Source organism: Delftia sp. DT-2 (assembly GCF_028401915.1).
In the GTDB taxonomy this organism is placed as follows: domain Bacteria; phylum Pseudomonadota; class Gammaproteobacteria; order Burkholderiales; family Burkholderiaceae_C; genus Comamonas; species Comamonas tsuruhatensis.
In genome coordinates this window covers 1-114555 of record NZ_JAQOTI010000003.1, presented here as the reverse complement: position 1 = coordinate 114555, position 114555 = coordinate 1, and the positions used below count along the sequence as shown (strand labels likewise).

The 114555-nt window shown below is 67.7% G+C and carries 97 protein-coding genes, 1 other RNA gene and 2 pseudogenes (1 of these 100 only partly in view); 44 read left to right on the top strand and 56 right to left on the bottom strand.

Annotated elements, in window-relative coordinates; translation table 11 throughout:
- The 8 genes from modB to PO605_RS05390 all read left to right on the top strand — a co-directional run.
- Window positions 1-343: the 3' portion of a molybdate ABC transporter permease subunit gene (gene modB / locus PO605_RS05425; protein ID WP_013804076.1), read on the top strand. The gene continues 338 nt to the left of window position 1, outside the view; 343 of the gene's 681 nt are visible here — the last part of the coding sequence; its start codon lies beyond the left edge, outside the window; the stop codon is at window positions 341-343.
- The gene (gene modC, locus PO605_RS05420; RefSeq protein ID WP_047474431.1) at window positions 340-1470 is read left to right on the top strand and encodes a molybdenum ABC transporter ATP-binding protein; all 1131 of its coding nucleotides are present in this window, start codon (window positions 340-342) and stop codon (window positions 1468-1470) included. Before modB ends, modC begins: the two co-directional genes overlap by 4 nt.
- Before the next feature lie 52 nt (window positions 1471-1522).
- On the top strand, window positions 1523-2443 hold the full coding sequence (gene fdhD / locus PO605_RS05415) for a formate dehydrogenase accessory sulfurtransferase FdhD (RefSeq protein WP_047474434.1): 921 nt from the start codon (window positions 1523-1525) through the stop codon (window positions 2441-2443).
- Window positions 2444-2516: 73 nt separating this feature from the next.
- On the top strand, window positions 2517-2918 hold the full coding sequence (locus PO605_RS05410) for a hypothetical protein (RefSeq protein ID WP_016447986.1): 402 nt from the start codon (window positions 2517-2519) through the stop codon (window positions 2916-2918).
- Window positions 2919-3074: 156 nt separating this feature from the next.
- Window positions 3075-4403 carry a tRNA (N6-isopentenyl adenosine(37)-C2)-methylthiotransferase MiaB gene (miaB, locus tag PO605_RS05405; protein ID WP_272206168.1) on the top strand — a complete coding sequence of 443 codons (1329 nt, stop codon included), beginning with the start codon at window positions 3075-3077 and terminating at the stop codon, window positions 4401-4403.
- A 210-nt stretch (window positions 4404-4613) separates the two neighbouring features.
- Window positions 4614-6902: a hypothetical protein gene (locus PO605_RS05400; RefSeq protein WP_272206167.1), complete on the top strand. Its 2289-nt coding sequence runs from the start codon at window positions 4614-4616 to the stop codon at window positions 6900-6902.
- Window positions 6899-8116, top strand: a complete 1218-nt coding sequence (locus PO605_RS05395; protein WP_272206166.1) for a hypothetical protein — start codon at window positions 6899-6901, stop codon at window positions 8114-8116. Before PO605_RS05400 ends, PO605_RS05395 begins: the two co-directional genes overlap by 4 nt.
- Window positions 8113-8787: a DUF1266 domain-containing protein gene (locus PO605_RS05390; protein WP_047217459.1), complete on the top strand. Its 675-nt coding sequence runs from the start codon at window positions 8113-8115 to the stop codon at window positions 8785-8787. Before PO605_RS05395 ends, PO605_RS05390 begins: the two co-directional genes overlap by 4 nt.
- A gap of 22 nt (window positions 8788-8809) precedes the next feature.
- On the opposite strand, the gene PO605_RS05385 is transcribed toward PO605_RS05390, so the two are convergent.
- The 3 genes from PO605_RS05385 to ffh form a co-directional block, all read right to left on the bottom strand.
- Window positions 8810-9205, bottom strand: coding sequence for a helix-turn-helix domain-containing protein (locus PO605_RS05385; protein WP_016447991.1), 396 nt, complete (start codon window positions 9203-9205; stop codon window positions 8810-8812).
- Window positions 9206-9291: 86 nt separating this feature from the next.
- The gene (locus tag PO605_RS05380) at window positions 9292-9846 is read right to left on the bottom strand and encodes a C40 family peptidase (protein WP_016447992.1); all 555 of its coding nucleotides are present in this window, start codon (window positions 9844-9846) and stop codon (window positions 9292-9294) included.
- 93 nt (window positions 9847-9939) lie between these two features.
- A complete protein-coding gene (gene ffh / locus PO605_RS05375) occupies window positions 9940-11334 on the bottom strand; it encodes a signal recognition particle protein (protein ID WP_016447993.1) in 1395 nt (464 codons plus the stop codon).
- A gap of 267 nt (window positions 11335-11601) precedes the next feature.
- On the opposite strand from ffh, the gene PO605_RS05370 reads away from it, so the two are divergent.
- From PO605_RS05370 to PO605_RS05325, 10 genes are all read left to right on the top strand, one after another.
- Complete coding sequence (locus tag PO605_RS05370; RefSeq protein ID WP_272206165.1) at window positions 11602-15510, top strand: response regulator; 3909 nt, start codon at window positions 11602-11604, stop codon at window positions 15508-15510.
- On the top strand, window positions 15503-16429 hold the full coding sequence (locus PO605_RS05365; RefSeq protein WP_016447995.1) for a GGDEF domain-containing response regulator: 927 nt from the start codon (window positions 15503-15505) through the stop codon (window positions 16427-16429). Before PO605_RS05370 ends, PO605_RS05365 begins: the two co-directional genes overlap by 8 nt.
- An 86-nt stretch (window positions 16430-16515) precedes the next feature.
- Window positions 16516-17331, top strand: coding sequence for a cytochrome C assembly family protein (locus PO605_RS05360; protein ID WP_082001586.1), 816 nt, complete (start codon window positions 16516-16518; stop codon window positions 17329-17331).
- On the top strand, window positions 17328-17588 hold the full coding sequence (locus PO605_RS05355) for a PP0621 family protein (RefSeq protein WP_272206164.1): 261 nt from the start codon (window positions 17328-17330) through the stop codon (window positions 17586-17588). Before PO605_RS05360 ends, PO605_RS05355 begins: the two co-directional genes overlap by 4 nt.
- Window positions 17589-17590: 2 nt before the next feature.
- Window positions 17591-19354 carry a sensor histidine kinase gene (locus tag PO605_RS05350; RefSeq protein WP_047474686.1) on the top strand — a complete coding sequence of 588 codons (1764 nt, stop codon included), beginning with the start codon at window positions 17591-17593 and terminating at the stop codon, window positions 19352-19354.
- Window positions 19354-20868 (top strand): sigma-54-dependent transcriptional regulator, encoded by a 1515-nt coding sequence (locus PO605_RS05345; protein WP_017407447.1) that lies wholly within the window; start codon window positions 19354-19356, stop codon window positions 20866-20868. The genes PO605_RS05350 and PO605_RS05345 overlap by 1 nt, the downstream gene beginning before the upstream one ends.
- A complete protein-coding gene (gene ampD / locus PO605_RS05340) occupies window positions 20855-21508 on the top strand; it encodes a 1,6-anhydro-N-acetylmuramyl-L-alanine amidase AmpD (RefSeq protein ID WP_272206163.1) in 654 nt (217 codons plus the stop codon). Before PO605_RS05345 ends, ampD begins: the two co-directional genes overlap by 14 nt.
- A 529-nt stretch (window positions 21509-22037) precedes the next feature.
- Window positions 22038-24956, top strand: coding sequence for a ribonucleoside-diphosphate reductase subunit alpha (locus tag PO605_RS05335; protein ID WP_047475295.1), 2919 nt, complete (start codon window positions 22038-22040; stop codon window positions 24954-24956).
- A gap of 206 nt (window positions 24957-25162) precedes the next feature.
- Window positions 25163-26257, top strand: coding sequence for a ribonucleotide-diphosphate reductase subunit beta (locus PO605_RS05330; RefSeq protein ID WP_016448002.1), 1095 nt, complete (start codon window positions 25163-25165; stop codon window positions 26255-26257).
- Between the two features lie 177 nt (window positions 26258-26434).
- Window positions 26435-27391, top strand: a complete 957-nt coding sequence (locus PO605_RS05325; RefSeq protein ID WP_272206162.1) for a hypothetical protein — start codon at window positions 26435-26437, stop codon at window positions 27389-27391.
- A gap of 97 nt (window positions 27392-27488) precedes the next feature.
- Here the strand turns inward: PO605_RS05325 and PO605_RS05320 are convergent, their stop codons facing one another.
- From PO605_RS05320 to PO605_RS05290, 7 genes are all read right to left on the bottom strand, one after another.
- Window positions 27489-28391, bottom strand: coding sequence for a carbohydrate kinase family protein (locus tag PO605_RS05320; protein ID WP_017404630.1), 903 nt, complete (start codon window positions 28389-28391; stop codon window positions 27489-27491).
- Window positions 28392-28425: 34 nt separating this feature from the next.
- Entirely contained in the window at window positions 28426-29742 is a 1317-nt protein-coding gene (locus tag PO605_RS05315) for a zinc-ribbon and DUF3426 domain-containing protein (protein ID WP_272206161.1), read from the bottom strand.
- Window positions 29743-29817: 75 nt separating this feature from the next.
- Window positions 29818-30708, bottom strand: a complete 891-nt coding sequence (gene prmA, locus PO605_RS05310; protein ID WP_047474713.1) for a 50S ribosomal protein L11 methyltransferase — start codon at window positions 30706-30708, stop codon at window positions 29818-29820.
- An 85-nt stretch (window positions 30709-30793) separates the two neighbouring features.
- Window positions 30794-32158 (bottom strand): acetyl-CoA carboxylase biotin carboxylase subunit, encoded by a 1365-nt coding sequence (gene accC, locus PO605_RS05305; protein WP_016448007.1) that lies wholly within the window; start codon window positions 32156-32158, stop codon window positions 30794-30796.
- A 132-nt stretch (window positions 32159-32290) separates the two neighbouring features.
- Window positions 32291-32755, bottom strand: coding sequence for an acetyl-CoA carboxylase biotin carboxyl carrier protein (gene accB / locus PO605_RS05300; protein WP_016448008.1), 465 nt, complete (start codon window positions 32753-32755; stop codon window positions 32291-32293).
- Between the two features lie 145 nt (window positions 32756-32900).
- A complete protein-coding gene (locus PO605_RS05295) occupies window positions 32901-33401 on the bottom strand; it encodes a TlpA family protein disulfide reductase (protein ID WP_016448009.1) in 501 nt (166 codons plus the stop codon).
- Window positions 33402-33447: 46 nt separating this feature from the next.
- Window positions 33448-34056: a hypothetical protein gene (locus tag PO605_RS05290; RefSeq protein ID WP_016448010.1), complete on the bottom strand. Its 609-nt coding sequence runs from the start codon at window positions 34054-34056 to the stop codon at window positions 33448-33450.
- 244 nt (window positions 34057-34300) lie between these two features.
- On the opposite strand from PO605_RS05290, the gene mpl reads away from it, so the two are divergent.
- On the top strand, window positions 34301-35740 hold the full coding sequence (mpl, locus tag PO605_RS05285; protein WP_047474715.1) for a UDP-N-acetylmuramate:L-alanyl-gamma-D-glutamyl-meso-diaminopimelate ligase: 1440 nt from the start codon (window positions 34301-34303) through the stop codon (window positions 35738-35740).
- An 83-nt stretch (window positions 35741-35823) separates the two neighbouring features.
- On the opposite strand, the gene PO605_RS05280 is transcribed toward mpl, so the two are convergent.
- Window positions 35824-36141 (bottom strand): hypothetical protein, encoded by a 318-nt coding sequence (locus tag PO605_RS05280; RefSeq protein WP_016448012.1) that lies wholly within the window; start codon window positions 36139-36141, stop codon window positions 35824-35826.
- 247 nt (window positions 36142-36388) lie between these two features.
- Between PO605_RS05280 and PO605_RS05275 the strand changes: the two genes are divergently transcribed.
- Window positions 36389-36757 carry a YqcC family protein gene (locus PO605_RS05275; RefSeq protein ID WP_016453140.1) on the top strand — a complete coding sequence of 123 codons (369 nt, stop codon included), beginning with the start codon at window positions 36389-36391 and terminating at the stop codon, window positions 36755-36757.
- 57 nt (window positions 36758-36814) lie between these two features.
- Here PO605_RS05275 and PO605_RS05270 read toward each other — a convergent pair whose 3' ends face one another.
- The 4 genes from PO605_RS05270 to rodA all read right to left on the bottom strand — a co-directional run bounded on the left by PO605_RS05270 (window position 36815) and on the right by rodA (window position 42114).
- Window positions 36815-37972, bottom strand: a complete 1158-nt coding sequence (locus PO605_RS05270; RefSeq protein ID WP_016448014.1) for a 3-deoxy-7-phosphoheptulonate synthase — start codon at window positions 37970-37972, stop codon at window positions 36815-36817.
- Window positions 37973-38413: 441 nt separating this feature from the next.
- The gene (locus tag PO605_RS05265) at window positions 38414-39034 is read right to left on the bottom strand and encodes a hypothetical protein (RefSeq protein WP_016448015.1); all 621 of its coding nucleotides are present in this window, start codon (window positions 39032-39034) and stop codon (window positions 38414-38416) included.
- Between the two features lie 97 nt (window positions 39035-39131).
- Window positions 39132-40592, bottom strand: coding sequence for a metalloprotease TldD (gene tldD / locus PO605_RS05260; RefSeq protein ID WP_017404622.1), 1461 nt, complete (start codon window positions 40590-40592; stop codon window positions 39132-39134).
- Window positions 40593-40944: 352 nt separating this feature from the next.
- A complete protein-coding gene (rodA, locus tag PO605_RS05255) occupies window positions 40945-42114 on the bottom strand; it encodes a rod shape-determining protein RodA (protein ID WP_016448017.1) in 1170 nt (389 codons plus the stop codon).
- Between the two features lie 212 nt (window positions 42115-42326).
- Between rodA and PO605_RS05250 the strand changes: the two genes are divergently transcribed.
- The 6 genes from PO605_RS05250 to ruvC all read left to right on the top strand — a co-directional run bounded on the left by PO605_RS05250 (window position 42327) and on the right by ruvC (window position 48251).
- Window positions 42327-42911: a YqiA/YcfP family alpha/beta fold hydrolase gene (locus PO605_RS05250; RefSeq protein WP_016448018.1), complete on the top strand. Its 585-nt coding sequence runs from the start codon at window positions 42327-42329 to the stop codon at window positions 42909-42911.
- A gap of 55 nt (window positions 42912-42966) precedes the next feature.
- Window positions 42967-45033: a ribonuclease catalytic domain-containing protein gene (locus PO605_RS05245; RefSeq protein WP_047474718.1), complete on the top strand. Its 2067-nt coding sequence runs from the start codon at window positions 42967-42969 to the stop codon at window positions 45031-45033.
- A gap of 48 nt (window positions 45034-45081) precedes the next feature.
- The gene (locus tag PO605_RS05240; RefSeq protein ID WP_016448020.1) at window positions 45082-45945 is read left to right on the top strand and encodes an energy transducer TonB; all 864 of its coding nucleotides are present in this window, start codon (window positions 45082-45084) and stop codon (window positions 45943-45945) included.
- A gap of 164 nt (window positions 45946-46109) precedes the next feature.
- A complete protein-coding gene (aroE, locus tag PO605_RS05235; RefSeq protein ID WP_272206160.1) occupies window positions 46110-46961 on the top strand; it encodes a shikimate dehydrogenase in 852 nt (283 codons plus the stop codon).
- 7 nt (window positions 46962-46968) lie between these two features.
- Complete coding sequence (gene mtgA, locus PO605_RS05230; RefSeq protein ID WP_016448022.1) at window positions 46969-47685, top strand: monofunctional biosynthetic peptidoglycan transglycosylase; 717 nt, start codon at window positions 46969-46971, stop codon at window positions 47683-47685.
- 17 nt (window positions 47686-47702) lie between these two features.
- Entirely contained in the window at window positions 47703-48251 is a 549-nt protein-coding gene (gene ruvC / locus PO605_RS05225) for a crossover junction endodeoxyribonuclease RuvC (RefSeq protein ID WP_016448023.1), read from the top strand.
- Here the strand turns inward: ruvC and PO605_RS05220 are convergent.
- The 26 genes from PO605_RS05220 to dapF all read right to left on the bottom strand — a co-directional run bounded on the left by PO605_RS05220 (window position 48248) and on the right by dapF (window position 77299).
- A complete protein-coding gene (locus PO605_RS05220; RefSeq protein ID WP_231574571.1) occupies window positions 48248-49036 on the bottom strand; it encodes an alpha/beta fold hydrolase in 789 nt (262 codons plus the stop codon). The two genes, ruvC and PO605_RS05220, sit on opposite strands and share 4 nt — an antisense overlap.
- Window positions 49037-49163: 127 nt before the next feature.
- Window positions 49164-49340, bottom strand: coding sequence for a hypothetical protein (locus tag PO605_RS05215; protein WP_016448025.1), 177 nt, complete (start codon window positions 49338-49340; stop codon window positions 49164-49166).
- A gap of 13 nt (window positions 49341-49353) precedes the next feature.
- Window positions 49354-50277: a UDP-3-O-acyl-N-acetylglucosamine deacetylase gene (lpxC, locus tag PO605_RS05210; protein ID WP_012203406.1), complete on the bottom strand. Its 924-nt coding sequence runs from the start codon at window positions 50275-50277 to the stop codon at window positions 49354-49356.
- A gap of 93 nt (window positions 50278-50370) precedes the next feature.
- Window positions 50371-51609 (bottom strand): cell division protein FtsZ, encoded by a 1239-nt coding sequence (gene ftsZ / locus PO605_RS05205; RefSeq protein WP_016448027.1) that lies wholly within the window; start codon window positions 51607-51609, stop codon window positions 50371-50373.
- Between the two features lie 119 nt (window positions 51610-51728).
- Window positions 51729-52958 carry a cell division protein FtsA gene (gene ftsA, locus PO605_RS05200; RefSeq protein ID WP_012203404.1) on the bottom strand — a complete coding sequence of 410 codons (1230 nt, stop codon included), beginning with the start codon at window positions 52956-52958 and terminating at the stop codon, window positions 51729-51731.
- Between the two features lie 84 nt (window positions 52959-53042).
- Window positions 53043-53843: a cell division protein FtsQ/DivIB gene (locus tag PO605_RS05195; protein WP_016448028.1), complete on the bottom strand. Its 801-nt coding sequence runs from the start codon at window positions 53841-53843 to the stop codon at window positions 53043-53045.
- Entirely contained in the window at window positions 53840-54817 is a 978-nt protein-coding gene (locus PO605_RS05190) for a D-alanine--D-alanine ligase (RefSeq protein ID WP_017404614.1), read from the bottom strand. The genes PO605_RS05195 and PO605_RS05190 overlap by 4 nt, the downstream gene beginning before the upstream one ends.
- Window positions 54814-56247 (bottom strand): UDP-N-acetylmuramate--L-alanine ligase, encoded by a 1434-nt coding sequence (gene murC, locus PO605_RS05185; protein ID WP_016453132.1) that lies wholly within the window; start codon window positions 56245-56247, stop codon window positions 54814-54816. The genes PO605_RS05190 and murC overlap by 4 nt, the downstream gene beginning before the upstream one ends.
- Window positions 56244-57335, bottom strand: coding sequence for an undecaprenyldiphospho-muramoylpentapeptide beta-N-acetylglucosaminyltransferase (murG, locus tag PO605_RS05180; protein WP_016448031.1), 1092 nt, complete (start codon window positions 57333-57335; stop codon window positions 56244-56246). Before murG ends, murC begins: the two co-directional genes overlap by 4 nt.
- Window positions 57332-58597 (bottom strand): putative lipid II flippase FtsW, encoded by a 1266-nt coding sequence (gene ftsW, locus PO605_RS05175; protein WP_017404612.1) that lies wholly within the window; start codon window positions 58595-58597, stop codon window positions 57332-57334. The genes murG and ftsW overlap by 4 nt, the downstream gene beginning before the upstream one ends.
- Window positions 58598-58602: 5 nt before the next feature.
- Complete coding sequence (murD, locus tag PO605_RS05170; RefSeq protein WP_046983934.1) at window positions 58603-60564, bottom strand: UDP-N-acetylmuramoyl-L-alanine--D-glutamate ligase; 1962 nt, start codon at window positions 60562-60564, stop codon at window positions 58603-58605.
- A 4-nt stretch (window positions 60565-60568) separates the two neighbouring features.
- The gene (mraY, locus tag PO605_RS05165) at window positions 60569-61747 is read right to left on the bottom strand and encodes a phospho-N-acetylmuramoyl-pentapeptide-transferase (protein ID WP_016448034.1); all 1179 of its coding nucleotides are present in this window, start codon (window positions 61745-61747) and stop codon (window positions 60569-60571) included.
- Complete coding sequence (locus PO605_RS05160) at window positions 61738-63153, bottom strand: UDP-N-acetylmuramoyl-tripeptide--D-alanyl-D-alanine ligase (protein WP_272206159.1); 1416 nt, start codon at window positions 63151-63153, stop codon at window positions 61738-61740. The genes mraY and PO605_RS05160 overlap by 10 nt, the downstream gene beginning before the upstream one ends.
- The gene (locus PO605_RS05155; protein WP_016453129.1) at window positions 63150-64679 is read right to left on the bottom strand and encodes a UDP-N-acetylmuramoyl-L-alanyl-D-glutamate--2,6-diaminopimelate ligase; all 1530 of its coding nucleotides are present in this window, start codon (window positions 64677-64679) and stop codon (window positions 63150-63152) included. The genes PO605_RS05160 and PO605_RS05155 overlap by 4 nt, the downstream gene beginning before the upstream one ends.
- A complete protein-coding gene (locus tag PO605_RS05150; RefSeq protein WP_013804112.1) occupies window positions 64676-66424 on the bottom strand; it encodes a peptidoglycan D,D-transpeptidase FtsI family protein in 1749 nt (582 codons plus the stop codon). Before PO605_RS05150 ends, PO605_RS05155 begins: the two co-directional genes overlap by 4 nt.
- The gene (gene ftsL, locus PO605_RS05145) at window positions 66421-66705 is read right to left on the bottom strand and encodes a cell division protein FtsL (RefSeq protein WP_012203393.1); all 285 of its coding nucleotides are present in this window, start codon (window positions 66703-66705) and stop codon (window positions 66421-66423) included. The genes PO605_RS05150 and ftsL overlap by 4 nt, the downstream gene beginning before the upstream one ends.
- Before the next feature lie 37 nt (window positions 66706-66742).
- Entirely contained in the window at window positions 66743-67672 is a 930-nt protein-coding gene (rsmH, locus tag PO605_RS05140; protein WP_016448037.1) for a 16S rRNA (cytosine(1402)-N(4))-methyltransferase RsmH, read from the bottom strand.
- A gap of 15 nt (window positions 67673-67687) precedes the next feature.
- Window positions 67688-68116 (bottom strand): division/cell wall cluster transcriptional repressor MraZ, encoded by a 429-nt coding sequence (gene mraZ, locus PO605_RS05135; protein ID WP_026062826.1) that lies wholly within the window; start codon window positions 68114-68116, stop codon window positions 67688-67690.
- 370 nt (window positions 68117-68486) lie between these two features.
- Window positions 68487-69806, bottom strand: a complete 1320-nt coding sequence (hslU, locus tag PO605_RS05130) for an ATP-dependent protease ATPase subunit HslU (protein WP_197065177.1) — start codon at window positions 69804-69806, stop codon at window positions 68487-68489.
- Between the two features lie 105 nt (window positions 69807-69911).
- Window positions 69912-70457 (bottom strand): ATP-dependent protease subunit HslV, encoded by a 546-nt coding sequence (hslV, locus tag PO605_RS05125; protein ID WP_016448040.1) that lies wholly within the window; start codon window positions 70455-70457, stop codon window positions 69912-69914.
- Window positions 70458-70526: 69 nt separating this feature from the next.
- On the bottom strand, window positions 70527-72311 hold the full coding sequence (locus tag PO605_RS05120; RefSeq protein ID WP_016453128.1) for an STAS domain-containing protein: 1785 nt from the start codon (window positions 72309-72311) through the stop codon (window positions 70527-70529).
- Between the two features lie 45 nt (window positions 72312-72356).
- Window positions 72357-72851: an RNA polymerase-binding protein DksA gene (gene dksA, locus PO605_RS30955; protein ID WP_016448042.1), complete on the bottom strand. Its 495-nt coding sequence runs from the start codon at window positions 72849-72851 to the stop codon at window positions 72357-72359.
- Between the two features lie 530 nt (window positions 72852-73381).
- Window positions 73382-74491: a CobW family GTP-binding protein gene (locus PO605_RS05110; protein ID WP_047473781.1), complete on the bottom strand. Its 1110-nt coding sequence runs from the start codon at window positions 74489-74491 to the stop codon at window positions 73382-73384.
- A gap of 134 nt (window positions 74492-74625) precedes the next feature.
- On the bottom strand, window positions 74626-75714 hold the full coding sequence (locus PO605_RS05105; protein WP_272206158.1) for a tyrosine recombinase XerC: 1089 nt from the start codon (window positions 75712-75714) through the stop codon (window positions 74626-74628).
- A gap of 14 nt (window positions 75715-75728) precedes the next feature.
- A complete protein-coding gene (locus PO605_RS05100) occupies window positions 75729-76442 on the bottom strand; it encodes a DUF484 family protein (RefSeq protein WP_016448045.1) in 714 nt (237 codons plus the stop codon).
- A complete protein-coding gene (gene dapF, locus PO605_RS05095; protein ID WP_016448046.1) occupies window positions 76439-77299 on the bottom strand; it encodes a diaminopimelate epimerase in 861 nt (286 codons plus the stop codon). The genes PO605_RS05100 and dapF overlap by 4 nt, the downstream gene beginning before the upstream one ends.
- A 127-nt stretch (window positions 77300-77426) precedes the next feature.
- On the opposite strand from dapF, the gene PO605_RS05090 reads away from it, so the two are divergent.
- The 5 genes from PO605_RS05090 (at window position 77427) to PO605_RS05070 (ending at window position 83905) form a co-directional block, all read left to right on the top strand.
- Window positions 77427-79097 carry an MBL fold metallo-hydrolase gene (locus PO605_RS05090; protein ID WP_047470957.1) on the top strand — a complete coding sequence of 557 codons (1671 nt, stop codon included), beginning with the start codon at window positions 77427-77429 and terminating at the stop codon, window positions 79095-79097.
- A 53-nt stretch (window positions 79098-79150) separates the two neighbouring features.
- Complete coding sequence (locus tag PO605_RS05085) at window positions 79151-79894, top strand: pseudouridine synthase (protein ID WP_012203381.1); 744 nt, start codon at window positions 79151-79153, stop codon at window positions 79892-79894.
- 95 nt (window positions 79895-79989) lie between these two features.
- Entirely contained in the window at window positions 79990-80184 is a 195-nt protein-coding gene (locus PO605_RS05080) for a hypothetical protein (protein ID WP_047470961.1), read from the top strand.
- Window positions 80184-81284: a FecR domain-containing protein gene (locus PO605_RS05075; protein ID WP_231574388.1), complete on the top strand. Its 1101-nt coding sequence runs from the start codon at window positions 80184-80186 to the stop codon at window positions 81282-81284. Before PO605_RS05080 ends, PO605_RS05075 begins: the two co-directional genes overlap by 1 nt.
- Window positions 81285-81430: 146 nt before the next feature.
- The gene (locus tag PO605_RS05070) at window positions 81431-83905 is read left to right on the top strand and encodes a TonB-dependent siderophore receptor (RefSeq protein ID WP_047470963.1); all 2475 of its coding nucleotides are present in this window, start codon (window positions 81431-81433) and stop codon (window positions 83903-83905) included.
- Between the two features lie 44 nt (window positions 83906-83949).
- Here the strand turns inward: PO605_RS05070 and rnpB are convergent.
- Both rnpB and PO605_RS05060 read right to left on the bottom strand, forming a co-directional pair.
- Window positions 83950-84382: RNase P RNA component class A (rnpB, locus tag PO605_RS05065), an RNA gene on the bottom strand.
- Between the two features lie 56 nt (window positions 84383-84438).
- Complete coding sequence (locus PO605_RS05060; RefSeq protein WP_016453123.1) at window positions 84439-85233, bottom strand: AraC family transcriptional regulator; 795 nt, start codon at window positions 85231-85233, stop codon at window positions 84439-84441.
- 96 nt (window positions 85234-85329) lie between these two features.
- Between PO605_RS05060 and PO605_RS05055 the strand changes: the two genes are divergently transcribed.
- The 4 genes and pseudogenes from PO605_RS05055 to PO605_RS05040 all read left to right on the top strand — a co-directional run bounded on the left by PO605_RS05055 (window position 85330) and on the right by PO605_RS05040 (window position 89795).
- The gene (locus PO605_RS05055; RefSeq protein ID WP_034366269.1) at window positions 85330-86229 is read left to right on the top strand and encodes a DMT family transporter; all 900 of its coding nucleotides are present in this window, start codon (window positions 85330-85332) and stop codon (window positions 86227-86229) included.
- A 257-nt stretch (window positions 86230-86486) separates the two neighbouring features.
- Window positions 86487-87591: pseudogene (locus tag PO605_RS05050) on the top strand (MFS transporter).
- A 105-nt stretch (window positions 87592-87696) separates the two neighbouring features.
- Window positions 87697-88374: a DUF2848 domain-containing protein gene (locus PO605_RS05045; protein WP_043822013.1), complete on the top strand. Its 678-nt coding sequence runs from the start codon at window positions 87697-87699 to the stop codon at window positions 88372-88374.
- A 50-nt stretch (window positions 88375-88424) separates the two neighbouring features.
- Window positions 88425-89795, top strand: a complete 1371-nt coding sequence (locus PO605_RS05040; protein ID WP_047470970.1) for an amidase — start codon at window positions 88425-88427, stop codon at window positions 89793-89795.
- Window positions 89796-89815: 20 nt separating this feature from the next.
- Here PO605_RS05040 and PO605_RS05035 read toward each other — a convergent pair whose 3' ends face one another.
- Window positions 89816-90751 carry a LysR family transcriptional regulator gene (locus PO605_RS05035; protein ID WP_047470973.1) on the bottom strand — a complete coding sequence of 312 codons (936 nt, stop codon included), beginning with the start codon at window positions 90749-90751 and terminating at the stop codon, window positions 89816-89818.
- Window positions 90752-90889: 138 nt separating this feature from the next.
- Between PO605_RS05035 and cysK the strand changes: the two genes are divergently transcribed.
- The 3 genes from cysK to PO605_RS05020 all read left to right on the top strand — a co-directional run bounded on the left by cysK (window position 90890) and on the right by PO605_RS05020 (window position 93977).
- On the top strand, window positions 90890-91807 hold the full coding sequence (cysK, locus tag PO605_RS05030) for a cysteine synthase A (RefSeq protein ID WP_016448056.1): 918 nt from the start codon (window positions 90890-90892) through the stop codon (window positions 91805-91807).
- 42 nt (window positions 91808-91849) lie between these two features.
- Window positions 91850-91981, top strand: a complete 132-nt coding sequence (locus PO605_RS05025; RefSeq protein WP_013804127.1) for a hypothetical protein — start codon at window positions 91850-91852, stop codon at window positions 91979-91981.
- Window positions 91982-92120: 139 nt separating this feature from the next.
- Window positions 92121-93977, top strand: coding sequence for an ABC transporter ATP-binding protein (locus PO605_RS05020; RefSeq protein WP_016448059.1), 1857 nt, complete (start codon window positions 92121-92123; stop codon window positions 93975-93977).
- Here the strand turns inward: PO605_RS05020 and PO605_RS05015 are convergent.
- Window positions 93974-94720: a GntR family transcriptional regulator gene (locus PO605_RS05015; RefSeq protein ID WP_016448060.1), complete on the bottom strand. Its 747-nt coding sequence runs from the start codon at window positions 94718-94720 to the stop codon at window positions 93974-93976. The genes PO605_RS05020 and PO605_RS05015 overlap by 4 nt on opposite strands.
- A gap of 97 nt (window positions 94721-94817) precedes the next feature.
- Here PO605_RS05015 and pcaB point away from each other — a divergent pair, with 97 nt between their 5' ends.
- From pcaB to PO605_RS05000, 3 genes are read left to right on the top strand one after another with little or no spacing between them, the layout of a single operon-like run.
- Window positions 94818-96200, top strand: coding sequence for a 3-carboxy-cis,cis-muconate cycloisomerase (gene pcaB, locus PO605_RS05010; RefSeq protein ID WP_047470975.1), 1383 nt, complete (start codon window positions 94818-94820; stop codon window positions 96198-96200).
- Between the two features lie 44 nt (window positions 96201-96244).
- Window positions 96245-97237, top strand: coding sequence for a tripartite tricarboxylate transporter substrate-binding protein (locus PO605_RS05005; protein WP_012203368.1), 993 nt, complete (start codon window positions 96245-96247; stop codon window positions 97235-97237).
- Between the two features lie 4 nt (window positions 97238-97241).
- Window positions 97242-98675 (top strand): class II fumarate hydratase, encoded by a 1434-nt coding sequence (locus tag PO605_RS05000; protein ID WP_272206157.1) that lies wholly within the window; start codon window positions 97242-97244, stop codon window positions 98673-98675.
- Between the two features lie 5 nt (window positions 98676-98680).
- Here PO605_RS05000 and PO605_RS04995 read toward each other — a convergent pair whose 3' ends face one another.
- Window positions 98681-99637 (bottom strand): tripartite tricarboxylate transporter substrate binding protein, encoded by a 957-nt coding sequence (locus PO605_RS04995; protein WP_016448063.1) that lies wholly within the window; start codon window positions 99635-99637, stop codon window positions 98681-98683.
- 1058 nt (window positions 99638-100695) lie between these two features.
- Window positions 100696-102687 (bottom strand): gamma-glutamyltransferase, encoded by a 1992-nt coding sequence (gene ggt / locus PO605_RS04990; RefSeq protein WP_016448064.1) that lies wholly within the window; start codon window positions 102685-102687, stop codon window positions 100696-100698.
- 325 nt (window positions 102688-103012) lie between these two features.
- Between ggt and PO605_RS04985 the strand changes: the two genes are divergently transcribed.
- Window positions 103013-104797: an NAD(P)/FAD-dependent oxidoreductase gene (locus tag PO605_RS04985; protein ID WP_047473847.1), complete on the top strand. Its 1785-nt coding sequence runs from the start codon at window positions 103013-103015 to the stop codon at window positions 104795-104797.
- Window positions 104794-105363, top strand: a complete 570-nt coding sequence (locus PO605_RS04980; protein WP_016448066.1) for a VUT family protein — start codon at window positions 104794-104796, stop codon at window positions 105361-105363. The genes PO605_RS04985 and PO605_RS04980 overlap by 4 nt, the downstream gene beginning before the upstream one ends.
- A gap of 88 nt (window positions 105364-105451) precedes the next feature.
- Here PO605_RS04980 and PO605_RS04975 read toward each other — a convergent pair whose 3' ends face one another.
- Entirely contained in the window at window positions 105452-106828 is a 1377-nt protein-coding gene (locus PO605_RS04975) for an amidohydrolase (RefSeq protein ID WP_047473848.1), read from the bottom strand.
- A gap of 96 nt (window positions 106829-106924) precedes the next feature.
- Between PO605_RS04975 and PO605_RS04970 the strand changes: the two genes are divergently transcribed.
- Window positions 106925-107971, top strand: coding sequence for a GlxA family transcriptional regulator (locus PO605_RS04970; protein ID WP_043791028.1), 1047 nt, complete (start codon window positions 106925-106927; stop codon window positions 107969-107971).
- Between the two features lie 85 nt (window positions 107972-108056).
- Here the strand turns inward: PO605_RS04970 and PO605_RS04965 are convergent, their stop codons facing one another.
- From PO605_RS04965 to PO605_RS04930, 8 genes and pseudogenes are all read right to left on the bottom strand, one after another.
- Window positions 108057-108377, bottom strand: coding sequence for a type II toxin-antitoxin system RelE/ParE family toxin (locus PO605_RS04965; RefSeq protein WP_082001613.1), 321 nt, complete (start codon window positions 108375-108377; stop codon window positions 108057-108059).
- A complete protein-coding gene (locus PO605_RS04960; RefSeq protein WP_013804138.1) occupies window positions 108338-108622 on the bottom strand; it encodes a CopG family ribbon-helix-helix protein in 285 nt (94 codons plus the stop codon). Before PO605_RS04960 ends, PO605_RS04965 begins: the two co-directional genes overlap by 40 nt.
- 161 nt (window positions 108623-108783) lie before the next feature.
- Window positions 108784-109779 (bottom strand): tripartite tricarboxylate transporter substrate binding protein, encoded by a 996-nt coding sequence (locus tag PO605_RS04955; RefSeq protein WP_012203338.1) that lies wholly within the window; start codon window positions 109777-109779, stop codon window positions 108784-108786.
- 155 nt (window positions 109780-109934) lie between these two features.
- A complete protein-coding gene (locus tag PO605_RS04950) occupies window positions 109935-110864 on the bottom strand; it encodes a 2-hydroxyacid dehydrogenase (protein WP_047473850.1) in 930 nt (309 codons plus the stop codon).
- An 8-nt stretch (window positions 110865-110872) separates the two neighbouring features.
- A complete protein-coding gene (locus PO605_RS04945; RefSeq protein WP_012203336.1) occupies window positions 110873-111643 on the bottom strand; it encodes a class II aldolase/adducin family protein in 771 nt (256 codons plus the stop codon).
- Between the two features lie 47 nt (window positions 111644-111690).
- A complete protein-coding gene (locus tag PO605_RS04940) occupies window positions 111691-113235 on the bottom strand; it encodes a class I adenylate-forming enzyme family protein (protein ID WP_047473851.1) in 1545 nt (514 codons plus the stop codon).
- Window positions 113236-113321: 86 nt separating this feature from the next.
- Window positions 113322-114308 carry a tripartite tricarboxylate transporter substrate binding protein gene (locus tag PO605_RS04935; RefSeq protein ID WP_016450812.1) on the bottom strand — a complete coding sequence of 329 codons (987 nt, stop codon included), beginning with the start codon at window positions 114306-114308 and terminating at the stop codon, window positions 113322-113324.
- Between the two features lie 124 nt (window positions 114309-114432).
- Window positions 114433-114555 (bottom strand): annotated as a pseudogene (locus PO605_RS04930) (electron transfer flavoprotein subunit alpha/FixB family protein); the annotation flags it as partial.

Below are 114555 nucleotides of genomic sequence, written 5' to 3'. Positions count from 1 at the left end.
TGCCTTCGAATCCCTGGGCACGCGACCCATGGAGGCTGCGGCCAGCCTGGGCGCGGGGCCGCTGGACCGCTTCTTCACCGTGGCGCTGCCGCTGGCGCGGCCGGGCTTCATCACGGCGGCCGTGCTGACCTTTGCGCACACCGTGGGCGAGTTCGGCGTGGTGCTGATGCTGGGCGGCAATATTCCCGGCGTGACGCGCGTGGTCTCGGTACAGATCTACGACCATGTGGAGGCCATGGAGTACGCCCACGCCCACTGGCTGGCAGGCGGCATGGTGGTGTTCTCCTTCCTGGTTCTTCTGGCCCTGCACCTGTTGCAGCCGCGTGAGGAGCGCCGCGCATGATGACCGCCTTCTCTGCCTCCCGGATGTCCGACGCCGCGCACTCCCATCCCTCCTCGGAAATCATCGCAAACCTGGCGCTGGAGCGTGCCGACTTCCGCCTTGACGTGCAGCTGCAGTTGCCCGGGCGCGGCGTCACCGCCCTGTTCGGCCCCTCGGGCTGCGGCAAGACCACCTGCCTGCGCGCCCTGGCGGGACTGGAGCGCGCGCGCGGCCGCGTCGCCGTCAATGGCGAGGTCTGGCAGGACGATGCGGCCAGCCAATGGCTGCCCACGCACCGCCGTGCGCTGGGCTATGTGTTCCAGGAAGCCAGCCTGTTCCCGCACCTGACCGTGCGGCGCAACATCGACTACGGCATGCGGCGCACGCCGGCCGCGCGGCGCAAGGTGTCCCAGGAGCAGGCCGTGTCCCTGCTGGGCATAGGCCATTTGATGGACCGCATGCCCTCCACCCTGTCGGGCGGCGAGCGCCAGCGCGTGGCCATTGCGCGGGCGCTGGCCACCAGCCCGCGGGTGATGCTGATGGACGAGCCCCTGGCCGCGCTGGACGCCCAGCGCAAGGCCGAGGTCCTGCCCTACCTGGACCAGCTGCGCCGTGAACTCGACATTCCCGTGGTCTATGTCAGCCACTCCATTGACGAGGTAGCGCGCCTGGCCCAGCACCTGGTGCTGCTCAAGGCAGGCGGCATCGTCGCGGCCGGCGCCACCAGCGAACTGCTGGCACGGCTGGACCTGCCGCTGAGCATGGGCGACACGGCAGCGTCCATGCTCAGTGCGCAGATCCGGCAGCACGATCCGGATGCTCACCTGAGCACGCTGTGCTTCGATGGCGGGCGTCTGCGCCTTGTCATGGCCTCCCCGCGCCCCGTCGGCGAAACCGTGCAGTTGCGCGTGCAGGCACGCGATGTGAGCCTGAGCCTGCAGCACCCGCAAGACAGCAGCATCCTCAACATCCTGGCGGCCACCGTGCAGGATCTGCGCGAGGACGGCCCGGGCCAGGTCATGGTCTCGCTGCAGCTGGGCCCGTCCCGCCTGCTGGCGCGCATCACCCTGCATTCCGCCCGGCAGCTGGGCATTGCGCCGGGCATGCATGTCTTCGCCCAGATCAAGGGCATGGCATTACTGGACTGAAGCTGCGCGGCGGCACCGATATCATGCGCAGGCCGCCTGCGCGGCCCACGCCATGAACGCCACCACCGAACACGCTCCCGCACCCGCCCCGGACTCGGGCCCGGCAGATGCTGCCTGCGCCATCGCGCCCGCCATTGCCGCACTGCGCACGCATGCGGTGGTGCGCCACCGGATCGCCGATGGCGGCGCCGTCAGCCTCCAGCCCGAACCCCAGGTGCTGGCCAGCGAAGTCCCCATCGCCCTGGTGTTCAATGGCATCTCTCACGCCGTGATGATGGGCACGCCCTCGGACCTGGAAGACTTTGCGCTGGGTTTTGCGCTCACCGAGGGCATCCTGGACAGCGGCGCCGACTGCTACGGCATCGAGGTGCGGGCAGTGGCCGCCGAAGCGGCAGGCCTGCCGGCCGGCATGGACGGCATCGAGGTGCAGCTGGACGTGGCCTCGCGCTGCTTCGCGCGCCTCAAGGACCGGCGCCGCAGCATGAGCGGGCGCACAGGCTGCGGCGTCTGCGGCGTGGACAGCTTCGCGGCGCTGGACCTGTCCTTCGACCCCCTGCCCGCGCACGACTGGATCGCCCGTGTCGATGCCACCACGGTGTGCGCTGCCATCGATGCCCTGCCGCCGCTGCAGCGGCTCAACGCCGAAGCCGGCGCCGTGCATGCCACAGGCTGGGCAGGGCTGGACGGGCAACTGACGGATGTGCTCGAGGACGTGGGCCGCCACAACGCGCTGGACAAGCTGGTCGGCCGCCTCTCGCGCACCGGCCGCCTGGGCGAGGCCGGTTTTGTCGTGCTCTCCAGCCGGGGCAGCCATGAGCTGGTGCGCAAATGCGCCAGGGTCGGCATCGCCGCCCTGGCCACCATCTCCGCCCCCACGGCCATGGGCGTGCAGATGGCCGAGCTGACCGGCCTGCGCTTCTGGGGCCTGTGCCGCCCGCCCAAGGCGGTGCTGTATGCGCCGGGCCGCACCTGACCCAATGCCCGAGTGCTGCGCCTGCGCGGCGGCAAGTTCGTAGAATCGCGGGTTCAGCCCCTGGATGTACACCATGAACCGCTGCAAGCCCCATTTCTCTGCCGTCCGCCGTCTGTGCGCCGGCGCCCTGCTCGCCGGCCTGGCCTGCGCCAGCCTGGGCGCGGCCGCGCAGGGCCTGCCCTCCAACGAGACACGCAACTTCCCGCCGCAGGCCCAGTTCGGCGAGCTGGTCGTGACCGCGCAGTTTCCCGTGGTCGAAATCGACGGCAAGACCATTCGCACCAGCCCGGGCTTTCGCCTGTTCAGCCCCGAGCGCACGCTGGTGCAGGCCATCAACTACCAGGGCAGCAAGCTCGTGGTGGGCTATGTGATCGAGCCGCAGACGCAGTGGCTGCACCAGGCCTGGATCCTGACCAAGGCCGAGGCCGACAAGCACTACAAGCCCAAGTCGATGCTGCACCGCTTCTTCAACTGAGGCCGGCGCACACCGCACGCACACGATGGATGCGGCCCGCAGCTTGCGGGGCGCAGCGGCTCGGGCCAGGGAGCACAGCGCCCGCCCTGGCCCGGCCATCTTCTTTTTTTGCAGACCGCCGCTTGCAGTGCGGCGGCTGCCTGACGGAACCCCACCATGTCCAAGAAAGTCTTTATCAAAACCTTCGGCTGCCAGATGAACGAGTACGACTCGGACAAGATGGCCGATGTGCTGGGCGCCGCCCAGGGCTACGAGTCCACCGACGACCCGGAGCAGGCCGACCTGATCCTGTTCAACACCTGCTCGGTGCGCGAGAAGGCACAGGAGAAGGTGTTCAGCGACCTGGGCCGCTACAAGCACCTGAAGGAACGCGGCGTGCTCATCGGCGTGGGCGGCTGCGTGGCCAGCCAGGAGGGCGAGGAAATCATCAAGCGCGCGCCCTATGTGGACGTGGTCTTCGGCCCGCAGACCCTGCACCGCCTGCCCGAGCTGCTCAATGCACGCGCCGCCAGGCACAAGCCCCAGGTCGATATCAGCTTTCTCGAGATCGAGAAATTCGACCACCTGCCGCCCGCGCGCGTGGAAGGCTCCTCGGCCTTCGTCTCCATCATGGAAGGCTGCTCCAAGTACTGCAGCTACTGCGTCGTGCCCTATACGCGCGGCGAGGAAGTCAGCCGCCCGTTCGAGGACGTGCTGATCGAGGTCGCCGGCCTGGCCGACCAGGGCGTGAAGGAAGTCACGCTGCTGGGCCAGAACGTCAACGCCTACCTGGGCAAGATGGGTGACACGGCCGAGATCGCCGACTTTGCCCTGCTGCTGGAGTACGTGTCCGAGATCCCCGGCATCGAGCGGATCCGCTACACCACCAGCCATCCCAACGAATTCACGCCGCGCCTGATCGAGGCCTACGCTCGGCTGCCCAAGCTGGTCAGCCACCTGCACCTGCCCGTGCAGCACGGCAGCGACAAGATCCTGATGGCCATGAAGCGCGGCTACACGGCCATGGAATACAAGAGCACCATCCGCAAGCTGCGCGCCATCCGGCCCGAGATGGCCATGAGCAGCGACTTCATCGTGGGCTTCCCCGGCGAGACCGAGGAAGACTTCCAGAAGATGATGAAGCTCATCCACGACGTGCGCTTCGACAACAGCTTCAGCTTCATCTTCAGCCCCCGCCCTGGCACGCCGGCCGCCAACCTGCACGACGACACGCCCCACGAGGTCAAGCTGCGCCGCCTGCAGGAGCTGCAGGCCGTGATCAACAACAACATCAAGGACATCAGCGACGAGCGCGTGGGCACGGTGCAGCGCCTGCTGGTGGAAGGACTGTCCAAGCGCGATGGCAGCGAACTCATGGGCCGCACCGAGTGCAACCGCGTGGTGAACTTCCCGGGCAACGAACGCCTGATCGGCCAGATGATCGATGTGAAGATCACCGAGGCACGCACCTTCACGCTGCGCGGCGAGGTCGTGGTGCGCCACTGATCCCAACCCGATCCCTGCGGCCCCGGTGGCCCAGCGACCTCTTGCGTAACGAAAGCCCGGCAATGCCGGGCTTTTTGCATGTAACAGGACGTGAAAACAGCCCGGCCACACTGGCCTGGCGCGGGCCGGCCCGCTAGCATCGCGGGTTGCCGCCTTGAGGTCTGTCGGCCTGCATGGCTTTTCCAGCTTCGCTTGCTTGCTATCGATTCCATGAACACCTCCCAGCCCGCCAACGCCCAGGCCATCCTTGAGGGCGAAGCCCTGCATGCCTTCATGGACCAGGCGCACGACCTGCTGCAACAGGAAGATGAAACCAGCCCCATCGCCCCGGCCGAACGCCAGGCGGCCGTCATGGAGCTGCTCTCGCAGCAGCGCTTCGCGCCGGCCACGGTGAGCGAGCTGGAGCGTCTGCACGATCTCTGGCTCGACCTGGAACGGCCCGAGACCGCCAACGCCCTGCTGCGCGAGCACCGCGATGCCACGCTGCAGCACCTGCAGGGTGACAACCACCTGCTGGCCACGGCCAGCCTGGCGCTCAGCGACATCCAGAGCCGGCTGCGCTTTGACCGCGAAGGCGGCGTGGCCCTGCTCGCGCCTGCCGCCGATCTCATGGGCCGGCTGCCGCACACCGGCGAGCCCTATCGCTACTGGAATGGCTGGCACTACCTGGCCCGCGAGGCCCAGGCCTGGGAACTGGCCGAGCAAGGCGTGGACCTGCAGCGCAACCACGAGCGCAGCGACCCCGACGGCGAGGCATCCCCCGCGCGCCGCGACGCGCGTGCCAGCCTGCGCAAGGCCGAGCTGGCCCGCCTGCGCGGCGACGTGCCGGCCACCGTGCGCCATGTGCAGGCCGCCACGGCGCAGTTGGCCCTGGCAGACGCCGACCAGAACGTGGACTTCGACGACTGGCTGCACCTTGCGCGCGAAGTGCTGCCGCTGGCCCCGCAAAGCGTTCCGGCCGTGCTGATGGCGGCGCAGCAGCACCTGGCCCGCACGGAAAGCCCCGCCGCATCGCAGGCGGTGCGCGCGCACCGCAAGGTCCATGAGGCACGGCTGCAGGCCATGGCCTGCCATGCCATGGGCCAGCCAGAGGCCGCGCTGCAGCTGGCCGAGCTGGGCCGCTTCGGCCTGGTGGACGACTCCGACGACGCCTTCAGCGGCCTGGTGCTGCAATGGCTGCAAGAGGCGGGCCGCCTGGCCGATGCGGCGGACCTGGCGCTGGAGAGCGTGCTGCACAGCCGCCCCGGATCGGCCCGCCAGGGCTATGAGCTGGCACTGCGCATGGTGGACAGCGACACCGCCCACGCCCCCGCCTGGGCGCTGATCCTGGCCTGGGCGGGACTGGATTCCGACATGCAGGAGATCCTGGAAGACAGCCCGGCTGCTGCGCGCAGCGCCGACGACTACCTGGCCCTGGCGCGTGCCCAGGCGCCCGGCCATCCGCTGCTGGACATGATCGACGGCTGGCGCCTGGCCAGGAACCACCAATGGGAACAGGCCCTGCCGCTGCTCGAGCGCGGCGTGGGCGAGCAGCCCCGGCACGCCAACTCCGAGCTGCTGCCCATGCTCTGGGCCGCGCGCTTTGCCGCGCTGCCGGCCGCACAGGCGCTGCAGCGGCCCTTTCCCCAGGGCTTCGGCGCCCACTGGTGCTATGCGGCGGGCGTGACGCTGGATGACGAGGACGACCTGGCCGCCCTCATGGGCGAAGGCCGGCAGGTGCCGGGCGACGAGGTGCGCGAGCCGCTGGTGCAGCGCTACTACGAAGAGGGCCTGGCCCGCTTCGAGGCCTTCTGGGCCAGCGGCCAGGGCCGGTACAAGGACGCGCACCTGCACGTCTACTCCATGCTCTGCAACAACCTGGCCATCAAGTACCGCTCGCAGCAGCGCTATGAAGAGGCTGCAGCCCTGCACCACAAGGGACTGTCCAGCAGCCCCTTCGCCGAGCACCATGACGGCCTGCTGTGGTGTGCCATCCGCCGTGACGACCGACCCGGCATCGTCACGGCGGCAGAGCAGCTGTGGCACTTCACCCAGGACTACGGCTACAGCCGCCACTGCCCCACCGACTACTTCCCCAGCGCGGCGCTGGCGCTGTACCAGCTGGGCCGCGCAGGCGAGATCGGCATCTGGCTGGAGCGACTGGACCAGTGGTTCGAGGAACTGGACGCAGACGAGCAGCGCGAACAGCGGCGCGACTACCTGGCGGCCCTGATGTCCCTGCTCGACTTCTTCTCCGAAAGCCATGGCGACGTGGTGCGCCCCCGCCTGGAGGCCCTGCTGCCCGAAGTGCGCGCCCTGGGCGAGTGCTACACGCTGCGCCGCCTGGCCTGCGCCATGGAAAGCTGCGGCCCCATCGATCAGGCCGTGGCCCTGCACCGCGAGGCCATCGCCAAGCTCACCCCCGATGACAGCGAGGCCGAGCACAAGATGGCCAGGGACGGCCTCCAGCGCTGCCTCAAGCTGCACTCGGACAGCAAGCCCTGGTGGAAGCTGTGGTGAACCCGGGAGCCGCCACGGCAGCCAGCGCCTACCGCCCGCGCGACGTGGTCAATGCGCCGGACATCAAGCAGCGCATCCGCGAGCGCAGCGCGGCGCGCGGCGACAGTCAGGAGATCGCGGCCTGGCTGGCCAACCACTTCTACCGCCACGTGATCGGCAACCTCGACGCCGATCCGCCGGCCGTTCAGCCCATCTCCACGCATGCCGAACTGCTGCGCCTGCACCGGCGCACCGAGCCTGCCGCCTGGGCGCTGGAGCGCCTGCGCGCGCATGCGGCCCGCCAGCCACCGCTACAGGACAGCCCTGCGGCCGGCGCCAGCGCACCGCTGTGGTGGGTGGAGCCTGACAGCGCCCCGCTGCTGGCGCTGGAAAGCCGGCTGCTGGAGTTCCTGTCCACCCGGCGCGGCACGGCGCTTCAGGGCAAGCTGCAGCGCATCAACTGCCCGCAGGCCCTGGCGCGCTGGACGCTGGAGCACCTGGCCTTCGCCAGAAAAAGCGAAAGCGGCTGGGCCGAGCACCGGCCCGGCGCCGTGCGTCCGCTGCTGCGCGGCCAGTTGGGCGTGTTCGTGGAATTCGATGCCCAAAGCCCGGACCTGCGCGCCGAAATGGCCTATGAAAGCCAGATGATGCGGCACTGCCTGGGCCAGTTCAGCGCGCGCGGCGCGCTGCGCGGCGGCTACGGCGAGCACTACGCCGAAGCCTGCGAGCAGGGCCGGCTGCGCCTGTTCAGCTACCGCACGGGCACGGCCCAGCCGCGCATCACCGTCAGCGCCCAGGTGCTTGACGGCGGGCGGCTGCGCATCGACCAGATCAAGGGCAAGCAGAACCGCCCGCCGATTGCGCGCTACCTGGCCGACGTGCTGGCCCTGCTCAACCACCTCGATGCCGATGGCGAGGCGCCAGCGGATGCCCTTGCCATGGGCATCGTGCGCCGTCCGGCGCATCTGCTGGCCTCGGGCCACACCGGCGCCTGGTGCGCGGCCAGCGAGCTGCACACCGAAGCCGAGCAATTGTGGCTGCTCCAGGCCCACCCGGCGCTGCTGGAGCAGCTGGATATCCGGTCGCCCCTGATGCAATGGCTGGTCGCGGCACGCCGCGACACCGTGCCCGTGCCCGCCTTCGAGCGCATGCCGCGCAGCGCGGCCCTGCAGCAGTCGCTGGAGCTGGCGCGGCGCCGGGCAGGATCGCCGGGCAGGACAGGAAATCCGCGATGAACGCCTTCACTCTTGTTGTGCTGTCTGCATTGGTCTGGTGGGCAGTGCGTGCCGGCCTGCGCCGCAGGCGTTCGGCGCGCCAGCGCGGCGATTTCAGCAGCTACCGCAGCGGCGATGCGGCGCTGGACTGGGCCCTGGCCCTGGCCCATCCCATGGCCTTTCACGCCATCCAGGGCGGCTTTGCAGACCGGCAGCTCCATGGTGCCGACGACGCCCTGACCACCCAGCTGCGCCCCATGGTGCTGCACCACCTGGGCCTGCGCACCGACCTGGACGATGCCCAGATCGCACGCCAGTTGCCCGACGGCCTGCGCCAGCGCTGGTTCACGCTGGACCTGCAGCGCCTGCAGGCCGGCGACGATCCCCATGCCGCCATGGCCTTTGCCTGCGCGCGCGTGGCCTTCCACGTCCGATGTGCATGGCTGCTGGGCTGGCTGGACGAGGCCTTGCACCAGCAGATCCTTCACCTGAACGCATGCCGCGCGCGGGATTGCTTTGACAGCTGGCAGGCCTTCGGCCAGGCCTATGCGCGGGGCCGCAGCCAATGGCTGGCCCGTGGCCGGGCCGACGTGCTGGGCCGCAGCGTGACGCCCGAGGAGGTGCAGCAATGGGTGGCCGATCCGCGCCATCCCTGGCATGCCATGCCCTGGCAGCCGCAGGCGGTGCGGTGACGGCTGCCCGGTGGCCCGGCCCTCAGCCTTCGCCGTGCACCTTGGCGAAGGTCAGGATCACCTCCCGCACCACCTGGCGTTGCGGCGCGGGCAGCCTCAGAAAGGCGTCGAAGGTTTCGCGTTCAAGATAGCCCACGCCCGGTTCCTGGCATTCGTGCTGCGGCGGCAGTGACCGCTGGGCAGGGTCGCCAAAGCGCAGCACTTCGGGCTCGATCCTGAGCAGCTCGGCCAGCAGCACCAGCTTGTCCTGCTCGGGCACGGCCTCGCCGTTGAGCCAGCGCGCAACCGCCTGGAACGAAATCGGCCGCCCCCAGTAACTGGAATTGAACAGATTCAGCAGCACGCTGGGCCGCGGCTCCAGACCCGCAGCCTCGATGGCCTGGCGCAGGCGCTGTGCGAATTCGAGCTTGTTATCCATTCCGAAACCCTGGATTTCTATGGAGCTCTCATTGGACCATCGATTCAAGAGCCGGCGCCAAGCCCGGCGCCTTGCCTGGCAGGCGCTCAGGCGAAGATGCTGCGCGCCTCGGTGAAGCGCCTGGCGAAATAGGGGTTGTCCATGCGCACGCGCTGCACCGTGCCGCCGCTGGACGGCGCATGCACGAACTGGCCGTTGCCCACAAAGATGCCCATGTGCGAATAGCGCGAGCCCAGGGTGTTGAAGAACACGAAGTCGCCGCGCTGCAGGCTGCGGCTGCCCACGGGATTGCTGAACTGCGCCCACTGGGCCGTGGTGCGCGGCAGGCGGCTTTCGGTAATGCCGCCCACGGCCCACTGGATCAGGCCGCTGCAGTCGAAACCGCCGTCGGGCGAATTGCCGCCGTAGGTATACGGCGTGTTGACCACGAGCATGGTGCGCGCCAGCAGGGCCTCGCGCAACTCGCCATCCAGGTTCAGGGCCTGCGGCGAAGGAGCAGGCCCGGGACCCGCGCCCTTGCGGGGAGCAGACGAGCAGCCGGCCAGCAGCGCAGCCGCCGCCAGCAGGCCCCAGTCACGGCGAGACAGCCGCGATGCAGTCACGCGGGAAGCCGCAAGGGAAGTCGAAACGCCAGCCTTCATGGCGCCGCATGTTCTCACAAAGCCCCGCAGCGGCCAAAGAAAAGCCGCAGGCTGTGCTGCGGCTTGACTGTCCATCGGCGGGGCCCGGCCCGCTCAGAACGGCAGCTTGGGCATGCCGCCGCCACCGCCCATCATTCCCTTCATGGCCTTCATGCCGCCCATGCGCTTCATCATCTTCATGAGGCCGCCGCCCTTCATCTTCTTCATCATCTCCTGCATCTGCTCGAACTCCTTGAGCAGGCGGTTGACTTCCTGGACCTGCACGCCTGCGCCATCGGCAATGCGCTTCTTGCGCGTGGCCTTGATGATCTCGGGCTTCTTGCGCTCCTTGGCGGTCATGGAGCAGATGATGCCTTCCTTGCGGCGGATCTCGCGCTCGGCCTTGTCCATGTCCACCTGGCCGGCCTTGGCGGTGAGCTGTGCCGGCAGCTTGTCCATGAGGTTGGACAGGCCGCCCATCTGCTTCATCTGCTGGATCTGGGCCAGGAAGTCGTTGAGGTCGAAGCCGTCACCGCTCTTGACCTTCTCGGCCAGCTTCTGCGCGGCCTCCATGTCCACGCCCTTGGTGACCTGCTCGACCAGGGCCACGATGTCGCCCATGCCCAGCACGCGCTGCGCGTGGCGGTCGGCGTCGAAGACTTCCAGGCCGTCGATCTTCTCGGACACGCCGGCGAACTTGATGGGCGCGCCCGTGATCTGGCGCACCGACAGCGCCGCGCCGCCGCGCGAGTCACCATCGAGCTTGGTGAGCACGATGCCGGTCAGGGGCAGGGCCTCCTTGAAGGCCTTGGCCGTGTTGATCGCATCCTGGCCCTGCATGGCATCGACGACGAACAGGGTCTCGACCGGCTTGAGCGTGGCGTGCAGATCCTTGATCTCAGCCATCAGCAGCTCGTCGATGGCCAGGCGGCCGGCCGTATCGACCAGCAGCACGTCAAAGAAGTGGCGCTTGGCGTAGTCCAGCGCGGCCACGGCAATGTCGTGGGGCTTCTGGTCTGGCGTGGAGGGGAACCACTCGGCGCCAGCCTGGCCGGTCACGGTCTTGAGCTGCTCGATGGCGGCCGGGCGGTACACGTCGCCCGACACGGTCAGCACCTTTTTCTTGCGCTTTTCAATCAAGTGCTTGGCCAGCTTGGCCGTGGTCGTGGTCTTGCCGGCGCCCTGCAGGCCGGCCATGAGGATGACGGCAGGCGGCTGGGCGTTGAGATTGATGTCGGCCACGCCCTCGCCCATGGTGGCGGCCAGTTCCTTGTTGACGATGGACACCAGCAGCTGGCCGGGCTGCAGGGAGCCCAGCACCTCCTGGCCCAGCGCCTTTTCCTTGACGCGCGCAACGAAGTCGCGCACCACGGGCAGGGCCACGTCGGCCTCGAGCAGGGCCATGCGCACTTCGCGCAGCATGTCCTGTACGTTGGATTCGGTGATGCGGGCCTGGCCGCGCATCTCCTTGACGAGTCGCGAAAGTTTGTCGGTCAGAGCGGAGGCCATAAGCGGGGAGGAACTGGAGTCGTCGGAAAGGAAAAGGTGTGCTGCAGCGAGCCAGCCGGGGCCAGGTTGCCGAATGGGGCCAGGCGGGGCCGGGTCGCGGCACGGACCCTGCAGATCCCGACGATTCTACCCGCTGCCCCTGCAGGGGTAAGTACCGGCCTTCCCTGCCGCGCAGCGGGCACCGGCCGGCAGTAACATCCACACTGTTTCCATAGATTATGGCTATCGCCCTGTGCAGTGCCGGCTTGCTACCGCCTAGGAGTCTTCATGCCCGATACGCCGTATGGCCAGTTCCTGGACCGTGTGCCCGACGGTTTTCTTCTGTTTGACGAGCAGGGCAGCCTGCTCGATGCCAATGCCCATGCCTGCGCCAGCCTGGGCCATCACAAGGCCGCCATGCTGGGGCTGGGCATCATGGAAGTGTGGCCCGACGCGGACGGACTGCGGCGCGGGCCCTGGCAGGACATGGCCGTGGACAGCCAGGCCCATCTCTGCGGCCGACTGATCCGCCGCGACGGCGCCAGCTTCCCCGCCGAGCTCCATATCTATTGCCAGTCGCTGTCGGGCAGGCGGCTTTTCTTCACCACCTGGCACGAGCTCAGCGAGCGCGCCGGCCAGGACGAGCCGATCGGCCAGCCCGATGCGCAGCTGGAGCCGCTCCTGCGAAAAAGTACCGGGCCGTGGCAGGATTCGACGCGCCTGCTGGAAGCCGTGATGCACGAAACGCCCGACCTGGTCTTCGCCAAGGACCGGCAGGGCCGCTACACCTTCGTCAACCCCGCCGCCGCGCGCTTTTCCGGGCGCACGCCCGAAGACATCGTGGGCAATACCGACCAGGAGCTTTTCCCCGACAGCAGCTTCACCCACAGCGACCGCCGGGTGCTGGACAGCGACGCCCCCGTGGTGTCGGAGGATCATTTGCTGGTCAACGGGCAACGCCGCCTCTTCCAGTCCACCAAAATTCCTTACCGCAATGACGAGGGCCGGACCGTGGGCGTGCTGGGCATTGCGCGCGACATCACCCTCATGCGCCAGACCGAGTCCCAGCTGCAAAAAAGCTACGACGTGCTGCGCCAGGCCGAACAGCTGGCGCGCCTGGGCAGCTGGACATGGGAGCTGGACACCGAGCACTTCCAGGCCTCGGAGATGATGTATGTGATGAACGGCCTGGACCCCCAGGGTCCGCCGCTGACGCGCCATGCCCTGCGCGCCATGCTCGGACCGCAGGATCTTGCCCGGCTCACCGCTGCCGTGCAGCTGTGCATCGGCACCGGCCAGTCCTACAGCCTCGATGTCGTGCACCACTGCCCGGACGGGCGGCGGTTCGCGGCCCGCCTCATGGGCCGCGCCCTGCGCGACGAGCAAGGCCGCATCGTCGCGCTCAGCGGCACGCTGCAGGACCTGTCCGAACGCGAGGACGCACGCATGCGCCTCGAAGCCCTGGCCGACAACCTGCCCAGCGGCGCCATCTACCGTCTGGAAGGCGGCCTGGCGCAACTGCGGCTCAGCTACATCAGTGCCGGCATAGAGAACCTGATCGGCGTGCCGGCCCACGCCATCATGGCCGACCGTCAGGTCTACCTGAATGCCATCCATCCCGAGGACCTGCCGCACTACCAGCAGATGCTGCAGTGCTCGGTCGATACGCTGCGGGTCTTCGACTGCCGCTTCCGCGTGATCAGGCCCGATGGTGAGGTCCGCTGGCTGCGCTGCCGATCGGCCCCCCGGAGCAGCCACGAGGGCATGGTCTGGGACGGCATCATGCTGGACATCACCCGCGAGCGCGAGGCCGAGCAGGCGCTGCAGCAGGCCAAGGAGGCCGCAGAAGCGGCCGAACGGGCCAAGTCGGATTTCCTGGCCATCATGAGCCACGAAATCCGCACCCCCATGAACACCGTCATCGGCATGACGCGCCTGGTACAGCAGACCGCGCTGACATCACGCCAGCGCGGCTACCTGGAGAAGGTGGAGCGCTCGGCCAGCGCCCTGCTGGCCGTGATCAACGACGTCCTCGACTTTTCCAAGATAGAGGCGGGCATGCTGGCGCTGGAGGAAGTGGATTTCGCCCTTGACGATGTGCTGGAGACCGTCTCGGCCTCCACGGCGCTGCGCGCAGAGGAAAAGGGGCTGGAAGTGGTCTATGCGCTGGACCCGCACCTGCCGCCCCGGTTGCGCGGCGACCCGCTGCGCCTGGGCCAGGTGCTGACCAACCTGGTCGGCAATGCCATCAAGTTCACCGAGCATGGCGAGGTGGTGATCTCCCTGCATCTGGAGCCGCCGCTGGCGTGCGCGCCGGTGGAGGCCGGCGCGCACGCCACGGCAGCGCCCCTGCACCACCTGTGCGTGAACGTGCGCGACACCGGCATAGGCCTGGATGCATCGCGGGCCGAACGGCTGTTCCAGCCCTTCACCCAGGCCGACATCCAGACCACGCGCCGCCACGGCGGCACCGGCCTGGGCCTGGCCATCTGCCACAGGCTGGTGCAGCTCATGGGCGGCGAGATCAGCGTCTGCAGCCAGCCCGGCCAGGGCAGCAACTTCCGCTTCACGGCCAAGGTCCGGCCTGCCACGGATGCGCCGCTGGACGGCCACGACAACCTGGGCAGCACCGGCGTTCTCATCGTCGATGACAACGCCAGCGCGCGCGAGGCCCTGGCCGCCATGGTGCGCAAACTGGGCATGCGCTGCGATACGGCGGCGGACGGCATGCAGGCGCTGCACATGCTGCAAGAGGCCGCACGCCAGGAATCCCCCTACGGCCTGGCCCTGCTGGACTGGCGCATGCCCGGCATGGACGGGCTGGACCTGGCACGCCGCATGCGCGAGCAGCAGGACCTGGCCAAGACCCCGGCTGCGCTCATGGTCACGGCCTTCGGGCGCGACGAAGTGCAGCTGCAGGCCGCGCAGTTGGGCCCGCGGGGCCTGCTGATCAAGCCCTTGACCGCATCGGCACTGCGCTCGTGCATCCGGGAGGCACTGCGGGACCCCGAATCACCCCCGCCGGAAAGCCCGGCGGCCGGCCCCTCGCCACAGCAGCGCTACCCGGGCCTGCCTGGGCGCAGGGTGCTGGTGGTGGATGACAACGTACTCAACCGCGAGGTGGCCACCGAGCTGCTGGAGCAGGCCGGCATATCGGTACAGACTGCGCAGGACGGTCTGCAGGCGCTGCAGCTGCTGGACACCCAGCCTTTCGATGCCGTGCTCATGGACGTGCACATGCCCGGCATGGACGGCCTCAGTGTCACGCGCACCATCCGCACGCGCAGCGCGCTGCGGCATCTTCCGGTGATCGCGCTGACTGCGCAGGCCTATGTCGAGGAGCGCGCCCGGATCGAGGCCGCAGGCATGAATGCCCATCTGACCAAACCCGTTGACGATGTGCTGCTGTACGAGACACTGCAGCGCTGCCTGCGCGCGGGCCCTCCTCCAACGGCAGCGCTTGCGCCGGCCGCGCCCTTGCAGCCGACGCCGTCAAGTCCTGCCCAGGCCTGGGATCCGGCACGGCTGCGGCAACGCCTTGCCGGCCAATCGCCGCGCATGCTCCACGCCATCGAAGGCTTTGCCCAGGACTTTGCCGATGCGCCGCAACGGCTGCGCGATGCCGTGCGCAGCGGACATTGGGACACCGTGGCAACGCTGGTGCACACCTTCAAGGGCAGTCTGGGCTACCTGGGTGCGGACCTGCTGGAGCAATGGTCGGCCATGGCCGAGACCGGTGCGCAAGCCTGCCTGTCAGGCGACGGCAATGGCGCCCACGCCCGGCCCGGCGGCGATCTGCAATCCCTGGTCCAGGCGCTGGCCGATGGACTGCAGGGCCTGCTGGCGGAAATCGCCCGGCGGTCCGGGCAGACGGCCGTAGTGGCCGTGGCGTCCGCGGCCGCCGTGACCGCCGTGACCACTGCCGCGCCCCCCCCGCAGCGGCAGCCGATGACCGCGGAAGAAGTCTCGTCCACCCTGGCTCGGCTGCGGCTGCAGATTGCCGACAGCGACTATGCCGCCTTGGCCGAACTGGATCGGCTGCGGCCCCTGGTCGACGGGCGCCATGCGTCCGTGCTGCAGCGCATCCAGCGCTGCACCGAGTCCCTGGAAACCGAGGCGGCGCTGCAGGCGCTCGAACAGCTGGCGCGGAGCATGGCCGTGAACCGGACGGTTCTACAGGGAGCTGCAGATGTTTGAAGCCTTGACCGGGCCGGAACTGCCCACGGTCCTCATCGTTGACGACGAACGGCTGAACCGCAGCATGCTGGCCGAGCTGCTGAGCCCCCACTACCGTGTGCTGCTGGCCAAGGACGGCCCGGGTGCGCTGGTGATCGCCCAGCGCGAAGCCCACCGGCTGCAGCTGATCCTGCTGGACCTGGCCATGCCCGGCATGAACGGCTACGAGGTGCTGGGTGCGTTGCGCGCCCAGGAGCGCACCGCCCATATCGCCGTCATCTTCATCACCGGCCAGAGCAATGCCCAGGCCGAGGAATACGGCCTGCGCCTGGGCGCGGCCGACTATGTCTCCAAGCCCATACGTCCCGCCGTGGTCGAGGTGCGCGTGCGCAACCAGATACGCCTGGCCCTGCAGCGCCAGGCCCTGGAGCGCCTGGCCATGGTGGACGGACTGACAGGGCTGGCCAACCGCCGCCACTTCGACGACATGCTGGAGCGCTCCCACCGCCGCAGCCTGCGCACGGGCGAGTCCGTGGGCCTGGCTCTCATTGATATAGACCACTTCAAGCAATACAACGACTGCTATGGCCATGTGCAGGGGGACGAGGCGCTCAAGGCAGTGGCCGCCACGCTGCAGCGCCATGCGCGCCGGCCCTACGACCTGGCAGCGCGCTTTGGCGGCGAGGAATTCGCGCTCATCCTCCCCGGCGAAAGCGACGCCCAGGTCATGGCCGAGAATTTCCGCCAGGAAGTGCTGCGCCTGTCCATCGCCCACGCCGCCTCTCCCACGGCGCCGCTGCTCACCGTCAGTTGCGGCGTACTCACCGTGCGGCAGCCGTCTGCCGCGCCTTTGGAAACCTGGCTGCAGAAGGTGGACGGCCTGCTCTACCAGGCCAAGGCCCTGGGGCGCAATCGCATCGAGGCAGCCATCGAGCCCTGAAGAAAATGCGCTCCGAACCACGGCACGGCGCCCGGATTCTGAGCCTGCACAACCGGCGGCAGGAAAGCCACAGCTATCATAGAAAGATGCTCTCCGTCCCCCTGATTTCCGCCAACGCATCGCCCCTGGGCTGGATGCTGGCGCTTGCCGCAGCCGTGGCCTATGCCGTGCCGGCCGCCGGTGCCCGACGCATCAGCCATGCCGGCGCCCGCGCCGCATTGCGCCTGGCCTGGGTGCTCCACGCCCTGGCCCTGGCCTGGGGCCTGCTCGGGGAACAGCCGCACTTCGGGTTCGCGCCAGCACTGTCCATGACGGCCTGGCTGGTGCTCACCGTCTATGGGGTCGAACAGCAGTTGTTCCCCAAGATGCGCGCGCAATTGGCGCTGTCAGCGCTGGGCACGGCCGCCGTGCTCCTGGCCGCGCTGTTTCCGGGAACGCCCCTGCATGTCAACGCCTCGCCCTGGCTGCCGCTGCACCTGGCGCTGGGCATTGCCTCCTACGGACTGTTCGCCGCCGCCGTGGTCCATGCCTCGCTGATGACACGCGCCGAGCAGCACATGCGGCTGGGCGGTGGCGGGCATGACAGCGGCCTGCCCCTTCTCACGCTGGAGCGCCTGACCTTCCGCTTCGTGTCCGCAGGCTTTGTGCTGCTCACGGCCACGCTGGCCGCAGGCTGGCTGTTCGGCGAACAGCTCTACGGCAAGGCCTGGGTCTGGAACCACAAGTCGGTGTTCTCGCTGCTGTCGTGGCTGACCTTTGCCGTGCTGCTGATCGGCCGTGCGCGCTTTGGCTGGCGTGGCCGCAGCGCCGTGCGCGTGCTCTACGCAGGCGCCGTGCTGCTGCTGCTGGCCTATGCGGGATCACGCTTCGTGATGGAAGTGCTGCTGGAGCGCGCCGCATGAAGTACCTGCTGGTCCTGATCGTCATCGTCGTTGCCGTCGGCGTCTGGCGCAGCCAGCGCCGTGCCGAGGCCCGCGAGCGGCGCCAGGCGGCTGCGCCGCGCAACCCGGCCAACCCGGCCAACGCGCCGCTGGCGGCTCCACAGGACATGGTCGAATGCGCGCACTGCGGCCTGCACCTGCCGCGCAGCGAAGCCATCGAGGCCGCAGGCCGCAGCTATTGCAGCGCCGAGCACCGGGCCCTGGCGCAACGGCGCTGAGCATGCAGGACGCCGCCCGCTCCCAGCCGCCCACCATCGACGAGGCCACGGCGCAGTCGCCGCACGACGCCAACGCCCCCTTCGTCCGGCTGTGGCAGGGATTTCTGACGGGCCGTGTTCTCATCGCCACTGCGCTTTTGCTGCTGCAGTTGGCGCTGCTCAGCGTGCAGCCCGGCGGCAATCCCCTGGTCTGGCTGGTCTGCCTGGGCTACCTGGGGCTGACGCTGCTGGTGCGGCTGACCGCACGCGAGCAGCCGCCCTCTGCCCGCGCCGGCGTGCACTGGCTGCCCGTGATCGGCGTGGACATCGCGGCCATCTGCCTGCTGCAGGTGTTGCAGACAGGCCCGCTCAACTACTCGGCCCTGCTGGCCATCCCCATCCTGATTTCGGCCGTGCTGGGCAATCTGACGCTGGCGCTGGCCACCACGGCCAGCGTCACGCTGTTGACCCTGGGCTGGGTCGCATGGCAGGACCTGGCGGGCCGCATAGAAAGTACCCAGGCCTACTACCAGGCCAGCTTTGCCTGCGCAGGCTATTTCGCCGTGGCCTATCTGACGCACGAGCTGGCGCGCCGCGTGCGGCGCGAGCGGCACCTGGCACAGCACAGCAGCCGCAAGGCCCAGGCCCAGGAGCAGGTCAATGCCCTGGTGATCCGCCACCTGGGCGAAGGCGTGCTGGTGGTTGATCCCCAATTCCGCGTGCAGCAGGCCAACCCGGCCGCGCTGCACCTGCTGGGACTGGCCGACGCGCATGCCCTGCCCTTCGCCCTCAAGGAACACGCCGGCTGGCAGCGGCTGCAGGATGCCGTGGCCCAGAGCTTTGCCCAGAACCTGCCGATATCGGCCGCCATCCATCTGCAGTCCATCGGCCAGGAAGGCATGACGGGACTGCATCTGCGAACCTGGCTGACCGAGGTCGCCACCCCGTCCGACGCCACCGATGCCGCCGAGCCCGCGCTGCTGCAGCAGCTGTGCGTGGTCTTTCTGCATGACCTGCGCGAATTGGAGGCGCGGCTGCGCACGGAAAAGCTGGCCTCCATGGGCCGCATGTCCGCCGCCGTGGCCCATGAGATCCGCAATCCGCTGGCCGCCATCACCCAGGCCAACGCCCTGCTGGCAGAAGATCTGGCGCAGAACCCGGCCCAGCAGCAGCTGTGCCGCATCGTGGGCCAGAACGCCGAGCGGCTGGCGCGCACCGTCGAGGACGTGCTCAACATCGCGCGGGCCCAGCAGCACATTGGCGAGGCCCACGCCGGCCTGCTGGACCTGGACCAGCATGTGGCCCAGGCCTGCCAGGAGTGGCAGGCCCAGGGCCAGCCTGCGCGCAGCATCCAGCTGCTGCTGGACGCGCGCGCAAGGACCGTGGTGTTCGACGGCGAGCACCTGCGCCGCATCCTGGTGAACCTGCTGGACAACGCCCAGCGCTACCGCAGCAACGCCCAGCAGCCGCATACGCTGCAGGTGCTGACCGGCGCGCCGGCCGCAGGCCAGATCTGGCTGCAGGTCTGGAGCGACGGCGCCGCACTGGAGCCCACGGTGCAGCGCCATCTGTTCGAGCCCTTCTTCTCGTCGGAAAGCCGCTCCAGCGGCCTGGGCCTGTACATCTGCCGCGAGCTGTGCCAGCGCTACGATGCAGGCATCAGCTACCAGCGGCTGTCGCGGCCCGCGCCGCACGGCCCTGTCGAGGGCAATGCCTTCAGCATCGTGTTCCGCGCCGGCGCCGCATCGGCTCTGCCGGCCTCCCTGTTTGACCAGATTGTGGTGTGATGCCCTTGAACTCCCTGCCCGCTGCCGCATCGATTCTTGTCGTGGACGACGAGCCGGATCTGCGCACCCTCTATGAACTGACCCTGCTGCGCGAAGGCTACCGCGTGGAAACCGCCGCCAGCGTGGGCGAGGCGCGCGAACAGCTGCAGACCCAGCGCTTCGACGTGGTCATCACCGACATGCGCCTGCCCGACGGCATGGGAATGGAGCTGCTGCAGGACCTGCGCAACCAGCAGCGGCGAGAACGCTGCGTGGTCATGACCGCCTACGGCTCGGCCGAAAATGCCGTCGAAGCCCTGCGCTCGGGCGCCTTCGACTATCTGACCAAGCCCGTGGACCTCAAGCAGTTCCGCCTGGTCGTGGCCTCGGCCGCCCAGGGCGTGGGCGGCGTGCCGCCCCCCGGCGTGATGCCGGCGCGCAGCCCCTCGGCGGCGTCGGCCGCAAGCCCCGTGCTCAGCGGCGGCGGGGCGCTCGACGCCATGGTTGGAGAGTCGCCCGCCATGCAGGCCGTCAAGCAGCGCATTGCCAAGGTGGCGCGCGGCATGGCGCCGGTGCTGGTGCACGGCGAGTCGGGCACGGGCAAGGAGCTGGTGGCGCGCGCCCTGCACGCCTGCAGCCAGCGCGCCCACGGCCCCATGGTGGCCGTGAACTGCGGCGCCATCCCCGAAAACCTGCTGGAGGCCGAGTTCTTCGGCGCCCGCAAGGGCTCCTATACCGGAGCCACCCAGGACCGCGACGGCTATTTCCAGGCGGCACGCGGCGGCACCCTGTTCCTCGACGAAATCGGCGACCTGCCGCTGCCCATGCAGGCCAAGCTGCTGCGCGCCATCCAGGAACGCCGCGTGCGCCCCCTGGGCTCGGCGCAGGAGGAAGCGGCCGACGTGCGCATCGTCAGCGCCACCCACCGCGACCTGGCCGCCGACGTGCAGGCAGGACGTTTTCGCCAGGACCTGTACTACCGCCTCAACGTCATCGAAGTACTTCTTCCGCCGCTGCGCGAGCGCCGCGAGGACCTGCCCGCGCTGTGCCGTGCATTGCTGGCACGGCTGTCGCAGGAGTCGGGCCTGCCCATGCCCGAGATCGACGAGCGTTCCCTGGAGCAGATCGCCCGCCTGCCCCTGCCCGGCAATGTGCGTGAACTGGAGAACCTGCTGCACCGCGCCATCACGCTGGGCGAGGAAGGGCCGCTGCGCATAGACCCCGAGATGCAGCTGCCCTGCGGCACTCCGCCGGCTCCACCCGCATCGACGCAGACCCAGGCGCACGACGGCGCCGCACCGCCGCCGGAGCCTGCCGACATGGAGCTGCCCCGCGACCTGCAGGCCTGGCTGGACGAGCGCGAGCGCGGCATCCTGGTGCAGGCGCTGCAGGAAAACGGCTTCAACCGCACGGCCACGGCCGCACGCCTGGGGCTGAGCCTGCGCCAGATCCGCTACCGCATCGACCGGCTGAACATCGCCCTGCCCGGCGACGCCAGCGCCGAGGCGGACGGAGGCGGCCATGGCGAAGCCTGATCCGCAGGCACCAGCTACCACGACCACGACCACGACCACGGCCCCGGCCTGGACCTGGCAAGGCGGCTGGCTGCAACAGGCACGCCACCTGCCCTCGCCCAACTTCGGCGAGCGCCCGGCCCAGGCCCTGGTCGATCTGGTCGTCGTGCACTCCATCAGCCTGCCCCCCGGCGAGTACGGCACGGGGGCGGTCCAGCAACTGTTCACCAACCAGCTCGACTGGGACGCCCATCCTTACTACCAGGGCATACGCGGCCTGGAGGTGTCGGCCCATTTCTTCGTCACGCGCCTGGGCGAGGTCTGGCAATTTGTGGACTGTGACGCGCGCGCCTGGCATGCGGGCGCCTCCAGCTGGCGCGGCAAGGATCGCTGCAACGACGACTCCATCGGCATAGAGCTGGAGGGCCTGGAGGGACTGCCGTTCGAGCCGGCGCAATATGCGGCCCTGGAGAACCTGTGCGAAGCCATCGCCGCACGCTACCCCGTCGCCCATCTCGCAGGCCATGAGCACATTGCGCCCGGCCGCAAACGCGATCCCGGCCCCGGCTTCGACTGGCCCCGGCTGCGCGGGCTGCTGTCCCGTCACCAGGCCACGGCGAACTGGCAGTTGCCGCCCCGCGCCGGCCAGCCCTCCACGTAAGCACACACCCTCCTGCCGGACTGCGCCAGGCCTTGCACGCAGGCCGGCTTGTCCACAGGCCCAGGAAAAGTGCGCTGTCAATCCAGAAAGCAACCCATGTGGCGCGCAGGCGCACGCCGGGCCGGCCTGATCTTTTTTTACAAATTCACGCATGTGTCGCAGCCCCACTGTTCATGGGGCTTTCGGCGGTCCGACCGGCGCAGCGGCAAGTCTGTAGCGGCTTGCGACAGGCCATCGCCCGCCAGCCACCGCGCAGCGGTGATCTGCTGCTATGGGCTTGCATACTGGGCACTGTTTTGGCGCAGCGCAAACAGCGGTTTTCCGGCCGTGAGTACCCCGTGTACATGAGACGGCGATACACTACAGGTAGTGCCTGAGAGCACGCCGGACACCATATCTAGTGTTCACAAGCTGTGCACACCCTGTGAAAACGGTGTGCACATCCGGCCATCGATTCCATATCCCAGCAAGCCTGCCCCCAGTGCAGGTCCGCGTCCGTTCTATCCACAAACACCCGTTGAGGAAACTCATGCAAGAAGCACTGAATTCTTTGGCTCCCGCTGCGCACGGTGATGCTGCCAATCCTTCCTCCGCCCATCACCTGTCCGTGCAGGACGGCTACCAGATCATCCGCCGCAGCGGCGACGTGGTGCCCTTCACCCCGCAAAAGATCGCCGTCGCGCTGACCAAGGCCTTCCTGGCCGTGCGCGGCGCCCAGGGCGCTGCCTCCGCCAGCGTGCGCGAGACCGTGGACGAGCTCACCCAGGCCGTGGTGCGCGCCCTGCTGCGCTCGCGTCCGGGCGGCGGCACCTTCCATATTGAAGACGTGCAGGACCAGGTCGAGCTGGGCCTGATGCGCGGCGGCCACCACGACGTGGCGCGCGCCTACGTGCTGTACCGCGACCGCCGCAACCAGGAGCGTGCCGAGCAGAAGAAGGCCGCCGAGGCCGCTGCCGCCGCTGCGGCCGCGACCGCCCCCGTGCTGCATGTGACCGACAACGGCCAGCGCGTTCCGCTGGACCAGGCCCGCCTGCTGGCCCTGATCGAGGCCTCCTGCCGCAACCTCAATGCCGACATCCAGGCCGCGCCCATCGTCGCCGAGACGCTGCGCAACCTGTACGACGGCGTGCCGATCGAAGAAGTCTTCAAGGCCTCCATCCTGGCCGCGCGCACGCTGATCGAAAAGGACCCCGACTACACCTACGTCACCGCCCGCCTGCTGCTGCACACCATCGTGCGCGAGGTCATGGGCCATGACGTGCAGCCTGCCGACATCCAGTCGGCCTACGCCGCCTACTTCCCCGGCTTCATCCAGAAGGGCGTGGACAACGAGCTGCTCAACCCTGAGCTGCTGAACTACGACCTGCCCCGCCTGGCTGCCGCCCTCAAGGCCGAACGCGACCAGCAGTTCGACTACCTGGGCCTGCAGACCCTGTACGACCGCTACTTCCTGCACGTGCGCAAGACGCGCATCGAGCTGCCCCAGTCCTTCTTCATGCGCGTGGCCATGGGCCTGGCGCTGCAGGAAGAGGACCGCAACGCGCGCGCCATCGAGTTCTACGAACTGCTGTCTTCCTTCGACTTCATGAGCAGCACGCCCACGCTGTTCAACAGCGGCACGCTGCGCTCGCAGCTGTCTTCGTGCTACCTGACCACGGTGCCCGACGATCTGGACGGCATCTATGAGTCGATCAAGGAAAACGCCCTGCTGTCCAAGTTCGCCGGCGGCCTGGGCAACGACTGGACGCGCGTGCGCGCCCTGGGTTCGCGCATCAAGGGCACGAACGGCGAGTCGCAGGGCGTGGTGCCCTTCCTCAAGGTGGTCAACGACACGGCCGTGGCCGTGAACCAGGGCGGCAAGCGCAAGGGCGCCGTCTGCACGTACCTGGAGACCTGGCACCTGGACATCGAGGAATTCCTCGAGCTGCGCAAGAACACGGGTGACGACCGCCGCCGCACGCACGACATGAACACGGCGAACTGGATTCCCGACCTGTTCATGAAGCGCGTCATGGAAAAGGGCCAGTGGACCCTGTTCTCGCCCTCCGATGTCGGCGACCTGCACGACCTCTTCGGCGCAGCCTTCGAGCGCGCCTACACGGCCTACGAAACCAAGGCCGACACCGGCGAGCTCAAGCTGTTCAAGCGCATCCCGGCCGTGGACCTGTGGCGCAAGATGCTGTCCATGCTGTTCGAGACCGGCCACCCCTGGGTCACCTTCAAGGACCCCTGCAACGTGCGCTCGCCCCAGCAGCACGCCGGCGTGGTGCACTCGTCCAACCTGTGCACCGAGATCACGCTGAACACCAGCGACACCGAGACCGCCGTCTGCAACCTGGGCTCGGTCAACCTGGCGCGCCACATCACCAACGGCGCCATCGACCACGGCAAGCTGCGCAAGACCATCACCACGGCCATGCGCATGCTGGACAACGTGATCGACATCAACTACTACGCCGTGCAGAAGGCCAAGGACTCCAACCTGCGCCATCGCCCCGTGGGCCTGGGCCTGATGGGCTTCCAGGATGCGCTCTATGAAATGCGCATCGCCTACGCCAGCGACGCGGCCGTCGAGTTCGCCGACCAGTCGATGGAAGCCATCTGCTACTACGCCTACTGGGCCTCCACCGAACTGGCCAGGGAACGCGGCCAGTACTCCAGCTACAAGGGCTCGCTGTGGGACCAGGGCATCCTGCCGCTGGACACGCTGAACCTGCTGGAGAAGGCCCGCGGCGGCTACGTGGAAGTGGACCGTTCCTCGCGCCTGGACTGGGATGCGCTGCGCGCCAAGATCGGCCAGCACGGCATGCGCAACTCCAACTGCGTGGCCATCGCCCCCACGGCGACCATCTCCAACATCGTCGGCGTCGATGCCTCCATCGAGCCTTCGTTCGGCAACCTGTCGGTCAAGTCCAACCTGTCCGGCGAGTTCACCGTCATCAACCAGTACCTGGTGCGCGACCTGAAGCGCCTGGGCCTGTGGGACGACGTGATGGTCATGGACCTCAAGCATTTCGACGGCTCGCTGCGCCCCATCGACCGCGTGCCCCAGGACGTCAAGAACCTGTACGCCACCGCCTTCGAGGTCGAGCCCACCTGGCTGGTCGAGGCCGCTGCACGCCGCCAGAAGTGGATCGACCAGGCCCAGAGCCTGAACATCTACATGGCCGGCGCCTCGGGCAAGAAGCTGGACGACACCTACAAGCTGGCCTGGCTGCGTGGCCTGAAGACCACCTACTACCTGCGCACCACCAGCGCCACCAACATCGAGAAGTCCACGGTGCAAAGCCGCGTGCTCAACGCAGTGCCCACGGCTGCCGCCCAGCCCGCTGCCGTGAGCACCTCCAGCGCCCTGGAAGCCGCGGCAGCCGCCGCACGCGCCCAGGCCCCGGCGACGGACATCAAGTTCTGCGCCATCGACGATCCCGGCTGCGAAGCCTGCCAGTAAGCCGCGCAGCGCGGGGCCTCGCCACGGCGCAGGCCCCGCGCCCTGCCCGCCAGCCAGCGCCATGCGCAGGATCTTCGCCATGGACCTTGGGCCTGCTCAACATGCCAGGCCACCCATGGTCCTACATTGACCGGAGCAGAAAGAGAGGCCTCTTTCGCACCGAATGAACTGAACATATGCCTCAGGGCATGCCGGAGAAAATTGCAATGCTGACCTTTGACGACGACGCCACTCTCTCGAACACGCCGACCGGCGCAGGAGCTGCCCCCGCCACCGGCACACACCAGCGCGTCAACGCCGCCGACAAGCGAATCATCAACGCCAAGACCGACGTCAACCAGCTGGTGCCCTTCAAGTACAAGTGGGCCTGGGAAAAGTACCTGGCCACCTGCGCCAACCACTGGATGCCGCAGGAAGTGAACATGAACCGCGACATCGCCCTGTGGAAGGACCCCAACGGCCTGACCGAGGACGAGCGCCGCATCGTCAAGCGCAACCTGGGCTTCTTCGTGACGGCCGACTCGCTGGCTGCCAACAACATCGTGCTGGGCACCTACCGCCACATCACCGCACCCGAGTGCCGCCAGTTCCTGCTGCGCCAGGCCTTCGAGGAAGCCATCCACACCCACGCCTACCAGTACATCGTGGAGTCGCTGGGCCTGGATGAAGGCGAGATCTTCAACGCCTATCTCGAGGTTCCCTCCATCCGCGACAAGGACGAATTCCTGATCCCCTTCATCGAGGCGATCATGGACCCCAGCTTCAAGACCGGCACCTTCGAGACCGACCAGACGCTGCTGAAGTCGCTCATCGTTTTCGCCTGCCTGATGGAGGGCCTGTTCTTCTACGTGGGCTTCACGCAGATCCTGGCCCTGGGCCGTCAGAACAAGATGACCGGCGCTGCCGAGCAGTACCAGTACATCCTGCGCGACGAGTCCATGCACTGCAACTTCGGCATCGACCTGATCAACCAGCTCAAGCTCGAAAATCCGCAGCTGTGGACACCCGAATTCAAGGAAGAAATCACGGCGCTTTTCGTCAAGGCCGTCGAGCTGGAATACCGCTACGCAGAGGACACCATGCCGCGCGGCGTGCTGGGCATGAACGCATCGATGTTCAAGGGCTACCTGCGCTACATCGCCAACCGCCGCGCCACGCAGATCGGCCTGGAGGCCCTGTTCCCGAACGAGGAAAACCCGTTCCCCTGGATGAGCGAGATGATCGATTTGAAGAAGGAACGTAACTTCTTTGAGACACGCGTCATCGAGTATCAAACCGGAGGCGCACTTTCCTGGGATTAATCGCTTCTCTGCAGGCACAATGCGAACCATGACGCGCTTCACGCTTTTGCAATACCGATGGTGTTGCGGCGTGGGGCGTCTCCGTGTTCATTGCGATGCGTCACTCCACATCGCATTGAATCGCTTCGGAGCCCCGTACCCCGAAGTGTTTTGTGCAAATCAACGAAGGAGAAGATGATGGCAACTGCGAAGAAGACGGCCTCTACCAAGGCCCCCACCGACAAGAAGACCACCGCCAAAAAGGCGGCCGCCCCCAAGGCTGAAGCCGTGAAGAAAGCCACGGCCACTGCCAAGGCAGCGCCCGCCAAGAAGGCTGCGGCTCCTGCTGCAAAGAAGGCTGCCGCTCCCGCCAAGAAGGCTGCTGCTCCTGCTGCCAAGAAGGCTGCTGCGCCTGCTGCGAAGAAGGCCGCTGCTCCCGCCAAGAAGGCTGCAGCTCCTGCTGCCAAGAAGGCCGCCGCTCCTGCCAAGAAGGCTGCTGCTCCTGCTGCAAAGAAGGCCGCTGCTCCCGCCAAGAAGGCTGCTGCTCCTGCTGCAAAGAAGGCCGCTGCTCCCGCCAAGAAGGCTGCTGCTACTGCTGCCAAGAAGGCCGCCGCTCCCGCCAAGAAGGCTGCTGCGCCTGCTGCAAAGAAGGCCGCCGCTCCTGCCAAGAAGGCTGCTGCTCCTGCTGCCAAGAAGGCCGCAGCTCCCGCCAAGAAGGCTGCTGCGCCTGCTGCCAAGAAGGCCGCAGCTCCTGCCAAGAAGGCTGCTGCACCTGCTGCCAAGAAGGCCGCAGCGCCCGCCAAGAAGGCTGCTGCTCCTGCTGCAAAGAAGGCTGCCGCGCCTGCCAAGAAGGCTGCTGCTCCTGCCGCCAAGAAGGCCGCAGCTCCCGCCAAGAAGGCTGCAGCTCCTGCGGCCAAGAAGCCCGCCGCTGCACCGGCTGCCAAGCCCGCAGCAGCACCCGCCAAGGCTGCAGCAGCTCCTGCCGCTCCCGCCAAGAAGGCTGCAGCGCCGAAGAAGGCCACTGCTCCCAAGAAGGCCGCAGCAGCTCCCGCCGCTGCCGCGCCTGCAGCTCCCGCTGCCGCACCCGCGCCCATCGCGCAAACCCGCCTGGCACCCCAAGCCGCATGGCCCTTCCCCACAGGCAGCAAGCCCTGAGACTTCTCCGGTCTCAAAGCAAAAAGCCCGGCTCTTTCGAGTCGGGCTTTTTTCATTGCGACGATGGCGGCTGTACCGCCACCCGGCGATCACCGCCTCAGGGCTTGGCGAAGTCCAGCACGTAGTTCTGCGGGCCGCGGCTGGCAATCTTGAGCGCACCCAGGCGGTTGCCCAGTTCTGCACAACGCACCAGATCCCAGCCACGCTCCAGGCCGAACAGCAGGGCGCCACGCCACGCATCGCCACAGCCCGTGGGGTCGACCACGGCAGCGGGCTGCACAGGCGCCACCGGGGTCCTGGTGCCTTGCACCCAGACCTCGCAGCCTTGCGCGCCCAGCGTCACCACCAGGCCCTGCACCTGCCCTGAAATCTGCTCCAGGCTCCAGCCCGTGCGCTCGCTGAGCATGCGGGCTTCATAGTCGTTCACGGCCACCCAGTCGGCCTGCTCGATGAAGCGGCGCAGATCCTGCCCGTCGAACATGGGCAGGCCCTGGCCCGGATCGAAGACGAAGGGAATGCCTGCAGCCTTGAACTGCTGGGCATGCTCGATCATGGCCTCGCGGCCATCGGGAGCGATGATGCCCACGCGCACCTGCTCCCTGAGTTCGGGCGTGATGCGGTTGCCGTGGGCCTGCATCATGGCGCCCGGGTGGAAGGCCGTGATCTGGTTGTTGTCGCGGTCGGTCATGATCATGCACTGGGCCGTGTGCGTGTCCTGCAACTGGCCGATGTGCGCCGTGTGCACGCCCAGCTCCTGCAGACGCTGCACATAGTCGGCACCGTCACTGCCCACCATGGCCATGGGCCAGGCATCGCCCCCCAGCAGCCTCAGCGCATAGGCGATGTTGCCCGCGCACCCGCCGAAATCGCGGCGCAGCGTGGGCACCAGGAAGGACACATTGAGGATGTGCAACTGGTCAGGCAGGATCTGGTCGGCAAACCTTCCGTCGAAGGTCATGATGTTGTCGAACGCAAGCGATCCGCAGATGAGAGCGGCCATGGTGTGTCTCGGCTTTCTTGAAGAGTCAGGGGAATCAGGGATAAAAAACCAGGGCGCGGTAACCGGCAACGGCGGACTCCAGGCCCTGCACTTCGACCGGGGCGGTCACGCTCCATTCGCCATGGCCCTCGATCTGCGCGGGGGCACCGAACTGGTCGAGCCGGATCACGCGCCGCAGCAGCAGCTTGTCCTGCGCATCGGTGAGCGTGAGTTCGACAGCGGGCATGGCCACGGGGAAGTCGGAACGGTTCTCCAGGCTCAGGCTCCATTGGTACTGGCCGTTGCGCGGCAGCTGCCGAAAACCCGAACTGCCGATCACCACATCGCCGATCTGTCGGCGCGGCTGCAGCTCGCAGCCCGCCATGGCGCACAGGGTCTGCAGCGTGGGCGCCAGCGAAGGATGCTGCACGGCCAGCGCATCGCGCTGGCCCCACATCACCTGGCCTGCCAAAGCGCCCGCGCCCAGCAGGCAGCCCAGCACAAGGGCCACGCGTACGGCAGGCCGGCGCCAGAAGGCCTTGCGCCGCGCCTGACGCACAAAGCCGGGCTCGGCCTCAGGCAGCGCAGGCTGGTCGTCGCTGCCACCCTCGCCGTCGCTGTCGGGCCAGCGGGAGAGCTCCGGCGAAGGCACGGATACCTGCGCCTGCCGCTCCGATTCACGGACCAGGCCCGTCGGGACGGACAGCGAAGGCGCATCGGCTTTCTGGGACGGCACGGCACCATCCACCTTGTGCGGCGATGGCGCGGAAACAGGCTTGTGTTCAGGCTCGGGTTCGGGCTCCAGGCCGGGCGGGGACGCCACCGCCGGCCCATGCCGCGCGTCAGGCTGGGGCTGCGCCGCTGGTGCAGCCACGGACGCCGCCAGGATCTCGTCCACCAGCGACGCGCCAGGCAACTCGCGGCCCGGATCGTCGGCGGCAAAAGCCGAAGGGGTCTGCGCAGGCGGTGCCGGGGACGCGGGCGCCTGCGGAGCCGCAGCTTCGGCAGGCGGCACGGCAGGCGAAGGCTCGACCCTGGCAGCAGGCGCCGTGCTTGCAGCAGTTGCCGTGGCTGCAGCCGGTGCCGGAGCACCCCGCCCCGGCAGCCCCACGGGCGCCGTCGGCAGCCACATGGACTCCCGGAATTCGCGGATGTCATCGTCCTCGAATTCCGGCCCATCGAGCGATGCCCCGCCCGCCAAGGGATTGCCGGCGGCATGCGCAGGCGTGGCCGGCAGGGGCTGCAGATCCTCGGAGGCATCGAACACTTCATGGCAGACGCCGCAGCGCACCCACCCCTGCGAAATTCGCAGCTGGTCGGCCACCACTTTGAAGCGGGTTCCACAGGCAGGACAGCGGGTGACTTGGCTCATCAGCGATCGATTGTAGGCAGCTGCTCGCGGCACGCGCCATGAAGGCGGCAGCCGCGCAGGGACTCGTGGCGCAAATCAGGCCGCGCGGCGCGCGGTCATCAGGATCCAGCCATCTTCGCTGTCGGCGACTTCGAGTGCCAGGTACGGCGCGTAGGCCTGCTTGAGTTCGTCGGCCTGGCGCTCCAGGATGCCGGCCAGCACCAGGCTTCCACCCTCCGCCACGCGGGCGCACAGCAGCGGCGCCAGCACCTTGAGCGGCGTGGCCAGGATGTTGGCCAGCACGGTGCTGTATACACCCGTCACGGCATCGGGCAGGCCGGCCTTCAACTGCACGGCGTTGGCATCGGCGTTGTAGCGCGTGGACTCCACGGCAGCCGGGTCGATGTCCACCGCGTCGATGTCGGTGGCACCGAACTTGGCCGCACCGATGGCCAGGATGCCGGAGCCGCAGCCGTAGTCCAGCGTGCGCCCCAGGCTGCCCTCGGGCTGGCGTGCGATCCAGCGCAGGCACATGCGCGTGGTCGGGTGCGTACCCGTGCCGAAGGCCAGGCCCGGGTCCAGGCGGATGCTCACGCGCGCCTGCGGCGGCAGCTCGTGCCAGGTGGGAACAATCCAGAATTCGGGGGTGATGTCCACGGGGGCGAACTGCGACTGCGTCAGGCGCACCCAGTCCTGCTCGGGCACCTGCTTGACGGCGATGATGCTGCAGCCCTCGAAGAAGTCCTGGGGCAGCAGCAGATCACGTGCCTCTTCGGCCGCTTGCTGCGTGGGGAACAGCGCCACCAGGCGGCTGCGCTGCCAGCCGTCCTTGGGTGGCGGCATGCCGGGCTCGCCGAACAGGGCCTGCTCGGCCTCGGTCTGCGCGTCGGCGTCCTCGACCGATACGCTCAGGGCGTCCAGCGCATCCAGTGCATCGCTGATGGTTTCGACCCGGTCTTCCGGGCACAGCAGGCTCAACTCGAACATGGGCCCATCCTTTTCTAAGCAATCAATGAAAAATGCCGGCCGCCGTCGCCGGGGGCCAGCATGCATGGTCGATCGGGTGACCCGCTCAACGCTTGTTGGCGTTGCGGTGCGCCAGCCACTCTTCCAGGTAGTGGATGTTGGTGCCGCCTTCCATGAACTTGGCGTCCACCATCAGGTCCTGGTGCAGCGGGATGTTGGTCTTGATGCCTTCGACCACGGTCTCCAGCAGCGCAGTGCGCATGCGTGCCAGCGCCTGCTCGCGCGTGTCGCCGTGAACGATGATCTTGCCGATCATGGAGTCGTAGTTCGGCGGCACGAAGTAGTTGTTGTAGACGTGCGAGTCCACGCGCACGCCCGGGCCACCGGGCGCATGCCACATGGTGATGCGGCCTGGCGAAGGCATGAAGTTGTAGGGGTCCTCGGCATTCACGCGGCATTCGATCGCATGGCCCTTGAGCTGGGCATTGATCTGGCGCTGGGTGAAAGGCAGCTTCTCGCCTGCGGCCACCATGATCTGGGTGCGAACGATGTCCACGCCCGTGATCAGTTCCGTCACCGGATGCTCCACCTGCACGCGCGTGTTCATCTCGATGAAGTAGAACTCGCCGTTTTCGTAGAGGAACTCGAAGGTGCCTGCGCCACGGTAGCCCAGCTTCTTGCAGGCTGCAGCGCAGCGCTCGCCGATCTTCTCGACCAGGCGACGGGGAATGCCGGGAGCCGGCGCTTCCTCGATGACCTTCTGGTGGCGGCGCTGCATGGAGCAGTCGCGCTCGCCCAGGTAGACGGCATTGCGATGGTTGTCGGCCAGGATCTGGATTTCCACATGGCGCGGGTTCTGCAGGAACTTCTCCATGTAGACGGCCGGATTGCCGAAGGCCGCACCGGCCTCGGCCTTGGTCATCTGCACGGCATTGATCAGCGCCGCCTCGGTATGCACCACGCGCATGCCACGGCCACCGCCGCCGCCTGCGGCCTTGATGATCACCGGATAGCCCACGGCCTTGGCGATGCGGCGGATCTGCACCGGATCGTCGGGCAGTTCGCCGTCCGAGCCCGGCACGCAGGGCACGCCCGCCTTGATCATGGCCTGCTTGGCCGAGACCTTGTCACCCATGGTGCGGATGTTGTCGGGCGTGGGGCCGATGAAGGTGAAGCCGCTCTTTTCCACGCGCTCGGCAAAGTCGGCGTTCTCGCTGAGAAAGCCGTAGCCAGGGTGGATCGCCTCGGCGTCGGTCACCTCGGCGGCCGAGATGATGGCCGGCATGTTGAGGTAGCTCAGCGGCGAAGGAGCGGGGCCGATGCACACGGCCTCGTCGGCCAGCTTGACGTACTTTGCGTCACGGTCGGCCTCGGAATACACCATCACCGCCTTGATGCCCAGTTCACGGCAGGCGCGCTGGATGCGCAGGGCGATCTCGCCCCGGTTGGCAACCAAAATTTTCTTAAACATGAAGGTCCTCGCGGCTTGGTGCCTGCGGCGGTACGCAGGCCGAAGCCGTCAGTTGAGCCAATTGCTCTGTCGCGCCGCGGCATGCGTTCGCGCCAGGGCGTCGTGCCGCTTGCGGCATCGCTCGCCTGCAGGTTACTCGATCACGAACAGGGGCTGGCCGTACTCGACGGCCTGGCCGTTTTCACCCAGGATGCGGGTAATGGTGCCGCTCTTGTCGGCCTCGATCTCGTTGAGAATCTTCATCGCTTCGATGATGCAGATGGTCTCGCCTTCCTTGACCTGGTTGCCCACTTCCACGAAAGGCTTGCCGCCAGGGCTGGATGCGCGGTAGAAGGTGCCGACCATGGGCGACTTCACCACATGTCCCGCGACGGCTGCCTCGGCAGGGGCTGCCACGGGCGCTGCTGCAGGAGCGGCCACAGGTGCTGCCACGGGCGCAGCCATCGGAGCCTGCATGGGCGCAGCCACGTAGTGCTGCACCACGGCGCCTTCGCTCTTGACGATCCGGACCTTGCCCTCTGCTTCGGTGATCTCCAGTTCCGACACGTTCGATTCGGACACCAGATCAATGAGGGTCTTGAGTTTTCGCAAATCCATGGGAGCTCCAGCGGCTAACAACTAAATAGGGCGCGAATTTACTCCAATTTCGCCCTTCTGCGTGCTTTGAGGCATATTTTTCATCAACGTCGCCATGGAATTCGGGGGATTTCCTGAGCCTGCACAGGCTCGGTCGCTGCGGAAATCAGCCTTTTGCGCTCCAGGAAGCCAGATCTTCGGTAGTAAGCTCACCTATTTTACGTTGCCGCACCAGGCCATCCTCGCCGAGCAGCACGGTGAAGGGCAGTCCGCCCTGCAGATTGCCGAGCGAGCGGGTCAGGCCCAGACCGCCTTCCACCGCCAGCGCCACGGGGAAACGCAGGGGTGTGCGGCCCAGAAAGCGCTGCACTGCCTCGGGCTTGTCCACGGCCAGGCCAATGACCTGAATGCCATGCTGGTCTTGGCGTGCCGAGAAGGCATCCAGCATGGGCAGTTCGCGCACGCACGGCGGGCACCAGGTGGCCCAGAAATTGACCAGCACCGGCTTGCCACGCCAGCGCGACAGCGTCATGGCCGAGCCATCCGGCGTGATGAAACGCTGCTGCCACAGCTGCTCTTCGGCGCTGGACTCCATGGCATGGGGCTGAAATCGCCACCAGGCCAATCCGGCGCCACCCAGTCCCGCAGCGGCGGCAACGCCGCCCATCAGCCAGCGGCGGCGGGAAGATGTGTTTTGACCTGCATCCACGGAATCAGCCACGGTCGGCCTCCCCTTCGTCCTGGTTCAACAGCTTGCGCAATGCCTCTGCGCTGCCACGCGGGCTGCGCCCCTGTCCATCGGGCTTGAGCGCGCCGCGCAGATCGTCAAGATCATGGACCAGCAGGTGCACACCCACATCCTCGTTCAGCGGGCGGCAGAAGGCATGGATGCTCAGCGCCTCCACGCTCTGGCCGGTGAATCCCGTCACGGTGCTGGGTTCGTAGTTCACATGCTGGTTGATCAGTGCGATCTCTGCCGATTTGGGGTCGTCGCAAAACAGTTGCAGATAAATATCGGACAGGCGCGTGGCCGTGCCGCGCCAGACGGCGCCGGCCAGGTGGGGACGGAACTCGGCCAGGCGATCCATCCATTGCAGAGCCAGCTCGCGCAGGGCCTGCAGTTCCTGGGGCTGGGTGTCGGCGCAGAACAGGGCGATGTATTCGCGCACAGCCTCTTCCACCAGGTCATTGCCCGGCAGCGCAGTGCGCGAGGGCAGTCCCAGCTGGCGCACAGCGCGGTGCTTGGCAGGCCCCCATTCCAGACCTTCCTCGACCACGAGGCGGGCCGCAGTCTGGGCAATTTCGGCAGTGGCTTGGTCCATGGCTTTACGATCCGCTGTATCCCTACATATATATAAGAGGCCTTCCCTGCGGATGGCCCCGGGCCATTGTGACCCAAGCCGCGGCAACGCCGGCCGCTGACGGGCTTTGCATGTTCCTGCCAGCGCCTTGCACCGGCGATTTCGCAACCTTGTGTTTCCGGGACCCGGTGCCTGCTGGGCCGCAAGCTCCTGTTTTTGCAGGCCAGCCATCCCGGACATGGCGGCAACCGTAGAATGCCCGGCCATGCACATACATATTCTGGGCATCTGCGGCACCTTCATGGGCGGACTGGCCGCGCTGGCGCGCGAAGCTGGGCACCGCGTCACAGGCTGCGACGCCGGCGTCTACCCGCCGATGAGCGATCAGCTGCGTGCACTGGGCATCGAGCTGATCGAGGGCTACGGCGCCGACCAGATGACCCTGCAACCCGACATGTATGTCGTAGGCAACGTGGTCAGCCGCGCGCGCTTGCCCGACGGCAGCCCCAAGTTCCCGCTGATGGAGGCAATCCTCGAAAGCGGCGCTCCCTACACCAGCGGGCCGCAATGGCTTTGCGAACATGTGCTGCACCATCCGTCCTGCCCGCGCCATGTGCTGGCCGTGGCCGGCACGCATGGCAAGACGACCACGACGTCGATGCTGGCCTGGATTCTCGAATGCGCAGGCCTGGCCCCGGGCTTTCTGGTCGGCGGCGTGCCGCTGGACTTCGGCGTCTCGGCCCGCCTGGGTGCATCCAGGCGCCCGACGCCAGGCGAGGGCCCGGCCGGCGCGGAGCCCGTCTTCGTCATCGAGGCCGATGAATACGACACGGCCTTCTTCGACAAGCGCAGCAAGTTCGTGCACTACCGCCCGCGCACGGCCGTGCTCAACAACCTGGAGTTCGATCACGCCGACATCTTCGAGGATCTCGGTGCCATCGAACGCCAGTTCCACCATCTGGTGCGCACCGTCCCCGCTTCGGGCCGGCTTGTTGTCAACGGCATCGAGGAAAGCATCACCCGCGTGCTGCACCAGGGCTGCTGGAGCGAGGTTTCCAGCTTCGGGGCGGTGGTCAGCGACTTCAGCGCAGAGGGCGATCCGAGCGCCTTCGACGTGCTGCACCGTGGCCGCAAGGTGGCCCGCCTGGAATGGGCGCTGACCGGGGAACACAACCAGCTCAATGCGCTGGCCGCCATTGCGGCAGCCGAGCACGTGGGCGTGACGCCGGCACAGGCCTGCGAGGCGCTGGCGCGCTTTCAGAACGTCAAGCGACGCATGGAGCTGCGCGGCATGGCGGGCGGCGTATCCGTCTACGACGACTTCGCCCACCACCCCACGGCCATACGCACCACGCTGGACGGCCTGCGCCGCAAACTCGGCAGCCAGGCACGCATCCTTGCGGTGTTCGAGCCGCGCAGCAACACCATGAAGCTGGGCACCATGAAGTCGCAACTGCCCTGGTCCCTGGAAAGCGCCGATCTGGTGTTCTGCCACACGGCCGGCCTGGACTGGGACGCCGCCGAGGCGCTGCATCCCCTGGGCGTGGGCCCTGGCCGCAAGGCGCAGGTGGCAGGCGACATGGACACGCTGATCGGACAGATCCTCGCAGCCGCCCGGCCGGGCGACCATGTGGTGTGCATGAGCAACGGCGGCTTCGGCGGCATACACCCCAAGCTGCTGGCCGCCCTGCAGACCGCAGGCTGAACAAAGCGCAAGCAAGCCCCACCCCAATGAAAGAAGCCCGGGACATGCCCGGGCTTCTTTCATGTGCCTTCGCCTGTCAGCCGTCAGTAGCTGATGGACATGGCGGGCACGTCGACACGGATCAGCGGCTTGGACAGCACGGCCTGGGCTGCAACGGCATAGCTGTTGCGCCACTGCTCGTCGTCGAACAGCCCCGCACGCGAACGCGCCGCGCGCGCCACCACCACCAGCTTGTCGGCCAGCAGTACCTTGCCGCTGGCACGCAGGGGCTCGCAGTCCATGGAGATGAACTGCTGGTCCAGCCAATGCCGTCCTTCATCGGAACTCATGGGGGTGAGCCCGTTGGTGTCCGTGCGGTACTCTTTTCCGGCATCCAACACCACAATCACTTCGCTGCGCATGGAACTCCTCTCGTCATTACTGGATACAACCCCGTGCCTGCTCGCGCGGACAGGGCCGTTACTCATACCGCGAGCTTAACCGCAAGCGCCTTTTCCACACCCCGGGCAAGCTGACATGGCGCAAGCGCCGCAGCCTGGGGCTGGCACTGCCAGCAGCAGGTGTTTCATGGCGGCACGGCGCCCGCTTCAAGGTGCAAACGTACAATCGCCTGCAGATTGGACCCCGAATCTTCATCAACCGCATCGCATGACGACCGACACCACACACCAGAAACTGCTTGACCAGCTGCAGCAGCTCGAAGATGAGCTGCGCGGCCAGAGCCTCTGGTCGGCCGTGGCGCCAAGCCCCGAGGCCATGGCGTCGACCATGCCCTTCATGTACGACACGCTCAAGCTGCAGCAATGGCTGCAGTGGGTTTTCCTGCCCCGGCTGCGTGCCGTGATCGAGGCCGGCGGCCAGCTGCCCTGCCAAAGCCACGTGCATCCGCTGGCCGAACATGAGTGGAGCCAGCCCGTGGAATTCGACAAGCGCCAGTTGCTGGCCCTGCTGCAGGGCATAGACGACACGCTGAACCAGTGCGGTCTGACTCCGCCGGACGCCACATCGTCCCACTGACCACGGAGCGGCCAGGCACGAAAAACGGGGCGCAGACGCCCCGTTTTCTTTTGCGCCTCAGGCAGCCACCAAGGCTGCTGCCGCCTCGGTCTGCTTGACGCGGCGCTGCCGCACGGCGTCGGACAGCTCGGCCAGCGTGGCCAGGGAATCATCCCAGCCCAGGCAGGCGTCGGTAATGCTCTGGCCGTAGGTCAGGGCAGCCACTTCGTCCTTGCCGGGCGTGAACTTCTGGGCGCCGCCCACGAGATGGCCTTCGATCATCACGCCGAACACGCTGCGCGAGCCGCCGCTGATCTGTCCGGCGATGTCGCGGGCCACGTCCTTCTGGCGCTCATGCTGCTTGGAGCTGTTGGCGTGACTGCAGTCGACCATCAGCGTGGGCGTCAGGCCCGCCTTTTCGAGGTCCTCGCAGGCAGCGGCCACGTTGGCAGCGTCGTAGTTGGGGGTCTTGCCGCCGCGCAGGATGACGTGGCAATCCTGGTTGCCCGCCGTGTTCACGATGGCAACCTGGCCATTCTTGTGCACCGACAGGAAGTGGTGGCCGCGGCTGGCCGACTGGATGGCGTCGGTGGCGATGCGGATGTTGCCGTCCGTGCCGTTCTTGAAGCCGATGGGCGCCGAGATGCCCGAGGCCAGTTCACGGTGGACCTGGCTTTCCGTGGTGCGCGCACCGATGGCGCCCCAGCTGATCAGATCGGCGATGTACTGGGGAGAGATCACGTCCAGGAACTCGCTGGCGGCCGGCACGCCCAGGCGGTTGATGTCGATCAGCAGTTGCCGCGCAATGCGCAGGCCCTCGTCGATGCGGTAGCTCTGGTCCAGGTAGGGATCGTTGATCAGCCCCTTCCAGCCCACGGTGGTGCGCGGCTTTTCGAAGTACACGCGCATCACGATCTCCAGCGTGTCCTTGTACTGCTCGCGTATGGGCGCCAAGCGGCGCGCGTACTCGATGGCGGCCGCCGGATCGTGGATGGAGCAGGGGCCGACGATGACCAGCAGGCGGTCATCCTCGCCAGCCATGATGTTGTGGATGGTGCGGCGGGTATCGCCGATCAGGGTTTCGACGGCCGTACCGCGAATGGGGAAGAAGCGAATGAGGTGCTCGGGAGGGGGCAACACGGTGATGTCCTTGATACGTGCGTCGTCGGTTTGGCCAGTCTTTTGGGAACCGCCGCGATACCAGGAATCGGCGAGGGAAGCTTGATGAGCAGTCATTGCTTGCTTTCGTGAGGAAAGATGGATCGTGGAAAACGGAGCGAAGAATCGGGAGGGGAAAAACAAAAAACCGCCGGGCTCTGCAGCTTCGGCGGTTCTGAGGGAGGTTTGTTCGGGTGCGCGCGCTTACCTCTCTTCCGCCGGGGAGGAGAACCAAAAGTAAAAGTAGAAGGAGGTACAGGCTTGCATGGGAACTGAATGTAGCACAGTCATTTTTCGCAGTGCAACATGGCCATGGCAGCACGGGGGGCGCACTTCACAGTGCCACAGAGAGAAACCTCAAAATCCTACACGCACTTAAACTGCTTTTTCAACCGTTCAACGCAAAAATATTTCGTCATCACGGATAAAAACACGATGACATGCAGTTTTCTTGCATTCACCTTTAAAAACGTGCAAACCCCAGAAAATGACGCTTCCGCGCATCGCGGCAGGCCCGCCTCAACGCCGCAGCAAGGAGTCGCGCAGCCTGCGCAGTGCTCGGCGCAGGGCGCTCCAGGGACGCCAGCGACGCGTCCGGTACCAAGGCTGCATTGCGGCGGCATCGAACCCGCCCGCCACAGCGGCGGATTCCGCAAACATGTCTATCAACAGGCATGCATCTCCCAGCAGGCGCCAGCCCAGACGCTCGCAGCGGCGGAAATGCTCGGGCTCCTGGGCATCGCCCACCAGCACGGACTGCTGCCAGGCGTGCACGACCTCCCTGAACCCCTTGAGCAGGCGCTGGTAGGCGGGAAATTCGTAGAGGGCGTGCCATACCGCCCCCAGCGTGGTGAGGAAGTGCTGGTGGTCCAGCACGGCCAGGTCGAGTTGCTGTATGGCCTCTTCCACGGCAGGGCGTGCACTGCCCGCATAGCGCACGCGCACGGCCTCGTCCAGCGCAACGGCCAGCAAGGCCAGTTGCTGGTGCATGGGCTGCAGATCGCCCACGATCAACTCGTTCAGCCAGACGCGGTTCAGCCGCGACTCGCCGGCCCAGGTGCGCCAGTGTTCCGGCAGGCTGCGCAGGGGATGGGCAGAAGTCTGCAGGCCTGGCCGGGAAGGAAAGGAAAGCTGGGTCATGGAATCGGCGCCGGGCGGCGCCCACGGAGCGCGGCGGGCCGCGTCAGGCAGGACAGAGGACCCGCCCCCTGCCATGCAGGGCGCGGGCATGCGACGGTCAGGCCGTGCCGCCCACCGTCAGGCCGTCGATGCGCAGCGTAGGCTGACCCACGCCCACGGGCACGCTCTGGCCTTCCTTGCCGCAGGTGCCCACACCGCTGTCCAGGCGCATGTCGTTGCCGATCATGGTGATGTGCTTGAGCGATTCCGGGCCGCTGCCCACGATGGTCGCGCCCTTGACGGGGTACTGGATCTTGCCGTTCTCGACCCAATAGGCCTCGCTGGCAGAGAACACGAACTTGCCGCTGGTGATGTCGACCTGACCGCCGCCGAAGTTGGTGGCGTACAGGCCCTTCTTGATCGAGGCCACGATTTCCTGCGGATCCTTGTCGCCACCTAGCATGTAGGTGTTGGTCATGCGCGGCATGGGGATGTGGGCATAGCTTTCGCGGCGGCCGTTTCCCGTGGGCTTGACGCCCATCAGGCGGGCGTTCATCGCGTCCTGGATGTAGCCCTTGAGGATGCCGTCCTCGATCAGCACATTGCTCTGGCTGGTGCAGCCCTCGTCATCGACGTTGAGCGAACCGCGGCGATCGGCCAGCGTGCCGTCGTCCAGCACGGTGACGCCCTTGGCCGCCACGCGCTGGCCGATGCGGCCGCTGAAGGCGCTGGCGCCCTTGCGGTTGAAGTCGCCTTCCAGGCCATGGCCCACGGCTTCGTGCAGCAGCACGCCGGGCCAGCCGGGGCCAAGCACCACGGTCATTTCGCCTGCCGGCGCGGGGCGCGACTGCAGGTTGGTGAGGGCCGCGCTCACGGCTTCGTCCACATATTGCGTGATCTGCTCATCGCTGAAATAGGCCAGGCCAAAACGGCCACCACCGCCGGCCGAACCCACTTCGCGCCGACCCTTTTGCTCGGCGATCACGGTGACGGAAAGACGCACCAGCGGCCGCACGTCGGCAGCCAACGTGCCATCGGCGCGGGCGACCAGCACCACGTCGTACTCGCTGGCCAGGCCGGCCATGACCTGGACGACACGCGGGTCCTTGGCGCGGGCCAGGGTTTCGACCTTGCCCAGCAGCTCGACCTTGGCCGTGCTGTCCAGCGTGGCAATGGGATCCAGCCCCGGATACAGCGAGCGGCTTTGCGCGATCTTGGACGCGTTGGCGCGCACGCGCTTGCTCTGGGCCGCGCCCGAGATGGAGCGCACGGTGCGTGCCGCATCCAGCAGGGAGGCTTCGGAAATATCGTCGGAATAGGCAAAGGCCGTCTTCTCGCCGCTGACCGCCCGCACGCCCACACCCTGGTCGATGCTGAAGCTGCCGGTCTTGACGATGCCCTCTTCCAGGCTCCAGCCTTCGGCGCGGGTGTACTGGAAGTAGAGGTCGGCGTCGTCGACCTGGTGGCTGCGGATCTCGGCCAGTGCGCGCGCGAGATGGGTTTCATCGAGCCCGAAGGGCTCAAGCAGCAACTGGCGCGCTGTGGCCAGGCGTTCAATGGTGGGTTCGCGGGAGATCATTCGCCCATTGTAGAGAGCCGGCCATGCCCTCGCCGTGCAACGGGGGCAGCCAACGGTTCATGGGCCTGCAAAAAAGAACGGAATGCCGCCCCACCAGGCTGAGCGGCATTCCGTAGGCATGCATCCGCGTGGATGGCGAACATGCTGGCCCATGTCCGCGCTTGCTTTGTAGCGCGCCTCGGCGTCCGTGGCAAGTGCACGGTCATCCCGCAGACGTTATGGAAACAGGAGCATGCCAGTCTCATGCAGGCTTGGCTTGCTCGCCAAATCATGGAGAGAAACGGAGCTTTCCGGCAGCAGGCATCCAGACTATTTGACATTTGCAGGCGCCTTGGGCGCCGCAAACTGGTGTTCAGAGCGGGCCGCCGCCCTCGCCCGGCAGTTGCCGCTGCGAACGCGCCACCGACATCAGCACCCCCAGCGCCAGCCCCAGCGTGACCATGGCCGTGCCGCCGTAGCTGATGAAGGGAAGCGGCACGCCGACCACGGGCAGGATGCCGCTGACCATGCCCATGTTCACGAAGGCATAGGTGAAGAAGATCATGGCCACGGCCGCCGCCATGAGCCGCGCGAACAGCGTGTTGGCCTGGATGGCGATGGCCAGCCCGCGCCAGACCAGCAGCAGGAAGGAGACGATGATGAACAGGTTGCCGACCAGGCCGAACTCCTCGGAATAGGCGGCGAAGATGAAGTCGGTCGTGCGCTCGGGGATGAACTCCAGGTGGGTTTGCGTGCCTGCCATGAATCCCTTGCCCCAGACGCCACCGGAGCCGATGGCGATCATGCCCTGGATGATGTGGAACCCCTTGCCCAGGGGGTCGCGCGTGGGGTCCAGCAGGGTGCAGACACGGGTCTGCTGGTATTCATGCAGCACGGGCCAGCGCACGCCGTCGGCGCACAGCTGGGGTTCGTACCAGACGATGAGGGTGATGCCGATCACACCGGCCAGCACGGGCGGAACGATGAGCTTCCAGGGCAGGCCCGCGAAGAAGATCACCGACAGGCCGGCCGCCATCACCAGCAGGGAGGTCCCCAGGTCGGGCTGCTTCATGATCAGCCCGACAGGCACCATGAGCAGCACCATGGCGATCACGAAGTCCGTGCCGCGCAGCTGGCCCTCGCGGCGCTGGAACCACCAGGCCAGCATCAGCGGCGTGGCGATCTTCAGCAGCTCGCTGGGCTGGATCACCACGCCCACGTTGACCCAGCGCTGAGCCCCCTTCTTGGTGATGCCGAACAGCGCCACCGCCACCAGCAGCGCCACGCCCAGCATGTACAGCGGCACGGCCACCTTCATGAGCTGCTGGGGGGGAATCTGGGCCACGACAAAGAGAATGGCCGCCGCGATCAGCATGTTGCGCCCGTGGTCGGTGAAGCGCGTGCCGTGGTCGAAGCCCGAGGAGTACATGGCGATCAGCCCCGCCGACGCCAGCATGCCCACGAACAGCAGCAACCAGAAGTCAAAGCCCCGCAGCAGCGGGGCAACACGTTGCCAGAGGGAGGGCTTGTCGAATTCGGTCACGGGGATGGTCGGTCGCGGGCACGGGCCGCCATTATCCCGTGGCGCATGCGGCCCAGCCCGGCGCAGGGTTGCCCACGGAGGCGGTTGTCATCCAGCTGTCGGCCCGGGCCTTCCCTGCTGGGCGCCGCCCGCCGCAGCGGCCACAATGGGCCATGAGCCGTCCGGGCCGCATCCGGCGCCCGGCCCCAGCAACGCAAAGGAGAGCGCCCGCCATGACCACCACCCATTTGCTGTATCTGCACGGCTTTCGCTCCTCACCCCAATCCACCAAGGCCCGGCGCATGGCCGAACATGTGGCCACGCGCCATCCCCATGTGCGCTGGTGGAGCCCGCAATTGCCGCCATCCCCGCGCGAGGCGGCCGCCTTGATTGCCGACGGCATAGGCAGCTGGCCGCGAGAGACCATGGCCGTGATCGGCTCCTCGCTGGGCGGCTACTACGCCAGCTGGGTGGCCCAGCTGGCGCGCTGCCGCAGCGTGATGATCAACCCGGCCGTGAACCCGGCGCGCGATCTTGAAAAGTACATTGGCGAGCAGACGTCCTGGCACAACCCCGAGGAACGCTTTTTCTTTCGCCGCGAGTACATGGAAGAGCTGCGCGCGCTGGACACGCGCTCCATGACACCGGCCGCGCCCGAGATGCTGCTGGCGGCCGAGGGCGACGAAGTTCTGGACTGGCGCGAGATGAGCGCGCGCTACCCGCATGCGCTGCAGATCATCCAGGAAGGCGGCGATCACGCGCTGAGCAACTTCGAGGAGTACCTGCCCCAGCTCGACGAGTTCCTGAATCTGGCCTGATGCCGCACACGCCTGCGCGGCAGCTGCCAGCCGCAGCGTGGGAGAATATCGGGCTATGCACGCATTGTTTGAAGAAGCCGGCAAGTTCCTGGCCGGCCGCATCCTCTCCGAAGCCGACACCTCCGCCCAGGTGGAACTGGACTCGGGCAAACGGGTCAAGGTCAAGTCCGCCAACATCCTGCTCAAGTTCGACAAGCCGGCGCCTGCCGAACTGATCGCCCAGGGCCAGGCAATGGCCGCCGAGATCGATCTGGACCTGGCCTGGGAATTCGCCCCCGAGGAGGAATTCGGCTTCGCCGACCTGGCACGCGACTATTTCTCGGACAATGCCACGCTGGCCCAGCAGGCCGGCGCGCTGTTTCGCATCTACGAGGCGCCGCACTACTTTCGCCGCGCCGGCAAGGGCCGCTTCAAGAAGGCGCCGGCCGAAATCCTGCAGCAGGCGCTGGCCGGCATAGAGAAGAAAAAGCAGATCCAGGCCCAGATCACGGCCTGGGCCGAGCAGCTGGGCGCTGGCGAATGCCCCGGCCCCATCCGCGAACAGCTCTACAAGATCCTGTTCCGCCCCGACAAGAACGCCGCCGAATACAAGGCCGTGGTCGAGGCCAGCCGCGCCACGCGCCTGGCACCGCTGGATCTGCTGCACAGGGCCGGCGCCATTGAATCGGCCTACGAATTCCACTGGAAGCGCTTCCTCTTCGACCACTTCCCCAAGGGCACGCAATTTCCGCCGCTGGAGGCGCCCCAGCCGCCGGCAGAGCTGCCGCTGGCCGATGTCCAGGCGTTTTCCATCGACGACTCGGCCACCACCGAGATCGACGACGCGCTGTCGGTGCGCGGCCTGGGCACGGGCACGGTCACCGTGGGCATCCACATCGCGGCCCCCGGCCTGGCCATCGTGCCGGGCACGCCGCTGGACCAGCTCGGCCGCTCGCGCCTGTCCACCGTCTACATGCCCGGCTACAAGATCACCATGCTGCCCAACGAGGTGGTGCAGATCTACACGCTGGACGAAGGCCGCGCCAACCCCGCCGTGTCGCTGTACGTCACCGTGGACGAGACCACGCTGGAAACCACGGCCAGCGAGACGCGCCTGGAACGCGTGCCCGTGCAGGTCAACTTCCGCCATGACAAGCTGGACCACATCGTCACCGAGCAGTGGCTGGCCGACCCGTCCATCGAGGTCGAGAGCACGCCCGAAGTGCTGCAGGGCAAGCGCGCCGAACTGACGTTCCTGCAGCGCTGGGCCAGGCACCTGAAGGCCGGGCGCGAACTGGTGCGAGGCAAGCCCGAGAACTTCAACCGTCCCGACTACAACTTCCGCCTGGTGGGCAACGGCAGCGCCGAGCCCCGCGGCAACGAGCAGGTCGAGATCACCGTGCGCAAGCGCGGCGCACCACTGGACCTGATCGTGGCCGAGGCCGCCATCGTGGCCAACAGCACCTGGGGCGGCTGGATGGCCGATCTGGGCGTGCCCGGCATCTACCGCAGCCAGGCCAGCCTGGCCCCCGGCATCAAGGTGCGCATGTCCACCAAGGCGCTCCCCCACGCGGGCATCGGCGTCAAGAGCTATGCCTGGGCCACCTCGCCGCTGCGCCGCTATGTGGACCTGGTCAACCAGTGGCAGATCATTGCCTGCGCGCGCCACGGCAAGACCGCCGCACTGGCCGCGCCGTTCAAGCCCAAGGATGCCGAGCTGTTCGGCATCATCAGCAGCTTTGACGGCGCCTACAGCGCCTACAACGGCTACCAGGCAGGCATGGAGCGCTTCTGGACGCTCAAGTACCTGCAGCAGAACGCCATCACCGAGCTGACGGCCACCGTCATCAAGGAAGGCATGGGCGGCGGCCTGCTGGTGCGCGCCGACGACCTGCCGCTGGTCTTCCCCGTGCTGGGCGTCACCGGCCTGCCGCGCGGTGCCCATGTGCGCGTGCGCCTGGGCGAGATCGACGAGATCGCGCTCGATGTCTCGGGCACGCTGATCGAGCGCCTGGACAGCGACGCCGCCGCTGCCGACGATGGAGCGGAGGACGACGAGGAGGCCGTGGCCGGCCCCATCGCCATCGCCGTGGACATGAACGAGACCGACGGCACGCCCGCGGCCGATCCTGCCCAGCCCTGATCTGCCCGCGCCCCTGCCTCGCATCCAAGCCACTGCCTTAGATCTGACGTGAAACTGCCTACCGCCTTCCGTTCCCTGAGTACGCTGCAGTTGGCACTGGGTGTCTCCATTGCCCTGCATGCCGGGTTGCTCTCGTTCCGGTTCATCGATCCGGAACGCTTCGACCGCGTGTTCCAGGACACGCCGCTGGAAGTCATCCTGGTCAATGCCCGCGCCAACGAGCAGCCCGACAAGGCGCAGGCCATCGCGCAGACCTCGCTGGCCGGCGGCGGCGAAGCCGACAAGGGCCGGGCCTCCAGCCCCATGCCCTACTCGGCGCTCACCGCCGTGGGCGACGACTTCGAGGAACGCCAGCGCCAGATCGACTCCATGCAGGAGCAGCAGACCGTCTTGCTGACGCAGTTGCGCAAGCAGGTCGCGGCCCTGCCGCCGCTGGACCCGCGCGAGGCGGCAAAGCAGACCAAGGAGCAGCAGGCCCAGCAGGAAAAGCGCCAGCAGCTGGTCAAGCTGCTGGCCGAGATCGAAAAACGCATCAACGAAGAAAACGCCCGCCCCAAGAAGCGCTATATCAGCCCGTCCACGCGCGAGGCCGTCTACGCCATCTACTACGACGGCCTGCGCCGCAAGGTCGAGGACAAGGGCACGGAGAACTTTCCCGAGCAGGCCGGCAAGAAGCTCTATGGCGAGCTGGTCATGATCCTCACCGTCAACCACGACGGCCGCGTGCTGTCCACCGAGATCGTGCAGGGCTCGGGCAACCGCCTGCTGGACACCCGCGCCGAAGCCATCGCGCGTGCGGCCGGCCCCTTCGGCCACTTCGGCCCCGCCATGCGCGCCAAGGCCGACCAGATCGCCGTGGTCTCGCGCTTCAAGTTCACGCGTGAGCAGACGCTGCAGACCACGGTCCAGTGAAGTAATGAAGCACCCCCTGAGTCGCTTCGCGCCTTCCCCCTCTCTCACTTCGCGGGAGGGGGACGACACCCTCGGTGCGGGGCGGCCCTTCCTCGGTGTCTCTCGTGCGAGGCCGCGCCAGTTTCATAGGCAGCGGGCATTGTGCCGAGCAATGGACAACTGAAATGACATCAATCTCCTCCGACCGCTACTGCGTCATGGGCAACCCCGTCGCGCACAGCCGTTCGCCCTGGATCCATGCCCGCTTTGCCGAACTGTGCGGGCAGGACCTGCGCTACGAGCGCCAGCATGTGGAGCTGGATGGCTTTGCCGAGGCCGTGCGCGCCTTCGTCACGGCAGGCGGACGCGGCTGCAATGTCACCGTACCCTTCAAGCTGGAAGCCGCACAGCTGGCCACCACCTCCAGCGAGCGCGTGCAACTGGCCGGCGCCGCCAACACCCTGGTGCTGGCGGCGGACGGCATCCATGCCGACAACACCGACGGCCTGGGCCTGGTGGCCGACATCGTGCGCAATGCGGGCGTGCCGCTGGCCGGGCGCGACCTGCTGCTGCTGGGCGCGGGTGGCGCCGCAGCCGGCGCACTGGGCTCGCTGCTTGCCGAGCGCCCGCGCCGCATCGCCGTGGTCAACCGCACCTTCGAGCGCGCCCAGGCCCTGGTGCAGCGCCATGCCGCCATTGCCGCGCAACATGGCGTGGAACTGGTGGCGCTGGAGCAGCAGGCCGTGGATGAGGATTTCGACGTGGTCATCAACGCCACCGCCAGCAGCCTGGCCGGTGCCGAGGTGCCCGTGCCGGCCCGCGTGCTGCGCCCTGGCAGCCTGGCCTACGACATGATGTACGGCCCCGCGGCTCAGGGCTTCATGCAGTGGGCCGAACAGCACGGCGCCACGGCCCGCGACGGGCTGGGCATGCTGGTGGAGCAGGCGGCCGAATCGTTTGCGCTGTGGCGCGGCGTGCGCCCGCCCTCGGCCCAGGTGCTGAACGAGCTGCGCGCCCATATTGCTCAAGGCGGCTGAGCGCTTCATGAAATCCCTGGCACGCGCCCTGCTGCTGGTGCTGTGCGCCGGCCTGCTGCTGCAGCTGTTCTTCGTGCTGCGCATTGCGCTGATGGTGGTGGTCGATCCCGAGTCCACAGCCTTCCAGCGCTCCGAAGCCTGGCAGATGCTGCGCAGCTCCGAAGGCCTGCACTGGAGCCAGCAATGGCTGCCCTATGACCGCATCGCGCCCACGCTCAAGCGCGCCGTCATTGCCTCCGAAGACGACAGCTTCACCGAACACCACGGGGTGCAATGGGAAGCCATCGAGAAAGCCTGGCAGCGCAACCAGCGCGCCGAAGCCCGGGCCATGAAGGCCGACAACGGCAAGGCGCCCAAGATCTATGGCGGCTCCACCATCACGCAGCAGCTGGCCAAGAACCTGCTGCTGTCGGGCGAACGCAGCCTGCTGCGCAAGGGGCAGGAACTGGTGCTGACCCAGCTGCTGGAACTGATGCTGAGCAAGCAGCGCATCCTGGAGATCTACCTCAACAGCGTGGAATGGGGCCAGGGCGTGTTCGGCGCCGAGGCGGCCGCTCGCCACTACTTCCGCAAGAGCGCCTCCCAGCTCAGCGCCGCCGAGGCCGCGCGCCTGGCCGTGATGCTGCCCCAGCCCAAGCGCTTCGAGAAGCTGCCCAACTCCGGCTATCTGCTGCAGCGCACGCGCACGGTCATGCAGAGAATGCCCAGCGCCGTCGTCCCCTGAACAGCTACATTCACCCCATGCGCATCCTTGGAATCGACCCCGGTCTGCAGACCACGGGATTCGGCGTGATCGACGTCGACGGCCACCGCCTGGCCTATGTGGCCAGCGGCACCATCCGCACCACGGGCATCGCGCTCGGCGACCTGCCGGGCCGGCTCAAGCTTCTGTTCGACGGCATCTCGGAAGTCGCCAGCCGCTACCAGCCCGACACCTCGGCCGTGGAAATCGTCTTCGTCAACGTCAATCCCCAGTCCACGCTGCTGCTGGGCCAGGCACGCGGCGCCGCGCTCACGGCCCTGGTCAACGCCGGCCTGCCGGTGGCCGAGTACACGGCACTGCAGATGAAGAAGGCCATGACCGGCCATGGCCGCGCGGCCAAGAGCCAGATCCAGGAAATGGTGCGCCGCCTGCTGCAACTGCCCGGCCTGCCCGGCACCGATGCCGCCGATGCCCTGGGCCTGGCCATCACCCACGCCCATGCAGGCGCCGCCATGACGAAGATGGCCGAGGTCACGCAGCTGCAGCGCCGCCAGCATGCGGTCTACAAAGGTGGGCGCGTCTACTAGGACACCAGTGCTTGGCCACCCTGCTCGGCCCTGAGCCTGATCCATTGCGCGATCCGGGGGAACACATCGGATTGCGCGTTGCCGGCCATCAGCAACCTGCTGTGGCTGTAGTCTTCGACAAAACCGGTGGCCTTGCCACACAGCACGAACTCCACATCCGTCCCGCCGAAAGCGCTTGCCAGCGCTTCGCACCCCTGCCAGGGTGCAATCAGGCGGTCTCCAGCACCCGCCAGCGCCAGAACGGGAATACGCACCTGGGAGAGTGCCTGCAGGTAGTTCATGCCGTCATGTCCCACAAATCGGCGCTGGAGATTCCACTGACACCACTGGCGCATCAGTTGGCCGCTTTCCGCCTCGGGCCCCACCATGCGGTTGGCTACCAGCCAGTTCCGGCGGCCTATCCACGCCAGGTAACCCCGGATCCTGGCCCAGGCCAGCGGTGTGGCGGCAGCATGGGTGGCCTGGGCGGCCAGCAGCACGACACCGGCCAGATGGTCCCGAGCCACATCGGGATTGCGAGCGGCCCAGATGGCTGCCGCAATGCCGCCCCCGCTGTGGCCTATCAGGGTCAAAGGCCGGCCCTGCTCCTCGCTGCGGATGGCCTCGATGGCACTGGCGATGTCATGCCTGGCCACGGCTTCCAGATCATGACCATGGCCGCAGGCCGGGTTCCGTCCATGGCCGCGCCAGTCGAAGAGCCAAGTGCCGAATCCCTGCGCCGCCAGATACGCGCCGAGCCGGTCGCAGGATGCGGTGCCGGAGAAGGTGCCGTGCGTGATGGCCACGACAGGCCCCTGGACGCAGCCGCTGCGCACCAGCACAAGGGTGTGGCCGTCGCCGGCCCGGATCCGAATTTCCTTCATGGCGGCCCGGCAGTCTCCGCAATGGCGGCAGCGCAGCCCATTCAGGACCTCAGACGATGCGTCCAAAGAACAGCACGGCGAAGAAGGTCACGCCGGCAATCACGGTCCACTTGAGGATGATGAAGCCCCAGCGCTTGTAGCGGGGCTGGCCCGTGCCCAGGTAGAACGCAAAGGACACGGCTGATGCCAGCAGCAGCACGGTGGCCAGCCAGCGGAAGATCAGCATGGCGGCGCCCGCCTCACCAGGCCCGCGCGGGCTGGGCGAAGCCCTTGGGCGCCTGGCGCTCGCTGTCGAAGCTGACCAGTTCCCAGGCGTCGGGCTGGGCCAGCAGGGCACGCAGCAGCTGGTTGTTCATGCCGTGGCCCGAGCGGAAGGCGCTGTAGGCGGCCAGCAGGGGCCTGCCGATCAGGTACAGGTCGCCGATGGCGTCCAAGATCTTGTGCTTGGCGAACTCGTCGTCGTAGCGCAGGCCGTCGCTGTTGAGCACCTTGTAGTCGTCCATGACGATGGCGTTGTCCATGCCGCCGCCCAGCGCCAGGCCGTGGCTGCGCAGCATTTCCACGTCCTTGGTGAAGCCGAAGGTGCGCGCGCGTGCGATGTCGCGCGTGTAGTTGTCCTCGCCCATGTCGAACTCCACGCACTGGCCGGTGGAGTCCACGGCAGGATGGGCGAAGTCGATCTCGAAGCGCAGCTTGAAGCCGTGGTACGGGTCGAAGCGTGCCCACTTGAGGTTCTGGCCCTCGCCCTCGCGCACCTCGACGGGGCGGATGACGCGGATGAAGCGCTTGGGCGCCTTCTGCAGCTCGATGCCCGCGCTTTGCAGCAGGAATACGAAGGAGGCGGAGGAGCCGTCTAGGATGGGCACTTCCTCGGCGGTGATGTCTATGTAGATGTTGTCGAGCCCGAGGCCGGCGATGGCCGACATCAGGTGCTCCACGGTATGCACCTTGGCGCCGCCCGTGCCGATGGTCGAGGCCATGCGCGTGTCGGTGACGGCTTCGGCGGAGATCGGGATGTCCACGGGCTCCGGCAGGTCCACGCGACGGAACACGATGCCGGTGTCGGGCTGCGCGGGACGCAGCGTCAATTCGACGCGCTGGCCGCTGTGCAGACCCACGCCCACGGCACGGGTGATCGTCTTGATGGTGCGTTGTTGGAGCATCCGGCTATTTTAAAGTGCGGCAGCCGTGCGCAGGGCATGGCCCTGGCACGGCATTCGCTATCACAACCATGCAGCGACCGTATCGGCCGCTGCTCAGTCAGCCTGCTTGCGCAGGAAGGCCGGGATTTCCAGATCGTCCATGCCGCCGGAGGCCAGGGCATCGACGCGGGCAGCGGCCTGCGTGCGGTTGGTACGCCAGACGCTGGGCACCGACATGTTGTTGGCATAGTCGGCGCCGCCAGCAGCACCGCCGACCAGGCCGCCGGCTGCCGTTGCGGCACCCATGGAGGCCGAAGGCAGCTGGTAGCTCATGTTGTCGGTACCGGTGCGCAGGCCGCCCTGCACCACCTGCATGTTCTGGCGGCGTGCGCTGGGGCGCGACAGGCCGGTGGCCACCACGGTGACGCGGATTTCGTCACCCAGGCTGTCGTCGTAGGCAGCGCCGTAGATCACATGCGCATCGGGCGAGGCGTAGGCATTGATGGTGCTCATGGCCAGGCGCGACTCGGACAGCTTGAGGCTGCCCTTGGCGGCCGTGACCAGCACCAGCACGCCCTTGGCGCCCGACAGGTCGATGCCCTCCAGCAGCGGGCAGGCCACGGCCTGCTCGGCAGCGATGCGCGCGCGGTCGGGGCCGGCGGCCTTGGCCGTGCCCATCATGGCCTTGCCGGGTTCGCCCATGACGGTGCGCACGTCTTCGAAGTCGACGTTCACATGGCCGTACTCGTTGATGATTTCGGCAATGCCGCCCACGGCGTTCTTGAGAACGTCGTTGGCATGGGCAAAGGCCTCGTCCTGCGAGATGTCGTCGCCCAGCACGTCCAGCAGCTTCTCGTTGAGCACGACGATCAGCGAATCGACGTTGGCTTCGAGTTCGCTCAGGCCGCTGTCGGCGTTGGCCATGCGTCGGCCGCCTTCCCACTCGAAGGGCTTGGTGACCACGCCCACGGTGAGGATGCCCATTTCCTTGGCCACGCGCGCGATCACGGGCGCAGCGCCCGTGCCCGTGCCGCCGCCCATGCCGGCTGTGATGAACAGCATGTGCGCGCCTTCGATGGCAGTGCGGATGTCGTCCTCGGCCAGCTCGGCGGCTTCGCGGCCCTTGTCGGGCTTGCTGCCCGCACCCAGGCCGCTGCCACCGAGCTGGATGGTGCGGTGGGCGCTGCTGCGCAGCAGCGCCTGCGCGTCGGTGTTGGCGCAGACGAACTCCACGCCCTGCACGTTGCGCGCAATCATGTGCTCGACGGCATTGCCGCCGCCGCCGCCAACGCCGATCACCTTGATCTGCGTACCCTGGTTGAATTCTTCAACTTCAATCATGTCGATGGGCATGTTGGTTCTCCTGTAGCTCTCTGTAAGTGGTCACCACCGTCTGGGGAAAATTCTGTCTTCTGTCCGGTATTCGGAAGCCGGTGGGCGGGCCGGTAATGCGCAGTCGATGAAAGCACATATCAAAAGTTCCCCACGATGAAGTCTTTGAAACGGCCAAAAGCGGTCTTCATCGACCCACTCTTTTGTGCCACCTTGAAACCGCGCAGGCGAGCCAGGCGGGCCTCTTCGAGCAATCCCATCACGGTGGCGGCGCGGGGTTGAGCCACCATGTCAGCCAATGCGCTCGAATACTTGGGGATGCCGCGGCGCACGGGCTTGAGGAAGATGTCCTCGCCCAGTTCCACCATGCCCGGCATGACGGCGCTGCCGCCGGTCAGCACGATGCCCGAGGACAGCACTTCCTCGTAGCCTGAATCGCGCACCACCTGCTGCACCAAAGAAAAAATCTCTTCCACGCGCGGCTCGATCACGCCGGCCAGCGCCTGCTTGCTGATCATGCGCGGGCTGCGGTCGCCCAGGCCCGGCACTTCGACCTGGGCGTCGGGGTCGGCCAGCAACTGCTTGGCATAGCCGCTTTCGACCTTGATGTCCTCGGCGTCCTTGGTGGGCGTGCGCAGCGCCATGGCGATGTCGCTGGTGATCAGGTCGCCCGCGATGGGAATGACGGCCGTGTGCCGGATGGCGCCGCCCGTGAAGATGGCCACGTCGGTGGCGCCCGCGCCGATATCGACCACGGCCACGCCCAGCTCGCGCTCGTCATCGGTGAGCACGGCCTGGCTCGATGCCAACGGGTTGAGCAGCAGCTGCTCGACCTCCAGGCCGCAGCGGCGCACGCATTTGATGATGTTCTCGGCCGCGCTCTGCGCGCCCGTGACGATGTGGATCTTGGCCTCCAGGCGGATGCCGCTCATGCCGATGGGCTCGCGCACTTCCTGGCCGTCGATCACGAATTCCTGCGGCTCGACCAGCAGCAGCCGCTGGTCCGAGGAGATGTTGATGGCCTTGGCCGTCTCCATCACCCGCGCCACGTCGGTGGCCGTGACTTCCTTGTCCTTGATGGCCACCATGCCGCTGGAGTTCAGGCCGCGGATGTGGCTGCCGGTGATGCCGGTGCACACGCGCTGGATCTTGCAGTCGGCCATCAGCTCGGCCTCCTTCAGCGCCTGCTGGATGCTCTGCACCGTGGCGTCGATGTTGACCACCACGCCACGCTTGAGTCCGTTGCTCGGGGCCACGCCGAGGCCGGCGAGCTTGAGTTCGCCGTTGTACAGGACCTCGGCGACCACGACCATGACCTTGGCCGTGCCGATGTCCAGTCCGACGATCACATCTTTGTATTCTCTTGCCATATCAGCATCCGCCCCCGGTTGGTTCTGTCCTGTCGCTGTGTCGCTGCTTGGTGTGCATGTACATAGGTCTGTCCTCCCTCGTCTTCAGCGTCGGGGACGCACTGCAGCCGGCGCCTTGGCCGTGCCGGTGGTCACACCGCGCAGCCTCAGCGCATATCCGTCTTCGTAGCGCAGGTCGGCCGACTCGATGGCGTCGGCCTTGCGCTTGTATTGGGTCGTGATCTGGGGCAGCGTGCGCACGAAGCGCTGCACGCGCTGCAGCACGGCCTCCACGCTGCCGCCACCCAGTTCGATCTGTGCGTCGTTGGCCAGCCTGAGCTGCCAGCTGCCGCGCGCATTGAGCGTCAGCCCGTCGATCTCCACATCCAGCGGCCCCAGCGCCGGCACCAGCAGCCGGTACATCTGCAGCATCTGCGGGGCGCTGTCCTCGGGGCCCTGCAGGCGCGGCAGGCCGTCGCGGTCCAGCTCGCCCAGGTTGGCCTCGAAGACCTCGCCGAAGCTGTTGACCAGGCCGGTGCCCGAATCAGGCCCCCAGAAGGCCTCGGCCACATGCTCGTGCAGGATGACGCGCAGGCTGTTGGGATAGTCGCGGCGCACCTGCGCCTCGCGCACCCAGGGCACCTGCTCGAACGCCGCCTTGGCGGCCTTGAGATCCACGGTGAAGAAGTTGCCCGTGAGCACCGGCGCCACATTGGCGCGCAGCGTCACCGCGTTGTTGTGCACCAGCTCGCCCTCGACCACGATGCGGCCGATGTTGAAGGCCGGATGGCGCAGCGCCCACCAGCTCACCGCTGCCAGCCCCAGCGCAGCCACGCCCACGAACAGGACCGTGGCGGTCACGTTCATGAGCTTGACGTCGAAGGGGGCCGGCAGGGAGTAGCTCATGCGTGCTCCTGCTCCGGTTGCGCGTCCAGCGCGGCGCTGGCCAGGATGCCCAGGCACAGGTTTTCGTAGCTCACGCCGATGGCGCGGGCCGACATGGGCACCAGCGAGTGGCCCGTCATGCCCGGCGAGGTGTTGATCTCCAGCAGGAAGGGCTTGCGGTCGCTGGCGCGGATCATGATGTCGGCGCGCGACCAGCCGCGGCAGCCCAGCGTGCGGAAGGCCCGCACGACGATGCGCCGGATCTCGGCCTCTTCCTCGGCAGGCAGGCCGCTGGGGCAGTGGTACTGGGTGTCGTCGGTGAAGTACTTGTTCTGGTAGTCGTAGTTGCCTTCGGGCGCGACGATGCGGATCACGGGCAGGGCGTGGGCGCCCTCGCCGGTTCCGAGCACGGGGCAGGTGGTTTCGTCGCCTTCGATGAACTCTTCGCAGAGCACTTCGGGGTCGTACCGGGAGGCCAGCACATAGGCCTGCTCGCATTCCTCGGCTGTCCAGACCTTGGTCAGGCCGATGGTCGAGCCCTCGCGCGAGGGCTTGACTATCATGGGCGCGCCCAGCGCCTGCAGCGCGGCGCGGGTCTCGTCGGCGCTGGCGACCAGCCGCCAGTCGGGCGTGGGCAGACCCTCGAAGCGCCAGATGCGCTTGGTCATGATCTTGTCCATGGCGATGCTGGAGGCCATCACGCCGGGGCCCGTGTACGGGATGCCCAGCAGCTCCAGCGCGCCCTGCACCGTGCCGTCCTCACCGTAGCGGCCATGCAGCGCGATGAAGCAGCGGTCGAAACCGTCCTTCTTCAACTCGCCCAGGTCCCGCTCGGCGGGGTCGAAGGCATGGGCATCCACGCCCTGCGACAGCAGGGCCTTGAGCACGCCCGTGCCCGACATCAGCGAGACCTCGCGCTCGGCCGAGCGGCCGCCCAACAGCACGGCCACCTTGCCCAGGGCCTTGACATCGATCTGGGTGCCGAAGCTGCTCATTGCGCAGCTCCCTGCTGCGCCTGCAGCTCTTGTTTCTGAAGCATTTCAACCAACTTTCCGGGCACGGCGCCAATCGAGCCGGCCCCCATGCACAACAGCACGTCGCCATCGCGGGCGTGGGCGGCCAGGGCCGCCGGCAGCTCGGCAACGTCTTCCACAAAGACCGGCTCGACCCGGCCGGCCACGCGCAGGGCGCGCGCCAACGAGCGGCCATCGGCCGCCACCACCGGCGCCTCGCCGGCCGCATAGACCTCGGTCAGCAGCACGGCATCGGCCAGGCCGATGACCTTGACGAAATCCTCGAAGCAATCGCGCGTGCGGCTGTAGCGGTGCGGCTGGAAGGCCAGCACCAGGCGGCGGCCCGGGAAGGCGCCGCGCGCAGCAGCCAGCGTGGCCGCCATCTCGACAGGGTGGTGCCCGTAGTCGTCGATGACGGTGAAGATGCCACCGTCCGCTGCAGGGAGTTCGCCATAGCGCTGGAAGCGCCGGCCCACGCCCTTGAAGCTTTCGAAGGCGCGCAGCAGCGCCTCGTCGGCAATCTCCAGCTCCATGGCGACGGCCACGGCCGACAGCGCGTTGAGCACGTTGTGCTCGCCCGGCAGGCTCAGCACCACGTCCAGGTCGGGATAGCTTTGGCCGTTGCTGCGGCGCACCGTGAAATGCATGCGGCCGGCCTCGGCGCGCACGTTGAGGGCGCGCACCTGGGCGTCCTCGGCAAAGCCGTAGGTGGTCACGGGGCGGGCCACCTGGGACAGGATCTCGCGCACGGCCGGGCTGTCCACGCAGACGATGGCGCGGCCGTAGAACGGCATGCGGTGCAGGAAGTCGACGAAGGCGCCCTTGAGCCGGCCGAAGTCATGGCCGTAGGTTTCCATGTGGTCGGCGTCGATGTTGGTGACGACAGCCATCACGGGCAGCAGGTTCAGGAAGGAGGCGTCGGACTCGTCCGCCTCGACCACGATGTAGTCGCCCTGGCCCAGCTTGGCGTTGGCGCCCGCGCTGTTGAGCTTGCCGCCGATGACGAAGGTCGGGTCCAGCCCGGCCTCGGCCAGCACGCTGGTCACCAGGCTGGTGGTCGTGGTCTTGCCGTGGGCTCCTGCGATGGCGATGCCCTGCTTGAAGCGCATCAGCTCGGCCAGCATGAGCGCACGCGGCACGACGGGGATCTTGTGCGTGCGCGCCGCGACCACCTCGGGGTTGTCGGACTGCACGGCGGTGGAGGTGACGACGGCGTCAGCCCCCTCGATGTTCGCGGCCGCATGGCCGACGTGGGTGGCAATGCCCAGGCCTGCGAGCCGGCGCAGCGTGGCGCTGTCGGACAGGTCCGAGCCCGAGACGGCGTAACCCAGGTTGTGCAGCACCTCGGCGATGCCGCTCATTCCGGCGCCGCCGATGCCGACGAAATGGATGTGATGAATGGCGTGCTTCATGCGGCCAGTTCCTCACAGGCGGCGACCACCTCGGCGGTGGCTTCGGTCTTTTGCATTTTCTTGGCTTTTCCAGCGCGCTCCAGCAGCGTCGCACGCTGCATATTTTGTAGCATTTCGGCCAGGCTTTGGGCAGTCAGTGCGCTTTGTTGCATCAACCATCCACCACCGGCATCGACCAGGAAACGCGCGTTCGCGGTCTGGTGGTCGTCCACGGCGGCCGGGAAAGGCACATAGATGGCGGCTGCGCCCACGGCCGCGATCTCGGTCACCGTGCTGGCACCGGCGCGGCAGACGATGACATCGGCCTCGGCAAAGGCGCGGGCCGTATCGTCGATGAAGGGCGTCAGCTCGGCCTGCACGCCTGCCGCCGCGTAGTTGGCGCGCAGGGCGTCGATCTGTGCGGCGCCGCTTTGGTGGAGCACGACGGGGCGCACATCGGCCGGAATCAGGGCCAGCGCCTGCGGCACGATCTCGTTGAGCGCCTTGGCGCCCAGGCTGCCGCCCACCACCAGCAGGCGCAGCGGTCCGCTGCGGCCCGCAAAGCGCTGCTCGGGCGCGGGCTGCTCGGTGAAGGCCTGGCGCAAGGGGTTGCCGACCCAGCGGCCCTTGGGGAACACGTTGGGGAAGGCGGTGAAGATGCGGTGGGAGACGCTGGCCAGCACCTTGTTGGCCATGCCGGCCACGGAGTTCTGCTCATGCAGCACCAGGGGCTTGCCGGCCAGCACGGCCATCATTCCACCGGGGAAGCTGATGTAGCCGCCCAGGCCCACGACCACGTCGGGCTTGACGCGGCGCACCACGGCCAGCGCCTGCCAGAAGGCACGCAGCAGGCGCATGGGCAAAAAGGCCAGGGTCATGATGCCCTTGCCGCGCACGCCCGAGAACTCGATGGTCTCCAGCGGGAAGCCCTGGGCCGGCACGATGCGGGACTCCATGGAGCCGGGGGCGCCCAGCCAGCGCACGTTCCAGCCGCGCTCGCGCAGCGCCTGGGCCACGGCCAGGCCCGGGAAGATATGGCCGCCCGTGCCGCCGGCCATGATCAGGGCCGTGCGCTGGCGTTGCGTGCCTTGAGAGGTGGACTGCGTCATGCATGCCCTCCCTTCATCAGCAACTTGTTCTCGTAGTCCACCCTTAACACCACCGCTATCGCTATCAGATTCATGAGGATGGCCGACCCGCCGAAGCTCATCAGGGGCAGCGTCAGTCCCTTGGTCGGCAGCGCGCCCAGGTTCACGCCCATGTTGATGAAGGCCTGGAAGCCCATCCAGATCGCAATGCCCTCGGCCACCAGGCCGGAGAACACCCGGTCCAGCGCAATGGCCTGCCGCCCTATGAGCATGATGCGGCGCGTGAGCCACAGGAAGGTGACGGCGATCAGGAGCACGCCGACCAGGCCGAATTCCTCGCCGATCACGGCCAGCAGAAAGTCGGTGTGCGCCTCGGGCAGCCAGTGCAGCTTTTCGACGCTGCGACCCAGGCCCACGCCGAAGATCTCGCCGCGCCCGATGGCGATCAACGCATGCGACAGCTGGTAGCCCTTGCCCAGGGCATGCTTTTCATCCCAGGGATTGAGGTAGGCAAAGATGCGCTCGCGCCGCCATTCGGAGGTGGCGATGATGAGCACGAAGGCCAGCACCACCAGGGCCGCGATCAGGAAGAACATGCGCGCGTTCACGCCGCCCAGGAACAGGATGCCCATGGCGATCACCACGATCACCATGAAGGCGCCCATGTCGGGCTCGGCCAGCAGCAGCACCCCGACCAGCACCACGGCCAGCCCCATGGGCAGCACGGCGCGGAAGAAGCGCTCCTTGACCTCCATCTTGCGCACCATGTAGTCGGCCGCATAGATGAGCACGGCGAACTTGGCCAGCTCGGACGGCTGGAAGTTCATGATGCCCAGGGACAGCCAGCGCCGCGCGCCGTTGACCACGGTGCCCACGTGCGGGATCAGCACGGCCACCAGCAGGACCAGGGACACCAGGAAGAGCTTGCGCGCCATGCGCTCCCAGGTGGCCATGGACACCTGGAAGGCCAGCAGCGCGCCGACGAAGGCCATGCCTATGGACATGGCATGGCGCATCAGGAAATGGGTGGGCGCGATCTTGCCGAAGCGCGGATTGTCCGGCATGGCGATCGATGCCGAATACACCATGACCAGGCTCCAGGCCAGCAGGCCTATGACCACCCAGATCAGGGCCTGGTCCAGGCCGAGCACGCTGGCCGGCGTCTGCGTGGGCCGGTGGTACTGGGGACCGCCCAGGCGCACGGGCAGCACGTCGATGGCCTTTTCCTGCGCGCCTCCGAACCAGGAGCGCATGCGGCCCAGGGCCTGGTTCATGGCGTTCATCGCGCTCATGCAGCACCTCCGAGTTCATGCCCGGCATCCAGCGCCAGCGCGCGCACGGCATCGACGAACTGGTGGGCCCGGTCCTCGTAGTTGCGGAACATGTCCAGGCTGGCGCAGGCGGGCGACAGCAGCACGGCGTCGCCTTCATGGGCGCGAGAGGCGGCCAGCTCCACGGCATCGGCCATGGTGGTGGCATCGACCAGGGGCACGCCGCAGTCCTGCAGCGCAGCGCGGATGCGGCCCGCGTCGCGGCCGATCAGCACGGCGGCGCGCACGTGGCGCGACACGGGTGCGGCCAGCGGAGAGAAATCCTGGCCCTTGCCGTCACCGCCCAGGATGACCACGATGCGGTGGTCAGGCCCCAGGCCCGACAGCGCGGCCACGGTAGCGCCCACGTTCGTGCCCTTGCTGTCGTCGTAGTACTCCACGCCGTTGACGCGGCCGATGGGCTGGACGCGGTGCGGCTCGCCCCGGTACTCGCGCAGGCCGTAGAGCAGGGGCGCCAGCGTGCAGCCGCCCGCGCTGGCCAGGGCCAGGGCGGACAGGGCATTGATGGCGTTGTGCCGGCCGCGGATGCGCAGCGCGTCGGCGGGCATCAGGCGCTGGATGTACAGGTCTTCGGCGTTCTTGCCCTTGGCGGTTTCGTCGGCCTCATGGGCGCGCACCAGCCACGTCATGCCGCTGACCACTTCCAGACCGAAGTCGCCGGGGCGGCGCGGCATGTCGCCGCCGAAGGTGATGTGGGCGCGCTGCTGGGGCTTTTGGCGCTTGCCCGGCGGCACCACGGGTGCCGGCAGCATGCGCATGACCTCGGGGTCCTCGCGGTTGAGCACCATGATGCCGCTGCTGCCGAAGATGCAGGCCTTGGCATCGGCATAGGCGCGCAGGCTGCCGTGCCAGTCCAGGTGGTCCTGGGTGATATTGAGGACGGCAGCGGCCGTGGGCTCGAACATCTGCACGCCATCGAGCTGGAAGCTGGACAGCTCCAGCACCCAGGCCTGGGGCAGCGTTTCGGCATCGATGGCCTGGGTCAGCGTGTCCAGCAGCGTGGGGCCGATATTGCCCGCCACCGCCACGCGCAGGCCCGCATGCTCCAGCAGTTGGCCGGTCAGCGAGGTGACCGTGGTCTTGCCATTGGTCCCGGTAATGCCCAGCACGGTGGGACGGTAGCCATGGGCTGCGGCCAGGGCCTTGAGCGCCATGGCGAAGAGATCGAGTTCGCCGCCCACGGGCAGGCCCTGGGCCCGGGCCGTGTCGACCACGGGCGCCACGGCGGCCGGGCTCAGGCCGGGCGAGCGGTAGACCAGCCCCAGGCTCTGGCCGTCCACCAGCTGGGCCGTGAAATCTCCGGGCACGAAGCGCGCCTGGGGCAGCTCGGCGGACAGCTGTTGCAGCTGGGGCGGCGCCTGGCGCGTATCGGCCACGATGACTTCGGCGCCGCAGCGCACGCACCAGCGCGCCATGGCCAGGCCCGAGGCGCCCAGGCCCAGGATGAGCACGCGCTGGCCCTGCAGGTGCTGGGCCTGCTCGCCGGGCCAGCCGGCAGCCACGGGTGGCAGTACCTGTTCGGCTTCAACCGCCTCTTCGGTGGCGACCGGGGTGACCTCGGCGTCGGAGGAATCCGAGATGCTGGGGTCGGCAAAGATCTGGGCCACGAAGGCAGCGGCATCCCTGGCTGCCGTCAGCGTGGAGATGTCGGGTACAGGCTCGGTCATCGCCGCAGGGGCCGGGGCTGCCTCAAGCCCAAGCGCCTGCGAAGGCTCCGCAGCCAGCGGCTGCTCTGCGCCTTCCAGAGCCGCAGCCGGCGAATCGTCCAGGACCGGATCCGCGACCGGCTCGTCCGCCCGCTCGCCGGCAGACTCCGAGGCAAAGTCGGCCCCCTTGGCCAGTTCGGCATGCAGCGCCGGGACAGCGGGCTCGCCAGCCGGCAGCGCAGGAGGTTCGGTCTTGAAGTCTTCGGTGTTCATGGACTCACCTCAGCTTCAGCGTGGACAGGCCCAGCAGGCACAGCAGCATGGTGATGATCCAAAAGCGGATCACGACCTGGGTTTCCTTCCAGCCGCTCTTCTCGAAATGGTGGTGCAGTGGCGCCATCTTGAGCAGGCGACGGCCTTCGCCATAGCGCTTCTTGGTGAACTTGAACCAGGTAACCTGCAGCATCACCGACAGCGCCTCGACCACGAAGATGCCGCCCATGATGGCCAGCACGATTTCCTGGCGAACGATCACGGCGATGGTGCCCAGCGAAGCGCCCAGCGCCAGCGCGCCCACGTCGCCCATGAAGACCTGGGCCGGATGGGCGTTGAACCACAGAAAGGCCAGACCCGCTCCGGCCATGGCCGCGCAATACACCAGCAGCTCGCCCGAGCCCGGGATGTGCGGGAACAGCAGGTACTTGGCGTAGCCGGCGTTGCCGGTCACATAGGCAAAGATGCCCAGGGCCGAGCCCACCATGATCACGGGCATGATGGCCAGGCCGTCCAGGCCATCGGTCAGGTTCACCGCATTGCTGGCGCCCACGATGACCAGGTAGGTCATGACCACGAAGCCGAGCACGCCCAGCGGGTAGCTGACTTCCTTGAAGAAGGGAACAAGCAGGCCGGCCTTGGGCGGCAGGTCCAGCGAAAAGCCCGACTGCACCCAGGTCACGAACAGCTCGAAGACCTGGGCATTGGTGTTCTCCGAAATGCAGAACACCAGGTAGAGAGCGGCCAGCAGTCCGATGACGGACTGCCAGAAATACTTCTCGCCCGAGCGCATGCCCTCGGGGTCTTTGTTGACCACCTTGCGCCAGTCATCGACCCAGCCGATGGTGCCGAAGCCCAGGGTGACCAGCAGCACGATCCAGACGAAGCGGTTGGACAGGTCGAACCACAGCAGCGTGGACACGGCAATGGACAGCAGGATCAGCGCCCCGCCCATGGTGGGCGTGCCGCTCTTGGCCAGATGGGTTTCCATGCCGTAGCCGCGCACGGGCTGGCCGATCTTGAGCGAGGTCAGCATGCGGATCAGGCGCGGCCCGGCCAGCAGGCCGATGACCAGGGCCGTGAGCGCGGCCATCACGGCGCGCATCGTGAGGTACTGGAAGACGCGCAGAAAGCCGAACTCGGGGGACAGGCCCTGCAGCCATTGGGACAGCATCAGCAGCATGCGGCCTCCTTCTTGCAACCGTCATCCTTGCCGGCCGCCTCGACCGCCTGAACCACCTGCTCCATCTTCATGAACCTCGAACCCTTGACCAGAATGCTACCCACCTCGGGCAGCGCGGCACAGGCTGCCTGTTGCAGCGAGGCCATGTCTTCGAAATGCCGGGCACCTGCACCGAATGCGGTGGCGGCGGATGTGCTTTGCGCGCCCAGCGTGAACAGCCGGGCAATGCCCAGGCTGCGCGCCAGCGCGCCCGCCTCGGCATGGAATTGCGGCCCCTGGTCGCCGACCTCGCCCATGTCGCCCAGCACCAGCAGCTGGGGAGCGGGCAGTTCGCGCAGCACCTCGATGGCCGCGGCCACCGAATCGGGATTGGCGTTGTAGCTGTCGTCGATCACGGTGACCGGGCGACCTTGCACCGAAACGCTCAGCGCGCGCGAGCGGCCCTGCACGGGCTCGAACACGCTCAGGCCGCGTGCGATGTCGGCCAGCGGCACGCCGGCAGCCTGGGCGCAGGCCGCTGCGGCCAGCGCGTTGCGCACGTTGTGGCGGCCGGCGATGTGCAGGCGCACCGGCGCCTCGCCCTCGGGCGTGGCCAGGGTGAACTGCCAGGCATCGCCCAGCCACAGCGCGTCACGCGCGTGGATATGGGCGCCGTCGCCAGACTCGCCGAACAGCAGACATTGGCGGGCGCCCGCCAGCTCACGCCACAGCGGCGTGTAGGTGTCGCCTGCGGGGAAAACGGCCACGCCGTCGGCGGGCAGGGCCAGCAGCACGCTGCCGTTTTCGCGCGCCACGGCCTCGACCGTGTGCATGAATTCCTGGTGCTCGCGCTGGGCGTTGTTGACCAGGGCCACCGTGGGTTGGCCGATGGCGGCCAGCTCGGCAATCTCGCCGGGATGGTTCATGCCCATCTCCAGCACGGCCACGCGGTGCTGGCCGGTCATGCGCATCAGGCTCAGCGGCAGGCCGATGGAGTTGTTGAAGTTGCCGCGCGTGGCCAGCGCCGCCTCGCCCGCATGGGCACGCAGGATGGAGGCCACCATCTGCGTGACCGTGGTCTTGCCGTTGCTGCCGGTGACGGCGATCAGCGGCAGCGCAAAGCGCGCGCGCCAGGCCGTGGCCAGCGCGCCCAGGGCGGCCAGCGAATCGGGCACTTCGATGCCGGACAGGCCTGCAGCCTCCAGGCCGCCATGGGCCAGGGCTGCGGCGGCACCGGCCTCGCGGGCCTGGACCAGGAACTGGTTGGCATCGAAACGCTCGCCCTTCAAGGCGACGAACATATCCCCGGCCTGCAGCGTGCGAGTGTCGGTGTGCACGCGCGTGAGCACGGTCTGGCCGTTGCCGACCAGCCGTGCCTGGGGGATATGCGACTGGATCAGCTCCAGCGCTTGTTGCAAGGTCATCATGACCGCTTCTTTCCTTCACGGGCCGCCAGCGCCTTGCGCGCCTCGGCCATGTCGGAGAACGGATGGCGCTGGCCTGCCGTCTCCTGGTAGTCCTCATGTCCCTTGCCGGCGATCAGCACCACGTCGCGTTCGCTGGCGTGCGCGATCGCCTGGGCGATGGCCGCCGCGCGATCGGCCTGGGACTGCAGGTTCTCGCCCGGCTGCATGCCGGCCAGGATCTGGTCGATGATGCGGTCGGGCACTTCGCTGCGCGGGTTGTCGCTGGTGACCAGCACGCAGTCGGCATTCTTCTGGGCGGCCTGCCCCATGAGCGGCCGCTTGGTGGCATCGCGGTCTCCACCGCAGCCGAACACGCACCACAGCCGGCCCTGGCGCTGCTCGGCGGCCGGGCGCAAGGCGCGCAGGGCCTTGTCCAGCGCGTCAGGCGTGTGGGCGTAGTCCACGGCCACCAGCGGCTGGCCGGGCTGGACGATCTGCTGCATGCGGCCGGGCACGGGCTCCAGGTGGGCGCAGGCAGCGACGGCCTGGTCCAGGCTCAGGCCCAGGCAGCGCAGCGCTGCCAGCACACCCAGCAGGTTGGATACGTTGTACTGGCCCACCATGCGCGTGTGCATGCGCAGGCTGTGGCCGGCCTCGATCACGGTGAAGCTCAGGCCCTCGGCGCCCAGCGCGATGTCCTTGGCCTGCAGGCGCGCCGCGCCCTCGATGGAAATGCTCCAGACATCGAGCGCGGCAGAGGATGGGCGCGACTGCAGCGTGGCCCACAGGCGCGCGCCGTGCGCGTCGTCCACATTGACGACGGCGGCCTGCAGGCCGGGCCAGTCGAACAGCGCGGCCTTGGCATCCCAGTAGGCCTGCATGCTGCCGTGGTAGTCGAGATGGTCCTGCGTGAAATTGGTGAACATCGCCACGCGGATGCGCGTGCCGTCCAGCCGGTGCTCGACGATGCCGATGGACGAGGCCTCGATGGCGCAGGCCGCCAGGCCCGCATCGGCGTACTCGCGGAATGCGCGCTGCAGCCGCACCGGGTCGGGCGTGGTCATGCCCGTGGATTCCAGGGCGGGCGGGATGCCCACGCCCAGCGTGCCCACCAGGGCGCAGCCGCTGCGTTCCTGCAGCTTCACCTGGGCCAGCGCATGCGCCAGCCACCAGGCCGTGGTGGTCTTTCCGTTGGTGCCGGTGACGGCCAGCACGTCGATCCGGGCGCTGGGATGCTGGAACCACTGGTCGGCGATCAGGCCCGTGGCGGCCTTGAGGCCGGGCAAGGCCGCAATGTGCTCGCCGGAAAAACCGAAGGGCTCGACGCCCTGCGCTTCGACCAGGCAGGCCACGGCGCCGCGCTCCAGGGCCGAGGCCACATGGGCGCGGCCATCGGTGGCCGCGCCGGGCCAGGCAATGAAGGCATCGCCGGGCCGGACCTTGCGGCTGTCGGTCTGCAGCGTGCCGCTGCCTTGCAGGCGGGCGGCCAGCCATTGGACAGCCTCGGTGGCCGACGACAGCATCAGCAGGGCTTGGGAGGAACTCATAGCGAGGGCTCCTCCACGGGATTGGCGACGATCAAGGGCTTGACTTCCATATCGGGCTGCACGCCCATCAGGCGCAGCGTCTGCTGCACCACTTCGCTGAACACGGGTGCCGCCACGGTGCCGCCGTAGATGGTGCCGGCACTGGGCTCGTCCACCATCACGGCGACGATGATGCGCGGGTTCTCGATGGGCGCCATGCCCGTGAACCAGGCGCGGTACTTGCCGGCGGCATAGCCCTTGCCCTGCTGCTTGCGGGCCGTGCCCGACTTGCCGCCCACCGAGTAGCCGATGGTCTGGGCGCGCTGGCCCGTGCCGCCGGGGCCGGCCGCCAGGGCCAGCATCTTGCGCACCTCGTTGGCCGTGCGCGGAGAGAACACGGGCACGCCCACGGGCGGCTCGTCGGTCTTGACCATGGTGGCCGGGATCACGCGCCCGCCGTTGGCAAAGACGGTGTAGCTGCGCGTCATCTGCAGCAGGCTGGCGGACAGGCCGTAGCCATAGCCCATGGTGGCCTGCTCCACCGGCCTCCAGGTCTTGTAGGGACGCAGGCGACCGCTGGCGGCGCCGGGAAAGGAGATCTGCGGCTTCTGGCCGAAGCCCACGGCCGAGAAGGTTTCCCACATTTCCTTGGCCGGCATCTGCAGCGCGATCTTGGTCGTGCCCACGTTGCTGGACTTCTGGATCACGCCGGCCACGGTGAGCAGGCCGTAGTTGTGGGTGTCGGAAATCGTCGAGCCCGTGACGTTGACGCGGCCCGGCGTGGTGTCGATGGGCGTTTCCGGCTTGAAGCGGCCCGACTCCAGCGCCAGGCCGATGGTGATGGGCTTCATGGTCGAGCCGGGCTCGAAGGTGTCGGTGATGGCGCGGTTGCGCAGCTGCTCGCCCGTCAGGTTCTTGCGCTTGTCGGGCACGTAGCTGGGGTAGTTGGCCAGGGCCAGCAATTCGCCGGTGTGCGCATCCATGACCACCACGCTGCCCGCCTTGGCCTTGTGCGCGATGACCTGCTCCTTGAGCTTCTGGTAGGCGAAGTACTGGACCTTGCTGTCCACGGACAGCTGGATGTCGCGGCCGTCCTGAGGCGGCACTTCCTCGCCCACGCCCTCGACCACGCGGCCCAGGCGGTCCTTGATCACGCGGCGCGAGCCGGGCTTGCCACCCAGCTCCTTGTCGAAGGCCAGCTCCATGCCTTCCTGGCCATGGTCTTCCACATTGGTGAAGCCCACGATGTGGGCAGCCGATTCGCCTTCCGGGTACTGGCGCTTGTATTCCTTGCGCTGGTAGATGCCCTTGATGTTGAGGGCATGGATCTGCTGGCCCACGTCCCAGTCGAGCTGGCGCTTGATCCAGACGAAGGTCTTGTCCTCGTCGGCCAGCTTTTCCATCAGCGCGGGCAGCGGCATCTCCATGAGCGCGGCCAGCTGCTTGAGCTTGGCCTTGACCTCGGGGTCGTCCTGCTCGACATCTTCGGGAATGGCCCAGATGCTGGCGGCGGGAACGCTGGAGGCCAGGATCAGTCCATTGCGGTCCAGCAGGCGGCCGCGGTTGGCCGGCAGCTCCAACGTGCGCGCAAAGCGCACCTGGCCCTGGCGCTGGAAGAAGTCGTTGCCGAACACCTGCACATAGGCCGCGCGTGCACCCAGGCCGACAAAGCCCAGGCCCAGCATGGCCACGATCATCTTGCTGCGCCACAGGGGTGTCTTGGACGCCAGCAAGGGGCTGGAGGTGTAGAGCACGCTGCGCGTCATGGAGCCACTCCCGTGCGCGCATCGTCATTGACGTACTGGGCGATGGCCGGCGTGGCCGGCTTCATCTGCAGGCGCTCGCGCGCCATGACCTCGATGCGCTGCGGCGTGGCCTGGGCGCGCTTTTCCACCTGCAGGCGCTGCTGCTCGGTGGCCAGGCGGCGCGATTCGGCCACGGCGCGGTCCAGTTCGGTGAACAGCCGGCGCGACTCGTACTGGTTGTGCACCAGGAAGATGGCGCTGGCCATCACCGCCAGCAGCAGCACGAGGTTCAGGCGCAGCATGCCACGCCCTCCTCTTGCGCCAGACGGTGCGTGCGCTTCATGCAGGCACCTCGGTGCGGCGGGCCACGCGCATCACGGCCGAGCGCGAACGCGCATTGGCGGCGACCTCGGCCTCGCTGGGCTTGATGCGGCCCAGGGCTTCAAGGCGCATGGGTGTGGGCGCGGCAAAGGGTGCGCGCCGGTCATAGACTTCCTTGGAATGCCTGGCAATGAACTGCTTGACGATGCGGTCTTCCAGCGAGTGGAAGCTGATCACCACCAGGCGCCCGCCCGGCGCGAGCACGCGCAGGCTGGCCTCTAGCGCCTGTTCGAGTTCTTCAAGCTCGGCATTGATGAAAATCCGAAGAGCCTGGAATGTGCGTGTCGCTGGGTTCTGCCCAGCCTCGCGGGTCCGGACCGCGCCAGCCACGAGCTCGGCAAGCTCCGCGGTATTGCGAAGGGGCCCCTGGCTTTCGCGCCGAGCAACAATCGCCTTTGCAATGGGGCCAGCAAACCGTTCTTCGCCGTAGTCACGTATCACCTCCGCAATCTGCTGGGCATCGGCTTCCGCCAGCCAGTCCGCCACGCTCTGACCGCGCGTGGTGTCCATGCGCATGTCCAGCGGACCCTCGAAGCGGAAGCTGAAGCCACGCTCGGGGTTGTCGATCTGGGGAGAGCTCACCCCCAGGTCCATCAGCACGCCCTGCACGCTGCCGGCCGGCAACTCGCCCAGGTGGCGAAACCCTTCGTGCCGAATCGAAAAACGCGCATCGGTGATGCGCGCTGCCTCTTCGATCGCGTCCGGGTCCTTGTCGAACGCCAGCAAGGTCCCGCCCGGCCCTAGCCGCTGGAGGATGCGCCGGGAATGCCCGCCTCGCCCGAACGTCGCGTCCACCCATTGCCCGGCAACGGGCTGCGCGGCGCCGTCCAGCAGCGCATCGACGGCCTCGTCGAGCAAAACGGTGATGTGTTGCAACGGCTGATTCAAGAGAACGCCTCTTTCCTAGAAAGCAAAATCCTGGAAGGCCGCAGGCATCTCTTCCTGCATGGCCTTCGCTTCATGTGCCTCATAAGTGGCCTTGTCCCACAGCTCGAAATGGTTGCCCATTCCCAGCAGCACGACCTCCTTGGTCAGACCCACGGCGTCGCGCAACTCGGGCGACACCAGCACACGGCCGGTGGCATCCATGTCCACGTCCATGGCGTTGCCCAGGAAGATGCGCTTCCACCACTGCGCCGACATGGGCAGCTGCGCGATCCGCTCGCGGAACTGCAGCCACTCCGTGCGCGGGAACAGCATCAGGCAACCATGGGGGTGTTTGGTGAGGGTGACCTGGCCCTGCGCCATGGCCAAGAGGGCGTCACGATGCCGGGTCGGCACAGACAGCCGCCCCTTGCCATCGAGATTCAGCGAGGACGCCCCTTGAAACACGGTCAGTCACCCCGGTCGGTTGGAGCCATCGCGTCCCGAAAATCGGGGCACAAAGGCAACTTTCACCACTTAATTGCACTTTTTTGCACTGTAGCAGCAATTTGGTGTTTCACAACCCGGGAATGGACAATTATTTGCAATGAAATCAACAACTTAGAGATCGAATGCAATGTGAGTGATGACAAAAAACCGAGACTTTACAAGCACTTAGGGGAGTGATTGCAAGTGAACTCTCAATCCCGGCAGGCAATTGCAACGATTCAATTCGCTGGCGACGGGGTGCAACTCGGGCCGGCCTCCTACAAAAAGTGACTGCCCGGCAATGCGGGCAGTCACTTCGATGGCGGCCGCTCGGCCGCCGGGGCAGGCTTCAGAGGATGAAGCGAGACAGGTCTTCGTCCTGGCTCAGGGACTGCAGGCGCTGGTCCACGTAGGCCGCGTCGATGGTGACGGTCTGCCCCGAAAGCTTGGCCGCATCGAAGCTGACCTCGTCCAGCAGCCGCTCGAGCACGGTGGACAGGCGGCGCGCGCCGATGTTCTCGGTGCGCTCGTTGACCTCGAAGGCGATGCCGGCCAGCCGGGTGATGCCTTCGGGCGTGAACTCCAGCGTGACGCCTTCGGTGGCCAGCAGCGCCTGGTACTGCTTGACCAGGGAGGCATGGGTCTGGGTGAGGATGGCCTCAAAGTCCTGGACCGACAGCGACTCCAGCTCCACGCGGATCGGGAAGCGCCCCTGCAGCTCGGGGATGAGGTCGCTGGGCTTGGACAGGTGGAAGGCACCCGAGGCGATGAACAGGATGTGGTCGGTCTTGACCACGCCGTACTTGGTGGAGACGCTGGTGCCCTCGACCAGGGGCAGCAGGTCGCGCTGCACGCCCTGGCGCGAAATGTCGGAGCCGCTGCTTTCCTGGCGCGTGGCGACCTTGTCGATCTCGTCGATGAAGACGATGCCGTTTTGCTCCGCATTGGCAATGGCGCGCGTGCGCACGTCTTCCTCGTTGACGAGCTTGGCCGCTTCCTCGTCGGTCAGCAGCTTCATGGCCTCGGCAATGCGCAGCTTGCGCGTCTTGCGCTTTTCCTGGCCCATGTGGCTGAACATGCCGCGCAGCTGCTCGGCCATCTCCTCCATGCCCTGCGGGCCCATGATCTGCACCTGAGGCGGCGCGTCGGCCACGTCGATATCGATTTCCTTGTCGTCGAGTTGGCCTTCGCGCAGCTTCTTGCGGAAAACCTGGCGGGCCGTGCTGTCGGCAGCCACCTCGCCGCTGCGGGCCTGGGGCACGAGCACGTCGAGGATGCGGTCCTCTGCAGCGTCTTCGGCGCGCAGGCGCAGCTTCTTCATGTCGGCCTCGCGCGTCTGCTTGACGGCGACCTCGGCCAGATCGCGGATGATGGCGTCCACGTCCTTGCCCACGTAGCCCACTTCGGTGAACTTGGTGGCCTCGACCTTGATGAAGGGCGCATCGGCCAGCCGCGCCAGGCGTCGCGCGATCTCGGTCTTGCCCACGCCGGTGGGGCCGATCATGAGGATGTTCTTGGGCGTGATCTCCTGGCGCAGGCCGTCGGCCACGTTCTGGCGGCGCCAGCGGTTGCGCAGCGCGATGGCCACGGCGCGCTTGGCGCCAGCCTGGCCGACGATGTGGCGGTCCAGTTCGGAGACGATCTCCTGGGGGGTCATGGCAGAGGACATGGTGTGTATTCGAAGCATTGCGCCGCCAGCCCCGCTTCCGTTACCTGGCCGCTGGCGGCTATCCGTTTCAATGGCCGGGCGAGAACCGCCCGCGCCGCGAGGGTCTCAGAGCGTCTCGACCGTATGGTGCATGTTGGTGTAGATGCACAGCTCGCCGGCAATCGCCAGCGACTTGCGCACGATCTCCTCCGCCGACAGCTCGGTGTTGGTCAGCAGCGCCTTGGCCGCCGAGTGCGCGTAGGCGCCACCCGATCCGATGGCCACGATGCCCTGCTCGGGCTCCAGCACATCGCCGTTGCCGGTGATGATCAGCGAGGCCGATGCATCGGCCACGGCCAGCATGGCCTCCAGCCGGCGCAGCACGCGGTCGGTGCGCCAGTCCTTGGTCAGCTCGATGGCCGCGCGCGTCAGATGGCCCTGGTGCTTTTCCAGCTTGGCCTCGAAGCGCTCGAACAGCGTGAAGGCGTCGGCCGTGGCGCCGGCAAAGCCGGCCAGCACCTTGCCGTGGTAGAGCTTGCGCACCTTGCGCGCCGTACCCTTGACGACGATGTTGCCCAATGTGACCTGGCCATCGCCACCGATGGCGACCTGCACGCCTTCGGGGGTCTGCCGGCGCACGCTGATGATGGTGGTGCCGTGATACTGTTCCATAGCGGTGCCAGATGAGGGCGGCTCCCGTCTTCTCAAGAGCCCCTCCAAAGAATGCCGCCGCTCGGCAGGTCAGTCCCGTCTCGGCGTTACCTGCGCATGCTCCTGGATGCCGATCACATTGAAGAATACGGCCACCAGCTGGTGCAGCTGGCCGAACTGCAGCACATGGCCCAGCGACTGCATGTGGGCCGCCCAGTTGAGCACGGAGCCGGCCGCCGCAAAGTCCATGCGCACCAGCTGGGTGCAGTCGATGAACACCGGCTCGCCCAGGCTGGCGCCTTCCTGCACCGGGTCCAGCCAGGTGGAGGCATCGCCTTCGATGGTGCCGGACAGCGCAAATCGCACGGTATCCGCCGGGGCGGCAGCGCCCGGCTGCACAGGGGCTTGTGCACCGCCGGACTCGACGGCTTGCGTCAGGCACTGGCAGACCGGGTCCGCCCATGCAGGTGGCGAGACTTCGTAGGTCACGCAGTAGTCCAGGGCCACCAGCTCGAAATCATCCTGCCGGTTCATCAGGCGCAGCACGGCCATGCGCAGGCGCCACCACAGCGTATCCACAGCGGAGTCGCCCGAGGGAGCCAGCGCGCCCAGCAGCGCCTGCAGCCGGTCCGCGTTGAGCAGCACGAATACGCCCTGGGAATCGGCCCATTGCTGAAGCAGCGCCTCCAAGGCGGTGGCTGCCGCCTCGTCGATGTGGGTCACGGCAGCCCAGTCCAGGGTCCAGGGACCGGCGGCCTTGGCCTGGGAGGCCTTCAGCGCCGTGACGGCGCTGGGCGTGACCTGGGCGGGAGCGCTCCAGCGCCAGCCGCGCCCTGCCGCTGCGCCGGGAAGGGGCGCCATCGCGGCGGTGCGCTGCTGCGGCATCGCGAACCACTGGGGAGCGGAGCGGCCGAAGCGCGCCGCGAATTCAATGCCGGCCTTGTCGAACTGCAGCGGGCGATCGGCCGCGCGGTACAGGTCCAGCAAGGCCAGCCAGACCGGCAGCTGCGCAGGCACATCGCGCCGCTCGATCAGCTCCAGCATGCCCTGCTCGGCGCCGTCCACGTCGCCATTGGCAAAGAGGATGGCCGGCTCTTCGAGGTCGGGATCGTGCTCGAACACCACGAAGGATGGCGGCACCATGTCCATGGGCTGCGGGGCAGAGACCTCGGTGGCCGCGAAGGCGGGCAGGAAATCGGTCGCTCCCTCCAATGGCCGCAGGGGGCGGGCCATGGGCATGGAATCCATGAGGGGAGCCGTGGAGACGGACGGCACCTGCGGCGCAGGTGCCAGGCTCATGGGCAAGGTGGTGGCAAAGGCCGCCACATCGCCGGCCGAGGCGATGGCCGCAGGCACCACGTCGCTGAGCATGGGGATCTGGCCCGGCGGCGGCTGCTTGCGAAACGACGCCGGCGCGGGGTTGCCGCCAGCGGGCAGCGCCATGGGAATGGTGGTGGCATCGGCCGCCTGCTTGCCCCGCCACCATTGCTGGGACATCTGGGCCTCGATCTCGTCGATCTTCTTGAGCGTGACGGCGCGCTCGCCGGAGGATTTGGAACTCAGCAGGCTGCTGAGGAATTGCGAGCCCTGCGCAGCCGGTCCGGGCACGCCGACACCGACAGATGCGCTGCCCGGCCGGGAGGCCTGTTGCAATTCGGCCTGGCGCAGGCGGCGCAGCTGGTCGAATTCGCGCTTGCGTACGAAGTCGTTGCGGCGCTTGCGCTCGATCATTTCCTTGAGCGCCTGCTTGCTGTACTGGCTCTCCTGGTCAGCGTCGAGGCCGTCGAGATCGGACCAATTGACCGTCGGGTGGCGCACAAAGCGCACCACCTTGGACAACAACCCTCCCGATTTGCTGCTCTCTTCTTTTGCCATGGCGAATCAGATTAGCACCACCGTTCCGAAGGCCGTTGCCGCAACTCAATCTCCGTACATCTTCTGCTTGAGCTCGCGTCGCTGCTGGGCCTCCAGCGACAGCGTGGCCGTGGGACGGGCCAGCAGGCGGCCCACGCCGATGGGCTCGCCGGTTTCGTCGCAGTAGCCGTAGTCGCCTGCGTCGATGCGTGCAATGGATTGCTCGATCTTCTTGAGCAGCTTGCGCTCGCGGTCGCGGGTGCGCAGTTCCAGCGCGTGCTCTTCCTCGATGGTGGCGCGGTCGGCCGGATCGGGAACCACCACGGTGTCCTCGCGCAGGTTTTCTGCCGTCTCGCCCGCGTTGGTGTGCATGTCGTGCTTGAGAGTGAGCAGCTTCAGGCGGAAAAACGCCATCTGCTTCTCATTCATGTAGTCGTCATCGGACATGGCCAGCACTTCGGCATCCGTCAGCTCCTCCGCCGACTTGGTCTTCCAGGCATTGGCCAGCTTGGGGTCTCGTTTCGTCGATCCCGACGAAGGCGTTTGCGTAGTGGTAGGCATAGTGTTGGTTTCGCTAACTTAGTCCGAGCCGGGGGCATCGGACGGGGCCATGGATGGTACTGTCAATCGAGGCGCCCGGGTCGAATGCCATGTAGGACAGCCGATCGCCGCAGTTGCGGAACCTGCCGGCTTCCCCTTGCGGCGGGGTGCGGCAATCCAGGCCGTGCGGCGGCCGTGCGTGCAAAGAGCCCTTTTCCAGCCGGCGCGGGAGGCCAGGTCGACGACGCCGACCGCAGTGCGGACCGCGGCCTTCTGGCTTGCAGCCGGGGCCTGGGCGGCCACTGACGGCTTCTTGCTGGATTCGGCGCTCACTTGCTGTCTCCTCACGGTATGGGCGACCCCTGCGGGGCAGTCCATTGGGCTTGGGGGCTCTCTTCAGGGGCGCGATTGTATCGATGCTCTACAGGAGCGCAAGCCGTTGCACATACCCCACATGAAAGCAGAGGAACCGCCTGCAGATGCGGGCGGCTCCTGCGTCAATCAGATGTCAGCAAAAACCATGTGATTCCTCACAAAAGTTCACAGACGGCTCAGACCAGGCACTGCTCCAGGCCCTGCAGGAAGATGTCCTGGGGCAGGTCGATGCCGATGAAGACCATCTTGCTCTGGCGCTTTTCGTCTTCGGCCCATTGCGGTCCCAGGTCGCTGCCCATGAGCTGGTGCACCCCCTGGAAGATGACCTTGCGCTCCGTGCCCTGCATGTTCAGCACGCCCTTGTAGCGCAGCATGCGCGGGCCATAGATGTTGACGATGGCGCCCAGGAAGTCCTCCAGGCGGGCAGGGTCGAACGCGCGGTCGGCACGGTAGACGAAGCTCTTGACGTCGTCATCGTGGTGATGGTGGTGAGGATGATTGCAGTGTTCGCCGTGCTCGTGATCATGGGCGTGGCTGTGGGCGTGGTCGTGCCCGCAGTTCTCGTCATGCTCGTGGTCATGGCTGCAGTGCTCGCCATGCTCGTGCTTGTGATCATGGCCGTGGTCGTCTTCCTTGAGGAAGTCGGGATCGATGTCCAGCTTGGCATTGAGGTTGAAGCCACGCAGGTCGAAGACTTCGTTCAGGGGCACTTCGCCGAAATGCACGGCGCGGATGGGCGCGCGCGGATTCATGTGCTTGAGGCGGTGGATGAGCGCGTTCTTCTCGTCCTCGCTGACCAGGTCGGTCTTGGACAGGAAGAGCTGGTCGGCAAAGCCGACCTGGCGGCGCGCTTCCTGGCGGTCGTCCAGCTGCTGGTTGGCGTGCTTGGCGTCGACCAGGGTCAGGATGGAGTCGATGAGATAGGTCTCGGCGATCTCGTCGTCCATGAAGAAGGTCTGGGCGACGGGACCGGGATCGGCCAGGCCCGTGGTCTCGATCACGATGCGGTCGAACTCCACCAGGCCCTTGCGGCGCTTGGAGGCCAGCAGCTGCAGGGTCTCGCGCAGGTCTTCGCGGATGGTGCAGCAGATGCAGCCGTTGCTCATCTGCAGGATCTGCTCTTTGGACTCCGTCTTGAGAATGTCGGTGTCGATGTTTTCCTCGCCGAACTCGTTCTCGATCACGGCGATCTTCATGCCGTGGGACTCGCTGAGCACGCGCTTGAGCAGCGTGGTCTTGCCCGAGCCCAGGAAGCCGGTAAGGATGGTGACGGGAATCAGTGCCATGGGATTGCTTTCAGAAAATTCAGCAAAGGGAAGCGGCAAGGCCCGTCCACCATGGACGGGCCTTGTCGAAAAGACGTTCCGAATAAGTTTAGCGAGCCTGTCAAGTGCTGTTTTGCCAGAGGGCTTGGCCTTTTTTATTCGAGGTTGTCCTTTTCAGGGGTTTCGCCGATTTCGCCGACTTGCCTGCTGTCGCCGCTCTTGCGGCGCGCGCGCGGGTGGGCGCTCTCGTAGGCCTGGGCCAGATGCTGGAAATCCAGGCGCGTGTAAATCTGCGTGGTCGAGATGCTGGCGTGGCCCAGCAGCTCCTGCACGGCGCGCAAATCGCCACTGGACTGCAGCATGTGGCTGGCGAACGAATGCCGCAGCACATGGGGATGGACACCGGCCGAAAGGCCGGCCTGCTGCCCGCGCTGGCGCAGCCGCGCCCAGACCGACTGCGCGCCCAGGCGCTCGCCGCGCCGGCCGATGAAAAGGGCGGGTTCGTGCTGCGCAGCCTGCGCGGCCGCACCCGCAAGACCCGTTTCCCGAAGGGCCAGCCAGCGCTGCAGCGCCTGCAGCGCGGCCGCTCCCACGGGCACGGTGCGGCGCTTGCCGCCCTTGCCCTGCACGTGGGCGTCGGCGGACTGCAGGTCTATCCAGCCTCGGCCCTGGCGCTGCGTGTCCTGGCCGGGCGCCACGTCCAGGCCCACCAGCTCGCCCACGCGCAGGCCGCAGCTGTACAGCAATTCGGTGATGGCGGCGTCGCGCGCCTCGATCCAGGGGTCGGCATCGGCGTTGCCGAAGGCGGCCAGCTGCACGGCGTCATCCACGCCCAATGCCTTGGGCAGGGGTTTGGGGGCCTTGGGGCCGCGCACGCCCTCCACAGGATTGAAAGGCACCAGCGACTGCTGGGCCGCCCAGCGGAAGAAGCTGCGCCAGCCGGACAGGATGAGCGCAATGCCGCGCGGGCTGCGGCCCCGGGAATGCATCCGGGCCACGAAGCGGCGGATGTGGGCGGGCTGCAGCGCCAGCAGTTCCTGGCCGGCGTCGCGGGCCATGGCGCACAGCCTGGCCATGTCCAACGCATAGAGCTCGCAGGTGCGGTCGGCCAGGCGCTTTTGCACGCGCACATGCTCCAGATAGGCATGGACGGCGGAGGGGAGCAGCGCCAAGTCTTCTGCCTCCAGATCCTCTGCCGGAAGGCCGCCTTCCGGGAGCCCGTCCCTGTCCGATGCCCCCGGCATGGGCTTTCAGCCGATCAGCCGCGCGCCAGGGTCAGCGCCACGGGCCGCATGCGCGAGAGGGCCGCGCTGGCCAGGGCCGCGATGCGCGAGAGGAATTCCGTGCCCATGGTGGCCTCGAAGCGCAACGGATCGGGCGAGCCCAGGACCAGCATGCCGAAGGCATGGGCCGGGTTGCCGGGGTCGCCATCGTGCAGGGTGAGCAGGGCCAGGGACTGGGCCGCGTCGGGATCGACCAGCCAGCCGCCGGGCTCGAAGCCCATGTTGGGGCCGCAAAACGGCATGGTCAGCGAGGCAGCGAAGGACTTGGCATCGTCGCTGACGCCCATGGTGTAGATGCTGCTGGTCTGCGCGCCGGAGACGTTCCACAGGCGCAGGGCCACCTGGGGCACCTCGAAGACATGCTGCAGGCTGGCCGTCAGCGCATGGGGCAGTTCGCGCAGGTCCTGGACCTTGGCCAGGGCGCAGCTCCAGGCGTGCAGCTTGTCGGCGATGGAGGCGTTCTCGCTGCTGTGCCGCATCATGTCCATGATGCGGTGCTCCAGGCCCTTGATCTTCTCGCGCAGCATCTCGGCCTGGCGTTCCTGCAGGCTGACGGTGCGCGGGCTGTGGCTGCTGACCAGCTGCACGCGCGCGAGCATCTCGGCGTGGCGCTCGAAGAATTCCGGATGGTTCAGCAGGTAGTCGGCAATCGTCTCTTCGGTGACGGCGATATCGGTAGTGCTGTTCATGGCTGGTCGGGAACCTCGATCTGTCCTTCAAAAACAAACTCTGCGGGGCCGGTCATGCGCACTGCGCCGCCGTCCCACTCGATGGTCAGCCGGCCGCCGCGGGTGTGCACATCGACGCGCGCGTCGAGCAGCCCCCAGCGGATGCCGGCCACCACGGCCGCGCAGGCGCCCGTGCCGCAGGCCAGCGTCTCGCCGGCACCGCGCTCGTACACACGCAGCCGGATCTGGCCGCGATCGACGATCTGCATGAATCCCGCATTGACGCGCTGGGGAAAGCGCGCATGGCGCTCGATCAGCGGGCCCCAGGTGGCCACGGGCGCATGGTCCACATCGTCGACCAGCTGCACCGCATGCGGGTTGCCCATGGAAACGGGGGCGATCCAGACCGTGGCTTCGTCGCCCAGTTGCAGGGGCCATTGCTGCGCCGCACCCAGCGGGCGGGGAACCAGGCCTGCACCATCGAAGGGCACCAGGGCGGGCTCCAGCACGGGCTGGCCCATGTCCACGGTGACGCGGCCATCGGCATGCAGCTCGGGGGCGATGAGGCCGGCCAGCGTCTGCACGCGGATGACGGACTTGTCCGTCAGACCCTTGTCGTGCACATAGCGGGCAAAGCAGCGCGCACCGTTGCCGCACTGCTCGACCTCGCCGCCGTCGGCGTTGTGGATCACGTATTCGAAGTCGATGCCTTCGGCGGGCGAGGGCCGCACCGTGAGGATCTGGTCGGCGCCCACGCCGAATTGGCGGTGGGCCAGAAAGCGGTACTGGGCTGCGCTCAGGCCCAGCGGGCCGGCGGTTTCGTCAAGGACCACGAAATCGTTGCCAGCGCCCTGCATCTTGGTAAAGCGGATCTGCATCCCGCGATTATCCCCTGCACGGCAGCCTCATGGCGCAATCCGGGGCATGCCCTGGTGCAGAGCGCCATCCAGCCGCCTGCGTCTCCGGCGCAACAGCACGATGCAGGTCCATCCGCATAATGCCCCCATGACCCGCCCCAGCCAGCTCCTGCACCCCCAGCGCCAGCCCGTAGACACGCTCAAGGCCTCCACCGTTTTGCTGATGCGCGACCGCGCCGATGGCAGCGGACTGGAGGTGCTCATGACAAGGCGCTCGCCCAAGGCCAGCTTCGTGCCCAGCGCCTATGTCTTCCCGGGCGGCGGCATCGAGGCCCAGGACGCCGCCGACGCCGCCCATGCCTGCGCCAGCACCCGCCCCGCCCAGGCCGGCGATGGCCTGCGCGTCACCCAGGCCATCGCCGGCCTGCGCGAGACTTTCGAGGAGCTCGGCATTTTGCTGGCCCACGATGCCCAGGGCCGACCGGTATCGGCCGCCGAGCTGGCCACGCTGGACCGCAATGCTCCCCTGGTTCCCCAGTGCGAGGCACGCGGCCTGCGCCTGGCCGTGGATGCGCTGTGGTACCTGGCCCACTGGACGGCCGACCGCGACCTGCCCCGGCGCTTCGATGTGCCTTTCTTCGTGGCGCGCATGCCCGAAGGCCAGGAGCCTGACGCCGACGGATCGGAACAGTTCGAGCCCATCTGGGTGAGCCCCCAGCAAGCGCTGGAGCGCCACCGCGCCGGTAGCTTTCCCATGATCTTTCCCACCATCCGCACGCTGGACCGGCTCAGCCGCTTCGCGGGCACCGATGCCGTGTTCGCCGCCCTGCAAGGCGAGCGGCCGCTGTGGCAGTGCTGCCCGCGCACCGGCTTTCTCGATGGCAAGGAAGCCCGCCACATGGAGGACGAGGCCCCCTTCGGCGAGCTGGAAATGGTCTGCCCGGACGGCCAGATCCTGCACACGCTGGACTGGCAGAGCGAGCGCGCCGTGCCCCTGCGCAAGAACCTGCTGCGCCTGACGGCCCCCAACCCCGGCGTGATGACCGGCCCCGGCACCAACAGCTATCTGGTGGGCGATGCCGCCACGGGCTACATCTGCATCGATCCCGGCCCGGCCGACGCCGCCCATGTGCAGCGCCTGTTCGAGGCGGCCGGCGGCGACATACGCCACATCCTGTGCACCCACTCCCATGCCGACCATTCGCCGGGCGCTGCCCTGCTGCAGGCGCTGGCGGTGCAGGCCGGCAAGCCACGCCCGGCCATCGGCGGCCTGCCTTCGGCACCCACGGCCCGGCCGGCCAGCCGCTTCACGCCAGACCACGTGCTGGCAGATGGCCAGCGCATCGCCGTGCAGGATGCGCAAGGCACCGTCACCCACACGCTGCAGGCCGTGTTCACGCCGGGCCATGCGGCCAACCACGTGTGCTTTCTGCTGGAGGAAGATGCCCTGCTGTTCAGCGGCGACCACATCCTCAACGGCAGCACCACCATCATCGATCCGCCCGACGGCAACATGCGCGAGTACATCGATTCGCTGGACAGGCTGGACGCGCTGTGCGCCGCGCACGATGCGCGCTTCATCCTGCCGGCCCATGGCTATGTGCTGGGCTTTGCGCGCCAGGCGATCGCCAAGCTGAAGGCCCACCGGCTGGCGCGCGAGGCCAAGGTGCTGGCCGCCATGCAAAGACAGCCCGACGGCAGCGTGCAGGACTGGGTGCGCCTGGCCTATGACGACGCCCCGCCGCAGCTGTGGCCGATTGCCGAGCGCTCGCTGCTGGCGCATGTGGAGCGCATCCGTGCGCTGTGCGGGCGGCAATGACCGGCAATGACCGACGACGCGCGCGGGGCCTGGTATCTGGTTAAGCTGCGCGCATGTCTGAATCTGAAAGCGTTCGCCTGGCCAAGCGCCTGGCCGAACAGGAACAATGCTCGCGCCGCGAGGCCGAGCTGCATATCACCGCCGGCAACGTCCAGGTGGACGGCAAGGTCGTGCAACTGCCCGAGACGCGCGTGCGCCCCGAGCAGCAGGTCACGCTGCGCAGCGGCGCCCAGCCCGAGGCCGTGCCGCCCGTCACCCTGCTGATGAACAAGCCTGCGGGCTATACCCAGGGCCGGCCCTATGGCCGGGTGCGCAGCGCCCACTCCCTGCTGGGCGAAGCCAGCATGGCCCAGGTGGACACGCCCATGCCGCTGCTGGTGCTGGCCCAGCACTTCAAGAACCTGGAATCCTTCCTGCCCCTGCCGCTGCCTGCCAGCGGCCTCATCGTCTACACCCAGGACAAGCGCGTGGCGCGCAAGCTGGGCGAGGAAGGCATGTGGCTGGAGCAGGAATGCATCGTCGGCGTCGAGGGCCAGATCCACGAGGACGGCCTGGAGCTGATGAAGGCCGGCCTGCCGATCGGCAAGCGCCAGCTGCCGCCCTGCCGCGTGAGCTGGCAGAACGAGAACCATCTGCGCTTTGCGCTCAAGGGCATCGCTCCCGACGAGATCGATGCCATGTGCACCGAAGTGGGCCTGCGCGTGGTCAGCCTGCGCCGCCTGCGCATTGGCCGCCTCTCTCTGGCCAAGGTGCCCGAAGGCCAGTGGCGCTATCTGATGCCCTGGGAGCGGTTCTAGGCCGGCATTGCCGGGTGCGCGGCGGGCAGCACATTCGGCAAATGAGAATCATTTCATAGAATGCGGGATTCCCGTGCTGCCTTCGGGCCTCCCGCATGCCTGCGCCCGCCTCTTCCTCCTCTTCCCTGTTGAGCACCTTCCAGGACAGCTACCACGAGCTGGTGCGCTTCGTGGCGCGCCGCGCCGGCCCGCAGGCCGCGCGTGACCTGGTGCATGACGCCTGGATACGCCTGGCCGAACGCCAGCGCGTCGAAAGCGATGCGCCAGCCGCGCCTATCTCTACGCGGTGATGGAGAACATCGCCATCGACCACCTGCGCCATGGCCAGCGCACGGCCGAGCGATTTGACACCAGCGCGAGGGAAGGCGAGCCGCCCTCCCCCCTCAGCCCCGATGTGGCCGACACCCATTCCTACCGCCAGGCCCTGGCCGGGGTCGAAGGCGCCCTGGCGCAGTTGCCCGCGCGCTGCCGCGACATCTTCCTGGCCGACCGCATCGAGGGCGCCTCGCATGCCGAGCTGGCCGAGCGCCACGGCGTCTCGGTCAAAACCGTGGAACGCGAAGTCATGCGCGCCATGGACAGCGTGGAAGCCTCGCTGCACCGCTGGCGCGGAGACACCGCCGCACCCGCACCACGCACGGGCCGCCGCCGCGCCCTGTCCACCCTGCTGGGGATGGCGGGCCTGGGTGTCGGCAGCCCGGCGATCTGGCTGGCCTGGCGCCAGTGGATGCCGCAGTACCAGGTGCGGCTGGCCACGGCCACCGGCCGCCTGCTGAACCAGCCCCTGCCCGACGGCAGCACCCTGACGCTGGACGCCGCCAGCCGCGCCGAGGTGGACTTCTACGCCACGCGCCGCCAGGTGCGGCTGCTGGCCGGCAGCGCCTTCTTCGCCGTGGCGCGCGACACGGAACGGCCCTTCGTGGTCCAGGCAGCGGACGTACAGGTCACCGTGCTGGGCACGCGCTTCGAGGTGGCGCTGGAGGACGATGCGGTGCTGGTCGCCGTCGATACGGGCCGCGTGCAGGTGCGCGACGGCAGCGGCGCCCGGCATGCACTGGGCGCAGGCCAGATGCTGCGCCTGGCGCCAGGCCAGACGGCCGCCGTGCAAACGGTTGCGGCAGTGGCCGCCTGGCGCGAGGGCTGGCTGGACTTCCAGAACACGCCGCTGGCCGAGGTCGCCCGCCGCCTGGAGCGCTACAGCCTGCAGCCACTGCGCGTGGAGCCTGACGCCGCCGCCCTGCCCGTGCTGGGGCGCGTGCGCATTGCGGCGGCCCAGGGCTGGCTGCGCATGCTGCCGCGCACCCTGCCGGTCAGCGTGCAGGAAGAGGTGCAGGAAAAGGAGCAGGGACCGGGAACCGGGCGCACCCTGGTCATCCGCCGCCGCAGCTGATGCGCCCATGGCCCCGGAATGCACGGCGCATGCGCACCAGGCGTGAGGGAATGTCTGCGCCCGTTCGTATAGGCATGAGGACCCGGGAACGCGACGCATTCGCAGCCCGGGAATCGCCATTGCCCAGATCCGCCACGGGACCTTCCATGTCTTCATTCCCCTCCAAGCCTTCCCGCCTTGCCCGCCACCATGCCGTTGCCGCGGCCATCGCGCTGCTGGCCGTGCAGCTTTCTCCAGCCGCTCTGGCCCAGGCGACACCGACCACAGCCACGGCCGCCAGCACCGACTTCCACATTCCCGCCCAGCCGCTGGACCAGGCGCTGGCCCAACTGGCCCGCCAGGCCGGCCTGCAGCTGCTGGCCGCGCCTGAACCGGTACAGGGCCGCCGTGCGCCCGCCGTGGAAGGGCGCCTGAGCACCGCCGCCGCCGTGGCCCGGCTGCTGCGCGGCAGCGGGCTGGAAGGCCATGTGAGCCAGGGCACGCTGGTGGTGGAAAAGCCCGCCGGCACCGTGGCCCTGCCCGAAGTCACGGTGTCCGCCGTGGGCGAGACCACGACCACCGAGGGCTCGGGCTCCTACACCACGGGGCTGATGAGCACCTCGACCAAGCTGCCGCTGTCCATCCGCGAGACGCCCCAGTCCCTCACCGTGGTCACGCGCCAGAAGATGGACGACCAGGGCATGCTGTCCATCGACGACGTGGCCAACAGCGCCACCGGCATCACCATCAACCGCTGGAGCGACGACCGGGCGCGCTACTTCTCGCGCGGGTTCGTGATCGGTTCGTTCCTGCAGGACGGCGTGCCCGTCTCGTATGAAACCGACACCTCCACCTACGACACCATGGCCATGTACGACCACGTGGAAGTGGTGCGCGGCCCCACGGGGCTGATGACGGGCGTGGGCGACCCTTCGGGCACCATCAACTTCGTGCGCAAGCGCGCGCCGCGCACCACCCAGCGCTCGGTCACCCTGCGCGGCGGCAGCTGGAACCAGGCCGTGGGCGAGCTCGATGTGGGCGGCGCCCTCAACGAGGACGGTTCGGCACGCGGGCGTGTGGTGGCCTCGGCCCAGTCGCGCGACCACTTCATTGATGGCTATAGCAGCCGCCGCCAGCTGTTGTACGGCACCGCCGAGTTCGACCTGGGGCGCGACACCACGCTGAGCGTGGGCGGCTCCTATGTGAACGAAGACAACCCCGGCTCGCAATGGATGGGCGTGCCGATGGGCTTCGATGGCTCCTTCCTCGACATTGCGCGATCCAGGCGTTTCTCTCCCTCCTGGAGCAAATGGGACAAGAAGGAGGTCAGCCTGTTCGCCGACCTGGAGCACCGCTTCGACAACGGCTGGAAGGCCAGGCTGGCTGCGCGCGCCCTGCAGGCCCAGTCCGCGCTGGACGGCGCCTACCTGGTCTCGGGCGGCCAGGACGAACAGGGCCGCACGCGCTACGACGTGGCCGGCGGCCTGTACGACTACGACAAGAGCCAGCTCAGCCTCGATGCCTCGGCCCAGGGCCCCGTGCGCCTGTTCGGCCGCGAGCATGACCTGGCCTTCGGCCTCAGCCGCCGCACCATCCGCTGGAGCGACCAGGGCTACAGCTACCTGTCGCCCACGGGGGAATGGCTGATCGCCAATGGCGTCGATCCCTATACCTGGAACCCCGACTCGCTGGACCGCTCCGGCCTGCTGGCCGAAGACCTGTGGACTCGCCGCCAGAAGACCACGCTCACCTCGGCCTACGCCACGGGCCGCTTCCTTCTGGCCGAGCCGCTGAACCTGATCGCCGGCGCGCGCCTGGACTGGTACGACTTCACCAACGCCCAGCGCCAGGGCAGCTGGAGCCGGGAGCGCGAATTCAGCGAGAAAGCCCATGCCACGCCCTATGCGGCGCTGACCTATGACATCAGCAAGACCTACTCGGCCTATGCCAGCTACACCAGCATCTTCCGGCCGCAGGATTTTCTGGATGTCTCGGGCAGCATGCTGGCGCCGGTGGAGGGCCGCAACTTCGAGCTGGGCCTCAAGGGCAGCTACCTGGACGAGCGCGTGAACCTGGCCGTTGCCGTGTTCAACACCACGCAGGACAACCTGCCCCAGGCCATCGCGGACATCAACTCCTGCACGGTGAAGACCAATTGCTACCGCTCCGTCGGCAAGGTCAGGAGCAAGGGGCTGGACGTGGACATCAGCGGCGAGATCCTGCCGCGCCTGAACGCCGGCCTTGGCTATACCTTCACCCAGGCCGAGATCGCCAGCGACAGCACCGACGGCGCCAAGGGCGCGCCCTATGCCAGCTACACGCCGCGCCACCAGCTCAAGCTGTCGGCCATGTACCACCTGGGCGGCGAGCTGGGCGCATGGCGCGTGGGCGGCGGCCTGCGCTACCAGAGCCGCACCACGTCCGAGTCGCTGACCAGCGCCGAGGGCTATGCAATCCGCCAGCCCGCCCATGCCGTGGCCGACCTGGTCATCGGCTATCGGGTGAACCGGCAGCTGGACCTGCAGATGAACATCAGCAACCTGTTCGACCGCCGCTATTTCGAGACCCTGGGCACGAACAACGGCGGCAACTATTTCGGCGTGCCGCGCAGGCTGCTGCTGACGGCCAAATACCAGTTCTGAACCGCCCATGAAAATGCCCCGCCGGTGGCGGGGCATGGAAGAAAGTGTGAAGCGCGCCGATAAGCCGGATTCTGTGCACGCGGTTGCCCGCATGTGACCGCCATTAATCTGGGCCGGGCGTCGCCGCCCGGCTCGGTGCTACCTACCCGCACACTCCGGGGGCCCCGTCAACGTGTGCCTACTTGGTATTGCTGCGCGTAGAGATTGCCCGTTTCACCCGGGGACGCGTTCCGCGTCCCCGGGTGGCTATGGGGCCCAGGCTTTCGCCTGGGCGTCTGGCTTGCGCCATCCGTCGCCAGCTTGCGCTGGCACCCCATAGAACACCAAGTTGGCGGCACATGTCCCCGACTCGTCTCTGTTGCTCTGATCCTCACCTCACGGTGGACAGCCGTTAGCTGCTACGCTGCCCTGTGCAGTCCGGACGTTCCTCCAGTGCCGTGTTTCCACGATTGCACCAGCGGCGGTCTGGCGTGCTTCACGGGCGGCATTATCTCGCGGCTGGGGCCGGGCTGCAGACAGATGGCGCAACAGCCTCACGGAGGCATGCAGAACTCGCGGCGGAATTGTTCGGGTGAGGTGCCGGCCTCGCGCTGGAACATGGCGATGAAGGCCGAGGGCGTGCTGTAGCCCAGGTCATAGGCGATCTGCTGCACGCTCAGGCCGGCCTCCAGCGCATCGATGGCCAGCAGGTAGCGCATGCGCTGGCGCCATTCGCCCAGGCCCATGCCCAGCTCGCGCTGGCAGTGGCGCGCCAGGGTGCGCTCGGTCATGTGCACGCTGGCGGCCCATTGGGCCAGGCTGCGGTGGTCCTCGGGCGCAGCGCGCATGCGGGTCAGCACTTCGACCAGGGCCGGGTGTTCGGCGGCCGGCAGATAGCCGGGCTCCACGGGAACGGCCCGCAACTGGTCGTAGAGCACACGGGCCAGGCGCAGGTCGGCGTCGGTGGCGGGAATGTGCACGTCGCGCACGGCAAAGTCGGCCAGGATGGCCTTGACGATGGCGCCGATGCGCATGGAGCATGGCTGCGCCGGCAGCTCCCTGCACAGCGCAGGCGCCAGGTAGACCGAGCGGTAGACCACGGCGTGCGCCACATGGCAGCTGTGCACCACGCCGGGCGGCACCCAGACGCCGTACTGCGGCGGCGAGACCCAGCGCTGGCCTGCCGTGTCCATGCACATGCTGCCGTGGGGCGTGTAGTTCAGGTGACCCCAGCTGTGGCTGTGCGGCGGCACCTCGGTGTCGGCGCCGAATTCGTCGTAGCGGAAGTAGTACTCGCCCGGCACATCCTCGACGTTCTGGATGCGCATGGGCTTGCTGGGACGGGGCATGGCGGATGGTCCGGGTTGCGCTATCGATTGTCCGAAACCAGGGATGCACTCCAAGTCGGACAGAACGATCATAGGACCAGTCTTAGGAGTCTTCCAATGGGGTCTTACCTTTTCCCTTTGATCGCCGTGCTCATCTGGTCGGTCAATACCGTGGTCAGCAAGATGGCGGCCGACAGCATCGGCGCGGCCGAGATCGGTTTCTACCGCTGGCTGGTGGCAGCCGTGCTGTTCACGCCCTTCCTTTTGCCGTCCATCTGGCGCCAGCGCGCCGACATCCGGCCGCAGCTGCCGCGCCTCATCGTGCTGGGAATGCTGGGCATGGTGATCTACCAGAGCCTGGCCTATTACGCGGCCCATATGACATCGGCTACGCACATGGGCCTGATCGGCTCGCTCACGCCCATGATGGTGCTGGGCCTGTCCACCGCCATGCTGGGCCAGGCGTTGAGCCGGGGCGCCGTGCTGGGCTGCGTGCTGGCGATTGCGGGCGTGGCCCTGGTGGTGTCTTCGGGGCAGCCTGCCACCTTGCTCACCCAGGGCCTCAATGGCGGTGACGCGCTGATGTTCGTGGCCATGCTGGCCTATGCGGTCTACAACATCCTGCTCAAGCGCTGGCCCATGCCGCGCCTGGCCACGGTGCAACTGCTGTACCTGCAGATCCTGGTGGCCGTGATCGCGCAGCTGCCGCTGTTCCTGATGGCGCCGCGCACGGGGCTGAACGCGGCCAACCTGCCGCTGGTGGGCTTTGCGGGCATCATGGCCTCCATCGCCGCGCCGCTGCTGTGGATGATGTCGGTGGCGCGCATCGGGCCGGGCCGCTCCAGCATGTTCTTCAACCTGGTGCCCATCTTCACGGCCGTGATCGCCTTCATGGCATTGGGCGAGCCCCTGGCGGCCTACCACGCCGTGGGCGGCGTGCTGACCATCGGCGGCCTGCTGCTGGCCGAGCTGTGGAAGCAGCCTTTGCGCGCACCGCGTGCCGCCGCCACCGCCTGAAAAAATCAGGGTTTTCCCGAGCGCAAATGGTGCACGCATGCCGCATGCCGGTGCGGCGCCCGCACTATTGCTGCCCATAAGAATTTGCATTCAGGCCTGCTCATAATTTCTTGTTGGACAGCCCTGTCCTGCCTTTCGATACTGCCGCCAAAGGAACCGCTGCAAGCGCCAGACGCCTGAGGTTCCCACGACACACGGGCCCGGTCCCAGCGGCCTGGCCCGTGTGCCCGCTGCACTTTCGAAGACAGGAGACACCCATGAGCAGCCCGGCATCCGCCGCACATCCCCTCGCACAGAGCACAGGCGCCGGCGAGGCCGCGTCCCTCGACATGGACGCCACCTACCGCAAGATCGCCTGGCGCCTGATCCCTTTTCTGGTCCTGCTCTTCATCCTGGCCTGGATAGACCGCGTCAACGTCGGTTTCGCCAAGCTGCAGATGCTGGACGACCTGCAGTTCAGCGAGGCCATCTACGGCCTGGGCGCAGGCATCTTCTTCATCGGCTACTTTCTGTTCGAAGTGCCCAGCAACCTGCTGCTGGAGAAGATCGGCGCACGCAAGACGCTGGCGCGCATCACCATCCTGTGGGGCGCGGCCTCCATGGCCATGGCCTACGTGACCACGCCCACCATGTTCTACGTGCTGCGCTTCGTGCTGGGCGTGGTGGAGGCCGGCTTCTTCCCCGGCGTGGTGCTGTACCTGACCTACTGGTTCCCGGCCCGCGGCCGAGCAGCGCGCCGTGACCGCTGCCGTGGAGGCCGAGAACCAGGGCGGCCACAAGCATGTGTCCTTCCTGGACGCCTGCCGCAACTACCGCGTGTGGCTGTGCGCCGCCGTGTATTTCTGCATCGTCAGCGGCAACGCCACCATCGCGTTCTGGTCGCCGTCCATCATCAAGGAGATCGGCATCCAGAACACGCTGCAGATCGGCCTGATCTCGGCCATTCCCTTCCTGGCCGGCACGCTGGCCATGGTCTGGAATGGCATGCATTCGGACAAGACCGGCGAGCGCCGCATGCACTGCGCCCTGTCCGCACTGATCGCGGCGGCGGGCCTGATCCTCACGGGCCTGTTCCTGCACAACGCCGTGCTCGCCCTGTGCGCGCTGACGCTGGCCTCCATCGGCATCCTCGCGGCCTTTCCCGTGTTCTGGTCAATTCCTGCCGCCTTCCTGGCCGGCACGGCGGCGGCCGGCGGCATTGCGCTGATCAACTCCATCGGCAACCTGGCCGGCTTCGTGGCGCCCTACATGATCGGCGCGCTCAAGACCAGCACGGGATCGCTGTCCTCGGGCCTGTACTTCGTGGCAGCCCTCGAATTCCTGGCGGCCTTCCTGGTCGTGCTCTTCGTCAGGAAGCAGTGAGGCCTGCGCGTGCGGTGCCGCTCCACGCCCTCCGCACGCCACAGCCTGACTTCCGCGTTTTCTCACCGGGGCCCGCGGCCCCGAATTCCCCCTGGATCGCCTGCCATGCAACTGCAGTTCACCACCCCCGAAGGCCAGACCTTCGCCCCTGAATTCGACACCCTCATCGTCGCCGGCTGGGCCGGCCGCGACCGCGAGGCCATCGAGCACCACATCGAGGAGCTGGCCGCCATCGGCATCCCGCGCCCCAGCGCCGTGCCGCTGTACTACCGCATCTCCAGCAACCAGCTGAGCCAGCACAGCGCGCTGCAGGTGCTGGGCCCGGACTCCTCGGGCGAGGTCGAGGTCTTCGTGTTCACGCACGAAGGCGAGATGTTCGTGAGCCTGGCCTCCGACCACACGGACCGCAAGCTGGAAGCCTACAGCGTGGCCTTTTCCAAGCAGGCCTGCGTCAAGCCCGTGGCCACCCAGGCCTGGCGCTTTGCCGACGTGGCCGGCCACTGGGATGAGCTGGTCGTGCGCTCGTGGATCGTGGAAGACGGCCGCGAGGTGCTCTACCAGGAAGGCACGCTGGCCAGCCTGCGCACGCCCCAGGACCTGATCGCAGGCTTCACGGGCGGCAAGGATCTGCTGCCCGCAGGCTGCGGCATGACCTGCGGCACGGTGGGCGCCATCGGCGGCATCCGCCCCTCGACGCAGTTCTCCATGGAGCTGTACGATCCCCGCAGCCAGCGTTCCATCCGCCACAGCTACCGCAGCGAACTGCTGGACGTCGTGGCCTGAGCCGCGACTCCGATCCGCCCACGCCCGCCTTCACCCACAGGACTTCCCACATGACCCAAGCCCTCCCCCTGCCCAGCCTGGAACTGGCATCACAGCGCCTGCATGGCGGCGAAACCAACTCGGTGCAGCTGACCGAGCAGGCCCTGGCCCGCACCATGTCGGGGGAAGGCCCCAAGGTGTTCACGCGCGTGTTCCAGGGCGCGGCCCTGGCCGAGGCCCGCGCCAGCGACGTGCTGCGTGCGGCCGGACTGGCGCGCTCGCCCATCGAGGGCCTGCCGGTCTCGGTCAAGGACCTGTTCGACATCGCCGGCTTTCCCACGCTGGGCGGCTCGCGCCTGCTGGCCGACGCACCGCCCGCGCAGCGCACGGCCGAAGTGGTGCAGCGCCTGCGCCAGGCCGGCGCCGTCATCGTGGGCACGACCAACATGACCGAGTTCGCCTACTCTGGCCTGGGCATCAACCCGCACTACGGCACGCCGCGCAATCCCTGGCAGCGTGACGAGGGCGGCGGCCGCATCCCGGGTGGCTCGTCCTCGGGCGCGGCCATCTCGGTCACCGACGGCATGGCCATGGCGGCCATCGGCTCGGACACGGGCGGCTCGGTGCGCATTCCTTCGGCGCTGTGCGGGCTCACGGGCTTCAAGCCCACGGCGCGCCGCGTGAGCATGGAGGGCGTGCTGCCGCTGTCGGCCAACCTGGACTCCATCGGCCCGCTGGCCCCCAGCGTGCGCTGCTGCGCCACGCTGGACGCCATCCTCTCCGGCGAGCCGCTGGGCGAGCTGCATGCCGCCCCGCTGCAGGGCCTGCGCCTGCTGGCACCCACCAACGTGGTGCTGGACGGCATGGACGCCACCGTGGCCGCCGCCTGGGAGCGCGCCCTGTCCCTGCTGTCGCAGGCGGGCGCCCACATCACCCATGCCGTGGTCGCGCCCTTCGGCGAGCTGGCCGACATCAATTCCAAGGGTGGCTTCACGGCCGCCGAGGCCTGGGCCTGGCACCGCCACCACATCGCTACGCGCCTGTCCGAATACGACCCGCGCGTGGGCACGCGCATCCTGCGCGGCAAGGACATCAGCGCGGCCGACTACATCGACCTGCTGGCACGCCGCAGGCAGTGGATTGCCGCCGTGAGCGCCCAGATGGCCGACCATGACCTGATCGTCATGCCCACCGTGCCCGTGGTCGCCCCGAAGATCGCCGACCTCACGCAGAGCGACGAGGCCTACTTCGGCGCCAACGGCCTGATCCTGCGCAACCCCACGCTGATCAACTTCCTCGACGGCTGCGCCATCTCCCTGCCCTGCCACCGCGCAGGCGAGGCGCCCGTGGGCCTGAGCCTGGCCGGCCTCGGCGGGCAGGACCGGCGACTGCTGTCCGTGGCCCTGGCCGTGGAGCAGCTGCTGGCTTCGGCGCAGGGCTGATCGACCAGACGGCCTCGGGCCTAGCCGCCCAGGCCGCTGCCCGGCAGCCGCGCCACGGCCTGGCCGTGGTTCAGCGCAAAGGCGGCGGCGGTCTCCTCGGCCGCGCGCGCCACCACTTCGGTCAGCGGGTTCTGGTGGTCATTGCGGTAGCAGGCCACCAGCGGCAGCGAGGGGAACTCACGGTCCACGCGCAGCAGGCGCAGGCGCTGCTCGGCCAGCTCGCGCTGGATGATGGCCGGCGGCACGGCGGCCACGCCCAGGCCGTCACAGACCACGCGGATCATGGTGGCCACCGAGGCAATGCAGTTCAGGTGCACCGAGGCACTGCTTTCGGTGGAGAACAACTGCTCGATCACCGCATAGGGCTCGGAGCCGCGCGCAAAGCACATGATGGGAAAGGCCGCCAGCTCGGCCAGGCTCAGGGTCTCGTCGCCGATGCCCAGCTTGGGGCTGCCCACCCAGGCCATGGGAAATTCGCCCAGCGACAGATGGCCCACGCCGGCCGCCGTCACGGGCTTGGCCTGAAGCGACAGGTCCAGCTGCCCCTTCACCAATTGCTCGGACATGTGCAGCGTGGTGTCGCAGGCGATCTCCACCTGCAGGCGCGGATAGCGCTGCTGCAGCAGCGCCAGGAAATCGGGAAACCAGCTGTGCACGATGGACTCGATGGCGCCGATGCGGATCACGCCCGCATAGGCCTGCTTGTCCAGCATGTCCTCGCGCATCTCGCGCATGAGGCGCAGCATGCGCTCGGCATGGACCAGGGCCTTGGCGCCGTCGGCCGTGAGCGTGACCTCGCGCACGCCGCGGTCGAACAGGCGCACGCCGAACTCCTGCTCCAGCGTGGCGATGCGGCTGGAGACGGCGGCCTGCGTGGTGTACAGCCGCTCGGCCGTCATGCGGAAATTGCGCAGCTCGGCCAGCAGCACAAAGGTTTCCAGGAACCGTAGATTCATGCGGCGATGTTAGCCGTCCAGGCCATATCGATATAGCCCATGCATGGAACGCCTGCGTGCACAATGCTCCGTGACCGCGCACGCTGGCTGCGCAACACCCCGACTGTCCAACCACCACCCCAAAATCGCGGAGGTCTGATGAGAGCTGACAACATCCTGCAAACGATTGGCAACACGCCCCACGTGCGCATCAACCGCCTGTTCGGCGCCGGTGCCAATGTGTGGATCAAGTCCGAGCGCGGCAACCCCGGCGGCTCCATCAAGGACCGCATCGCGCTGGCCATGGTCGAGGACGCCGAGAAGTCCGGCGCCCTGAAGCCCGGCGGCACCATCATCGAGCCCACCAGCGGCAACACCGGCGTGGGCCTGGCCCTGGTGGCCGCCGTCAAGGGCTACAAGCTGGTGCTGGTCATGCCCGAGAGCATGAGCATCGAGCGCCGCCGCCTGATGCTGGCCTACGGCGCCAGCTTCGACCTCACGCCCAAGGAAAAGGGCATGAAGGGCGCCATCGCCCGCGCCCAGGAACTGGCCAGCCAGACGCCTGGCGCCTGGATTCCCCAGCAGTTCGAGAACCCCGCCAACATCGATGTGCATGTGCGCACCACCGCCCAGGAAATCCTGGCCGACTTCCCCGAAGGCCTGGATGTGCTGATCACCGGCGTGGGCACGGGCGGCCACCTGACCGGCGTGGCGCGGGTGCTCAAGGCCCAATTCCCCCAGCTCAAGGTCTTTGCCGTGGAGCCTGCCGCATCGCCCGTGATCTCGGGCGGCCAGCCCTCGCCCCACCCCATCCAGGGCATTGGCGCAGGCTTCGTGCCCAAGAACCTGGACACCAGCCTGCTGGACGGCGTGATCCAGGTCGAGGCCGAACCCGCGCGCGAGTACGCACGCCGCTCGGCCCGCGAGGAAGGCATCCTGGTCGGCATCTCCTCGGGCGCCACGCTGGCCGCCATCGCGCAGAAGCTGCCCGAGCTGCCCGCAGGCGCCAAGGTGCTGGGCTTCAACTACGACACGGGCGAGCGCTACCTGTCGGTGGAAGGCTTTCTGCCTGCCTGACCGGCGGCAAGCCCCGTCCGCTGCAGTGCACTGCACTGCAGCATGAAACACAAGGCCTCGCAAGAGGCCTTTTTTGTTGCCGCCAGCGGCATGCTGCATTCCCCATTCGCGCACAACGAAGCGGCCCCGGACGCGGACAATCTTCCCCACGGCGCGGTATTCCCCCTGCACTGAAATCCGGGCGCGAACTCTGGCGTAGGACAGTTGTGTGGAGATTTCTTACAAAACATGTTGCGGCCCAAGGTCATGCTGAGCGGGCATCGGGCAAACCCGACTCTGGCCTACGATGGTCTGACCAAGGAGTAAAAAAATCTTGTTCGGTTTCTTTGAAAAACGCGTCCCGCCCTATCCCAGCGTCGAGCCCACGGTCCCGCCCAAGGGCTTTTTTGCCTTCATCTGGGCCTGCACGCAAGGCATGCGCGGCTGGATCGCGCTGCTGACCTGCACCTCGGCGCTGCTGGCCGTCTACGAGGCGGCGCTGTTCGCCCTGATGGGCCATGTGGTGGACTGGCTTTCCACCGTGTCGCCGGCAGGCTTCTGGGAGCAGCAGCGCGGCACGGTCTGGGGCATTGCCGCCATCCTCTTGTCCAGCGTGCTGCTGCTGGCCTTTCACACGGCAGTGATGCACCAGGTGCTGGCCATCAATTTCCCCATGCGCCTGCGCTGGGTGTTCCACCGGCTGATGCTGGGCCAGAGCATGTCGTTCTATGCGGACGAGTTCGCGGGCCGCATCACCACCAAGATCATGCAGACGGCGCTGTCGGTGCGCGAAGTGGTGTTCATGGTGGTCGATGTGCTGGTGGGCGTGAGCGTCTACATGATCGGCATCCTGGTGCTGGCGGCCAGCTTCGAGTGGCGGCTGATGATTCCGTTCGCGCTGTGGCTGCTGGCCTATATCGGCGCCTGCTTCTACTTTGTTCCGCGCCTGGGCAAGATCGGCAAGGAGCAGGCCGATGCGCGCTCCATGATGACGGGCCGCGTGACCGATGCCTATACCAACATCGCCACCGTCAAGCTGTTCGCCCACACGCGCCGCGAGGCCGAGTACGCGCGCAACGCCATGGACGCCTTCAAGTCCACCGGCTATGCGCAGATGCGGCTGGTCAGCCTGTTCGAGATCACCAACCACCTGATGATCACCCTGCTGCTGGTGGGCTCCACGGGCACGGCGCTGTACCTGTGGTCTGCCGGCCAGGCCAGCGCGGGCGTGGTGGCAGCGGTGATTGCCATGGCGCTGCGGCTGATGGGCTATTCGCACTGGGTGATGTGGCAGATGACGGGCCTGTTCGAGAACGTGGGCACCATCCAGGACGGCATCCTCACGCTGACCAAGCCGCGCACCATCGTGGACGCGCCCGACGCCAGGCCGCTGCAGGTCACGCACGGCGCCATCGCCTTCGAGGACCTGAGCTTTGCCTACAAGGACGGCGGCAAGCAGGTGATCGACCACCTGAACCTGCACATTCGCGCGGGCGAGCGCATCGGCCTGATCGGCCGCTCGGGCGCGGGCAAGTCCACGCTGGTGAACCTGCTGCTGCGCTTCCATGAACCCCAGGGCGGGCGCATCACCATCGACGGGCAGGACATCCGCACCGTCACGCAGGACAGCCTGCGCGGCGCCGTGGGCATGGTGACGCAGGACACCTCGCTGCTGCACCGCTCCATGCGCGACAACATCCTCTACGGCCGACCCGATGCGACCGAGCAGGAGATGCTGGCCGCCGCGGACAAGGCCGAGGCCTCGGACTTCATCGCCACGCTGACCGACCTCAAGGGCCGCAGCGGCTACGATGCCCAGGTGGGCGAGCGCGGCGTCAAGCTGTCGGGTGGCCAGCGCCAGCGCGTGGCGATTGCGCGCGTCATGCTCAAGGACGCGCCCATCCTGCTGCTGGACGAGGCCACCAGCGCGCTGGACAGCGAGGTCGAAGCCGCCATCCAGCAAAGCCTGGACAGCCTCATGCACGGCAAGACCGTGATCGCCATCGCCCACCGCCTGTCGACCATCGCGGCCATGGACCGGCTCATCGTCATGGACCAGGGCCAGATCGTCGAGCAGGGCACGCACCAGCAACTGCTGGAGCTGGGCGGCATCTACGCCAAGCTGTGGTCGCACCAGAGCGGCGGCTTCCTCGCAGAGCAGGGCTCGGAAGCTGCCAACGCCAACGGCTAGACGCTCGCCAGATCCCGGTCCAACTGCGTATGCAATGTGTAGCGGCTGGCCGGGTGCAAGGTCACACTGAGGTCCATCAACTCCCCATCGGTATCCAGGTAGCGGCGCACGATCTTCAGCGCCGCTGACCCGGCCGGGGCCTGCAATTCCTCCGACAGCGCCTCGGGAATGAGCGCCCCCACCACGGCCTGCCGCACCCGCGCGATGCGCAGGCCGTATTGCTGCTCCAGCAGGCTGCTGACCAGCAACTCGGGCGCGGCGCGCACGCGCTCGGCCAGCTCCTGCGTGTCAAAGCGCTGCGCATCCACATAGACCACGGTCCAGGCAATGGGCAGGTGCGGCGCGGCGCCGTCGCGGCGCAGGCTGCAGATGGCCAGCCAGCGGCTGCCGGCCGGGCAGTCCAGTTCGGCGGCCAGGTCCTGGTCCAGCACCACCTCCTCGATGCGCCGCACTTCGCGCACATGGGTGGCGCCGAACTGCACCAAGTCCTCCAGCGAGGTCAGCGCCTGGCGGTAGTGCGCATGGGGCTGCGCCGCCTCCACGCGCGTGCCGACCTTCTTGCGCCGCGAGACCAGCCCCGACTGCTGCAGCTCGGCAATCGCCGCGCGCACGGTGTGGCGGCTCACGCCATAGCGGTCGCACAGCTCCAGCTCGGTAGGCAGCAGGGCGCCCACGGCGTATTCGCCCGAGGCAATGCGCTCGGACAGGTCGCGCGCCACCTGGGCATAGCGTGTCTCAGCCATGGGCGCAGGCCTTCCCCCCAGGCAAACCCGGATGTTCGTAATGTACGTACATAAATAAAAATATCGATATGTCCGAACTTAATCGCAATTGCGCACCATGACCCTTCCGTCCTTCACCGCCAGCACCGCCATCGATTCGCTGCTGTTCCGCGACGCCTTCGGCACCCCCGCCATGCGCGCCATCTTCGCCGACAGCGCGCTGGTGTCGCGCTACATAGAGGTCGAGGTCGCGCTGGCACGCGCCCAGGGCCGCTGCGGCGTGATTCCGGCCGAGGCCGCACACGAGATCGCGCAGCGCTGCAGCCTCGACGCGCTGGACTTCGAGCTGCTGCGCAAGGAAACCGACATTGTCGGCTACCCCATCCTGCCGCTGGTGCACCAGCTGGTGAAACAGTGCGGCGACGCAGGCCGCTACATCCACTGGGGCGCCACCACCCAGGACATCATGGACACGGCCACCGTGCTGCAGGTGCGCGATGCGCTGGACCTGGTCGATGCCGACATCGCCGCGCTGCGCACCATCCTGGCCGACCTGGCAGAACGCCACCGCGACACGCCCATGGCCGGCCGCACGCACCTGCAGCACGCCCTGCCCATCACCTTCGGCTACAAGGCCGCCATCTGGCTGGCCATGTTCGACCGCCATGCCCAGCGCCTGAAGGAACTGCGCCCGCGCGTGCTGGTGGGCCAGTTCGCGGGGGCGGCAGGCACGCTGGCCTCGCTGAGCGGCCGGGGCCTGGAAGTGCAGCAATTGCTCATGGAAGAACTGGGCCTGGGCGTGCCCGCCACCACCTGGCATGTGGCGCGCGACGGCCTGGCCGAGGCCGTGAATTTCCTGGCCCTGGTCACCGGCTCGCTGGGCAAGATCGCCTACGACGTGATGCTGCTGTCCTCCACCGAGTTCGGCGAGGTGTTCGAGCCCTTCGTCACGGGGCGCGGCGCCAGCAGCACCATGCCGCAAAAGCGCAACGCCATCTCCAGCGAGCTGATGCTGGCCGCCTCCAAGGCCGTGCGCCAGCATGCGGGCCTGATGCTGGACGCCATGATCCAGGACCTGGAGCGCGCCACCGGCCCCTGGCACGCCGAATGGGTGGCCCTGCCCGAGAGCTTCGTGCTCTCGGCCGGCGCGCTGCACCAGGCGCGCTTCATGCTCGGCGGCCTCATCGTCGATCCCGAACGCATGGCCCGCAACCTGGACATGACCGACGGTCTGATCGTGGCCGAGGCCGTGATGATGGGCCTGGCCCCGCACACGGGCCGCCAGCAGGCGCACGACATCGTCTATGCCGCCTGCCGCAGCGTCAACGCCGAGGGCGGCACGCTGGCCGATGCGCTGGCCCGCCTGCCCGAAGTCACGGCCCATTTCGACCGCGCGGCGCTGCAGCGCCTCACCGACCCGCGCAACTACCTGGGCGAGGCCCCGCAGATGGTGGACCGCGCCCTTGCGCTGTCGCGCGCCCATACAGCCAGCGGCCGCTGACATCCCGGCCCAGGACAGAACACAGCACTACAGGAGACAACACCATGCCTTTCCATCTTCCCCGCCTGCCACGCCTGGCCCTTGCCCTGGCCGCCACCACCTTCGCCCTGGCCGCGCACGCCCAGGGCGGCTACCCCGCCAAGCCGCTGACCTGGATCGTGCCCTTCGCGGCCGGCGGCCCCACGGACGCCATGGCGCGCGACATCGCCCAGCGCACCAGCACCCAACTGGGCCAGCAGATCATCATCGAGAACGTTCCGGGTGCGGGCGGCACCATCGGCGCGGCCAAGGCGGCGCGCTCGGCGCCCGACGGCTACAGCTTCCTGGTCGGCCACATGGGCTACATGGGCGCGGCGCCGTCGCTGTACAAGAAGCTGGCCTATGACCCGGTCAAGGACTTCGAGGCGGTGTTCCGCTTCCCCGACACGCCGCTGGTGCTTCTGGTGGGCAAGAACTCCCCGTACAAGACGGCCGAGGAGCTGGTGGCCTTCGGCAAGCAGAACCCGGGCCGGCTGAACTTCGGCAACGCGGGCGTGGGATCGACCTCGCACCTGGTGGCAGCGCTGTTCGCCAGCCGCGCGCAGATGGAGATCACCCAGGTGGCCTACAAGGGCGCGGCACCGGCCATGACCGATGTGATCTCGGGCCAGGTCGATGCCATGTTCGACCAGACCAACACCGCCCTGCCCCAGCTGGCCGGCGAGCGCATCCGCGCCATCGCCCTCACCTCGGACAAGCCCATGCCCCAGTTCCCGGGCGCCGCCGCGCTGGGCCAGAAGCTGCTGCCGGGCTTCGAGACCGCCACCTGGTACGGCATCTACGCGCCCAAGGGCACGCCGCGCGACGTGGTGCAAAAGGTCTACCAGGCCTATACCAAGGCCCTGGCCGACAAGGCCTGGACCGACAGGATGGCCGCCCAGGGCATACGCCTGCTGCCCGCAGATCAATACGCCCCCGAAGCCCTGGCACGCCACACGGCCGCCGAGGTGGAGCGCTGGCGCAAGGTGGCAGCCGACGCGAAGATCTCGCTGGACTGAGCCCATGGACCAGATACGCACCCAGGCCCAGGCACAGACCCAGGCTCATACCCGCATCGAGCACGATGCCTTCGGCCCCGTCCACATCCCTGCCGACCGCCTCTGGGGCGCGCAGACCCAGCGCGCGCTGGAGCTGTTCACCATTGGCGAGGAGCGCTTTCCGCAGGGCCTGTACCGCGCATTCGGGCTGCAGAAGCTGGCGGCAGCGCGCGCCAACCGGCGCCTGGGCGTGCTGGACGACGAGCGCGGCGCGGCCATCGAGGCCGCGGCCACCGAACTGCGCGACGGCCTGCTGGACGCGCACTTCCCGCTGACCATCTGGCAGACGGGCTCGGGCACGCAGACCAACATGAACGCCAACGAGGTCCTCGCCAACCGCGCCAACCAGATGCTGGGCCAGCCCCCGGGCACGCGCAGCCCGGTCCACCCCAACGACCATGCCAATGCCTCGCAGTCGTCCAACGACAGCTTTCCGACCGTGATGCACCTGGCCACGGCGCTGGAGCTGCGTGACCACCTGCTGCCGGCCCTGCAACGGCTGCAGCAGCGCCTGCAGGAACGCGCCCTGGCCTTTGCCTGCGTGCTCAAGGTGGCGCGCACGCACCTGATGGACGCCGTGCCCATGACGCTGGGCCAGAGCTTCGAGACATTCGCCCACCAGATAGGCCATGGCATCCACCGGCTGCAGGCCACGCAGCCCCGGCTGTGGAGCCTGGCCCAGGGCGGCACGGCGGCCGGCACGGGGCTCAATGCGCCGGCCGGATTCGACCGGGTCTTCTGCGAGGAGATACAGGCGCTCACGGGCCTGGCAGTCACGCCCAATCCCTGCAAGTTCGAGGGCATGGCCGCGCACGATGCGCTCATCGAGGTTTCCGGCGCACTCAACGTGGTGGCCGGTTCGCTGGCCAAGATGGCCAATGACATCCGCCTGCTGGGCTCAGGCCCGCGCTGCGGCCTGGGCGAGCTGGTGTTTCCCGACGATGGCCTGAGCTCCTCCATCATGCCGGGCAAGCGCAACCCGACCGTGGCCGAGGTCGTGGTCCAGGCCGCCTACCAGGCCATGGGCCACCACCTCACCGTCACGCTGGCGGGCTCGGCCGGGCACTTCGAGCTCAACGTGGCCAAGCCCGTGCTGATCCACCACCTGCTGCGCGCCATGCGCGCGCTGGGCGACGCCAGCCGCGTGTTTGCCGAGAAACTGGTGGCCGGCCTGCAGGCACATACGGAGCGGCTGGAGCAGCAGGTCAGCCACTCGCTGCTGCAGGCCACCGCGCTCAACCCGGTACTGGGCTATGACGCCGTGGCACGCATCACGCGCGAGGCCATGGCGCGCGGCATTGCGCCGCGCGAGGCAGCCGTGGAGCTGGGGCTGATCACGGCGGCCGAGTACGACCGGCTGGTGGACCTGCGGGCCATGGCCGGGCTGCCGCCCGCGTAGCGGCCTCAATCCTCCAGGCCTATGTTCTGCACGATCTTCTTCTCGTCCTCGAACGCCTTCCTGGCGAACGCCGTGTACTCCTGGCTGCCGCGGAACTGCGTGCGCACGCCATAGTTGCCGACGACCTGGCGAAAGGCCGGGTCGTCCATGGCGGCCTTGATGGCGGCTTCGAGCTTGCGCACGATCTCTGGCGGCAGGCCGCGCGGCCCGGCGATGCCCAGGGGCGAGGGCACATCGAAGGCATAACCGGCCTCGCGGAACGTGGGCACGTTGGCAAAGGCCTCGGGCCGCACCTCGGAGGCCGAGGCCAGCGCGCGCAGCTTGCCCGAGCTCAGGTACGGCAGCACCGTGTTGGCGTATACGCCTGACTTGATGTGGCCGGCCATCAGCGAGTTCAGCGCCTCGGCATCGCCCTTGAAGGGCGCATGCGTGAAGCGTGCGCCCGTGGCCTGCTCCAGCAGCGCCATCACCACGTGGTTGGCCGTGAACTTGCCCGGCGTGCCGTAGTCCACGGCGCCCGGATTCTTCTTGGCGAACTCGACCAGGTCCTGCACCGTCTTGAACGGCGAGTCCTGGGGCACGGCCAGCACGAAGTCATAGGTCATGTAGGTGGCGATGTAGCTGAGATCGCGCACCGGGTCGTACTGCACCTTCTGGATGTGCGGCTGGCGGAAGATGCTCACGGGCGCCAGCGTCAGGCGGTAGCCGTCCGGCTTGGCCGATCGCATGTCCATCACGCCCATGGACGCGCCCGCGCCGGGCTTGTTCTCGATCACCACGGTCTGCCCCAGCTGCTTGCCCATGCCCTGGGCCAGCGCACGCGCCACCACATCGGTCACGCCGCCCGCGCCGTAGGGCACGACCAGGCTGATGGGGCGGCTGGGATAGCTGTCCTGCGCCCATGCTGCGCCCGTCATCAGGACCGATGCGCACATCCATGCGCCAAACACTCGTCTTTGCATTTCCATCTTCCTCAGAGGCTCACGACCATCGAACTTGCTGCTGTTCAATTTAGATGGATGCATGCCAACCATGGATTCGGGCAAGCCCGTAGCGTTGGGGCGTCTGGGGAAAACGCGCAGCGTGGGTGCGGGACTGATGGCTCTATAGCAGGGGGTGGCGTGGTTGCTTGGTTTGCGGGTGGTGGTGGGGTGTTTTTTTGCGCATTGGGGTGGGTGGGGCATGTCTTTGAGGCGACAGTCACGGGGCGGGATCTGTCTTCAAAGCTGCTGCCATTGATAGCTGTTTTTGTCCCTGCCGGGTGGTTGTTTTTCGAGGCCGGGTTTCGGCCCGGCGGCCGACCTACTTTCCTATCGCGCGATAAGAAAGTAGGCAAAGAAACGCGCCCAAATGCCCGCGACCCCTGCGCTTCGCTCCGGGGCAACCTGCGTCGTGGCGGTTGCGGGGTTCGCTGCGGAACTCGCTTTGCGCTTCGCGCGCCGCTCAGACAACCGCAGCGAGTCAGATCACGAAGCAGTCCTGTCCTTCGGCAGGACTGCAACCCCGCAACCACCACGCCGCAGGCGCTGACATACGGGAGGTGGTGCGGGCCTTCGCTTCGCTCGGCCCCGGTTTGAAGCCGAGCGGAGCGATGGCGCCGGCTGTTGGCTGTTGGCTATTGGCTATTGGCTGCCCCAGCCTCCCCCCTTCTGCCCACGCCTGCGTTGGGCGGGATGCGGGGTGGCAGCCCTGCCGAAGGACAGGGCTGCTTCGTTGTCTAGCTTGCCGCAGTTGTTTGAACGGATTGCGCCGCAGGCGCAAGGAGTGAGTTCTGCGGCACACCCCGCATCCCGCCCACCGCAGGTCGCCCCGTAGCGAAGCGAAGGGGTCGTGGGCAGTTCGGGGCGCGCTTCTTTGCTTCCTTTCTTATCGCGCGATAAGAAAGGGAGTCGGCCGCCGGGCCGAAACCCGGCCTCGAAAAACAACCACCCGGCAGGGGCAGGCTATGGACCCCATAAAAGAAAAGCGCCACCAGCATCCCTGCCAGCAGCGCCTTCCTCAGTCAATCATCAGACCGAAATCAGCGAACGGTATCGCCCAAAACAAGCCCTTCACGGCGTGGATCAGCCCCACCTTCCAGCTGCGCCTGCCCATTGCGCTGCACCCGCAAGATGGTGCCGATGCCGCTGGACTGCGCACTGATGGACACCACATGGCCCAGGGCACGCAGGCCGCTGACCAGCGGATCGTCGTTGCCGCCATTGGCCGTGTTGATGTTGGGGTGCTCGCCGCCCACGTTGGTGGTCGGGCTGTTGGCCGCGCCGAAGTCCACCATCGACGTGGCCTGCTGCGCATCCAGACCCCAGTCCAGCGCGCCGACCAGGGTCTTGGTCACGTACTGGATGATGGTGCTGCCGCCTGGCGAGCCCGTGGCCATCTTGAAGTCGCCGGCGGTGCCGTCGGTCTTCAGGTCGAACACCAGCGTGGGCGCCATGGAGCTGCGCGGGCGCTTGCCCGGCTGCACGCGGTTGGCGACCGGGCCGTCGGCGGTGCTGGGGATGGCCGCGAAGTCGGTCAGCTGGTTGTTGAGCACGAAGCCGCGCGTGACGTGAAAGGACCCCATGCTGGACTCCACCGTGGTCGTCATGCTCAGTGCGTTGCCCTTGGCATCGACGATGCTCATGTGCGTGGTGCCGGCCTCCTTGACGTCGACCACGCCCTGCGAAGGCGTGCCAAAGTTGCCTGCCTGGGCCGTGCCCATGCTCTTGGTCGTGGAGATGAGGGCGGCGCGCTGGCGCAGGTAGCTCTTGTCCAGCATCAGGGCCGGCGAGCCGCCGGGCAGGGACACGAAGTCGGTGTCGGCCACGTACTTGTCACGGTCGGCATAGGCCAGGCGCAGGGCTTCGCTGACCAGGTGCACGCCCATCACCGAGGGCTTGCCGCCCTCGCCATCGATGGCCGTGGGCGCATAGGCCTTGAGGTCGAAATTCTCCAGAATGCCCATGGCCTGGGCCACGGCGATGCCGCCGGACGACGGCGGCGGCATGCTGCAGACCATGTAGCGCGCGCGGTAGGTGGTGCAGACGGCCTCGCGGCGCTTGGCCTCGTAGCTGGCCAGGTCCTGCAGCGTGGTCTTGCCGGGGGTGATGGGCGCACCGTCCGAGACGGTCTGCGTCACGCCCACCTTGCTGACGATGGCCTGGGCCAGGTCGCCACGGTAGAAGGCATCGGCACCCCCCGTGGCGATGCTGCGCAGCGTGTCGGCATAGGGCTGGTTGACGAACTTGGCGCCCAGCGCCAGCGGCTTGCCCTGGGCATCGAAGTAGAGCTTGGCGGCATCGGCATCGCGCGCCAGCTCCGTCTTGGAGCCCTCCAGCGCGGCGGCCATGCGGCCGCTGATGGGAAAGCCCTTGCTGGCCAGGTCGATGCCCGAATTGAACAGCTGGGGCCACGCGGTCTTGCCGTAGTCCTTGTGCGCGAGTTCCAGCATGCGCACCACGCCCGGCGTGCCGATGGAGCGGCCGCTGGAGCGCGCCGAAGGCTTGGGCGCGGTCTGGTCGGTGGCGTCGTCCACGTAGCGCAGGTAGTTTTCCGTGGCGGCAGCCGGCGCGGTCTCGCGGCCGTCATAGGCCACGACCTTGCCCGTGGCCGCATCGCGGTAGAGCATGAAGGCGCCACCGCCGATGCCGCTGGACTGCGGCTCCACCAGGCCCAGCACCATCTGCACGGCCACGGCCGCATCCACGGCCGAGCCGCCGGACTTGAGCACCTCGCAACCGGCCTTGGACGCCAGCGGGTTGGCCGTGACCACCATGTACTTGGAGGTGTGCAGGGCCTTCTTGCCGAGGCGGTAGCCCGACGAGGGTTCGGGTGCGGCCGGATCACCGGGCAGGCCCGAGCCCACGACCACGCTGCCATCGCCCGAGGTGATGGCGCAGGCCGCCAGGTCGTCCTGGCCCGATCCGCCATTGCCACCACCACCGCCGCACGATGCGAGGAACAGCGGCGTGGCGGCCGCAAGGCCGATCCACTGCCATGCGGGCAGGCGTTGCCTGGAAGGGGGTTGCTTCATGAAATGTCTCCTTGTGGTGCGTGGAATGCGTTGATCTTGTTCACCTGGGGCAGCACCCGCCCGCAGGCTTGCCGCGAGCTTACATCCGTTCCACCACCACTTCGCGCAGATGCAGCCACCCCATCAGAGCGGGACTGAAGGGCCCCGTTCGCGGATGGCCGGCCCTGCATGCAAGGTCCGTGCCCGGATCGGGACGGCACCAGCACCGGAAATATCTGGCGGAAAATCCGAACCCGAGCACACCCCAAGGCTGTGCGGCCCGCAGCCTGTGCGGTCGCCCACTTTGGCTTACCATCGCCGGCCCTCTGCTTGATAGGTACAAGCCATGATCCGCGTCTCTGAACTGAAACTGCCCCTGTCGGCGGTGCAATACAACCCCGACAGCCATACCGAATACCTGCCCCTGGAGCCGCTGCGCGCCCTGGCCGCGCGCCAGCTGGGCATTGCCGAGGAGGCCATTGCCTCCGTGCATGTGCACAAGCGCAGCTTCGATGCGCGCAAGTCCGAGCTGCTGGCCGTCTACATCGTCGACCTGACGCTGGCCGACGAGAGCCAGGAAACCGCGCTGCTGGAGCAGTTCTCCAGCCATGCCCATGTGAACCCCACGCCCGACATGCGCTGGCATGCCGTGGGCCAGGCGCCTGCCGACCTGCAGCGCCGGCCCGTGGTGGTGGGCTTCGGGCCCTGCGGCATCTTTGCGGCCCTGGTGCTGGCGCAGATGGGCTTCAGGCCCATCGTGATCGAGCGCGGCCGCTCGGTGCGCGAGCGCACCCAGGACACCTGGGGCCTGTGGCGCAAGCGCGAGCTGGTGCCCGAGTCCAATGTGCAGTTCGGCGAAGGCGGCGCAGGCACCTTCTCCGACGGCAAGCTCTACAGCCAGATCAAGGACCCGCGCCACCTGGGCCGCAAGGTGATGCAGGAGTTCGTCACCCACGGCGCGCCGCCCGAGATCCTCTATGCCGCGCACCCGCACATCGGCACCTTCAAGCTGGTGAAGGTGGTCGAGGGCATCCGCGAGGAGATCATCCGCCTGGGCGGCGAGATCCGCTTCGGCCAGCGCGTGTGTGACATGCGCATCGAAGGCGAGGGCAAGGACCGCCGTCTCACCGCCCTGGAAGTGCTGGACCAGGACAGCGGCGAGCGCCAGTGGCTGGAGACCGACCATGCCGTGATGGCCCTGGGCCACAGCTCGCGCGACACCTTCGCCATGTTCTACGAGCGCGGCGTGCACATGGAAGCCAAGCCGTTCTCGGTGGGCTTTCGCATCGAGCATCCGCAAAGCGTGATCGACCGCGCGCGCTGGGGCAGGCATGCCGGCCACCCGCTGCTGGGTGCGGCCGACTACAAGCTGGTGCACCACGCCAGCAACGGGCGCGCGGTCTACAGCTTTTGCATGTGCCCGGGCGGCACCGTGGTGGCGGCCACCAGCGAGCCCGAGCGCGTGGTCACCAACGGCATGAGCCAGTACTCGCGCGCCGAGCGCAATGCCAACGCCGGCATGGTCTGCGCCATCGACCCCTCCGACTACCCGCGCGATGCCAAAAGCTTTGCCTGGGCCTTCGACGGCAAGACCCATGGCGTGGAAAACCTCAAGGACGGCGAGCTGCACCCGCTGTCGGGCATCGTGCTGCAGCGCCAGCTGGAGACCAAGGCCTACCTGCTGGGCGGGCGCAACTACAACGCGCCGGGCCAGCTGGTGGGCGACTTCATCGCGGGCAAGGAATCGGCCGCGCTGGGCGAGGTCGAGCCCTCCTACAAGCCCGGCATCACGCTGACCAACCTGCACCACGTGCTGCCGGCCTATGCCATCGAGGCCATGCGCGAGGCGCTGCCCGCCTTCGGCAAGAAGATCCGCGGCTACGACATGCACGATGCCGTGCTCACCGGCGTGGAAACGCGCACCTCCTCGCCCGTGAAGATCGAGCGCGGCGCGGACTTCCACAGCCTGAACACGCGCGGCCTGTACCCGGCCGGCGAAGGCGCCAGCTACGCGGGCGGCATCCTGTCGGCCGGCGTGGATGGCGTCAAGGTGGGCGAGGCCGTGGCCTGCGCCATCCTCGGGCTGCCCCTGCCCTCGTCGGGGGCACGCGGCTCCGGTGGCGCAGCATGACACCGCGTCCGCCCCGTTTCGCCGCCCCCTCGCGCGCCCAGCTGCTGGCCGCCATTGCGGCCATGGGCGTGGTGGTGCTGTCGTCCAACATCCTGGTGCAGTACGCCATCAACGACTGGCTGACCTGGGGCGCCATCACCTATCCGTTCGCCTTCCTGGTGAGCGAGCTGGTCAACCGCAGCTTCGGCCCGCAGCAGGCCCGGCGCGTGGCCTGGGTGGGCTTTGCCGTGGCCGTGGCCGCCTCGCTGGTGCTGGCGCCGCCGCGCATCGCGCTGGCCTCGGGCGCAGCCTTCATTGCCTCGCAGTGGCTGGACATCGGCGTGTTCCACCGCCTGCGTGCGGGCCGCTGGTGGCGTGCCCCCCTGGTGGCCACGCTGCTGGCCGCCTGCCTGGACACCTTCCTGTTCTGGAGCATCGCCTTCGCGGGCGCCGCCGAGCCCTGGGTGACCTGGGCCCTGGGCGACCTGGGCGTGAAGCTGGTGCTGGGCGTGGCACTGCTGCTGCCGTTCCGCCTTGCCATCGCCCGGTGGTGGAAAGGCCCATCGGCAATCGCCAGCGCCAAATAAAGCCGACGCGGTTCGCACGGACTCGATCTCAAGCCAGGGGCACCGTGCAACGGGAAGCGGCTTCCGCCGCTCAGGGCGAGTCGAATAACTATGGGTTGCGCTGCAGATAGTCCACGGCCAGCGCGGCCAGTGAGCGCGCACCCGTGGGCAGTTGCTTCTCGTCGATATCGAACAGCGGCGAGTGGTTGGACGGCGCCTTCGCGAAATCCTGGCCTGCCGGCGGCGCGCCCAGGAAGTAGAAGAAGCCCGGAACCACCTTCTGGAATTCCGAGAAATCCTCGGAGCCGCTGACCTTGGGAATCACCATGGCCTTGCCGCCCATGGCCAGCTTGAGCGCGGGCAGCGAGGCCTCGGTCAGCGCGGCGGGGTTGGTGGTCACCGGATAGGCCACGGGACCGAAACGCACCTTGGCCTTGGCGCCGCTGGAGGCCGCGATCTGCTCGGCCGTGGCGGTGATGCGCTTGTGTGCCTCCTGGCGCATGTCCTCGTCGAAGGTGCGCAGCGTTCCCTGCATCTCCACGTTGTCCGGGATGATGTTGTAGCGCGTACCGCCATGGATGGAGCCGATCGTCAGCACGGCGGGCTCCAGGCTGATGTTGAGCTGGCGGCTGACCACGGTCTGCAGGCCCAGCACCACCTGGCTGGCCGCGACGATGGGATCGACCGCATTCCACGGCGACGAGCCATGGCCGCCCCGGCCCTCGACCTGGATGCTCAGGCTGTCCGAACCCGCCATCAGCGGCCCGCTGCGGTAGCCCACCATGCCCGACGGCAGGTTGGACGTGATGTGCAGGCCGTAGATGGCCTGCACGTCCTTGAGCACACCGGCCTCCACCATGGCCTTGGCGCCGAAGCTGGGCACATGGCCGTGGGCATCGGCCTCCACGGGAGCTCCTTCCTCGGCGGGCTGGAAGATGAACTTCACCGTGCCGGGCAGCTTGGCGCGCATGCCGGCCAGCGCCTCGGCCGCGCCCATGAGCATGGCCACGTGGGCATCGTGCCCGCAGGCATGCATGACCGAAACCTCCTTGCCCATGTACTGGGCCTTGGCCTTGGAGGCAAAGGGCAGGCCGGTCTTCTCGGCCACGGGCAGCGCATCCATGTCGGCACGCAGCGCCACGGTCTTGCCCGGCTGGCCGCCGCGCAGCACGCCCACCACGCCCGTGCCGCCCACGCCGATCTGCACCTCCATGCCCAGGCGGCGCAGGTGATCGGCCACCACCTTGGCCGTGCGTTCTTCCTGCCCCGACAGTTCGGGGTGCTGGTGGATGTCGCGGCGCCACTCCACCATCTTGGGCGCCAGCGGCTGGATGGCGGCATCCAGGGCCGCCAGGCCCTGTGCATCGAGCCCCTGGGCGCTGGCCGCCAGTGGCAGGCCGCAGGCCAGCAGCCCGGCCAGGGCGATGGAGCGCAGGCCTGTGCGCGGGAAGGAGGAAGGCTTTGTCTCGGCGCTGGTGTGGAGCATCTTCGTGGTCCTGGAAAGTGGCACAAGCAGCCATGCTAAAAGTGAAGCACGTATGACGGGCACGTCAAAATCGCCATTCGAGGAGCCAGAACCGCCATGCCCCGGACCTTTGTCATCGAGCTGCCCTGCCTGGAGCACAGCGCCATCGGCCACGCCGCGCACCTGGTGGAGATGCTGCGCAGCGCCAACCTGGTCGCCAGCCTGCGCCTGGGCCGGCGCGCACCGCGCTTTGGCTGGCGCTGGGTCGACGGCCAGGGCCGGCCCCTGCCCACCATGCCGCACGCGGACGAAGGCGCGGCAGCAGAAGGGCCCGCGCAGGCCGTCTTCGTGAGCGCGCTGCACTGCCCTGACATTCCCTCCATCCGCGACATCGTCGCCGCGCATCCGGCCCTCGTGCGCCGCATCACCACGGCCTTCGACCAGGGCCTGGCCGTCTGCACGCTGGGCAGCGCCGCCTGGTTTGCGGCAGCGGGCGGCCGCTGCCAGGGCCGGCTTGTGGCCCTGCCCTGGTATTTCATGGGTGGCTTCGGCCTGGACTTCCCGGGCATCGAACTGGCCGAGGGCCAGCCCTTCGTGGACGACAGGCCCTGGCTCAGCGCCTCCCACCCCGAGGCCCTGGCACCCATGGCCGTCGCGCTCACACGCCATGCCTTCGGCGACGACCTGGCCGCAGCGCTGGCCGCCGTGCTGCAGCCCGATGCCCAGCGCGAACGCGCCACCCGCGCCGCCCTGCAGGACCGCCGCATTCCCGCCACGCGCAACAGCGTGCTGGCCCATGCCATCGCCTGGCTGGAGGCACGCGTGGAGCAGCCCTATGACCTGCAGGCCCTCGCGCACGCGGCATCCACCAGCCCGCGCACCCTGCTGCGCCACTTCCAGCAGGAGCTGGGCCACAGCCCGCTGGACCACCTGCACCGCCTGCGCTGCGCACGGGCCCGGGTGCTGCTGGAGATCACGCTGGAGAGCGTGCCGTCCGTGGCGCTGGCCTGCGGGTATGGGGATGCCTCGGCGTTTCGGCGGGTGTTCTTGCGGTATGTGGGGATGGCGCCTGCGGCCTATCGGGAAAGGCATGCGTTGAGGGCGCCCAGGAGGCGGTGGAGGGTCGATGCCCTGGACGGGAGCGCTACGGGCATAGACGTTTGAACACCGCTTCGCGATGGGCATCGACCATCGACTCCTGCGTCGCGTCGATCCATGCGCGTACCGGATCTCCCCGTCCGGGATACGGCTATGTCCGCTGCGGCGGCCACTGGCGGGCCGCATGCAGGACGCGCAGCACACGCACGCTGTCGGCGATCACGTCATAGACCAGGATGTAGCTGGGATGCACCACCAGTTCGCGCGTGCCGGCGACGCGCCCGACTCGGCCAAGCAGGGGATGGTCGATCAAATGCCCCGCTATTTCGGAAAACCGCTCGTCAAGGGCCAGCGCAGCGGACGGATTGTCTTGAGCGATGTAGGCACGGATCTCCCGCCTGTCGGCGGCTGCTGGACGTGTCCATACCAGCTTCACGGCGCGGAAATCTTCCTGCGCATTTCGGCCCGCCATGCCCGTGCTTCTGCTTCCACTTCATCGGCAGACAGCACCTCGCCCGCGTTGGCCGCGTCGATGCCGACCTGCACTTGCGCGCGCAACCATGCGTCATGTGCCGCAGTCTGTTCCTGCTGTTGCACATATGAGCGCATGAAGTCGCGCAGCAGCTGCGCACCCGTGCGGTCGCAGGCTTTGGCGGCGGTGGCAAAGTCGTTTTTCAGGACCTCATCGACCCGGAAGGTGAAAGTTGCTTCGCTCATGGCGCGGGCTCTCATGTGTTACAGGGTACGTACAAGGTAGCACATAGGACAATGCCACACAGATGTATCGGCATGGCATCAAGGTCACCCAGGCCTGACGGATGGAGCTGGACGAGCAGGCACGGGACAGGGACAAAAACAGACCCGAGAACAAGAAAAACCTAATCCACCGTCACCTTCGCCTCCCGAATCACCCTCCCCCACTTCTCCGTCTCGGCAGCAATGAACCGATCGCACTCCTCAGGCGTGGACCCCTCCGCAAACGTCCCCATCACCTGCTCCAGCCGCTGCGACACCTCGGCACTGCGGATGATGCGCGACACCTCGGCGGACATGCGCTGCACGATCTCGCGCGGCACGCCGGCCGGCGCGATCATGGCCGCCCAGGTGCTGCCCAGCAGGCCGTCGTAGCCCTGCTCCACGAAGGTGGGCACGTCGGGCAGCGCGGCCAGGCGCTTGTCGCTGGCCACGCCGATGAGGCGGATGCGGCCGGCCTTGGCGGGCTGGATGAGGTTGGGCGGCGGGTCCAGGAACAGCGGGATCTGGCCGCCCATGAGGTCGGCCAGCGCGGGCGCGGCGCCCTTGTAGGGCACGTGGACCATGTCCGTCCTGGTGAGCAGCTTCATCAGCTCGGTGGTCAGGTGGGCGCTGGAGCCGCTGCCCGAGGAGCCGAAGCCCACCTTGCCCGGATTGGCCTTGGCATAGGCGATCAGCTCGGGCGTGGTCTTGAAGGGCGCGTTCATGGCCACGGCAGCGACCAGGGGCGAGACGCCCATGAGCGAGACGCCGACCAGGTCCTTCTTCGGGTTGTAGGGCAGCTTGGGATAGAGCGTGGTGTTGGCCGCATAGGCCGCGATGACCACGCCGAAGGTGTGCCCGTCCGGCGCGGCCTTGGCGATCTGGTCCACGCCGATGATGCTGTTGGCGCCAGGCTTGTTCTCCACGATGACGGGCTGGCCCAGGGCCTTTTGCAGGCCGACCTGCAGCAGGCGCGCCATCTGGTCGGTGAAGCCGCCTGCCGTGTACGGAACGATGATGCGGATGGGCTTGGAGGGCCAGGGGCTCTGGGCCCAGGCCGAGGGGGCCAGCACGGTGGTGGCTGCTGCAGCGGCGGCAGCGGTCGATTGCAAAAAGCCGCGGCGGGAAGTCGAAGGCATGGTGTCTCTGGATTCTTCTAAGTTGAAAAATGGCCCCCACGCTACCCTTGCTGCGCAAGGTCCGCTGCCCCCCAAGGGGGCCGCTTTTCATCTTGGGGCGGCCCGGCGATGAAAAAACGCCACGCAACAGCGCAGCGTCGGATGGAAAACAAGGCTCAGTACCCCCGCGCCACATCCACAAGGTTGAGCAGCGGCTCGCCCGCGCGCAGGCGGCGCAGGTTCTCCAGGCACTGGCGCGCCACGGTGTCGGCCGAGGCCTGGGCCGCGATGTGCGGCGTGACAAAGGCCTTGGGATGGCCCCAGACCTTGTTGCCGGGCTGGGGCGGCTCGTCGCGCAGCACGTCCAGCGCGGCGCCGGCCAGGTGGCCTTCGTCGAGCAGGACCAGCAGGTCGTCTTCCACCACCTGCTCGCCGCGCCCCACGTTGATGAAGTAGGCGCCGCGCGGCAGCAGGGACAGGGTGCGGCGGTCCAGCAGGTCGCGCGTCTCGGGCGTGAGCGGCAAGGCGCAGACCAGGATGTCGCTGGTGGACAGCAGTTGCTTCAGACCTTCGGCACCGCTGTGCGTGGCCAGGCCTGCAATGCTCTTGGCGCTGCGGCTCCAGCCTGCGACGGGGTAGCCGATGGCCTGCATGGCGCCGGCCACGAAGCGGCCGACCTCGCCCAGGCCCAGGATGCCCACGCGGCAGTCTGCGCTGGCGCGCACGGGGCGGCGCAGCCAGTCGCCGGCCTGCTGCTGGCGCGCGAACAGGTCCAGCTCGCGCGTGTGGCGCAGCGCGGTACCGACCACGTACTGGGCGATCTCCACATGCTGCTGCGGATCGACGGTGCGCGCCACGGGCAGGCCAGCCGGCAGGTCGGGCACGGCCAGCAGCTTGTCCACGCCCGCGCTGGGCGCGCATAGCAGCTTCAGGCCCGGATAGGCCGGCAGCACGCCCGGCTTGAGGCTCCAGGCGAGCATGGCCTCGACCGCATCGGCCGGCGCCTCCTCGCGGTGGCCCCAGACCTGCACACCGGGCGCCAGCGCGCGCAGCGAGTCGACGATGGGCGCGCCCATGCTCGGATGGATGTTGACCAGAATTCCCATGGTTTCCTTCAGTCCTTGTAAGAAGGGTCTATGCGGTCCAGGCGGCGCAGCAGGCCGGGCCAGGCCAGGCCTGCGCCCTTGCCCTTGGTGACCTGGCGCGACTGGTTGACCGCGTCGGCAATGATGTCCTGCGGAATGCGCGTGAGCTCGCCGCCGCCCGACTGCGCCAGGATCTGGATGCGGCAGGCCGACTCCAGCGTGTACATGGCCAGCACGGCCTCGGCCACGTTGCGGCCGCAGGTCAGCAGGCCATGGTTGCGCAGGATGAGGAAGTTGCTGGCGCCCAGGTCATCGACCAGGCGCGGCTTCTCGTCGTCGCGCAGGGCCACGCCTTCGTAGTCGTGGTAGGCCAGGCGCGCCAGCGGGAAGATGGACTGCTGCGAGATGGGCAGCAGCCCCTCCTTCTGCGCCGAGACGGCCACGCCGTAGCGCGTGTGCGTGTGCAGCACGCACTGCACCTCGGGGCGGCCGTCGTGGATAGCGCTGTGGATGACGAAGCCGGCCGGGTTGACGTCGTACTCGGTCTCCATCAGCGGCCGGCCCTCGTGGTCCACCTTGACCAGGCTGGACGCGGTGATCTCGTCGAACAGCATGCCGTAGGGGTTGATCAGGAACTGGTCGGGCTGGCCCGGCACGCGCGCCGAGATGTGGGTGAAGATCAGGTCGTCCCAGCCGAAGTGGGCGACCAGCCGGTAGGCGGCGGCCAGCTCGATGCGGGTCTGCCATTCCTCGGCCGTCACCTGGCGGCGGACCTCGGACATCGTGGTGTCGTTGCTCATGGGGTGTACCTCTTGGTGGACATCGTTTGGAGAAAGCATCCGCCGGTTCAGCGCCCCGTCGCGTACTGGTCGCGCAGCTCGCGCTTGAGCACCTTGCCGATGGCGCTGCGCGGCAGCTCGGCAATGAAGCGCAGGTCCGCCAGGCGCTGGGTCTTGCCGGCCCGCTGGTTGTACCAGCCCATGATGTCCTCGGGCAGGGCCGGCTGCCCCGCGCGCGACACCACGTAGGCCACGGGCGTCTCGCCCCATTGCTCGGAAGGCACGCCGACCACGGCCACGTCGTCCACGGCCGGGTGGGCGCGCAGCTGGGTTTCCAGGTCGCTGGGGTAGATGTTGAAGCCGCCGCTGATGATCATGTCCTTGCGGCGGTCGAACAGGGTGAGGAATCCATCGGCATCGAAGCGGCCCACGTCGCCCGTGCGGATGAAGCGCTTGCCCGTGGGGTCGAACCATTCGGCTTCGCGCGTCTTGGCGGGCTGGCCGTGGTAGCCGGTCATCATGCTGGCAGAGTGGCCCACGACCTCGCCATCCTCGCCCGGGGCGACCTCGCGGCCGTCCTCGTCGATGAGGCGGATGTCATGGCCCTCGGCGGGCCTGCCCACGGTATGCAGCTTGTCCGGGTGCAGATGGGCTTCGAGGATGCAGGTGCCGCCGCCTTCGGTCATGCCGTAGAACTCGGTCAGGCTGCCGGGCCAGCGCGCCACCACGTCGGCCTTGAGCTCGGCCCGGAACGGCGCGCTGGTGCAGAACTTGGCGCGGAAGCTGGACAGGTCATGCTCGCCGAACTGCGGCAGCGCCATGATGCGCTGGTACTGCACGGGCACCAGCATGGTGTGGGTGACGCGGTGCTGCTGGGCCAGCTGCAGGTAGCGGGCCGCGTCGAATTTGGGCATCAGTACCACGCAGCCGCCGCTGCCCAGCGTGGGGAAGAACACCACCAGCGTGGTGTTGGAGTACAGCGGCGTGGCCAGCAGCGTCGTGCCATCGGGGCCATAGCCGTAGACGCTGCCCCGGTTGATGTGGGCCCAGCGCATGCCGTGCGACTGCACGATGCCCTTGGGGGTGCCCGTGGTGCCCGAGGAATAGATGATGTTGAACGGCGCGGCCGGCTCCACGCTCACGGGCGCGGGCTGCGCGCCTTCGGGCGCCAGCCAGTCGTCAAAGGCACGGCCGGGCGCGGCGCCGTCCAGCGAGATGCATTGCAGGGCGCTGTCGGCAGGCACCAGGTCCTGGGCCGCCTTGTCGAGGAACAGGTGGCGCGCCTGGGCATCGCGCAGCATGGAGGCCAGGCTGTCGGCCGTGGAGGACGGCGCCAGCGGCGCAACCACCACGCCCGCGCGCAGGGCGCCCAGGAACAGCGCGGCATAGCGCACCGAGTTCAACGCGCAGATGGCAATCGCCTGGCCAGGCTGCACGCCGTCGCGCTGCAGCGCGGCGGCCACGCGGTCCATGAGGGCGTCGAGCTGCGCGTAGCTCAGCGTCTGCTGGTCGTCGCGCAGCGCGGCATGGACCGGCTGCTGGCGCGCGTGGCTGCGGATCAGTTCGGCCAGCGTGGTGAAGGGCGCATCGGGCGAAGGCAGGGAGACAGTCATGAGGGACTCCGTTTCACGAATTCACGAATCTCAAGCGGACTGCGCCCGCCAGCCCCCTGGCCCTGCGGGCGCATTGGAGGACAGGCCTACTTGGCGGCCAGGCCCAGGCGGTCGATCAGGACCTTGTCCTTGGCATAGGCCTCGCGCACCCATTGCGCATAGTCGGCGCCGGAGCGGTACCAGGCGTCCTGGTTCAGCTGCTTGAGCACCTCGATGTGGCGCGGGTCATCCATGGCCTTCTTGAAGGCGTCGTGCAGCTTGCGCACCACGGCCGGGTCCATGCCCTTGGGGCCGGCCAGTCCGTAGGGCGAGGTGGAGACCACGCCATAGCCCAGTTCCTTGGCCGTGGGCACGTCGGGCCAGCGCTGGGTGCGCTTTTCGCCGAAGGTCATGAGCAGGCGCATCTGGCCGCCATCCACATAGGTGTCCCAGCCCGAGGCATCGCTTTGCGCGGCCACGTGGCCGCCCAGCAGGGCCTGCTGCAGGTCGGCGTTGCCCTTGAAGGGCACGTGGTTGAGCGTGACCTTGGCGTTCTCGGCCAGCTCCTCCATCAGCAGGTGGGGCGAGGAGCCTATGCCGGTGGAGCCGTACTCGATCTTGCCGGGGCTCTTGCGCGCGGCGGCGATGTATTCGTTGAAGCTCTTGTAGGGCGAGTCCGAGCGCACCGTGAAGCCGAAGGTGTAGCCCGAGACGCCGATGATGTAGGTGAAGTCCGTGACCGGATTCCAGGCCGTCTTCTGCATGTGCGCCATGCGCAGCATGGACATGGGGAACTGGGTGATGGTGTAGCCATCGGGCTTGGCCGTGCGGGACATGTTGCCCGGGCCCAGCGTGCCGCCCGCGCCGGGCTTGTTCTCCACGATGATGGCCTGGCCCAGCTGCTTGCCCGCGATGTCGGCCAGGGTGCGCATGTGGCGGTCGGTGGAGCCGCCTGCGGGGAAGGGCACGATCAGCGTGATCGGGCGCGTGGGAAAGTCGCTGGCCTGGGCCCATGCCGGTGCGCTGGCGCCCGTGGTGGCCACAAAGACAACAGCCGCAAGCGCAAGGCTGCGGCGGCCAATGGAAATCTGCATGTCTGTCTCCTGCATCTCTGAACCAGGTGGGGCCGGGGCACATGCCTTGTGTGCCGCTCTGGCCAGGGCCCGGATACTTCACCGGGCCCGTTGGCACCGCCTCCCGGTGCGGCGCCTTGCATTCTTACAGCGACTGCACCAGCTCGGGCACGGCCTGGAACAGGTCGGCTTCCAGGCCGTAGTCGGCCACCGAGAAGATCGGTGCCTCGGGGTCCTTGTTGATCGCCACGATCACCTTGGAGTCCTT

What these genes read in the sequence shown, in the direction of transcription:
- PO605_RS05385 (WP_016447991.1), bottom strand. Translation starts at nt 9,205, where the DNA reads ATGGATAACAAGCTCGAATTCGCACAGCGCCTGCGCCAGGCCATCGAG.
- PO605_RS05035 (WP_047470973.1), bottom strand. Translation starts at nt 90,751, where the DNA reads ATGAATCTACGGTTCCTGGAAACCTTTGTGCTGCTGGCCGAGCTGCGC.
- PO605_RS05105 (WP_272206158.1), bottom strand. Translation starts at nt 75,714, where the DNA reads ATGCCGGGGGCATCGGACAGGGACGGGCTCCCGGAAGGCGGCCTTCCG.
- PO605_RS05100 (WP_016448045.1), bottom strand. Translation starts at nt 76,442, where the DNA reads ATGAACAGCACTACCGATATCGCCGTCACCGAAGAGACGATTGCCGAC.
- PO605_RS05330 (WP_016448002.1), top strand. Translation starts at nt 25,163, where the DNA reads ATGCTGACCTTTGACGACGACGCCACTCTCTCGAACACGCCGACCGGC.
- PO605_RS05380 (WP_016447992.1), bottom strand. Translation starts at nt 9,846, where the DNA reads ATGAAGGCTGGCGTTTCGACTTCCCTTGCGGCTTCCCGCGTGACTGCA.
- PO605_RS05120 (WP_016453128.1), bottom strand. Translation starts at nt 72,311, where the DNA reads ATGGCAAAAGAAGAGAGCAGCAAATCGGGAGGGTTGTTGTCCAAGGTG.
- PO605_RS05025 (WP_013804127.1), top strand. Translation starts at nt 91,850, where the DNA reads ATGAAACACAAGGCCTCGCAAGAGGCCTTTTTTGTTGCCGCCAGCGGC.
- accB (WP_016448008.1), bottom strand. Translation starts at nt 32,755, where the DNA reads ATGGATTTGCGAAAACTCAAGACCCTCATTGATCTGGTGTCCGAATCG.
- PO605_RS05400 (WP_272206167.1), top strand. Translation starts at nt 4,614, where the DNA reads ATGAACACCTCCCAGCCCGCCAACGCCCAGGCCATCCTTGAGGGCGAA.
- PO605_RS04980 (WP_016448066.1), top strand. Translation starts at nt 104,794, where the DNA reads ATGACACCGCGTCCGCCCCGTTTCGCCGCCCCCTCGCGCGCCCAGCTG.
- PO605_RS05290 (WP_016448010.1), bottom strand. Translation starts at nt 34,056, where the DNA reads ATGGACCAAGCCACTGCCGAAATTGCCCAGACTGCGGCCCGCCTCGTG.
- PO605_RS05195 (WP_016448028.1), bottom strand. Translation starts at nt 53,843, where the DNA reads ATGAGCTACTCCCTGCCGGCCCCCTTCGACGTCAAGCTCATGAACGTG.
- PO605_RS05370 (WP_272206165.1), top strand. Translation starts at nt 11,602, where the DNA reads ATGCCCGATACGCCGTATGGCCAGTTCCTGGACCGTGTGCCCGACGGT.
- PO605_RS05155 (WP_016453129.1), bottom strand. Translation starts at nt 64,679, where the DNA reads ATGAGTTCCTCCCAAGCCCTGCTGATGCTGTCGTCGGCCACCGAGGCT.
- PO605_RS05060 (WP_016453123.1), bottom strand. Translation starts at nt 85,233, where the DNA reads ATGCCCCGTCCCAGCAAGCCCATGCGCATCCAGAACGTCGAGGATGTG.
- PO605_RS05110 (WP_047473781.1), bottom strand. Translation starts at nt 74,491, where the DNA reads ATGGCACTGATTCCCGTCACCATCCTTACCGGCTTCCTGGGCTCGGGC.
- PO605_RS05250 (WP_016448018.1), top strand. Translation starts at nt 42,327, where the DNA reads ATGACCACCACCCATTTGCTGTATCTGCACGGCTTTCGCTCCTCACCC.
- PO605_RS05325 (WP_272206162.1), top strand. Translation starts at nt 26,435, where the DNA reads ATGGCAACTGCGAAGAAGACGGCCTCTACCAAGGCCCCCACCGACAAG.
- mraY (WP_016448034.1), bottom strand. Translation starts at nt 61,747, where the DNA reads ATGCTGCTGATGCTGTCCCAATGGCTGCAGGGCCTGTCCCCCGAGTTC.
- PO605_RS05280 (WP_016448012.1), bottom strand. Translation starts at nt 36,141, where the DNA reads ATGCGCAGCGAAGTGATTGTGGTGTTGGATGCCGGAAAAGAGTACCGC.
- ampD (WP_272206163.1), top strand. Translation starts at nt 20,855, where the DNA reads ATGGCGAAGCCTGATCCGCAGGCACCAGCTACCACGACCACGACCACG.
- prmA (WP_047474713.1), bottom strand. Translation starts at nt 30,708, where the DNA reads ATGTTCGAGTTGAGCCTGCTGTGCCCGGAAGACCGGGTCGAAACCATC.
- ftsL (WP_012203393.1), bottom strand. Translation starts at nt 66,705, where the DNA reads ATGCTGCGCCTGAACCTCGTGCTGCTGCTGGCGGTGATGGCCAGCGCC.
- PO605_RS05190 (WP_017404614.1), bottom strand. Translation starts at nt 54,817, where the DNA reads ATGAGCAGCTTCGGCACCCAGATCGATGTCAAGGCCCTGGGCAAGGTG.
- PO605_RS05015 (WP_016448060.1), bottom strand. Translation starts at nt 94,720, where the DNA reads ATGGCTGAGACACGCTATGCCCAGGTGGCGCGCGACCTGTCCGAGCGC.
- lpxC (WP_012203406.1), bottom strand. Translation starts at nt 50,277, where the DNA reads ATGCTCCAACAACGCACCATCAAGACGATCACCCGTGCCGTGGGCGTG.
- PO605_RS05075 (WP_231574388.1), top strand. Translation starts at nt 80,184, where the DNA reads ATGGAGAACATCGCCATCGACCACCTGCGCCATGGCCAGCGCACGGCC.
- PO605_RS05160 (WP_272206159.1), bottom strand. Translation starts at nt 63,153, where the DNA reads ATGATGACCTTGCAACAAGCGCTGGAGCTGATCCAGTCGCATATCCCC.
- ftsA (WP_012203404.1), bottom strand. Translation starts at nt 52,958, where the DNA reads ATGGCAAGAGAATACAAAGATGTGATCGTCGGACTGGACATCGGCACG.
- mtgA (WP_016448022.1), top strand. Translation starts at nt 46,969, where the DNA reads ATGAAATCCCTGGCACGCGCCCTGCTGCTGGTGCTGTGCGCCGGCCTG.
- PO605_RS05265 (WP_016448015.1), bottom strand. Translation starts at nt 39,034, where the DNA reads ATGACCCAGCTTTCCTTTCCTTCCCGGCCAGGCCTGCAGACTTCTGCC.
- PO605_RS04985 (WP_047473847.1), top strand. Translation starts at nt 103,013, where the DNA reads ATGATCCGCGTCTCTGAACTGAAACTGCCCCTGTCGGCGGTGCAATAC.
- murC (WP_016453132.1), bottom strand. Translation starts at nt 56,247, where the DNA reads ATGAAGCACGCCATTCATCACATCCATTTCGTCGGCATCGGCGGCGCC.
- PO605_RS05345 (WP_017407447.1), top strand. Translation starts at nt 19,354, where the DNA reads ATGCCCTTGAACTCCCTGCCCGCTGCCGCATCGATTCTTGTCGTGGAC.
- dksA (WP_016448042.1), bottom strand. Translation starts at nt 72,851, where the DNA reads ATGCCTACCACTACGCAAACGCCTTCGTCGGGATCGACGAAACGAGAC.
- ftsZ (WP_016448027.1), bottom strand. Translation starts at nt 51,609, where the DNA reads ATGCCCATCGACATGATTGAAGTTGAAGAATTCAACCAGGGTACGCAG.
- miaB (WP_272206168.1), top strand. Translation starts at nt 3,075, where the DNA reads ATGTCCAAGAAAGTCTTTATCAAAACCTTCGGCTGCCAGATGAACGAG.
- PO605_RS05085 (WP_012203381.1), top strand. Translation starts at nt 79,151, where the DNA reads ATGTCTGAATCTGAAAGCGTTCGCCTGGCCAAGCGCCTGGCCGAACAG.
- pcaB (WP_047470975.1), top strand. Translation starts at nt 94,818, where the DNA reads ATGACCCTTCCGTCCTTCACCGCCAGCACCGCCATCGATTCGCTGCTG.
- cysK (WP_016448056.1), top strand. Translation starts at nt 90,890, where the DNA reads ATGAGAGCTGACAACATCCTGCAAACGATTGGCAACACGCCCCACGTG.
- PO605_RS04965 (WP_082001613.1), bottom strand. Translation starts at nt 108,377, where the DNA reads ATGGCGGGCCGAAATGCGCAGGAAGATTTCCGCGCCGTGAAGCTGGTA.
- PO605_RS05080 (WP_047470961.1), top strand. Translation starts at nt 79,990, where the DNA reads ATGCCTGCGCCCGCCTCTTCCTCCTCTTCCCTGTTGAGCACCTTCCAG.
- fdhD (WP_047474434.1), top strand. Translation starts at nt 1,523, where the DNA reads ATGAACGCCACCACCGAACACGCTCCCGCACCCGCCCCGGACTCGGGC.
- PO605_RS05055 (WP_034366269.1), top strand. Translation starts at nt 85,330, where the DNA reads ATGGGGTCTTACCTTTTCCCTTTGATCGCCGTGCTCATCTGGTCGGTC.
- accC (WP_016448007.1), bottom strand. Translation starts at nt 32,158, where the DNA reads ATGTTTAAGAAAATTTTGGTTGCCAACCGGGGCGAGATCGCCCTGCGC.
- PO605_RS05000 (WP_272206157.1), top strand. Translation starts at nt 97,242, where the DNA reads ATGGACCAGATACGCACCCAGGCCCAGGCACAGACCCAGGCTCATACC.
- PO605_RS05040 (WP_047470970.1), top strand. Translation starts at nt 88,425, where the DNA reads ATGACCCAAGCCCTCCCCCTGCCCAGCCTGGAACTGGCATCACAGCGC.
- PO605_RS04945 (WP_012203336.1), bottom strand. Translation starts at nt 111,643, where the DNA reads ATGAGCAACGACACCACGATGTCCGAGGTCCGCCGCCAGGTGACGGCC.
- PO605_RS05275 (WP_016453140.1), top strand. Translation starts at nt 36,389, where the DNA reads ATGACGACCGACACCACACACCAGAAACTGCTTGACCAGCTGCAGCAG.
- ffh (WP_016447993.1), bottom strand. Translation starts at nt 11,334, where the DNA reads ATGGCCTCCGCTCTGACCGACAAACTTTCGCGACTCGTCAAGGAGATG.
- tldD (WP_017404622.1), bottom strand. Translation starts at nt 40,592, where the DNA reads ATGATCTCCCGCGAACCCACCATTGAACGCCTGGCCACAGCGCGCCAG.
- modC (WP_047474431.1), top strand. Translation starts at nt 340, where the DNA reads ATGATGACCGCCTTCTCTGCCTCCCGGATGTCCGACGCCGCGCACTCC.
- ggt (WP_016448064.1), bottom strand. Translation starts at nt 102,687, where the DNA reads ATGAAGCAACCCCCTTCCAGGCAACGCCTGCCCGCATGGCAGTGGATC.
- dapF (WP_016448046.1), bottom strand. Translation starts at nt 77,299, where the DNA reads ATGCAGATCCGCTTTACCAAGATGCAGGGCGCTGGCAACGATTTCGTG.
- PO605_RS05365 (WP_016447995.1), top strand. Translation starts at nt 15,503, where the DNA reads ATGTTTGAAGCCTTGACCGGGCCGGAACTGCCCACGGTCCTCATCGTT.
- PO605_RS05315 (WP_272206161.1), bottom strand. Translation starts at nt 29,742, where the DNA reads ATGAGCCAAGTCACCCGCTGTCCTGCCTGTGGAACCCGCTTCAAAGTG.
- PO605_RS05295 (WP_016448009.1), bottom strand. Translation starts at nt 33,401, where the DNA reads ATGGGCGGCGTTGCCGCCGCTGCGGGACTGGGTGGCGCCGGATTGGCC.
- PO605_RS05245 (WP_047474718.1), top strand. Translation starts at nt 42,967, where the DNA reads ATGCACGCATTGTTTGAAGAAGCCGGCAAGTTCCTGGCCGGCCGCATC.
- PO605_RS05350 (WP_047474686.1), top strand. Translation starts at nt 17,591, where the DNA reads ATGCAGGACGCCGCCCGCTCCCAGCCGCCCACCATCGACGAGGCCACG.
- PO605_RS05355 (WP_272206164.1), top strand. Translation starts at nt 17,328, where the DNA reads ATGAAGTACCTGCTGGTCCTGATCGTCATCGTCGTTGCCGTCGGCGTC.
- PO605_RS05320 (WP_017404630.1), bottom strand. Translation starts at nt 28,391, where the DNA reads ATGGCCGCTCTCATCTGCGGATCGCTTGCGTTCGACAACATCATGACC.
- PO605_RS05335 (WP_047475295.1), top strand. Translation starts at nt 22,038, where the DNA reads ATGCAAGAAGCACTGAATTCTTTGGCTCCCGCTGCGCACGGTGATGCT.
- PO605_RS05005 (WP_012203368.1), top strand. Translation starts at nt 96,245, where the DNA reads ATGCCTTTCCATCTTCCCCGCCTGCCACGCCTGGCCCTTGCCCTGGCC.
- murD (WP_046983934.1), bottom strand. Translation starts at nt 60,564, where the DNA reads ATGAACACCGAAGACTTCAAGACCGAACCTCCTGCGCTGCCGGCTGGC.
- mpl (WP_047474715.1), top strand. Translation starts at nt 34,301, where the DNA reads ATGCACATACATATTCTGGGCATCTGCGGCACCTTCATGGGCGGACTG.
- PO605_RS05045 (WP_043822013.1), top strand. Translation starts at nt 87,697, where the DNA reads ATGCAACTGCAGTTCACCACCCCCGAAGGCCAGACCTTCGCCCCTGAA.
- PO605_RS04935 (WP_016450812.1), bottom strand. Translation starts at nt 114,308, where the DNA reads ATGCAGATTTCCATTGGCCGCCGCAGCCTTGCGCTTGCGGCTGTTGTC.
- PO605_RS05070 (WP_047470963.1), top strand. Translation starts at nt 81,431, where the DNA reads ATGTCTTCATTCCCCTCCAAGCCTTCCCGCCTTGCCCGCCACCATGCC.
- hslU (WP_197065177.1), bottom strand. Translation starts at nt 69,806, where the DNA reads ATGTCCTCTGCCATGACCCCCCAGGAGATCGTCTCCGAACTGGACCGC.
- PO605_RS05215 (WP_016448025.1), bottom strand. Translation starts at nt 49,340, where the DNA reads ATGCTGATCTTCCGCTGGCTGGCCACCGTGCTGCTGCTGGCATCAGCC.
- PO605_RS04950 (WP_047473850.1), bottom strand. Translation starts at nt 110,864, where the DNA reads ATGGGAATTCTGGTCAACATCCATCCGAGCATGGGCGCGCCCATCGTC.
- PO605_RS04955 (WP_012203338.1), bottom strand. Translation starts at nt 109,779, where the DNA reads ATGCCTTCGACTTCCCGCCGCGGCTTTTTGCAATCGACCGCTGCCGCC.
- PO605_RS05410 (WP_016447986.1), top strand. Translation starts at nt 2,517, where the DNA reads ATGAACCGCTGCAAGCCCCATTTCTCTGCCGTCCGCCGTCTGTGCGCC.
- hslV (WP_016448040.1), bottom strand. Translation starts at nt 70,457, where the DNA reads ATGGAACAGTATCACGGCACCACCATCATCAGCGTGCGCCGGCAGACC.
- ruvC (WP_016448023.1), top strand. Translation starts at nt 47,703, where the DNA reads ATGCGCATCCTTGGAATCGACCCCGGTCTGCAGACCACGGGATTCGGC.
- PO605_RS05090 (WP_047470957.1), top strand. Translation starts at nt 77,427, where the DNA reads ATGACCCGCCCCAGCCAGCTCCTGCACCCCCAGCGCCAGCCCGTAGAC.
- aroE (WP_272206160.1), top strand. Translation starts at nt 46,110, where the DNA reads ATGACATCAATCTCCTCCGACCGCTACTGCGTCATGGGCAACCCCGTC.
- PO605_RS05360 (WP_082001586.1), top strand. Translation starts at nt 16,516, where the DNA reads ATGCTCTCCGTCCCCCTGATTTCCGCCAACGCATCGCCCCTGGGCTGG.
- PO605_RS04995 (WP_016448063.1), bottom strand. Translation starts at nt 99,637, where the DNA reads ATGCAAAGACGAGTGTTTGGCGCATGGATGTGCGCATCGGTCCTGATG.
- PO605_RS04975 (WP_047473848.1), bottom strand. Translation starts at nt 106,828, where the DNA reads ATGCTCCACACCAGCGCCGAGACAAAGCCTTCCTCCTTCCCGCGCACA.
- PO605_RS04940 (WP_047473851.1), bottom strand. Translation starts at nt 113,235, where the DNA reads ATGACTGTCTCCCTGCCTTCGCCCGATGCGCCCTTCACCACGCTGGCC.
- PO605_RS05150 (WP_013804112.1), bottom strand. Translation starts at nt 66,424, where the DNA reads ATGACGCGCAGCGTGCTCTACACCTCCAGCCCCTTGCTGGCGTCCAAG.
- PO605_RS04970 (WP_043791028.1), top strand. Translation starts at nt 106,925, where the DNA reads ATGCCCCGGACCTTTGTCATCGAGCTGCCCTGCCTGGAGCACAGCGCC.
- PO605_RS05390 (WP_047217459.1), top strand. Translation starts at nt 8,113, where the DNA reads ATGAACGCCTTCACTCTTGTTGTGCTGTCTGCATTGGTCTGGTGGGCA.
- PO605_RS05270 (WP_016448014.1), bottom strand. Translation starts at nt 37,972, where the DNA reads ATGACTGCTCATCAAGCTTCCCTCGCCGATTCCTGGTATCGCGGCGGT.
- PO605_RS04960 (WP_013804138.1), bottom strand. Translation starts at nt 108,622, where the DNA reads ATGAGCGAAGCAACTTTCACCTTCCGGGTCGATGAGGTCCTGAAAAAC.
- murG (WP_016448031.1), bottom strand. Translation starts at nt 57,335, where the DNA reads ATGACGCAGTCCACCTCTCAAGGCACGCAACGCCAGCGCACGGCCCTG.
- ftsW (WP_017404612.1), bottom strand. Translation starts at nt 58,597, where the DNA reads ATGAACGCCATGAACCAGGCCCTGGGCCGCATGCGCTCCTGGTTCGGA.